The organism is Shewanella sp. 10B (assembly GCF_023475885.1).
In the GTDB taxonomy this organism is placed as follows: Bacteria; Pseudomonadota; Gammaproteobacteria; order Enterobacterales; family Shewanellaceae; genus Shewanella; species Shewanella mangrovisoli.
Map to the genome: position 1 here is coordinate 57,672 of NZ_JAMDJO010000002.1, position 115,343 is coordinate 173,014.

At 47.5% G+C, this 115,343-nt stretch carries 107 protein-coding genes and 12 tRNA genes (2 of these 119 cut by a window edge); 48 read left to right on the top strand and 71 right to left on the bottom strand.

Translation table 11 applies throughout. The features are described 5' to 3' along the window. From M0415_RS07660 to M0415_RS07675, 4 genes are all read left to right on the top strand, one after another. On the top strand, positions 1-710 hold the 3' end of the coding sequence (locus M0415_RS07660) for an ABC transporter substrate-binding protein (RefSeq protein WP_249554480.1). Its footprint begins 784 nt before the window's first position; 710 of the gene's 1,494 nt are visible here — the last part of the coding sequence; its start codon lies off the left edge, out of view; its stop codon occupies positions 708-710. Beyond that, positions 707-2,443: a GGDEF domain-containing protein gene (locus tag M0415_RS07665; protein WP_088212058.1), complete on the top strand. Its 1,737-nt coding sequence runs from the start codon at positions 707-709 to the stop codon at positions 2,441-2,443. The genes M0415_RS07660 and M0415_RS07665 overlap by 4 nt, the downstream gene beginning before the upstream one ends. Before the next feature lie 103 nt (positions 2,444-2,546). Next, positions 2,547-3,371 (top strand): M90 family metallopeptidase, encoded by an 825-nt coding sequence (locus M0415_RS07670; RefSeq protein ID WP_088212059.1) that lies wholly within the window; start codon positions 2,547-2,549, stop codon positions 3,369-3,371. A gap of 146 nt (positions 3,372-3,517) precedes the next feature. Beyond that, a complete protein-coding gene (locus M0415_RS07675; protein WP_425383175.1) occupies positions 3,518-3,973 on the top strand; it encodes a nuclear transport factor 2 family protein in 456 nt (151 codons plus the stop codon). Position 3,974: 1 nt separating this feature from the next. Here the strand turns inward: M0415_RS07675 and M0415_RS07680 are convergent, their stop codons facing one another. Both M0415_RS07680 and ltaE read right to left on the bottom strand, forming a co-directional pair. After that, positions 3,975-5,441 carry an HDOD domain-containing protein gene (locus M0415_RS07680; protein ID WP_088212061.1) on the bottom strand — a complete coding sequence of 489 codons (1,467 nt, stop codon included), beginning with the start codon at positions 5,439-5,441 and terminating at the stop codon, positions 3,975-3,977. A gap of 164 nt (positions 5,442-5,605) precedes the next feature. Next, complete coding sequence (gene ltaE, locus M0415_RS07685; protein WP_088212062.1) at positions 5,606-6,619, bottom strand: low-specificity L-threonine aldolase; 1,014 nt, start codon at positions 6,617-6,619, stop codon at positions 5,606-5,608. Between the two features lie 287 nt (positions 6,620-6,906). Here ltaE and M0415_RS07690 point away from each other — a divergent pair, with 287 nt between their 5' ends. From M0415_RS07690 to tpx, 3 genes are all read left to right on the top strand, one after another. After that, positions 6,907-7,497 (top strand): OmpA family protein, encoded by a 591-nt coding sequence (locus M0415_RS07690; protein ID WP_088212063.1) that lies wholly within the window; start codon positions 6,907-6,909, stop codon positions 7,495-7,497. Between the two features lie 31 nt (positions 7,498-7,528). Then, complete coding sequence (locus M0415_RS07695) at positions 7,529-8,356, top strand: mechanosensitive ion channel family protein (RefSeq protein WP_088212064.1); 828 nt, start codon at positions 7,529-7,531, stop codon at positions 8,354-8,356. A gap of 111 nt (positions 8,357-8,467) precedes the next feature. Then, on the top strand, positions 8,468-9,061 hold the full coding sequence (tpx, locus tag M0415_RS07700; protein ID WP_011716290.1) for a thiol peroxidase: 594 nt from the start codon (positions 8,468-8,470) through the stop codon (positions 9,059-9,061). 313 nt (positions 9,062-9,374) lie between these two features. On the opposite strand, the gene M0415_RS07705 is transcribed toward tpx, so the two are convergent. Both M0415_RS07705 and M0415_RS07710 read right to left on the bottom strand, forming a co-directional pair. Continuing rightward, positions 9,375-10,016, bottom strand: a complete 642-nt coding sequence (locus M0415_RS07705) for a trimeric intracellular cation channel family protein (RefSeq protein WP_023266508.1) — start codon at positions 10,014-10,016, stop codon at positions 9,375-9,377. Positions 10,017-10,368: 352 nt separating this feature from the next. After that, positions 10,369-10,929 (bottom strand): DUF4136 domain-containing protein, encoded by a 561-nt coding sequence (locus M0415_RS07710; RefSeq protein WP_011621990.1) that lies wholly within the window; start codon positions 10,927-10,929, stop codon positions 10,369-10,371. Positions 10,930-11,108: 179 nt separating this feature from the next. On the opposite strand from M0415_RS07710, the gene M0415_RS07715 reads away from it, so the two are divergent. From M0415_RS07715 to ruvX, 4 genes are all read left to right on the top strand, one after another. Further along, a complete protein-coding gene (locus M0415_RS07715) occupies positions 11,109-11,423 on the top strand; it encodes a hypothetical protein (protein WP_088212065.1) in 315 nt (104 codons plus the stop codon). 149 nt (positions 11,424-11,572) lie between these two features. Further along, positions 11,573-11,902 (top strand): stress response translation initiation inhibitor YciH, encoded by a 330-nt coding sequence (yciH, locus tag M0415_RS07720; protein WP_011625632.1) that lies wholly within the window; start codon positions 11,573-11,575, stop codon positions 11,900-11,902. Positions 11,903-11,970: 68 nt separating this feature from the next. After that, positions 11,971-12,534: a YqgE/AlgH family protein gene (locus M0415_RS07725; protein WP_249554477.1), complete on the top strand. Its 564-nt coding sequence runs from the start codon at positions 11,971-11,973 to the stop codon at positions 12,532-12,534. Positions 12,535-12,564: 30 nt separating this feature from the next. After that, a complete protein-coding gene (ruvX, locus tag M0415_RS07730; protein ID WP_011621986.1) occupies positions 12,565-12,990 on the top strand; it encodes a Holliday junction resolvase RuvX in 426 nt (141 codons plus the stop codon). A gap of 61 nt (positions 12,991-13,051) precedes the next feature. Here ruvX and hemH read toward each other — a convergent pair whose 3' ends face one another. From hemH to M0415_RS07750, 4 genes are all read right to left on the bottom strand, one after another. After that, complete coding sequence (gene hemH, locus M0415_RS07735; RefSeq protein ID WP_088212067.1) at positions 13,052-14,035, bottom strand: ferrochelatase; 984 nt, start codon at positions 14,033-14,035, stop codon at positions 13,052-13,054. 69 nt (positions 14,036-14,104) lie between these two features. Next, positions 14,105-14,638 carry a glutathione peroxidase gene (locus M0415_RS07740; protein ID WP_086904528.1) on the bottom strand — a complete coding sequence of 178 codons (534 nt, stop codon included), beginning with the start codon at positions 14,636-14,638 and terminating at the stop codon, positions 14,105-14,107. A gap of 176 nt (positions 14,639-14,814) precedes the next feature. After that, positions 14,815-15,927, bottom strand: a complete 1,113-nt coding sequence (locus M0415_RS07745; protein WP_011716283.1) for a PilT/PilU family type 4a pilus ATPase — start codon at positions 15,925-15,927, stop codon at positions 14,815-14,817. Between the two features lie 9 nt (positions 15,928-15,936). Then, positions 15,937-16,974, bottom strand: a complete 1,038-nt coding sequence (locus M0415_RS07750; RefSeq protein WP_011716282.1) for a type IV pilus twitching motility protein PilT — start codon at positions 16,972-16,974, stop codon at positions 15,937-15,939. A 35-nt stretch (positions 16,975-17,009) separates the two neighbouring features. Here M0415_RS07750 and M0415_RS07755 point away from each other — a divergent pair, with 35 nt between their 5' ends. The 8 genes from M0415_RS07755 (at position 17,010) to M0415_RS07790 (ending at position 24,121) form a co-directional block, all read left to right on the top strand. Beyond that, entirely contained in the window at positions 17,010-17,726 is a 717-nt protein-coding gene (locus M0415_RS07755) for a YggS family pyridoxal phosphate-dependent enzyme (protein WP_088212068.1), read from the top strand. Between the two features lie 224 nt (positions 17,727-17,950). Then, positions 17,951-18,769, top strand: a complete 819-nt coding sequence (gene proC, locus M0415_RS07760) for a pyrroline-5-carboxylate reductase (RefSeq protein ID WP_088212069.1) — start codon at positions 17,951-17,953, stop codon at positions 18,767-18,769. Positions 18,770-18,844: 75 nt separating this feature from the next. Next, a complete protein-coding gene (locus M0415_RS07765; protein ID WP_011716279.1) occupies positions 18,845-19,393 on the top strand; it encodes a YggT family protein in 549 nt (182 codons plus the stop codon). Then, positions 19,393-19,683 (top strand): DUF167 family protein YggU, encoded by a 291-nt coding sequence (gene yggU / locus M0415_RS07770; protein ID WP_011621978.1) that lies wholly within the window; start codon positions 19,393-19,395, stop codon positions 19,681-19,683. The genes M0415_RS07765 and yggU overlap by 1 nt, the downstream gene beginning before the upstream one ends. A 68-nt stretch (positions 19,684-19,751) precedes the next feature. Next, entirely contained in the window at positions 19,752-20,186 is a 435-nt protein-coding gene (locus M0415_RS07775) for a DUF4426 domain-containing protein (RefSeq protein ID WP_011621977.1), read from the top strand. A gap of 160 nt (positions 20,187-20,346) precedes the next feature. Further along, positions 20,347-20,964, top strand: coding sequence for an RdgB/HAM1 family non-canonical purine NTP pyrophosphatase (rdgB, locus tag M0415_RS07780; protein WP_249554475.1), 618 nt, complete (start codon positions 20,347-20,349; stop codon positions 20,962-20,964). After that, positions 20,964-22,121, top strand: coding sequence for a radical SAM family heme chaperone HemW (hemW, locus tag M0415_RS07785; protein WP_088212070.1), 1,158 nt, complete (start codon positions 20,964-20,966; stop codon positions 22,119-22,121). Before rdgB ends, hemW begins: the two co-directional genes overlap by 1 nt. Positions 22,122-22,273: 152 nt before the next feature. Further along, positions 22,274-24,121 carry a DUF885 domain-containing protein gene (locus M0415_RS07790; protein WP_088212071.1) on the top strand — a complete coding sequence of 616 codons (1,848 nt, stop codon included), beginning with the start codon at positions 22,274-22,276 and terminating at the stop codon, positions 24,119-24,121. 621 nt (positions 24,122-24,742) lie between these two features. Here M0415_RS07790 and M0415_RS07795 read toward each other — a convergent pair. From M0415_RS07795 to trmB, 5 genes are all read right to left on the bottom strand, one after another. After that, the gene (locus tag M0415_RS07795; protein ID WP_011625622.1) at positions 24,743-25,684 is read right to left on the bottom strand and encodes a LysR family transcriptional regulator; all 942 of its coding nucleotides are present in this window, start codon (positions 25,682-25,684) and stop codon (positions 24,743-24,745) included. A gap of 418 nt (positions 25,685-26,102) precedes the next feature. Then, positions 26,103-26,924 carry a YggN family protein gene (locus tag M0415_RS07800; protein ID WP_088212072.1) on the bottom strand — a complete coding sequence of 274 codons (822 nt, stop codon included), beginning with the start codon at positions 26,922-26,924 and terminating at the stop codon, positions 26,103-26,105. 178 nt (positions 26,925-27,102) lie between these two features. Beyond that, the gene (gene glsB, locus M0415_RS07805; RefSeq protein ID WP_011621971.1) at positions 27,103-28,017 is read right to left on the bottom strand and encodes a glutaminase B; all 915 of its coding nucleotides are present in this window, start codon (positions 28,015-28,017) and stop codon (positions 27,103-27,105) included. Next, positions 28,017-28,343: a YggL family protein gene (locus M0415_RS07810; protein WP_011621970.1), complete on the bottom strand. Its 327-nt coding sequence runs from the start codon at positions 28,341-28,343 to the stop codon at positions 28,017-28,019. Before M0415_RS07810 ends, glsB begins: the two co-directional genes overlap by 1 nt. Before the next feature lie 45 nt (positions 28,344-28,388). Further along, on the bottom strand, positions 28,389-29,105 hold the full coding sequence (trmB, locus tag M0415_RS07815; RefSeq protein WP_088212073.1) for a tRNA (guanosine(46)-N7)-methyltransferase TrmB: 717 nt from the start codon (positions 29,103-29,105) through the stop codon (positions 28,389-28,391). Between the two features lie 179 nt (positions 29,106-29,284). On the opposite strand from trmB, the gene mutY reads away from it, so the two are divergent. Continuing rightward, a complete protein-coding gene (gene mutY / locus M0415_RS07820; RefSeq protein WP_088212074.1) occupies positions 29,285-30,403 on the top strand; it encodes an A/G-specific adenine glycosylase in 1,119 nt (372 codons plus the stop codon). 9 nt (positions 30,404-30,412) lie between these two features. Next, positions 30,413-30,691, top strand: a complete 279-nt coding sequence (locus M0415_RS07825) for an oxidative damage protection protein (protein WP_088212075.1) — start codon at positions 30,413-30,415, stop codon at positions 30,689-30,691. Between the two features lie 85 nt (positions 30,692-30,776). On the opposite strand, the gene M0415_RS07830 is transcribed toward M0415_RS07825, so the two are convergent. Together M0415_RS07830 and M0415_RS07835 are read right to left on the bottom strand one after the other, a co-directional pair. Beyond that, positions 30,777-31,352 (bottom strand): YceI family protein, encoded by a 576-nt coding sequence (locus M0415_RS07830; protein WP_088212076.1) that lies wholly within the window; start codon positions 31,350-31,352, stop codon positions 30,777-30,779. Positions 31,353-31,356: 4 nt separating this feature from the next. After that, positions 31,357-31,908, bottom strand: coding sequence for a cytochrome b (locus M0415_RS07835; RefSeq protein WP_088212077.1), 552 nt, complete (start codon positions 31,906-31,908; stop codon positions 31,357-31,359). Positions 31,909-32,296: 388 nt separating this feature from the next. Here M0415_RS07835 and M0415_RS07840 point away from each other — a divergent pair. The 4 genes from M0415_RS07840 to M0415_RS07855 all read left to right on the top strand — a co-directional run bounded on the left by M0415_RS07840 (position 32,297) and on the right by M0415_RS07855 (position 33,076). Continuing rightward, positions 32,297-32,372 (top strand) — tRNA-Phe (locus tag M0415_RS07840). 6 nt (positions 32,373-32,378) lie between these two features. After that, positions 32,379-32,454, top strand: a tRNA-Thr gene (locus M0415_RS07845). Between the two features lie 464 nt (positions 32,455-32,918). Further along, positions 32,919-32,994: transfer RNA gene (locus tag M0415_RS07850), tRNA-Phe, on the top strand. Between the two features lie 6 nt (positions 32,995-33,000). Continuing rightward, positions 33,001-33,076 (top strand) — tRNA-Thr (locus M0415_RS07855). 70 nt (positions 33,077-33,146) lie between these two features. Here the strand turns inward: M0415_RS07855 and M0415_RS07860 are convergent. Next, positions 33,147-33,332 carry a hypothetical protein gene (locus M0415_RS07860; RefSeq protein ID WP_011716270.1) on the bottom strand — a complete coding sequence of 62 codons (186 nt, stop codon included), beginning with the start codon at positions 33,330-33,332 and terminating at the stop codon, positions 33,147-33,149. A gap of 153 nt (positions 33,333-33,485) precedes the next feature. Here M0415_RS07860 and M0415_RS07865 point away from each other — a divergent pair, with 153 nt between their 5' ends. Next, positions 33,486-33,830, top strand: a complete 345-nt coding sequence (locus M0415_RS07865) for a DUF3634 family protein (RefSeq protein ID WP_088212078.1) — start codon at positions 33,486-33,488, stop codon at positions 33,828-33,830. 94 nt (positions 33,831-33,924) lie between these two features. Here the strand turns inward: M0415_RS07865 and M0415_RS07870 are convergent, their stop codons facing one another. The 12 genes from M0415_RS07870 to M0415_RS07925 form a co-directional block, all read right to left on the bottom strand. Further along, positions 33,925-34,134, bottom strand: a complete 210-nt coding sequence (locus M0415_RS07870) for a hypothetical protein (protein ID WP_088212079.1) — start codon at positions 34,132-34,134, stop codon at positions 33,925-33,927. Between the two features lie 96 nt (positions 34,135-34,230). After that, entirely contained in the window at positions 34,231-34,779 is a 549-nt protein-coding gene (locus tag M0415_RS07875; protein WP_088212080.1) for a DUF3833 domain-containing protein, read from the bottom strand. Beyond that, positions 34,767-35,339 carry a chalcone isomerase family protein gene (locus tag M0415_RS07880; protein ID WP_088212081.1) on the bottom strand — a complete coding sequence of 191 codons (573 nt, stop codon included), beginning with the start codon at positions 35,337-35,339 and terminating at the stop codon, positions 34,767-34,769. The genes M0415_RS07875 and M0415_RS07880 overlap by 13 nt, the downstream gene beginning before the upstream one ends. Before the next feature lie 53 nt (positions 35,340-35,392). Next, positions 35,393-35,938, bottom strand: a complete 546-nt coding sequence (locus M0415_RS07885; RefSeq protein ID WP_088212082.1) for a DUF2878 domain-containing protein — start codon at positions 35,936-35,938, stop codon at positions 35,393-35,395. A gap of 12 nt (positions 35,939-35,950) precedes the next feature. After that, positions 35,951-37,207: an SAM-dependent methyltransferase gene (locus M0415_RS07890; protein WP_088212083.1), complete on the bottom strand. Its 1,257-nt coding sequence runs from the start codon at positions 37,205-37,207 to the stop codon at positions 35,951-35,953. Between the two features lies 1 nt (position 37,208). Beyond that, a complete protein-coding gene (locus tag M0415_RS07895) occupies positions 37,209-38,000 on the bottom strand; it encodes a DUF1365 domain-containing protein (RefSeq protein ID WP_088212084.1) in 792 nt (263 codons plus the stop codon). Continuing rightward, on the bottom strand, positions 37,997-39,247 hold the full coding sequence (locus M0415_RS07900) for an NAD(P)/FAD-dependent oxidoreductase (RefSeq protein ID WP_088212085.1): 1,251 nt from the start codon (positions 39,245-39,247) through the stop codon (positions 37,997-37,999). The genes M0415_RS07895 and M0415_RS07900 overlap by 4 nt, the downstream gene beginning before the upstream one ends. Then, positions 39,244-40,044: an SDR family NAD(P)-dependent oxidoreductase gene (locus M0415_RS07905; RefSeq protein WP_088212086.1), complete on the bottom strand. Its 801-nt coding sequence runs from the start codon at positions 40,042-40,044 to the stop codon at positions 39,244-39,246. The genes M0415_RS07900 and M0415_RS07905 overlap by 4 nt, the downstream gene beginning before the upstream one ends. After that, the gene (locus M0415_RS07910; protein ID WP_011625607.1) at positions 40,044-40,490 is read right to left on the bottom strand and encodes a nuclear transport factor 2 family protein; all 447 of its coding nucleotides are present in this window, start codon (positions 40,488-40,490) and stop codon (positions 40,044-40,046) included. The genes M0415_RS07905 and M0415_RS07910 overlap by 1 nt, the downstream gene beginning before the upstream one ends. A 45-nt stretch (positions 40,491-40,535) precedes the next feature. Further along, positions 40,536-42,017, bottom strand: coding sequence for a deoxyribodipyrimidine photo-lyase (phrB, locus tag M0415_RS07915; protein WP_088212087.1), 1,482 nt, complete (start codon positions 42,015-42,017; stop codon positions 40,536-40,538). Continuing rightward, positions 42,007-43,065 (bottom strand): MerR family transcriptional regulator, encoded by a 1,059-nt coding sequence (locus M0415_RS07920; protein WP_249554473.1) that lies wholly within the window; start codon positions 43,063-43,065, stop codon positions 42,007-42,009. The genes phrB and M0415_RS07920 overlap by 11 nt, the downstream gene beginning before the upstream one ends. Before the next feature lie 74 nt (positions 43,066-43,139). Next, complete coding sequence (locus tag M0415_RS07925) at positions 43,140-44,093, bottom strand: YbgA family protein (RefSeq protein WP_249554471.1); 954 nt, start codon at positions 44,091-44,093, stop codon at positions 43,140-43,142. Between the two features lie 201 nt (positions 44,094-44,294). Between M0415_RS07925 and M0415_RS07930 the strand changes: the two genes are divergently transcribed. Next, positions 44,295-44,804 carry a hypothetical protein gene (locus M0415_RS07930; protein ID WP_249554469.1) on the top strand — a complete coding sequence of 170 codons (510 nt, stop codon included), beginning with the start codon at positions 44,295-44,297 and terminating at the stop codon, positions 44,802-44,804. A gap of 259 nt (positions 44,805-45,063) precedes the next feature. Here M0415_RS07930 and M0415_RS07935 read toward each other — a convergent pair whose 3' ends face one another. Together M0415_RS07935 and M0415_RS07940 are read right to left on the bottom strand one after the other, a co-directional pair. Further along, a complete protein-coding gene (locus M0415_RS07935; protein ID WP_249554467.1) occupies positions 45,064-46,293 on the bottom strand; it encodes a DEAD/DEAH box helicase in 1,230 nt (409 codons plus the stop codon). Between the two features lie 129 nt (positions 46,294-46,422). Next, entirely contained in the window at positions 46,423-49,059 is a 2,637-nt protein-coding gene (locus M0415_RS07940) for a bifunctional diguanylate cyclase/phosphodiesterase (protein ID WP_249554465.1), read from the bottom strand. A gap of 417 nt (positions 49,060-49,476) precedes the next feature. Between M0415_RS07940 and M0415_RS07945 the strand changes: the two genes are divergently transcribed. Beyond that, positions 49,477-51,894 carry a Lon protease family protein gene (locus tag M0415_RS07945; protein ID WP_249554463.1) on the top strand — a complete coding sequence of 806 codons (2,418 nt, stop codon included), beginning with the start codon at positions 49,477-49,479 and terminating at the stop codon, positions 51,892-51,894. Positions 51,895-51,962: 68 nt separating this feature from the next. On the opposite strand, the gene M0415_RS07950 is transcribed toward M0415_RS07945, so the two are convergent. Next, on the bottom strand, positions 51,963-53,030 hold the full coding sequence (locus M0415_RS07950; RefSeq protein WP_249554461.1) for an alkene reductase: 1,068 nt from the start codon (positions 53,028-53,030) through the stop codon (positions 51,963-51,965). 128 nt (positions 53,031-53,158) lie between these two features. On the opposite strand from M0415_RS07950, the gene M0415_RS07955 reads away from it, so the two are divergent. Further along, complete coding sequence (locus M0415_RS07955) at positions 53,159-53,740, top strand: TetR/AcrR family transcriptional regulator (protein ID WP_249554459.1); 582 nt, start codon at positions 53,159-53,161, stop codon at positions 53,738-53,740. 103 nt (positions 53,741-53,843) lie between these two features. On the opposite strand, the gene M0415_RS07960 is transcribed toward M0415_RS07955, so the two are convergent. Then, entirely contained in the window at positions 53,844-54,068 is a 225-nt protein-coding gene (locus tag M0415_RS07960) for a TIGR02922 family protein (protein WP_011621944.1), read from the bottom strand. Positions 54,069-54,383: 315 nt separating this feature from the next. Next, positions 54,384-55,955, bottom strand: a complete 1,572-nt coding sequence (locus M0415_RS07965) for a methyl-accepting chemotaxis protein (RefSeq protein WP_249554457.1) — start codon at positions 55,953-55,955, stop codon at positions 54,384-54,386. Between the two features lie 390 nt (positions 55,956-56,345). Between M0415_RS07965 and M0415_RS07970 the strand changes: the two genes are divergently transcribed. After that, positions 56,346-57,068 (top strand): YebC/PmpR family DNA-binding transcriptional regulator, encoded by a 723-nt coding sequence (locus M0415_RS07970; RefSeq protein WP_011716250.1) that lies wholly within the window; start codon positions 56,346-56,348, stop codon positions 57,066-57,068. A gap of 55 nt (positions 57,069-57,123) precedes the next feature. Here the strand turns inward: M0415_RS07970 and M0415_RS07975 are convergent, their stop codons facing one another. Next, the gene (locus M0415_RS07975; protein WP_249554455.1) at positions 57,124-57,669 is read right to left on the bottom strand and encodes a cysteine hydrolase family protein; all 546 of its coding nucleotides are present in this window, start codon (positions 57,667-57,669) and stop codon (positions 57,124-57,126) included. A 350-nt stretch (positions 57,670-58,019) separates the two neighbouring features. On the opposite strand from M0415_RS07975, the gene M0415_RS07980 reads away from it, so the two are divergent. Both M0415_RS07980 and M0415_RS07985 read left to right on the top strand, forming a co-directional pair. Next, positions 58,020-59,180, top strand: coding sequence for a sensor histidine kinase (locus M0415_RS07980; protein ID WP_249554454.1), 1,161 nt, complete (start codon positions 58,020-58,022; stop codon positions 59,178-59,180). Between the two features lie 44 nt (positions 59,181-59,224). Next, positions 59,225-59,902: a response regulator transcription factor gene (locus tag M0415_RS07985; RefSeq protein WP_249554452.1), complete on the top strand. Its 678-nt coding sequence runs from the start codon at positions 59,225-59,227 to the stop codon at positions 59,900-59,902. Between the two features lie 137 nt (positions 59,903-60,039). Here the strand turns inward: M0415_RS07985 and hpf (M0415_RS07990) are convergent, their stop codons facing one another. Next, positions 60,040-60,396 (bottom strand): ribosome hibernation-promoting factor, HPF/YfiA family, encoded by a 357-nt coding sequence (gene hpf / locus M0415_RS07990; protein ID WP_011716246.1) that lies wholly within the window; start codon positions 60,394-60,396, stop codon positions 60,040-60,042. A 231-nt stretch (positions 60,397-60,627) separates the two neighbouring features. Then, positions 60,628-62,196 carry a methyl-accepting chemotaxis protein gene (locus M0415_RS07995; RefSeq protein WP_249554450.1) on the bottom strand — a complete coding sequence of 523 codons (1,569 nt, stop codon included), beginning with the start codon at positions 62,194-62,196 and terminating at the stop codon, positions 60,628-60,630. A 423-nt stretch (positions 62,197-62,619) separates the two neighbouring features. Between M0415_RS07995 and M0415_RS08000 the strand changes: the two genes are divergently transcribed. The 5 genes from M0415_RS08000 to M0415_RS08020 all read left to right on the top strand — a co-directional run bounded on the left by M0415_RS08000 (position 62,620) and on the right by M0415_RS08020 (position 66,105). After that, entirely contained in the window at positions 62,620-62,988 is a 369-nt protein-coding gene (locus tag M0415_RS08000; RefSeq protein WP_249554448.1) for a DUF3649 domain-containing protein, read from the top strand. Between the two features lies 1 nt (position 62,989). Next, on the top strand, positions 62,990-64,672 hold the full coding sequence (locus M0415_RS08005; protein WP_249554446.1) for a PepSY-associated TM helix domain-containing protein: 1,683 nt from the start codon (positions 62,990-62,992) through the stop codon (positions 64,670-64,672). Beyond that, positions 64,669-65,019 carry a DUF3325 domain-containing protein gene (locus M0415_RS08010; RefSeq protein ID WP_011621934.1) on the top strand — a complete coding sequence of 117 codons (351 nt, stop codon included), beginning with the start codon at positions 64,669-64,671 and terminating at the stop codon, positions 65,017-65,019. Before M0415_RS08005 ends, M0415_RS08010 begins: the two co-directional genes overlap by 4 nt. Positions 65,020-65,118: 99 nt before the next feature. Then, positions 65,119-65,556 carry an OsmC family protein gene (locus M0415_RS08015; protein ID WP_249554444.1) on the top strand — a complete coding sequence of 146 codons (438 nt, stop codon included), beginning with the start codon at positions 65,119-65,121 and terminating at the stop codon, positions 65,554-65,556. Positions 65,557-65,685: 129 nt separating this feature from the next. Beyond that, the gene (locus M0415_RS08020) at positions 65,686-66,105 is read left to right on the top strand and encodes a hypothetical protein (RefSeq protein WP_249554442.1); all 420 of its coding nucleotides are present in this window, start codon (positions 65,686-65,688) and stop codon (positions 66,103-66,105) included. Positions 66,106-66,211: 106 nt separating this feature from the next. On the opposite strand, the gene M0415_RS08025 is transcribed toward M0415_RS08020, so the two are convergent. From M0415_RS08025 to thrA, 6 genes are all read right to left on the bottom strand, one after another. Beyond that, the gene (locus M0415_RS08025; RefSeq protein WP_088210793.1) at positions 66,212-69,493 is read right to left on the bottom strand and encodes a S41 family peptidase; all 3,282 of its coding nucleotides are present in this window, start codon (positions 69,491-69,493) and stop codon (positions 66,212-66,214) included. A 207-nt stretch (positions 69,494-69,700) separates the two neighbouring features. Beyond that, a complete protein-coding gene (locus tag M0415_RS08030) occupies positions 69,701-70,612 on the bottom strand; it encodes a substrate-binding periplasmic protein (RefSeq protein WP_283771399.1) in 912 nt (303 codons plus the stop codon). A gap of 134 nt (positions 70,613-70,746) precedes the next feature. Next, complete coding sequence (locus M0415_RS08035) at positions 70,747-71,016, bottom strand: hypothetical protein (RefSeq protein WP_425383176.1); 270 nt, start codon at positions 71,014-71,016, stop codon at positions 70,747-70,749. Between the two features lie 290 nt (positions 71,017-71,306). Next, positions 71,307-72,590 carry a threonine synthase gene (gene thrC, locus M0415_RS08040; RefSeq protein WP_088210796.1) on the bottom strand — a complete coding sequence of 428 codons (1,284 nt, stop codon included), beginning with the start codon at positions 72,588-72,590 and terminating at the stop codon, positions 71,307-71,309. A gap of 65 nt (positions 72,591-72,655) precedes the next feature. After that, positions 72,656-73,594, bottom strand: coding sequence for a homoserine kinase (thrB, locus tag M0415_RS08045; protein ID WP_088210797.1), 939 nt, complete (start codon positions 73,592-73,594; stop codon positions 72,656-72,658). Next, complete coding sequence (gene thrA / locus M0415_RS08050; RefSeq protein WP_088210798.1) at positions 73,591-76,059, bottom strand: bifunctional aspartate kinase/homoserine dehydrogenase I; 2,469 nt, start codon at positions 76,057-76,059, stop codon at positions 73,591-73,593. The genes thrB and thrA overlap by 4 nt, the downstream gene beginning before the upstream one ends. A 642-nt stretch (positions 76,060-76,701) precedes the next feature. Between thrA and M0415_RS08055 the strand changes: the two genes are divergently transcribed. Both M0415_RS08055 and M0415_RS08060 read left to right on the top strand, forming a co-directional pair. Continuing rightward, complete coding sequence (locus M0415_RS08055) at positions 76,702-77,364, top strand: FKBP-type peptidyl-prolyl cis-trans isomerase (protein ID WP_088210799.1); 663 nt, start codon at positions 76,702-76,704, stop codon at positions 77,362-77,364. 192 nt (positions 77,365-77,556) lie between these two features. Next, complete coding sequence (locus M0415_RS08060) at positions 77,557-77,934, top strand: hypothetical protein (protein WP_011716233.1); 378 nt, start codon at positions 77,557-77,559, stop codon at positions 77,932-77,934. A gap of 30 nt (positions 77,935-77,964) precedes the next feature. Here M0415_RS08060 and trpR read toward each other — a convergent pair whose 3' ends face one another. After that, positions 77,965-78,240, bottom strand: a complete 276-nt coding sequence (gene trpR / locus M0415_RS08065) for a trp operon repressor (protein ID WP_011621923.1) — start codon at positions 78,238-78,240, stop codon at positions 77,965-77,967. Positions 78,241-78,429: 189 nt separating this feature from the next. On the opposite strand from trpR, the gene M0415_RS08070 reads away from it, so the two are divergent. After that, positions 78,430-78,879 carry a c-type cytochrome gene (locus M0415_RS08070; RefSeq protein ID WP_011625579.1) on the top strand — a complete coding sequence of 150 codons (450 nt, stop codon included), beginning with the start codon at positions 78,430-78,432 and terminating at the stop codon, positions 78,877-78,879. A gap of 65 nt (positions 78,880-78,944) precedes the next feature. Here the strand turns inward: M0415_RS08070 and M0415_RS08075 are convergent, their stop codons facing one another. After that, the gene (locus M0415_RS08075) at positions 78,945-79,634 is read right to left on the bottom strand and encodes a cytochrome b/b6 domain-containing protein (protein ID WP_088210800.1); all 690 of its coding nucleotides are present in this window, start codon (positions 79,632-79,634) and stop codon (positions 78,945-78,947) included. A 297-nt stretch (positions 79,635-79,931) separates the two neighbouring features. On the opposite strand from M0415_RS08075, the gene hpf (M0415_RS08080) reads away from it, so the two are divergent. The 3 genes from hpf (M0415_RS08080) (at position 79,932) to M0415_RS08090 (ending at position 84,831) form a co-directional block, all read left to right on the top strand. Further along, positions 79,932-80,288, top strand: a complete 357-nt coding sequence (gene hpf / locus M0415_RS08080) for a ribosome hibernation-promoting factor, HPF/YfiA family (protein ID WP_011621920.1) — start codon at positions 79,932-79,934, stop codon at positions 80,286-80,288. 1,186 nt (positions 80,289-81,474) lie between these two features. Then, positions 81,475-81,939 carry a DNA polymerase III subunit chi gene (locus tag M0415_RS08085; protein WP_011716230.1) on the top strand — a complete coding sequence of 155 codons (465 nt, stop codon included), beginning with the start codon at positions 81,475-81,477 and terminating at the stop codon, positions 81,937-81,939. A gap of 15 nt (positions 81,940-81,954) precedes the next feature. Further along, positions 81,955-84,831, top strand: coding sequence for a valine--tRNA ligase (locus M0415_RS08090; RefSeq protein ID WP_249554440.1), 2,877 nt, complete (start codon positions 81,955-81,957; stop codon positions 84,829-84,831). A 412-nt stretch (positions 84,832-85,243) separates the two neighbouring features. Here the strand turns inward: M0415_RS08090 and M0415_RS08095 are convergent. The 13 genes from M0415_RS08095 to recA all read right to left on the bottom strand — a co-directional run bounded on the left by M0415_RS08095 (position 85,244) and on the right by recA (position 92,478). After that, positions 85,244-85,320 (bottom strand) — tRNA-Arg (locus tag M0415_RS08095). Between the two features lie 94 nt (positions 85,321-85,414). Then, positions 85,415-85,506 (bottom strand) — tRNA-Ser (locus M0415_RS08100). Positions 85,507-85,542: 36 nt separating this feature from the next. Then, positions 85,543-85,619, bottom strand: a tRNA-Arg gene (locus M0415_RS08105). 44 nt (positions 85,620-85,663) lie between these two features. Continuing rightward, positions 85,664-85,740, bottom strand: a tRNA-Arg gene (locus tag M0415_RS08110). 43 nt (positions 85,741-85,783) lie between these two features. After that, positions 85,784-85,860 (bottom strand) — tRNA-Arg (locus tag M0415_RS08115). Between the two features lie 82 nt (positions 85,861-85,942). Continuing rightward, a tRNA-Arg gene (locus tag M0415_RS08120) sits at positions 85,943-86,019 on the bottom strand. Positions 86,020-86,047: 28 nt separating this feature from the next. Continuing rightward, positions 86,048-86,124, bottom strand: a tRNA-Arg gene (locus M0415_RS08125). A gap of 18 nt (positions 86,125-86,142) precedes the next feature. After that, a tRNA-Ser gene (locus M0415_RS08130) sits at positions 86,143-86,234 on the bottom strand. Between the two features lie 203 nt (positions 86,235-86,437). Then, on the bottom strand, positions 86,438-86,635 hold the full coding sequence (gene csrA, locus M0415_RS08135) for a carbon storage regulator CsrA (protein WP_006082602.1): 198 nt from the start codon (positions 86,633-86,635) through the stop codon (positions 86,438-86,440). 118 nt (positions 86,636-86,753) lie between these two features. Further along, the gene (locus M0415_RS08140) at positions 86,754-88,010 is read right to left on the bottom strand and encodes an aspartate kinase (RefSeq protein WP_011716228.1); all 1,257 of its coding nucleotides are present in this window, start codon (positions 88,008-88,010) and stop codon (positions 86,754-86,756) included. A gap of 9 nt (positions 88,011-88,019) precedes the next feature. Further along, the gene (alaS, locus tag M0415_RS08145) at positions 88,020-90,644 is read right to left on the bottom strand and encodes an alanine--tRNA ligase (protein ID WP_249554431.1); all 2,625 of its coding nucleotides are present in this window, start codon (positions 90,642-90,644) and stop codon (positions 88,020-88,022) included. Positions 90,645-90,919: 275 nt separating this feature from the next. Beyond that, positions 90,920-91,387, bottom strand: a complete 468-nt coding sequence (locus M0415_RS08150) for a regulatory protein RecX (protein ID WP_374895602.1) — start codon at positions 91,385-91,387, stop codon at positions 90,920-90,922. Between the two features lie 17 nt (positions 91,388-91,404). Further along, positions 91,405-92,478 (bottom strand): recombinase RecA, encoded by a 1,074-nt coding sequence (recA, locus tag M0415_RS08155; RefSeq protein ID WP_011716225.1) that lies wholly within the window; start codon positions 92,476-92,478, stop codon positions 91,405-91,407. A gap of 382 nt (positions 92,479-92,860) precedes the next feature. Between recA and mutS the strand changes: the two genes are divergently transcribed. Continuing rightward, the gene (gene mutS, locus M0415_RS08160) at positions 92,861-95,446 is read left to right on the top strand and encodes a DNA mismatch repair protein MutS (protein ID WP_249554429.1); all 2,586 of its coding nucleotides are present in this window, start codon (positions 92,861-92,863) and stop codon (positions 95,444-95,446) included. 192 nt (positions 95,447-95,638) lie between these two features. Here the strand turns inward: mutS and rpoS are convergent, their stop codons facing one another. From rpoS to M0415_RS21515, 12 genes are all read right to left on the bottom strand, one after another. Continuing rightward, entirely contained in the window at positions 95,639-96,619 is a 981-nt protein-coding gene (rpoS, locus tag M0415_RS08165) for an RNA polymerase sigma factor RpoS (protein ID WP_011621912.1), read from the bottom strand. Positions 96,620-96,699: 80 nt separating this feature from the next. Continuing rightward, positions 96,700-97,596 (bottom strand): peptidoglycan DD-metalloendopeptidase family protein, encoded by an 897-nt coding sequence (locus M0415_RS08170; protein WP_249554427.1) that lies wholly within the window; start codon positions 97,594-97,596, stop codon positions 96,700-96,702. Positions 97,597-97,680: 84 nt separating this feature from the next. Next, positions 97,681-98,316, bottom strand: coding sequence for a protein-L-isoaspartate(D-aspartate) O-methyltransferase (locus M0415_RS08175; RefSeq protein ID WP_011621910.1), 636 nt, complete (start codon positions 98,314-98,316; stop codon positions 97,681-97,683). Beyond that, positions 98,313-99,062, bottom strand: a complete 750-nt coding sequence (gene surE / locus M0415_RS08180; protein ID WP_249554425.1) for a 5'/3'-nucleotidase SurE — start codon at positions 99,060-99,062, stop codon at positions 98,313-98,315. The genes M0415_RS08175 and surE overlap by 4 nt, the downstream gene beginning before the upstream one ends. Continuing rightward, positions 99,059-100,201, bottom strand: a complete 1,143-nt coding sequence (gene truD, locus M0415_RS08185) for a tRNA pseudouridine(13) synthase TruD (RefSeq protein ID WP_249554423.1) — start codon at positions 100,199-100,201, stop codon at positions 99,059-99,061. Before truD ends, surE begins: the two co-directional genes overlap by 4 nt. Before the next feature lie 29 nt (positions 100,202-100,230). Then, a complete protein-coding gene (gene ispF / locus M0415_RS08190) occupies positions 100,231-100,710 on the bottom strand; it encodes a 2-C-methyl-D-erythritol 2,4-cyclodiphosphate synthase (protein WP_249554421.1) in 480 nt (159 codons plus the stop codon). 51 nt (positions 100,711-100,761) lie between these two features. After that, positions 100,762-101,511 (bottom strand): 2-C-methyl-D-erythritol 4-phosphate cytidylyltransferase, encoded by a 750-nt coding sequence (ispD, locus tag M0415_RS08195; RefSeq protein ID WP_249554419.1) that lies wholly within the window; start codon positions 101,509-101,511, stop codon positions 100,762-100,764. Between the two features lie 10 nt (positions 101,512-101,521). Continuing rightward, positions 101,522-101,821 (bottom strand): cell division protein FtsB, encoded by a 300-nt coding sequence (ftsB, locus tag M0415_RS08200; RefSeq protein ID WP_011625569.1) that lies wholly within the window; start codon positions 101,819-101,821, stop codon positions 101,522-101,524. A gap of 100 nt (positions 101,822-101,921) precedes the next feature. Then, on the bottom strand, positions 101,922-103,217 hold the full coding sequence (gene eno, locus M0415_RS08205) for a phosphopyruvate hydratase (RefSeq protein ID WP_011621904.1): 1,296 nt from the start codon (positions 103,215-103,217) through the stop codon (positions 101,922-101,924). Positions 103,218-103,429: 212 nt separating this feature from the next. Further along, the gene (gene pyrG / locus M0415_RS08210) at positions 103,430-105,070 is read right to left on the bottom strand and encodes a CTP synthase (RefSeq protein WP_011716217.1); all 1,641 of its coding nucleotides are present in this window, start codon (positions 105,068-105,070) and stop codon (positions 103,430-103,432) included. A 116-nt stretch (positions 105,071-105,186) separates the two neighbouring features. Continuing rightward, positions 105,187-106,065 carry a nucleoside triphosphate pyrophosphohydrolase gene (gene mazG, locus M0415_RS08215; RefSeq protein ID WP_249554417.1) on the bottom strand — a complete coding sequence of 293 codons (879 nt, stop codon included), beginning with the start codon at positions 106,063-106,065 and terminating at the stop codon, positions 105,187-105,189. A 154-nt stretch (positions 106,066-106,219) separates the two neighbouring features. After that, complete coding sequence (locus M0415_RS21515) at positions 106,220-106,399, bottom strand: hypothetical protein (RefSeq protein ID WP_425383161.1); 180 nt, start codon at positions 106,397-106,399, stop codon at positions 106,220-106,222. Between the two features lie 441 nt (positions 106,400-106,840). Here M0415_RS21515 and M0415_RS08220 point away from each other — a divergent pair, with 441 nt between their 5' ends. After that, positions 106,841-107,320, top strand: coding sequence for a hypothetical protein (locus M0415_RS08220; RefSeq protein WP_249554415.1), 480 nt, complete (start codon positions 106,841-106,843; stop codon positions 107,318-107,320). 1 nt (position 107,321) lies between these two features. After that, positions 107,322-108,083, top strand: a complete 762-nt coding sequence (locus tag M0415_RS08225) for a hypothetical protein (protein WP_249554413.1) — start codon at positions 107,322-107,324, stop codon at positions 108,081-108,083. A 393-nt stretch (positions 108,084-108,476) separates the two neighbouring features. Here the strand turns inward: M0415_RS08225 and relA are convergent, their stop codons facing one another. Both relA and rlmD read right to left on the bottom strand, forming a co-directional pair. Beyond that, positions 108,477-110,684 (bottom strand): GTP diphosphokinase, encoded by a 2,208-nt coding sequence (gene relA / locus M0415_RS08230; RefSeq protein ID WP_249554411.1) that lies wholly within the window; start codon positions 110,682-110,684, stop codon positions 108,477-108,479. 189 nt (positions 110,685-110,873) lie between these two features. Beyond that, a complete protein-coding gene (gene rlmD / locus M0415_RS08235; RefSeq protein ID WP_249554408.1) occupies positions 110,874-112,223 on the bottom strand; it encodes a 23S rRNA (uracil(1939)-C(5))-methyltransferase RlmD in 1,350 nt (449 codons plus the stop codon). A gap of 101 nt (positions 112,224-112,324) precedes the next feature. On the opposite strand from rlmD, the gene barA reads away from it, so the two are divergent. Both barA and M0415_RS08245 read left to right on the top strand, forming a co-directional pair. Further along, positions 112,325-115,132: a two-component sensor histidine kinase BarA gene (barA, locus tag M0415_RS08240; RefSeq protein ID WP_208659764.1), complete on the top strand. Its 2,808-nt coding sequence runs from the start codon at positions 112,325-112,327 to the stop codon at positions 115,130-115,132. Beyond that, positions 115,107-115,343 carry the beginning of a YjaG family protein gene (locus tag M0415_RS08245; protein WP_011716210.1) on the top strand. It continues 363 nt past the right edge of the window, so only the first 237 of its 600 coding nucleotides appear in the window; the start codon lies at positions 115,107-115,109; the stop codon falls past the right edge of the window. Before barA ends, M0415_RS08245 begins: the two co-directional genes overlap by 26 nt.

Below are 115,343 nucleotides of genomic sequence, written 5' to 3' on the forward strand. Positions count from 1 at the left end.
GGATGTGGCCCATCTATAATCAACAAAAACAGCTGACGCATTTTGAGGTGCCCGCTGTCAATCAAGAGGCGCTAAAAGCGGCCATTATTTACCGTAAACTGATGCCCTACGCTATCCCTGCCGATGACAAATTTGCCTTTAACGAAGCGGCCAATGCAATGGCTTCAGGGCAAGTGGCTATTTGGCCTTTTGCCTACAACAATCTATGGTCGGCCTCCTTTAAAGTCGAGGCCAATGTGCCAGGTGCTCGACTTGGCGTAGCTCAAGTGCCAGGCAGTACCCCTTATAACGGCGCCTACGCCTTTGCCGTGAGCTACGACAGCAAAAATCCGCAAGCCGCCTATTGGTTACTTAAATACATGGGCACCTATGAAGCCCAATACGCCTATGCCCTCGGTGGCGGCAATCCCTGCCGAATGGACGTAGTAACGGCGCCCGAGTTTAAACAAGCCTCAAAAAGAGCCATTGCTGGCGCATTCGAGGCAAGCCATATCGCAAATTTATTTTGGTCAACTAAAGTCTTGGATGTCGGGCACTTTACCACGACCGCAATGGGACAAATTTACCCGGAATTAAGCCATGCGTGTTACGCCGCAAGTCGGCATGAAGCGGACAGCGCCGATATTTTTATTGAATTGAGTGCCAAAATTAAGCATCTGCAGAATACCTATGGGGAAGTGCCTGCAATTGATAAGAACAATAGCCAATGAATGCTAAACGACTCACCAGTCTAAAACATAAAATTACGCTGGCCTTTTATATCATTCTGGGCATGGCGTTGCTTAATGGCGTTATCGCTATCCTATTGTCACAACAGCTAAGATCGGAAATCGAACTATTGGTTAATAGCGATGTAGTGAAAGTGACAACCGCGCTGCAACTGGCAAAAAACAGTGAAAGACTGCAAATCATCACCACTGAGTTAAACCATTATGATACCGAGGAGCAGCGCCTACGCTTGTTGCAAGAACTCACAAGCCAATGGGAACATTTGCTTAGGGATACCAAAACCCTCGCCAGCATGGAAACCTCGCCGCATATGCATGAGGCACTTAACCATGCCATAGACACTCAACTTTATTATCAGCAGCAGTTGCCCCTGCTCAACACTTTGACCGACACGGCGCTGCAAGCCAAATTCCAAGCCCAGAATATTCAGGCGAATCTCTCGGGGATGGCAATAGCATTTTCCGATAGCATGCAAACTCAGTTGCAGCAAATTCATGGTCACTATAACCGCTTAATCGCCCAAAAGCAGTTGAATGCAATTGCAGAGAATCTATCTGAAGATCAAAAACTTTCAGCATTTCTTCATCAGGGCGAGCATCTGTTTGTGCTCCTCGACAACGTAAAAAATGTGACAAGCCTAGTCGAGCTTAACCAATTACAACGGGATGGGATGCGCCGACTGATAACCATGGACAACATCTCGCGCTCATTTAATCAAGACAGCGCGATTTATATCGACTGGTTATCGCAAATCAGGCAAAACATGGTGGGTAAAGACAACCTTTTTGACCTCTCCCGCAACGCGCTAAAAAGCACCCAAATTGCCAATGCACATTTTGGCTATCAGGCTGGTGCGGCGCAGGAAATCGCCTCCTTTACCCAAGAATTAGTCAACCATGTAGAAGAAGAAATACAACTCGCGGGCGCAAATCTGAAGAGTGACAGCACATCCTTCGTGATTTTGATCTTTTGTGGCGGCATTCTCTATTGTTTCTTTATCTGGCTCACCAGTTGGCATTTTATCGCTAAAGGCATCATTAAGCCTGTTATCGCCACCCGTGATGCCATGAATGCCATCGCCAATGAAAAACTCGACACCCAAATGCCCATTACCGATAACCTCGAGCTACAACAGATGGTGAGTTCGCTCGAAACCCTTAAAACCTATGCGGCTCAGGTTAAAGCCATGGCCGAAACTGACGGATTAACCGGCTGTTATAATCGCCGCTATTTAGACAGCCAAATTCAGAAGGAATTGATTTACGCTAACGATCATAATATGCCCCTCAGCATAGTGATGTTCGATATCGATAACTTTAAGCAATTTAACGACAGATACGGCCATGTACTGGGCGATCAATGCTTAAAGCAAATCGTCAATGCCGCCAAATCGATTCTGCAACGGCCGACGGATATCCTCGCCCGCTATGGGGGGGAGGAATTTATGCTGTTACTGCCCTCGAGCCATCTAGAGGATGCCTACAAAATTGCCGAACGTCTGCGCAAAGCCATCATCGCCCTGCATATTCCCCATGAGGACTCCTCCCATTCGGGATTAGTGACTATCAGCTTAGGTGTTGCCTGCTGGCAACCGTCACAATTAATCGACACCAATAGACTCCTTTGCCAGGCCGATGAAGCACTTTATCAAGCCAAACAAAATGGCCGAAACCGCACCGAAGTTTTGCTCAACGCTCCCTCACTTTATCCGTAAGAAGCACATCCTAGAGCGTTTTATTTTTAAGCAAAGGATTGAGTTCGCCTCGCTGAATCCCCATTAGCTAATATACCTAAGGAAATAGTGCACTGAGGAATTCATGCTCGCAGTTTTCATTACCCTAACGCTTGGCCTCGGTGCAATCGCTTGGTTAGCCTCGAGCCGCTGGCGCAAGACGCTCCACCGTAAACGCGTAATGGCTAGCGCCTTTCCTAAGGCTTGGCGAACAATTTTGAAGAAAAGATTGCCTTATTTCCACGCCTTGCCAGCGGATCTTCAGCTGCAACTCAAACGCCATATCCAAGTCTTTTTGGATGAGAAACGATTCGTCGGTTGCGACGGTTTGCAAATAACCGACGAAATTCGCGTCACCATCGCCGCCCAAGCCTGCTTGCTTCTGCTAAACCGCAATACCGATTTTTACCCCAATCTGAGACAGATATTGGTCTATCCCGATGCTTTTATTGTCGATAGCCAACGCCAAGATCCCGCGGGTTTAATCTGGGAGCAACGCAATGTGCTGGCAGGGGAATCCTGGGAGCAAGGCCAAGTGATACTGTCGTGGAAAAATACTTTAGAGGGCGCAGCCAATCCCCACGATGGTAATAACGTAGTGATCCACGAGTTTGCCCATCAATTAGATCAAGAGGATGGTCACGCCAATGGCGCGCCGATTTTACAGCGCCGTCAGGATTATCTGTCGTGGTCGAGCGTATTTAGTCAGGCCTATAATGAGTTAGTTCAAGCTGCCGCCCTTGGCCGCCCGTCCCTGTTTAATTACTATGGTGCCACCAATCCCGCAGAATTTTTTGCCGTAGTGACTGAGGTCTTTTTTGAAAAGCCAGAAGCACTTAATCTTGAGCATCCAGCCCTTTATCGCGAGTTGAGCCATTTTTATCAACTCGATCCGATAAACTGGCACTGATCTAATTAGCATATGTTCTAGAAACCATCAGACCGAATAACCATAACGATAAGGAATCCACGATGACAATTTTCACTCGCACGGAGCGCAACTCCAATTCAGCTCGCACTCGCCAGCATCTCGCACTGTTCAGCGCCAGCCTGTTAATGCTTGGCACCCTATGCTTTCATCCACAAACCGCCATTGCTGACGAACAAGTAGCAACCACGCTTAGCGATGAACAAGCGGCCGCTCAAGTGCTGGATAAATTGAATCAATATTCGAGTAGTGCCGATTGGGACAAGTATTTTGCCCTCTATCGTCAGGATGGTATTTTTATTGGAACGGATGCGACTGAGCGCTGGGGTATGGCCGAGTTTGAACGCTATTCACGCCCGACCAAAGGTTGGCGCTACGATTTAACCAGCCGCCATTTAGTGCAGCATGGTGATGTGATCCTGTTTGATGAACTGCTTAACAGCCCGAGTTATGGCGTAAGCCGAGGGACAGGCACCCTAATTAAAACCAATGGGGAATGGAAAATTGCTCAATATCATTTGAGCTTTCCCATCCCAAATTCGATTGCCAAACAGATTACCGCTGAAATTAAAAACGCTCAGTAAACTATTTTAACGACACGGTAAAACACACATTGGCCAGCTGCGAGAAGTGGATAAAAGCTTGAAAGTCCACTTCGCTAAAGGTTCTTTCCGATGGCCCACGGTCAGCATAATAAAAGCCAATCACTTTACTATCGACCAAGAGTGGCGCCATCAAAAAACCCGACTCTGGCAACTGAGTCTTAAGTTCTTTGCATTGCTCGAGCCACTTTTTAGCATTGGGGTTATCAATCCACTGGCATTCCTTATGTTCCATCGCCAGTGAAAATAAGCCCTTTCTATCGCCAAGATCGATAATGAACAGTTGCTTCATCTCTTCAGCATCTCGACCGAGCATAATCCTAGGCTGCAACTGTTTACGACTGGGCGATAGGAGTAACACCCCGCAGCGGTCCACGCCGACGCCTTCTAAAATCCCTTCGAGTACGGTCTGCATAATTTGGTTAAAATCGGCTTTATTGATCGCAAAGGCGGTGAGCTCGCGCAGTTTGGCCAATTGCACATTCAAGTTGGCCTCAAATACGGGCAGCTCAACCACAGGTGCGCTGGGCTCAACCTTATTGATGCGCTTAGGATCGGGCAGATAATCGATCAACACTTTAGCGCCATAGGCTTCGGCTAATTTATGGGTCGCCTTAGTGCAGCGCTGCATTCTCAGGGTTAATTCTTTCTCATCCAGCCCAGTAAAATTGGCGGCTTGGCTGATACGCTTTTCCAGTTCGGTTTTATCAATCACCTCTTGGGAGAGAATCTCACAGAGCTTATCGGCGAGAAAAATAGAGCGAATTTCAGGGCGTTGATCATCGGGATAATTCACCGCTTGGATCAATAACTCCCCTAATCCCCAGTGACGCGCAATACTCTGCGTCAGTTGCGAGAATGAGGTACCCAAGGCTTCACGTATAACACTACGCTCTTCGACGGGATTTTCACACTCGGTTAATTGGCTGTCTAAGGTTTCGGTAAACTCACCGCCAATACTCCAAAATGCACTCTCACCAATGTGGTAAAGCAAAGAGGCGATAAAGGCTTCTTCCTGAATATCCTCATCGTAATCACTGAGCATCATCCGCGCTAACATGGCGGCTTGGAATGCCTTCGCCATTAATTTGATTAAGCGCTGATACACGGCGGGGGCAAGATTTTTGCTCTCTAACAAACTCGATAACAGTTGAGCCGTAATGCAGATATTACGCACCGCATCAAACCCTAACACTATTGCGGCTCGGCTGACGGTCGAAATTTGGGTACTGCCCTTATGGTAAATCGCGCTGTTAGCGACACGTAAGATACGGGATGTGAGGGCGTTATCGTGCATCACGCTTCGCCCGAGTAAGGCGAGAGACGATACGTCATCCTTGGCAAGCTTTTCTAACGTCTGGACGGTGGAACAGAGCGCTGGCATTTCCAATTCACTGATCCGTTTTGTCCAATAATCGACCCCTTTATTAGTATTATTGTTAGGTTTCAACCCTGCTCGACCTCAATGATGTGAACTTATTGTTTTTAGTATAGATAGGCTTAAAAAAATTCGCCTAGCATCTGGCTCACAATTCGACTTTTGATTTTAAAATCCGCGATATAGTAAGTAAGATGTATAAAAAAGCCCAAGTTTTCACTTGGGCTCAAAGCCGATTATGCCTGCAGATGTAACTTAAACACTTGTAGCACTTTATCAATATCCTGACGCGACACATCTTTATGGGTCACAAAGCGTAGCGTGCGGCCAGGGCTGATGAGAATGCCCGCCTCACGGCAACGTTTCGCCAGCGCTTTCTCATCGACATGGGGTGCAAGCGTTGCAAATACCATATTGGTTTGAACGGCGGCTAAATCGATTTCAAACTCACTTAACTGACTCAATTGCTGGGCAAGATACGCAGCATTTTCATGGTCTTCCTCAAGCCTTTCAACCTGCTCTGTGAGCGCTAATTTACCCGCCGCCGCTAAAATCCCCGCCTGGCGCATGCCGCCGCCCAGCATTTTACGCCAGCGCGTGGCCTTTTTAATTAGGCGTTCATCACCTAGGAGCAGCGAGCCAACAGGCGCGCACAATCCCTTGGATAAACAGATGGAAACCGAATCAAAATGCCCCGCAATATCGGCAATCCCTATCCCCTGTGCCACGGCGGCATTAGCAACCCTAGCGCCATCTAAATGAATTTTTAAGCCACGCTGAAATGCCAGTGCCTGCGCATTGGCAAGATAAGTCTGGGGCAAGACTTTACCGCCAATAGTGTTTTCTAGGCTCAATAAGCGCGTGCGCGCGAAGTGAATATCATCGGGTTTAATCGCCGCTTCAATATCGGTCAAGGCGATAGTGCCATCCAGCTGATTGGTCAGCGGTTGTGGCTGAATGCTGCCGAGAACCGCAGCGCCACCGCCCTCAAATTTATAGTTATGCGCCTGCTGGCCGCACAGGTATTCATCCCCGCGCTCACAATGTGCCATCAATGCGAGTAAATTGGCCTGAGTGCCCGATGCCGTAAACAGCGCACTCTCAAAACCAAACATCTCGGCGGCCATATCTTGTAAGCTGTTGACGGTCGGATCATCACCATAAACATCATCACCCACTTCAGCCCTCGACATGGCTAAGCGCATCGCCTCTGTTGGCTGGGTCACGGTATCACTGCGTAAATCTATCATCTTGTCCTCGACTTCTTCTGCCTATCCCCGACGCGGATATTCATCGCGTAAGTGCGACTCTAGCCTCAAAGGAAAAATTTGTATAGTTTGCCTTTATGTCTGCCGATAAAATCAACAAGGAGCCAATGTTATCTAGGCTGATGCGATTGATTTGCATCAAATAACGGGCAAAACTTGGCGTTAGGCCGATAAAAAAGATAGAATACCCGACTAAGATGCTCATGCTAATGCAGTGCAAATCTCTTAGTGGTTTTAGCTACTCAAGATAAAATACAAGGTGATTTGTGGTGAAAACATCCGTAATGCAATGGATTAAATTAACGTGTTTAGCCTTGAGCTTAATCCTGATATTGCCCGCGTATGCATGGCAAGATACAGATCAAGACGGCGTCCCGGATATTAAAGATGCCTGTCCAAACACACCAGCAAACACCACTGTGATGGCCAATGGCTGTGTTTACCAAGCCGAAGTAAAATCCAGCAGTATTCAATGTGATCTCAATGACCCCAGTACTTATTCAGCCGCTGATTGTCATAATATTGAGACCGCGATTGTGTATTTTGAGTTTGCGATTGCCGAAGTAGATTTATCGCAATGGAAAGCTTTAGCCTTAGTGAAAGCTTTTTTAGACGCGAATCCTGAGACTCGATTAACTCTAGTTGGGCATACGGATATTGTCGGTACGCCAGAGTTTAATTATCAGTTATCACTACGACGGGCTCAAAATGTGAAACGCATTTTGGTTGAAGACTATGGCTTCAATCCAAATCGCTTTACCGTTATCGGTAAAGGTATATCTGAACCTGTTGCGGATAATCATTCCAGCGAAGGTCGCAGATTAAATCGACGAGTACAATTTATCGTCAATAATAACTAGTTTTGTTAGCGTATTTTTAGGGAGTAATTTAATGGAAAACCTCGAAGGTTTATTAAAGCAGGCGCCAGATTTGGTCATGACCTATGGCTTAAAAATCTTATTTGCCCTCATTATTTTCTTCGTCGGTAAATATTTTTCTGGCGTCGCACAAAAGTTAGTACGCAAGGTACTCAACAGCCGCAAGATTGACCCAACTGTGGTGTCTTTTGTGGCTAACTTAGCTTGGGCAGTGGTGTTTGTGTTCACTATTATCGCCACCTTAGGCCAAATTGGCGTACAAACCGCCTCTTTAGTCGCCGTTATCGGTGCCGCCGGTTTAGCCGTAGGTTTAGCACTGCAAGGTTCTCTGTCTAACTTTGCCTCAGGCGTATTAATGGTGCTATTCCGTCCATGCCGCGTAGGTGATTATATTGAAGCGGCGGGTATTGCCGGTACTGTTGATGAAATCACAATTTTCTCAACCAAATTACGCACCCCAGATAATAAAGTGATTGTGGCGCCAAACTCTTCAATCATGAATGGTACTATCACAAACTACTCAGCCTCTGAAAATCGTCGTATCGACTTAGTGATTGGCGTGTCTTATTCTGCGGATATTGCGCAAACCAAAAAAGTATTAACAGATATCTTAGATAACAACCAATACGTGCTGAAAGAGCCTGGTTACACCGTAGGTCTTTCTGAATTGGCAAATTCTTCAATCAACTTTGTGGTTCGTCCTTGGGTTAAAACCGCCGACTACTGGACTGCGCGTTTCCAAATTTTAGAACAAATCAAGAATGCACTCGATGCAGCGAACATTGAAATTCCATTCCCACAAATGGATATTCATGTGAAGCAATTGCCTGAGAGCAAATAATCAGCAAGCATATTAAAAGGCCGGTGAATACCGGCCTTTTTTATGGTGATAGTTTAGGTTTTGTCGTACCTTAAGCCAATGTGCACAACATACCTGAGTAAGGGAGAGAAAATGCAAAAGTATGTTTCATTTCTAGCCGCTGGCTGTGTTTTTAGTTTAATGGTTCTCAGCCCCACCGCTATCGCCAATGATAAAACCCAAGTGATGATGGGCGACAAGACTGTCACTCTCGCAGGGAAATTACCCAAGCTTGAGCAAATGGCGCCACGATTTAAAGTTGTCGATGAAAAATTTACCCCTATCAGCCTGAGTGACTTTAAAGGGAAAACCGTGCTGATCAGTGCCGTGCCCAGTTTAGATACGGGCGTCTGTGCGCTGCAAACTAAGCGCTTTAACAGTGAAGTCAGTCACTTCTCCGATGATGTCGTCATGTTGACCATCAGTACAGATTTGCCCTTCGCGCAAAAACGTTTCTGTAAGGTTGAGAATGTCGACAAAATCAAAGTGCTTTCCGACTCAGTGTGGCGTGATTTTGGCGAGAAATACGGTTTATTGATTGAGGATTACGGCTTACTCGCTCGGGCTATCTTTATTATCGATGCCGAAGGTCAGCTTAAGTACCAAGAGCTGGTCCCCAATATTACTGAACACCCCAATTATGACGCCGCGCTTGAAGCGTTAAAAACCATTCAAGCACAGCAATAACATAAAAAAATGGGGCATTAAATGCCCCATTTTTATTAGGGCGTGTTGACGTTTCGAGATTAAATTTTGTTCTTTCTGGCAAGCACATGCTCGCGAAACGAGGAATGATGTGTAATTTACTCAAATGACGAGCGGCTCTTATGACTGAAAGTAAGAGCAAGGGCTTGCGAGACGAACCCTTCGGGCAGCATTTGGCTGGCTTTTCTGCCGCGTTATCGTCCGTTTATGTAGAATAACTACACCTGCACGAACTTTGCCTTGCATAAAAGCCAGCCACATTGCTGCAAAAACAACCCTGAAACGTCAACACGCCCTAGTGCGTATGTTGGTCGCCGCTGGCTTGATAGTCAAAGGTCGGCATAGACCAATGATAACGCAGCGCTAACATTCGTAAGCTAAAGCCCAGCGTTAAACAGATCACTAGGTTTATCCACTCAGCCAATTGGTAAGCATTGAGGGTGATATATAAGCCTGCGGTAAAGAGCGAAATCACCGCATAGAGTTCTTTCTTAAAAATCAAAGGCACTTGATTACAGAGAATATCGCGGATCACCCCACCAAAGACCCCTGTGACGAGCCCCATCACCACCGCAATCGTTGGACTAAAGCCTAACATTAGCGTTTTTTGTGCGCCAACAATCGAGAATACGGCTAGGCCTAAGGCATCAATGGCCAAGAATAACTTAGACAGGTAACGCATCACAGGCGCAATGGCGACCGTTAATAAAGACGCAAATGCAATCGCCAGCAGGTAATGGACATTCTCGACCCAAATCAAAGGGTAATTTCCGAGCAGCATGTCTCTTAGGGTTCCACCACCAATCGCCGTCGCGCAGCCAATGATAACCACGCCGAATAGGTCCATCTGCTTACGACCCGCCGCTAATGCCCCTGTCATGGCTTCGGCTAAAATCCCAATCAGCCATAATAATCCGATAAATTGCGCTTCTTGCATTTAAACTACTTATTACCCATGCATAAAGAACGGATTTTGCCTGATAATCCACGGACTGGATAATGAGATTATTTAAATTCTGTCATTAGAATATTTAATCTATTGGAAGCATTTGTGCATTAGTCATTTCTACTTTTCAATACCACGTAACATCACAACCCTTCAATAACAATACATTAACTAATAACGAGCTATTCCCCATTTTCAATTAAGCTTATTTTTTGATAAGTTTTAATAAAGCATAATCAATTAAAACTTTAAAATTTGTAGAAAATTCATCTTAATGCCACTCAGCCTAAATTTTTGCCACAAAAAAGCGGCCAAAGGGCCGCTTTTTTAGACTAAAAGTAAATTATTTGTTTTCAGGCTTTGGCGGGAAATTCGCCATCACACTGCCGACCGCTTCGTTGATAAGCTGCACTCTTTCCGAAGGGGTATTTTTATCACGGATAGTGTCTGCCACTGAGCCGCGCCAAATTAACTTAGCGGTTTTATTATCAACTAAATCAATGATCAGGGTGCCCACTTCATATTCTCTGACCGTGGTCTGGGTTTGCATGTTACCGCCCCAGCCCCAACCTGGGCCATAGTAAGGGTTATAACCAAAATTGGTATTGAAGGTATCGACATTAATCTTCTTATCGATTTTGGTCAGATAGTTTACTAATACATCGGCATCCTTTGCATCGACCAAAGTCATGCCCTTAGATGAAAGCTGTGAGTTCACCGCATCCCGCACGCGCTGATCCATTAAACCATCGAGGTGGTAACCCGAAGCATCGGTCTTTTGTGCGACCCACGCATAGGTCTTGTACTGAGTAAAATTGGCGCTAGGGTCAAAATCCCAACCCGACTTCAGCGAACTACAGGCACTCAGTGCCAGTACGGCTAAACCTACAATTATATTTTTCATGATGATTTCCTTGGTCGTTCTTATCGAACACAAATAAGCCGAAAATAAATTTAGCTTACAGAGCAATGGACGGTTCTACAACTCAATATGATGAAAAAGCAGTGTGTTATTCAGCTTGACTTCAGCAATCACTTTAAATGATAATGATTATCACTTAAGGCGATTAAGGGATAAATAACATGTACTGGTTCATTAGCGCATTGATTGTGGCATCGGCGATTTTCTGGTTTGCACCGCAAAAAGTCTCAGCCGATCCCCATAACAGTAAGCTCACACCTCATCTCCCCATGATGTTGCTGTTTTTACCTTTAGTCGTATTGAGTTGGCTCGTGTTTGAGACTGTGTCGAACGGGGTGAATTACACCACGGTTGCCGCCTTTGGGTTTGTTGCCACCGCTTGCTTAATCGCCCTGCCTAAATTGCATCGTTTTATCATGCCCTGCGCCCTACTCACCGCATTGGCATTAATCGCTATGGTATTGCAGCATCTCTAAGTCTGCTTTTTAAACATGCTACTTCCCTGCAAAGAGCTAGCATTGACCTTCGGCCACTTTCAGTCTCTGTCAGTGGCCTTTTTTTACCTCCCCGAAAGACGTTGAGTTTGGTAAACTTAAGCGGCGTATATTCAGATAAAAGATGACTTATGAGAGTAGATCCCAACGTTTCCTTAGTGTACAGCACAGATAAAGGCCGCATTACTGCCGAGCCAGAAGCCAAAGCTATCCCCGCATCCGATGGAATTGTGCGTATTCACAGAGACAGCAAAGGCCGCAAAGGTAAAGGTGTCTCGGTCATTTCAGGCCTAGGACTTGATGAAGCGGGCTTAAAAGCCCTGGCACAAACCCTTAAAAAACAATGTGGTTGTGGTGGCACAGTCAAAGATTTCACTATCGAAGTGCAAACCGATAATCGCGAACAACTAAAACTACTGCTTGAAAAACAAAACTACAAAGTCAAATTAGCCGGCGGTTGATACGCCACCAACCTAAGCCGCTGGATTTAATCTATTGGTCAACGCCTGTGGGCTGAACGGAGCATTTAATGGAGAGTTTGCAGAACCATTTTTTAATCGCCATGCTGTCGCTCGATGACACTTTTTTTGAGCGCACCGTCATCTATCTATGTGAGCACGATGAAAAAGGCGCTATGGGACTCGTGATTAATAAACCGCTGGGCATTGAAGTGAACTCATTGCTCGAGCAGATGGATTTACCCGCTGAGCAAGTTTCTACCGACCTAGCATTAGGCGCGCAGGTTTTAATGGGCGGCCCCGTGTCCCAAGATAGAGGCTTTGTCCTGCATACATCCCAGCCTTATTGGGCCAACAGTACAGAATTAAGCTCTGGCCTCATGCTCACCACCTCAAGGGATGTATTAACGGCGATTGGCAGCGAGCGCTCGCCGGAAAAATTTATCGTGGCATTAGGTTATGCGGGTTGGAGCAAAAACCAGCTGGAGCAAGAACTGGCCGATAACTCATGGCTGACTATCCCTGCCGATCAGGCCCTGCTCTTCGATGTCAAACACGAGAATAGATGGCAACAAGCCAGCCGCGCACTCGGCTTTGATGCTTGGCAATTGTCATCACAGGCGGGCCACGCCTAGCCGATTTTATTGTGACGAGTGAATATAGAGATGAACGCAAAAACCGTTTTAGGTTTTGATTTTGGAACAAAAAGTATTGGTGTCGCCATAGGGCAACAAATCACCGCCAGCGCCACCCCGCTGTTATCCCTAAAAGCCGTCGATGGTATTCCCAATTGGGATGAAATCGGCAAGCTCATTAAAGAGTGGCAACCCGATTTAGTCGTCGTAGGTTTACCGCTCAATATGGATGGTACAGAGCAAGAGATGACCCACAGGGCAAGAAAATTCGCCAACCGCCTAAACGCTAAGTTTGGGGTCAAAATTGTCACTCAGGATGAAAGATTGACCACCACAGATGCAAAAGCTCGGCTATTTGAACTCGGCGGCTTTAAAGCCCTCACCAAAGGTCAAGTCGATGCCGTGTCTGCCGTGTTGATTGTCGAAAGCTATTTTGAAAATCATTTCGGTGAATGAAAAGTCATAAAAACAAAAGGATAGCCTGAGCTATCCTTTTTTATTTCTACGGTTATAAAGCTTACAGATAAGGCTTAACTAAGTTCGCCATCATGCTGATATGGTCATCATTATCGTTCAGTGCAGGAATGTAACGGAACTTCTCCCCGCCGGCATTAGCAAAGATATGGCCATTCTCACCCACGATCTCTTCTAAGGTCTCTAAGCAATCGGCACTAAACGCTGGGCACACAATCGCCACGTCACGTACACCTTCGCTTGGTAACGCCTGCATGGTTGCATCCGTATAAGGTTGTAACCATTTAGCCTTACCAAAGCGAGATTGGAAAGTCATCACAAACTCATCCGCTGTAAGCCCTAATTGCTCGGCCACCAGACGGGTGGTCTTCATGCAAAAGCAATAATAAGGATCGCCTAAGTGCAGATTACGCTCCGGCATACCATGGTAAGAAAGCACTAACTTTTGCGGCTTACCCTGTTGCTCAAAGTCGGCACGAATTGAGTTCACCAATGCGGTAATAAAGTCGGGGTTATCATGATACGTGTGAATAAAATGCAGCGATGGTAGATAGCGCCACTGGGTTAATTCCCTTGCAATAGCGTCAAAAGCCGAGCCGGTTGTCGGCGCCGCATATTGCGGATAGAGCGGTAACACCACCAGCTTATCAATCCCCTGTTGATGCATCGTTTGTAAGGTGCTCGCCACAGAAGGATTGCCATAACGCATGGCTAAATATACTGATACTTGATGTCCATCGGCCGTTAATTTTTCTGATAATTTAGCGGTTTGGCGCAAGCTGATATCCATCAGTGGTGAACCCGCTTCAGTCCAGACCTTCTGATAGAGCGCCGCAGACTTGGCTGGGCGAACGCGCAGCACTATGCCATGTAAAATTAGCATCCACAGGAGTTTTGGAATTTCGACCACCCGAGGATCGGATAAAAACTCGGCAAGGTAACGCCTCACCGCCGATGCTGTTGGCGCATCGGGTGTGCCAAGGTTAAGTAACAACACACCCACTTTGCCACGCTTTGCGTGACCCATCTCTTTTGATAATCCTGAAAACCTAGCCAAAGTAGCCTCTTAACATGAGTAAAATGAATAAATTGGGCATTAAAGCACTGATTCTATTGCCTGCTTAAGCTCGGCACTATCGGGTTTCACCTTAGAATTAAACTGCTGCACAGTATTGCCATCACCACTGACGACATATTTGTAGAAATTCCACTTAGGCGAGCCTGCTTTATCTCCTAAGTATTTGAATACACTGTTAGCATCGCTGCCTCTCACGGGCGATGTCGCGAGCATAGTGAAGGTAACACCATAGTTGATGTAGCACACCTTAGCCGTGTCTTTTTCATCATTTTCTTCTTGGAAAAAGTCATCGGAAGGGAAACCAATCACCACTAAGCCTTTGTCTTTGTATTCTTTATGAAGCGCTTCGAGAGCCTTAAATTGCGGAGTGTAACCACAGTTACTCGCGGTGTTGACCAGTAACACTGGCTTGCCCTGAGTCAATTCACACAGATTAATCTTCTCATCCGAGTGCAATTTACGCACTTCAACATCAAGATAACTCGGGCAAGTTGCCGCAAATGCGCTAGTGCTTAACAGGCTAGCAAAGATAACTAAGGGGAGTTTCATCATAATGTCCTTCTCATTGGGCGCGCCAAGATTGGCAAACTCGTTATTCTCTATTACGTCACTCACTAATATAGAGATCATATTGAATAAAAAAATAAAAGCTACAGCGAGTTATCGATTGGCTTAAGCGATAAAAAAAGCAGCTCAAGGGAGCTGCTTTAACATCACCGCAGATAGGATTAATCCATATCCAAGGTCACGCCTTCCATAAAGCTGGAACTGGTAGGCTCTTTATTTTGCAGTTTGATCATTAAACGTAAGTCGTTTGGCGAGTCAGCATGGTGAAGCGCATCGGCATAGCTGATTTCCCCATCGATATAGAGTTGCAGCAAGGCTTGGTCGAAGGTCTGCATACCCTGCTCATTCGATTTGGCCATGGTTTCTTTGAGCAAATGCAGCTCGTTTTTAGCAATCAAACTCGCGACACGTGGCGTATTGATCAAGACTTCAATCGCCGCCCGTCGTCCTGTGCCATCGACTTTGGGCACCAGTTGCTGCGCCACAATGCCGCGCAGGTTGAGTGACAAGTCGAATAGCAACTGCTGGTGTTTACTCTCAGGCACTAAGTGCATGATCCGGTCTAACGCTTGGTTAGCGTTGTTCGCGTGCAATGTCGCCATACAGAGGTGACCCGTTTCGGCGAAAGAAAGCGCAAACTCCATGGTTTCTTGAGTACGGATCTCACCAATCAAAATCACATCGGGTGCTTGACGCAGCGAACTCTTCAGCGCCGCATCAAAGGATTCGGTATCTATACCCACTTCACGTTGAGTGATGATGCTTTTGCGATGGTCGTGCACAAATTCCACCGGGTCTTCGATGGTGAGGATATGACCACGGGCATGGGCATTACGATAACCCACTAACGCCGCCAAGGAGGTCGACTTACCGGTTCCCGTTCCCCCAACCATGATGATAAGACCCCGTTTACTCATCACCAGATCTTTTAAAATCGGTGGCAGTTTTAAGTCTTCCACCTCTGGGATTTTGGTCTCAATCCGGCGCATAACGCATCCCGGAGATTCACGCTGCCAGAATGCGCTAACGCGAAAACGCCCTAAATCCTTCACCGCAAAAGCAAAGTTACACTCGCGAGTGCTATGAAACTCCTTCTTTTGCGCCTCAGTCATTACGGATTCAACAAAATCCAAAGACTGCGCGGGCGTGAAGGCACTCTCGGCTAATGGGCGTAACTCGCCATCGATTTTGGCGCTTGGCGGAAAACCAGCGGTAATAAACAAGTCCGAGGCTTTACGCTCCACCATGACTTTTAAAAACGGACGGACATCCATCATAAATCCTTAAAACGTCGCTTGTTTGTTTGAACTCTTCGACATGGCATCCTCACGGGTGATGAGGCCACGGTTGACTAAGTTTTGCAGACACTGTTCGAGCGTTTGCATGCCATGGGCCATCCCCGTTTGAATGGCTGAGTACATCTGCGCCACTTTATCTTCACGGATAAGGTTACGAATAGCGGGCGTACCCATCATGATTTCGTGGGCAGCCACACGGCCACCACCGATTTTCTTAATCAGGGTTTGCGAAATAACCGCCTGTAATGATTCAGATAACATGGTACGCACCATGTCCTTTTCACCGGCAGGGAAAACGTCAACCACACGGTCGATGGTCTTAGCCGCCGAGGTGGTATGCAAGGTACCAAAAACTAAGTGACCCGTTTCAGCCGCCGTCATCGCCAGACGAATGGTTTCAAGGTCACGCATCTCACCGACGAGAATAACGTCAGGGTCTTCACGCAGTGCGCTACGTAGCGCCGCGTTAAAGCTGTGGGTATGGCGATGCACTTCCCGTTGGTTAATCAAACATTGCTTATTCTGGTGAACGAATTCAATAGGATCTTCAATGGTTAAGATATGGTCGTGGCGGTTCTCATTGATGTAATCCACCATGGCCGCAAGTGTGGTACTCTTACCCGAACCAGTAGGCCCAGTAACAAGCACTAAGCCGCGGGGAAAGCTGGAAATTTTTTTAAAAATTTCTGGCGCCCCTAACTGCTCGAGCGACAAAATTTCGCTTGGAATGGTACGAAATACCGCCGCCGCGCCGCGGGATTGGTTAAAGGCGTTCACACGGAAACGCGCTAAATTAGGGACTTCGAACGAAAAGTCGATTTCTAAATGCTCTTCAAAGTCCTTACGCTGTTTATCATTCATAATGTCGTACACAAGGCTGTGTACACCCTGATGATCGAGCGCGGGCAGGTTAATTTTTCTCACTTCACCGTCGACACGGATCATGGGAGATATCCCTGCAGAGAGGTGTAGATCCGAGGCTTTGTGTTTTACACTAAAGGCTAATAACTCAGTGATTTCCATAGTTTGGGATATCCTTGCAACCAGATAATTACATCATGACAACAATAGCAGACAGACTCGCAGTCGCCCAGAGCAGGATCGCGCAAGCGGCGCAAAAATGCGCACGCCTACCTCACAGTATTCGCTTACTTGCCGTCAGTAAGACTAAACCCATTGAAGATATTATAGCAGCCTATGATGCGGGCCTGCGTTGCTTTGGCGAGAACTATGTTCAAGAAGGTGTGACAAAAATTGAGACGCTAAAGGGCACACACCCTGATATCGAATGGCATTTTATTGGGCCACTGCAATCCAATAAAACCGCTTTAGTCGCCCAACATTTCGATTGGATGCACACCCTCTCGCGGGAGAAAATTGCCCAGCGACTCAATGAGCAGCGCCCAGCACACCTTGTGCCGCTCAATGTGTGTATTCAAATCAACATCAGTGATGAAGACACTAAATCTGGTATCGGTGCCGAGCAGATGCTACAGCTGGCCGATAGCATCAGCCAATTACCCCATTTACAACTGCGGGGCTTAATGGCGATTCCCAGTGCCACCAATGACATCGCGCAGCAGACCCGTGAACTCAGCAAGCTTAAGCTGTTATTCGATACGCTAAAGCAGCATTATCCCGCGGTAGATACTCTCTCCATGGGCATGAGTAATGACTTAGACGTCGCGGTTGAGTGCGGCTCAACCATGGTGCGTATCGGCAGCGCCATCTTTGGTGAACGGGATTACGGTGCAAAAGAGACCACCCGCAATTAGTCGTTACTAGTTAATGCATCTGAACGATTGACGTTAAGGGAAATCAGCGAGATAGCCAAAGGCGAGCCAGCAAAATCGGCTTTAGCCTTGTTTTTAGTGGCTAAAGCCCAAATACTGTTAGAGAACATCAAATAGAAATTTTTATCCGGCCTAATAACGCTAATTTAATGATATTAATGCTGAATGTTATCCACTCAGCCTAGGCCAGACATTATGGGGTACACATGAATCAACAAAAAATCTGCTTTATCGGTGCGGGCAATATGACCCGTAGTATTATCAGCGGCTTAATTCGCAGCGGCTATCCTGCTGCGCTAGTGCAAGCTACCAATCCTAGCCAAGGTAAACTCGATGCCCTCGCCGCCGACTTTGGTGTGCGTGTATCCCAAGACAATTTCAGCGCCGCCCAAGATGCCGATGTCATCGTATTATCCGTCAAGCCGCAGTTGATGGAGCAAGTATGCCAAGCGCTGCAAGGCATTGACATGTCTAACAAGCTGGTCATTACCATTGCCGCGGGGATTAAAGCAGAGCGCTACAGCCAGTATTTAGCGCAATCCATTACGCTGGTTCGCACTATGCCAAACACGCCAATGCAAATCGGTGTCGGTATGACAGGACTCTACGCGCCACAGCCGCTCTCTGATGCCCAACAAGCCATTGCCGAACGCTTGATGTCCAGCGGCGGTGAAATTGTGTGGGTGAATGAGGAATCTGAGATTAATCAAGTGATTGCCCTTGCGGGTAGTTCACCTGCCTATTTCTTCCTGCTGATGGAATCCATGATTGATGCCGGCAAACAAATGGGCATGGATGAAGCCAAAGCCAGAAGCTTAGTACAGCAAGCGGCCCTCGGTGCTGCTATGATGGCAAAGCAAAATCCTGAGCTTACGCTGGGTAATTTACGGGAGAATGTCACCTCGAAGGGCGGCACAACAGCGCAAGCCATCGCCACATTTGAAGCGGCGGATCTCCGTGGTGTGGTCAAAAATGCGATGGAAAACTGCATCAAACGTGCAGAGGAAATGGCCAATACTTTTTGATCCAGCAATGGCTGGGTGACTCACTCACTTTTAACGCGGGCGTTTTTAATCGGACTCATATAGGCAGAAATCTCGATGAATGCATTAACCTTTTTGATCAGCACACTCTTCGATTTGTATTTGATGGTGGTGATATTACGGATCTGGCTCCCCTTGGCCCGTGCCGATTTTTATAATCCCTTCAGTCAGTTTGTGGTCAAAGCCACTCACCCGTTGATCGCACCTATGCGTCGATTAATTCCTTCAATGGGAAGATTCGACACTTCTTCATTTGTGCTCGCCCTATTAGTGGTGATGGTCAAAGTGCTGCTGATAAGTCTTATTGCCGGCGGCGGTATTGATATAGTGCTGTTCTTTGTGTTTGCGCTTGTTACTGTCATCAAGCAGGCGGGCATTTTGCTCTTCTGGATGCTGATCATTCGTGCAATTTTAAGCTGGTTCAATCAAGGCTATAACCCCATTGTGATGATCATGGGACAACTAACAGAGCCCATTTTAGCACCAGTGCGCCGCATTATTCCGCCCATTGGTGGCTTAGATCTGTCGGTGATGTTGGTGATTATCGGCATGAACTTTATCAACATGCTGTTGGCGCAATACGTACCATTTTGGGCCGTGATTTAATGAGCGCAGTCATTATGCAGCAAGGCGACTTGCTGCTTAATTTGTATATTCAACCTAAAGCGAGTCGCGATCAGATAGTCGGGCTACACGGTGATGAGTTAAAAGTCGCCATCACAGCACCGCCTATCGATGGCAAGGCCAATGCCCATTTAAGCAAGTATTTAGCCAAGGCCTTTAAAGTCCCTAAAAGCGATGTTCACATCCTTAAGGGCGAATTAGGACGTCATAAGCAGGTACGCATTAGCGCCCCTAAAAACGTCCCCGCAGAAATCGCGACACTGCTCGAATAAACACAGCGTTGGAAGTCTCCTTCCTGCGACCTATACTCAAGTAATCCCTCATATGAAGGTACAACATCATGTTACGTAATCTCCTTATTATGCTCGCCTTAACCGCAAGCCTGTGCGGTGTCGCTAATGCCGAGCAAAAAGAAACCGTCGGTAACTTCGATATTCATTACATGGCACTGGGCAGCACCTTTTTAACGCCTAGTATTGCGAAATCCTATGGCATCGAACGCAGTAGCTACAGAGGCATCATTAACATTGCGGTATTAGATATGAGTGAAGAAGGCTCACCCGCAGTGCCCGTTGAAATCACTGGCGTGGCCAATAACCTACTCGATGCCCGTATCGATTTGAAATTTAGAGAGATCCGTGAGGGTAAGGCGATTTACTACATCGCCGAAGTACCTTACCGCGACGATCAAGAAATCAATTTCAACATCGCCATCAAACACGGTAATCAACTCAACACCAATCTGCAGTTTAAGCAAAAGTTCTACGTCGAATAATTCCAACCTCACAGGGCAAGACGATACCAAGTATCGTCCTGCCTTTTTCTGTCCTTTACCGCCAAGCTTGGGTATCATTGCCGCATACAGTCCAATGACATCGCTCAATGTTCACACTCAGTGACATACAGCCAAGAGCGCCCAATCCAATAGGTATTCCATGCAACAAATCGTCCTCGCCAGTGGCAATAAAGGTAAACTTGCCGAATTCGATCAAATGCTCGCCGCCTATGGCGTAAAAGTGCTGCCACAAAGCCAATTTAACGTTAGCGAAGTGGCTGAAACGGGCACCACCTTTGTCGAAAACGCCATTATCAAAGCCAGACATGCGGCGCAAATTACCGGACTTGCCGCCATTGCCGATGACTCGGGATTAGAAGTCGATTTACTTCAAGGTGCGCCGGGCATCTACTCAGCGCGCTATGCGGGGGAAAACGCCAAGGATCAAGACAATGTGTTAAAACTCTTAGACACATTAAAGGATAATCCTGCGCCGCGTACGGCCAGATTCCAATGCGTTTTAGTCTTTATGCGCCATGCGAAAGACCCAACGCCCATAATTTGCCAAGCCTCGTGGGAAGGCCAAATCGATTTAGTGCAACGGGGTGACAACGGCCATGGTTACGATCCGATTTTTATTCCAGAGCACCATGATTGCAGCGCAGCCCAAATGAGCAGTGACGAGAAAAATGCCTTGAGTCACCGTGGTAAAGCTTTAGTGCAACTGATTACTGCCATGCAGGAAAAAGGCGTATTTACCGACGGGAACGCCCAATAATGTCAGTGAATGTGTCACCTCAGTTAACCCTGCCGCCGTTGAGCCTGTACATCCATATCCCTTGGTGTGTACAAAAATGCCCTTACTGCGACTTTAACTCCCATGGGCAAAATGGCGAATTACCCCAAAAGGCCTATGTGGATGCGCTGCTAGCGGACTTACGCCAAGATTTGCACTTAGTACAAGGCCGTAAGCTCCACACCATTTTTATTGGTGGTGGAACGCCGTCTCTGTTTGATGCCAATCAAATCAAACGGATATTGGATGGCGCCAATGCGCTCATTCCCTTCAGTGACGATATTGAAATCACCATGGAGGCCAACCCTGGTACCCTAGAGCACGATGACTTTAGTGCCTACCGCGCCGCAGGGGTCACCCGATTATCCATTGGGGTGCAGAGTTTCTCTAAGGATAAGCTCAATCTGCTGGGGCGGATCCACGATCAAAACGAAGCCCAAACCGCCGCCCAAAAAGCCAGTCAAGCGGGTTATTTAAGTTTTAACTTGGATTTGATGCACGGACTTCCGAATCAAAGTTTTGCTGAGGCCATGGCGGATATAGATACAGCTGCTGCGCTCAATCCGCCGCATTTGTCTTGGTACCAACTGACGATTGAACCCAATACCCTGTTCCACTCAAAACCGCCGCAGCTGCCCGACGATGAAGATCTCTGGCAGATCTACGAACAAGGGCAACAAAAGTTAGCGGCACTCGGTTATGAGCAGTATGAAATCTCGGCCTATGCCAAACCCGGTTATCAATGCAGGCATAACCTTAACTATTGGCAATTCGGCGATTATTTAGGTATTGGCTGCGGCGCCCATGGCAAAGTAACCTTACCCGAAGAGAACCGCATTATTCGCACGGTCAAAATCAAACACCCTAAGGGTTATTTAGCCGCCGACAGCTATCACTTCGAGCAAACTGAGGTCGCCGAAGAAGATCGTGCCCTCGAATACTTGATGAATCGTCTGCGCTTAATGACGCCTATCCCAAAGCAAGAGTTTGAAGACAGAACCGGTTTACACCGTGATACTTTGAAAGAGGGAATGGAAAAGGCCAAACAACGGGGTTTACTGACCGAATCGGCTGAACATTGGCAATTAACCAGTAAAGGTCACATGTTTGTGAACGATTTACTGACGCAATTTTGTTAATTCGCTGATTAAATTTCCTATATAAATAATGTGTTAGCCTAGGTTTCTCAATGAGATATCTTTTATGGCTAACACATTTTCTAACATTTATATTCATACATTTTTCCCCTGCTTCTTTAGAATTGCCTGAACATTGTTAAGGAAGCCTGATCATGCCAATAAAAACGAACATCAGCTTAGTCGCATTTACCCTCTCCTCCCTGCTAGCACTGCCTTCCTATGCGGTGCCCACCTTAAGTGACTCACATAATGTGACCAGTGCAAGTGTTGCTGCCCAAAGCGAGTCAGAAAAAGCCAACGCCTTGTTTGAAGCCATCTTCATGGAAAACATCATGGCAAGCCCCATTGCGCAAACCTATATGGGTATAAAGCAGGACTATGATAAGTGGGATGACATTGGCGATGAAGCGGATGCCCGTGAGTTGGCGCGAACCAAGAAACAGCTAGCCGAAGTGAATCAACTGGATGCGAGTAAGCTTGACCCACAAACTCGCCTAAGCCTGACGTTACTCACCCAAAACCTGAATAACGATATCAAAGACTACCAGTGGCGCTACCATAACTACCCAGTGAATCAGATGCATGGTGGCCACTCGATAATCGCCTCCTTCCTGATTAATCAACACCAGATCACCGATGTCAGCGATGCTAAGGCCTATATCAGCCGCTTAAATGGCGTGCCCAAACGCCTAAGCCAACTGCAACAGGCGCTAGAAGTGCGCGCTGATAAAGGCATTATTACCCCTAAATTTGTGTTTGGTTACGTGATTTCTGACAGCCAAAACATCATTAAAGGCGCCCCCTTCGATAAAGGCGAAGACAGTGCCTTGTTGGCGGATTTTCGCAAAAAAGTGAGCGCACTCAGCATCACTGAAGCAGAAAAAGCCCAGCTTATTGCCGATGCAGAAAAAGCGCTAGTGTCCCAAGTTGAGCCCGCATACAAGACGCTTATCGCCTATATCAAAACCTTAGAAGCCAAGGCCGATACCCGCGATGGGGTTTGGAAACTCCCCGACGGCGAGGCGTTTTATAACAATGCCCTTGCGCGCACCACGACTACCCACATGACGGCGGATGAAATCCATCAACTTGGTCTTGCCGAAGTGGAGCGCATCCATAATGAAATGCGCGCCATTATGAAAAAGGTGAATTTTAACGGCACCTTGCAAGAGTTCTTTGCCTTTATGCGCGATGATCCGCAGTTCTATTATCCAAATACCGCCGAAGGCAAAGCGGCATATTTAGCCGATGCAACCAAGCTTATCGATAATATGCGCTCACGCTTGGATGAAGTCTTTAAGGTCAAGCCTAAGGCGGCCATGATAGTCAAACAGGTTGAAGCCTTTAGGGAGAAATCTGCGGGTAAAGCCTTTTATGAACAACCGGCGCCCGATGGCTCTCGCCCTGGCAGCTACTATGCCAACCTCTACGATATGAAAGCCATGCCCAAATACCAGATGGAAGCACTGGCTTACCATGAAGGGATCCCTGGCCACCATATGCAAATCGCTATCTCACAGGAGCTAAAGGATATTCCTAAGTTCCGTAAGTTTGGTGGCTATACCGCTTATATCGAAGGTTGGGGGCTCTACAGTGAGTCTTTCCCGAAGGAGATGGGCTTATATGCTGACCCTTACTCCGATTTTGGTCGACTGGCGATGGAGTTATGGCGAGCTTGTCGTTTAGTGGTCGATACCGGGATCCACGCCAAAAAATGGACCCGCGAACAAGGGATAGCTTATTACGTCGATAATACCCCTAACGCAAAATCCGATGCGAAGAAAATGGTCGAACGTCATATCGTTATGCCATCGCAAGCTACTGCCTATAAAGTTGGGATGATTAAGTTACTCGAACTGAGACACAAGGCGGAAAAACAACTGGGTGATAAGTTTGATATCCGGGATTTCCATACTTTAGTCTTGGCAAATGGCGCGCTGCCTTTAGATGTACTGGAAGAGCAAGTCGATCAATGGATTGCTAGTGTTAACAAAGCCTAAGCTTGAAACCGTGGGAGGCTAACGCTAGCCTCCCTTGAACGCCTTGCCAATAAAATAGTTAAATCGCAGCCAATAAAAAAGCCACTATTAAGTGGCTTTTTTATTGGATTTATTACCGGCTAGGTCATAAAACCCTATCTCACTGTGGGTCACTATATTTGATGTATTAAGCATGCACTTAACACTCGGTGTGACTTTAGGGTACAGAGAGACAAAACTCGTTCCCGCACTCAACCATCAGAAAAAAATTACCTCAGCCTAATGAGCTGAGGTAAACCAAAAACTAGGATGATGGTTTAAAAGCCAACATTGTTTTAGTTCGCAAACTTCTGCTGGCTGTGATCCGAAACTGCATTGCTGCCAACCTGTACGCTAATACCAAAAGGGGTCATTTCCAGTATAAGTGTAGGACTCAGGTCATTCCGAATCATCTGGCAACCATTGTATTCATTTAAGAACAGACTTCAATACACCTACTAAAAAGCTGTTTTAGATAACCCTAAAAAACCAAACTAAAATACAAGCCAGTCACGACTCAGCTGATTGATTTTAAATGAATTTTAAAACCATCAAACTCCCTAAAAATGCATTAAACGCATTTTAAGAACAATGTTTCCAAAATTACTGACGTTCACTGAAGAGTTCTGCATAGGGAATGTCCCAATAAGGCGGGTTACCAATGTGATCTTTAATAAACTCAATGAAAGCACTCACCTTAGGCGCTAAGTGTTTACGGCGTGGGTAAACGGCCTGTAGCGGTAAATGATGAGTCAGTTGCCAATCCCTCAGCAGCGGCACTAAGGTGCCCTTAGCGATTTCATCTTCCATCAAGTAACTGGCCAGATATACAACCCCTAAGCCACTGATCGCAGCTGATTTTAATGCTGGAGCGTTATCCACTCTAAAGTTACCAGAGACACCTATCTCACAGTAATCATCGCCCTTTTTAAACTGCCACATGCTGTGCTCATGCCACTCACCTTGATAGACCAAGCAGTTATGGTCGACCAATTGTTCAGGGCGCGACGGTTCACCATGTTTCGCAATGTAATCAGGGGAGGCAACGAGGAGGAACTGACACTTCATCAAAGGACGCGCCACCATACCGAGAGGAAGCTGCTCAGACATAGTCAACAATAGGTCTAAACCTTCGCTGACCACATCGACCTTATGATCTAATAAGCTGACTTGCAGCTCGAGCTCAGGGTGTTTGGCCATAAATGATGGCAGTGCGGGAATGATATGCATAGCGCCAAAGGACTGGGAAATCCCCACCTTTAATACGCCGCGGGTGGCATCGTTTAAGTTATGCACGCTAGCAATGGCCTGTTCGGCATCGCGGAGCAACTCTTCACCTTGCAGATATAACAAATGTCCAGCTTCAGTCAGACTTAAGCTTCGAGTGGTACGCTGGATCAGTTGAACACCGAGTCTATGCTCGAGATCGGCGACCTGCGTACTGACCTTAGATTTAGAGATCCCAAGCCTTCTTGCGGCGGCACTAAAACTACCAGCTCTGGCCACATGAGTAAAAATCGCAATAGGTTCTAACAGTTCTAACATGGAAAGTCGCCTTAAGCAGTTTCGACAGTGATATTAACTTTCGGAATAGCATAGGAATGCAGCACAAATGCCTCAAAGCATCCCTCAATGCCTTAATATCTCACAGCAATTGGGTTAGTTGTAGAGATTTAGCCCGAAAAAGTCCGCTAAAGTAGAGTGTTCTATCTGACTGAATTGCCAGCTTTTCATTATATTTTAAGAGTATACCAAACATTAGTCTTTAGAATGTAATATTCCATAGTAAATAGCTGCAAGCAATCAGATTAATATCAATCGGCTTGGCTAAAATGAATCAAGAAAAAGCCCCAGATACTTAACGTACTGGGGCTTTATCATTTATATCACGGCATTGATAGTGTCAGTTAGGTCGGCTTTACCTGGTTCAAACCCATTTAGACCTTAACTACCCTTGCAAGCACTATTCACGTAATTCACGGTGCGTGTTTTGCGTCAACACATAGGGTGCTAACTCTGGCACTTCTTTACGCAGTTGATTTTCAAGCACGAGCAGATTTTCAAAACGGTCACATAAACGGTCGGCTTTCGCTTCAATCCCCTTAGACTGGGACTCAATTTGCTGCTCAATATCATCGCCTAATCTGTCCATTTTTTGTGAGAATGCGTCCATCTTGGCTTCGAAGGATTCACCGTCGCCCGCAAGAATTTGACCGCCGATATTCATCATCAGAGTGCCAATGGAGTTTTGTACGATTTGCTCCATTTCCCGTTCAAATTCATCGTTAAAGGTGTTTTGCATCGACTCTTCGGTCGCGCCAAGGTAAAAACTATCGCCCTGTTTGTAGGCTACGGTATCGACACGCTTCTGCACGCCCGCCATCATCTCATCAAACTTTGCGCCTGCGGCATCACCCATCAGTGGCGTTAATGCCATACTCACAGCTTGAGAGGCCAGTGCAACCGCTTCATTCACTAATTCAATGACTTCAGGAACCTGAGTCGACACCTCATCGGCATATTGGCTCACCAGTTTCTTCTGTTTGTCGGTTAAGGTTACCTGCTTGCCTTCAACGTATAACTTGTCGACCTCGATGCGATACTTCTCGGCGCCCTTCTCGCTCATCACTAATTTTTTAGGCTCGACTCTCACATCATAATTAAGGGAAACCTCACAGCGCTCATCAATTTGTGGCTCAGTTTTCGCTTGTGCTGATTGCAAGCCAGAAGCGCCTAAAATAACGCCCGATAATGCCACTCCAGTTAATAGCGTATTTATCTTCATTGTTGTTCATCCTTTAATCTGAGGGATTCGACTAAGCTAACATGCTAAAAGACGAATAGCAGAAGACATGCCAACTTTATAACAACATGATTAGTAAGGAGTTATAAAAATTAGCACCGATAGCAGATTAGTGAATTTCACTAATAGTTAGCCTAACAGTGCTAATAAAAGAGTTAAATCAGAAGATTGAACGTCCGAGACGCTGGCTAAGATGCTCAAGCATAGCCGTCCCCGCGAGGGAGTTACCTTGATTGTCTAATTCGGGAGACCAAACGCAGACCGAGAGTTCTCCAGGGATCACCGCAATAATGCCGCCACCGACACCGCTTTTACCCGGCATACCAACACGATAGGCAAACTCACCGGCACCGTCGTACAAGCCAGAGGTTGCTAACAGGGCATTTAACTGCCGCGTCTGTACCTGCGAAATAAGCTCAGTGCCGTCTAAGGTTTTACCGCGGTTGGCTAAATACAACATCGCCCGTGAGAGGTCGGCGCAATTCATTTTTAAGGCGCAATAATGAAAATAAGTGCGCAGCACTGTATCGACATCGCCTTGAAAATTGCCGAAGGATTTCATTAGATAAGCGATGGCCGCATTACGTGCACTGTGCTGATATTCAGAATCCGCGACTTGCTTATCGAAACAGACTTTATCGTTTTGGCTCAGCGCCCTGACCAATTCCAACATCCGATGCTTAGGTGCCCCTAAACGGCTCTGTAATAAGTCGGCGATGACTAACGCGCCAGCATTAATAAAGGGATTGCGAGGTTTTCCCCGCTCGAGTTCAACTTGGACTAATGAATTGAAGGAGTGTCCCGAGGGTTCTTTGCCGACGCGGCTCCAAATTTCGGTTTCTTCATATAAAGTTAGCGCTAAGGTTAAGCTGAAAACTTTAGAAATACTTTGAATTGAAAATGGCTCAAGGTAATCGCCCGCGCCTATGGTTTCACCGTCGATTGTGGTCACGGCGATGCCCAATTTACCAGCATCAACATTGGCGAGCGCAGGGATATAATTAGCAACCTTTCCTTGGCCGAGCAAGGGTCGAACTTTGTCGACCACTTCCTCTAATAACGCCTGTTCTGGCATTAACTCCACCAGATATCGTACAGATCGCTAACTTCGAGTTGAGTCACTTTTTGACCCGCCCAGAATGCCTTCACTGCAGCAACATCTTCCTCGGTGCACTTACCGATAGTTTGGGTAGCAATAATACCTTCCCACTCGATATGACCACCGCCGTGGAAACCTAACTTACGGGCTTCAATGACTTCATCGATAAACTTATCGACTGTTGCATCAATATCGGCTTCAGAGACAGATGCATCGAAGGTCCAAGTAATGTCAAAACCTAACTCTTGGAATTCATCAACGCGCATTTTCTTACGTAAACGACGGCTACGATTCTTTGCCATAGTGATTTTCCCCGTTGTGTTAAAAAATAAAATCAATAAAAGATGTTAAGCGATACGCTCAAACATCAGATCCCACACGCCATGGCCGAGGCGATGACCGCGAGCTTCAAATTTAGTCAGTGGACGATGATCTGGGCGCGGCACCACGGTACCATCGGCGGATTGGTTTTTGTAACCATTGGCCGCATTCATGACTTCCAGCATATGCTCGCTGTAGTTTTCCCAGTCGGTTGCCATATGGAACACGCCGCCAATTTTCAGTTTACGACGGATAAGCTCAGCAAACTCCGCCTGCACGATGCGACGCTTGTGGTGGCGCTTTTTATGCCAAGGATCGGGGAAGAACAATTGCACCCGCGCAAGGCTGCCATCGGCGATTGCATGTTCTAATACTTCCATTGCATCATGGTGATACACGCGAAGGTTAGTCACGCCAGCGGCGGCTGCGTCACTTAAGCATGAACCAACGCCAGGCTTATGGACTTCAATACCGATAAAGTTCTGCTCAGGAGCTTCTTGTGCCATTTGTACTAAAGAAGCGCCCATACCGAAACCAATTTCCAGTACGGTATCGGCTTCGCGACCAAAGACTTCGGTCAGGTTTAATGGTGTAGGGGTGTAATCTAAGCCCATTGTTGGCCACTGAGTCTCAATGGCTTGCGCTTGACCTTTAGTCAAACGACCTTCTCTTAGGACAAAGCTTCTGATCTTACGCAGATACTTGCCTTCTTCATTAAATTCAGCGGTAGTGACTTCGCTCATTTTTGCCTCGTCTCGTGGACAACACCATCTAAAAAGAAGGGCATTATCCAAAGTTCAACTTACAGTGCAAGCACTAATGGAGGCGAAGTATAACAAGATTATCCTAGAGAGCGAATCTAGGCCGATTTTTCGATGGAGTGTTACTTGTTTGCCAACCAATCTCCCGCTACACTGCGCCGATGAAATCTACAGCCTCCTTTGCTACACGTATCGTTAATTGGTACGACAACCACGGTCGTAAAACCCTCCCTTGGCAGCAAGATAAAACCCCATATCGCGTATGGGTTTCAGAGATTATGCTGCAACAAACTCAAGTGGCGACTGTTATCCCCTATTACCAGCGTTTTATGGCACGTTTCCCCGATGTGTTAGCCCTCGCTAACGCGCCGGATGATGAAGTACTGCATCATTGGACTGGCCTTGGTTATTACGCCAGAGCTCGCAATCTGCATAAAGCCGCTAAGATGGTTCGCGATTTGTATCAGGGGCAATTTCCAACAGACTTTGAACAAGTGTTAGCGCTGCCAGGTATTGGTCGCTCGACAGCAGGTGCTGTGTTATCCCTATCACTTGGGCAACATCATCCGATCCTCGATGGTAATGTTAAGCGCGTATTAGCAAGACATGGCGCGATTGCGGGCTGGCCCGGTCAAAAACCTGTGGAAGAACAACTCTGGCAATTAACCGAGCAGTTAACGCCTGAGCAGGATATTCAAAAATATAACCAAGCCATGATGGATATTGGTGCCAGTATTTGTACTCGCAGCAAACCCAATTGTGCCGCTTGCCCTGTAGCTGTCGATTGCAAGGCCCAACTTATGGGCAGGCAGACCGATTTTCCGGGTAAAAAACCGAAGAAAACTATCCCAGAGAAAGCCGCTTGGATGTTGGTTTTACTTAAAGATAACCAAGTCTTCTTGGCTAAGCGCCCGCCTGCTGGCATTTGGGGTGGACTATGGTGCTTCCCCGAGTTTAGTACTCAAGCCGCACTCAATGCAGAGCTTGAAGCCCAAGGTTATCACGCCGCGCAACTCGAACCATTAATCGGTTTTAGACATACCTTTAGCCATTTCCATTTAGATATTCAGCCCATGCTACTGAATTTAGATAGCCAGGCGAATGGCTACAACAAGCAAATCTCGGGTATGCAGAGCGTGGGCGCAGTCATGGAACAAAACCAGTCTCTCTGGTATAACATCAATCAACCTTCCAAAGTGGGACTCGCCGCCGCAACCGAGCGCGTGTTAGCCAATTTGGGATCACTCGTAGCTAATGCTAGCAACCTCGACAGTCAGTAAGGAATAATCATGGCGCGTACAGTCAATTGCGTATATTTAAACAAAGAAGCCGACGGCCTAGACTTTCAACTGTATCCAGGTGATTTAGGTAAACGCATTTTTGATAACATCAGTAAAGAAGCTTGGGGCCTATGGCAGAAAAAGCAGACCATGCTGATTAACGAAAAGAAACTCAACATGATGAATGTTGATGATCGTAAGTTTTTAGAAGAACAAATGACCTCTTTCCTCTTTGAAGGAAAAGACGTTGAAATTGAAGGCTTTGTGCCTGAAAAGGGTCAGGAATAAGCCTAAGCGCCTATCTATAGAAAGCAAAAAAGCGCCCATGGGCGCTTTTTTATTCGCTGATAAATGCAGCTCAGTAACCTTAAGGTTACTTGCGCACACCTTCTACCACTAAATCTAACTCAACATTGGCAGACGCTGGGCCTAAGTCCATCTTGATACCGTAATCTTTCATCGCAAACGTGGTCGTACCGGTAAAGCCTGCACGGTATCCGCCCCAAGGATCTTGACCTTCACCCACAGCATGCGCTTGGATTGCCAACGGTTTAGTCACACCGTTTAGCGTGAAGTTACCTGTGATAACCATATCACCATTGCCTTTATCTTCAACCGAGGTAGAAACGAAAGTCGCTTCAGCAAATTTAGCCGTATTTAAAAAGTCAGCACTACGGATGTGTTTATCACGCTCAGCATGGTTAGAGTCCACGCTTAAGGTGTTCACTTTAACATTCACTTTAGCTGCCGTTGGATTTTTAGCGTCGTAGCTGAAATCACCGCTGAAATCATTAAAACGACCTACGACATAGCTATAACCTAAGTGGCTTACTTTAAAGGTAATAGAGGCATGAGCGCCTTCGCGGTCAATCACATAATCGGCAGCTGATGCAGCCATAGGAGCCAGTAAAGACCCACCAATCAAAGCAGCTAATAGTTGTTTTTTCATTATATTATCCTCGGTTAAATTTAATCATCTTGAGTAGTGTTGAATCTTTATCGATAAAATGGTGCTTTAACGCCCCTAACGCATGCAGTAAAACCAGAGCAATCAAGCTGTAGGCGGCGTATTGGTGAATATCCCCCGCGATATCAGCCTGATTTTCAATCAGCGGCGTTAGGCCGGGTAACTCAAACCAGTCAAACACCATAATTCCACGACCCTCTGCCGTCGAAATCAAAATACCAGCGGCCATAATCACCAGTAATAAGAGGTAAATCGCGCCATGGGCAATGTGGGCGCTAATCTTTTCCCATGTCTGGTGATTTTGCTCAGGAGCAGGCTTTGGATTAACCAAACGCCAAACTAAACGAAACAGCGTTACCACCAGCAGCAAAATCCCAACGCTTTTATGCCAATGTGGCGCCGTTTTGTACCATGCACTGTAGTAGGTCAATTCCACCATCCACACACCGACAGCAAAGAGTCCAATCACCACAACCGCACTCAACCAATGGCTGGCAATAGCAATAAGTCCATAATTCAACTTAGTATTTCTAAGCATATAGCTACTCCACACCTATGCACTTAAGTCGCACAATCAAATAATAGTCATTATCATAAAACGAAAATTAAAAACTAAAATCAGTAAAAATCGCTCATATCTTTCTAAAATTCAGAAAGATTAACGCTATTATGGTGTTAACGCTGATTCTGGGGCTTAAACGGGTCACTCACGCGACAGGGAAAACAACTTTACGGCATCAAATAAGCCCTATTCCAACGGGTTTATAGATAAAAAACAGCCAAAGTGCACATTAAACAGTCGAACACATCATTTATCAGGAAAAAGCGCTTGCAGAGGATAAACACCCTCGCTAATATAGCCGCACTTAGAACGAGGCAGCATTAAGTTGTCAGTTTAAAGTAGTCAACTAACGCTTAGTTTAGTTGCCCGAATAGCTCAGTCGGTAGAGCAGAGGATTGAAAATCCTCGTGTCCCTGGTTCGATTCCGGGTTCGGGCACCACCATTCGCCGGCATAGCTCAGTTGGTAGAGCAACTGACTTGTAATCAGTAGGTCCCGAGTTCGACTCTTGGTGCCGGCACCATAAAAAACAAAAAAGCCACTCAGTGAGTGGCTTTTTTGTATCTGGGATTTGAGTTAGCTAGAGCCCACTCAATGTTTAATGCAAGTTGCTGCTAGCCGACTCACGACAGTTCCGGTTGTTACCAAGCCCCCTTCATGGTCATATCGCCATATAAACAAGTAATAAGCAAAATACTGACTAGCAACTTAATACTTAGCGATGCAAATTTTTAAAATTGCCAGTAATCCACTGCCGTTTTATTCATATATCCCACAACTAAATCCTATTAACCCATTGATAGTTCGGCCAAGTGAACCATTCGTATCTCTATAAAGCCTTAAATAAGGCGCTTTTTGTTTAATACTTGGTCAGTCGAATTAAAAGGGCTTGCACAGCGAAAGCGAGCACTATATGATACGCGCACTTCGGACGAATGGGGTGTTAAGCACTCGGTTTGAAGTAGTTAACTAACGCTTAGTTTAGTTGCCCGAATAGCTCAGTCGGTAGAGCAGAGGATTGAAAATCCTCGTGTCCCTGGTTCGATTCCGGGTTCGGGCACCACCATTCGCCGGCATAGCTCAGTTGGTAGAGCAACTGACTTGTAATCAGTAGGTCCCGAGTTCGACTCTTGGTGCCGGCACCATAAAAAACAATGAAGCCACTCAGTGAGTGGCTTTTTTGTATCTGTATTTTGTATCAGAACTTTAAATGACTTACTTAGTCAGCTCATGCACTATCGGCCTATCCCCCGCCTGCACTTGATGTTGCAAATGCCGCCAACCATGGGTCAACTCATTAAGCGGTTCTTTTCGTTCTGGAAACTGTGCAGATAATTTATCAATAATATCAATTTGTTTTTTGCACAATAACGACCAACGGTCTGCATTCGATAGGTACATGGCGTTTTCCTTAACTGAGGGAGTACGTTTCCTGAGCAGTTTAAGACTAGGCCAAATTCATTCCATTGCCAAATAAAAATTGCGTGTTAGCGCACTGTTAAAAGCCATAACTCCAGAGTATCTTTGTCCTATAAACATAAGAGAGGAGGCATTATGACAGCCACGATTTTAAAGCTCATTTTTATCGCTATTGGTTTGTTTCTGGTTTATAAGCTGATTTTTGCAGGTAAGAAAGGACTGACAATTTTTGAAATGCATTTTAAAGATGGTCGCATGACTCAGCATAAAGGCAAAATCCCAGAACGCTTCGAGCGCGAATGCCGCCAACTGGCCAAAGCGGAAAAGTTGACTTGCACTATCAGAGCAGAAAAAAACTCCGGCGTGCGCCTGCATATTTCTGCCAATGTGAATGACAACCTACAGCAGCGGATCCGTAACCAATTTCCCTTTGAGTATTACGATAAAAAGGCGGTCGACAATAGCCATCAAGCGGGTTAATTTTCAGAATCATCAGCCCTTATGTCAAAGTAAGGGCTGCACAATTCATCCAAACTCTAGTGAGTCATTCAAACTCTATTCAGATTTACCAATCTTAGAATTTAATCGGATCCTTTGGCTCTAGCTTTCCATCTTCGCGCGCATCACGAACACGGCGCTCATTATCCTGCACCATAGGATCGCTAATGGGTTGATTGGGTTCAGCTTGCTTTTCTGAAGTATCTTCAAAGCGAAAATCAATATTTGAGCAAGCGGTCAAAGAAAGGTTTGCGACTACCACCAATAAGATCCAATGCTTTTTCATCGTAAAACTCATATAAGATTGATTTATTTCACTCAGTCTAAAGCATTAAACGCTGGATTATTAGCCAAGCTATACCGTTAACTCGACAACAAAATACTAGCGCTTTTGGATCACTAAGGTCACTTTGGCGACAGTGACGCCCCATTTAATAATATCGCTTTGGTTAATAATGGTATTGTCGTTCACTAAGTACATCCAATCATCAAAGTGTACTTGGTATTCATCACCATCTACGGGCAGTAGCATATCGTAGCGCCACCGCAGCGCACTGCCGCTCGCCTTCCCTTCCGCAGTACCGATAATATCGTCAGCCCTGCCAGTGTATTGCCCTTCCCCTTGGGATTGAATGCGCCAGATGCGAGTTTGGGTTTCACCATCATCATAGACAAACCATTCTTTGATGGTGCCTTCCGTCCCCTGCCAACTTGCCTCCATGGTGACATTAAACCGACGTATCACTTTGCCACTGAAGTTCTCAACAATGCCCGATGCCTTAAGCGGGCCATTAAAGAAGCTTTCTAACACTAAGGGGGGATTAGTATTTCGATAGTCACTCACATCGACGCTGGAGCAGCTCGTCAAAAGACTGGCCATCAACAACCCTAAGACAACAGGTTTACCCCAGTTAAGCTTTAGCAATCGCATGATTTTTCTCCTAATAATTGCGCCCTTAAGGTTGGCCGGCTGGTATTGGTCGATAACCAAATCGCCAGAAATGCTTCGGCTAATTTGGGCTCTTCGATAACGCCAAGCGGCTGACCATTGAAAAAGAACTGACCGCGCTGCGCATCGATGAGTTTGAAACTTAAATGATCGCCGGGCACAACATTAGGCCAAATTCCCTTGAGTAATTGCAGCCAATTGGCAATCTCATCTTTGGTGTAGCCTAAGTGTCGCCACTGATCTGCCGTCGCCTCTAGCAGATCATTCGCCTCAATATCACGATAATATTCAATGTCTAATAACTGCGGATAAATCCCACTCTGGTATTTACCCGTAGTAGTCATCAGTTTGGCTTTATAGACATTAAACCAGAGCCAATCCATCTCACCTCGGCCAACCTCAACCAGCCCTGAGGTCATAGTATTTTCGATGGCCACTGGCGTGGCGCTATATCCTGCGACTGGCAGCATTAATCCAAACAGGGCGCCGAGATATCGCTTTTTTAACAACATCACTGACAATATGGATGAAGGATGAGACATCAGATTTCTCCAGCAAGACAAGGATTAACGAGCATATAAATACGCCTGAAAGTTCACCCCATAGACCTATGGCTGCGCGAGAGTGTGATGAAAAGAGGCAATAACAGCGCCCAAATAACCGCGAGAAACACCGCAGAAACGCCCTCACCATAGGGAAGGCTCACGGCATCAAATGCAGCCCCAGCCAAGTAACTCAGGCTGCCGAAGATTGCCCCTAAAATGGCTTGCAATACCATCGCAAAGGCGCGAATAAGCTTAAGGCTATGGTGCAAACTCACCGCAAAATGCAACCAGAGACACGCCAGCCAAGCGGGAAAAGTCGAAAATTCAAATACCCCCGCCAACGTTAGCAAGCTATCAACCGCCATACCGAGTAACCCAATCTTAAGCATTGTGCTTAAGTCCCGAGGGATAGCAGCGGCGGTTTCCACTCGCGGCAGTAACATAAAATGCAGCACTAACAGCGGGATACTCAGTAACAGCGCGCTATTGCCAAACAACACGCCAGTCCACCAAACACTCTGAAAACTCAAGGCGTTGTAGAATATAAAGCCCTGATATTTTGTGATATTGAGTATGGTTCCCGCCATAGAGGACATCTCATCACCACCTTAGTTACCGCTCACCACATTTGGTAAACGATAGTCAGGGCGCACTGCCACTAAATGCACTGTGCTCGTGGTGCGCTCTAAAAAGCCTCCTTCGCAATAACTTAAGTAAAACTTCCACATGCGGATAAAGTCGTCGCCATAGCCAAGGGCTTGCACTTGCTCGATGGCACGGTCGAAGTTGTTATGCCAGTCCCTCAGCGTCTTGGCATAATCGAGGCCCATATCATCAATCGACCACACCTGCATATCGGTGCGCTTGGCCAAGTGTCCAACCATTTGGTGCACAGAAGGCAAGCAACCGCCAGGGAAAATATATCGCTGAATAAAATCAACACCCTTGCGATAACTGTCGTAACGTTGGTCGGCGATGGTAATAGCCTGCAATAACATACGGCCATGGGGTTTGAGTAAGGATTCGAGCTTTTTAAAGAACCCCGGCAGGTACTCATGGCCAACTGCTTCAATCATCTCAATAGACACTAGTCTGTCGTAGGTGCCGCCGAGATTACGGTAATCCTCAGTCAATAGGGTGATGCTATCGCTTAAGCCTTCCCGTTCGACTCGCGTTTTCGCGTAGACATATTGCGCATCCGAAATCGTTGTGGTCGTCACATGCACGCCATAATGCTTAGCGGCGTAAATGGCTAAGGCGCCCCAACCCGTACCGATTTCGAGTAAGGTCTGCCCAGGTTGTAGGTCGAGCCGCTCACAAATGGTTTTCAGTTTATGCAGCTGCGCCTGCTCCAGACTCGCGGCGCTATCGGGATAGAGGGCGCTGGAGTACAACATTTCGCGGTCTAAAAACTGCTCATACAAGGCATTACCTAAGTCGTAATGAGCCAAGATATTACGTTTCGATCCCTGCTGAGAGTTGCGATTCAGCAAATGTTTCATACGGTTAACCGACCAAGTCAGCCAACCGAATTTCGCTTCAATCTTATCGAGCAAGGGAAGATTGCGGGCAAACAGTTGCACCACCTTAGTGAGATCTGGGCTAGTCCAATGGCCTTGAATATAGCTTTCACCGGCGCCAATGGAGCCCGAAAACATCGCTTGGCGATAGAAGCTCGGATGCTTCACCACCAAGGTGGCATGTAAATCACTGTGATGCTCACCAAAACGATAGCTCTTGTCGCCCTCCACTAAGGTTAAGCAGCCATGGGGGAGATTTTCTAATGCTTTAAGCAATAGCTTACGGGCCAGACTGTCAGGCAATTTTGCCGTAATAACAGAAGATTGCGATGCAGTATTTTCCATCTTATTTCTCCACTTGGGCAGGATGCGGCACAAAAGGTACGCGCTTAAAGAACAGCTTTAACGCCTGCCAATAAATCCCGCCGACAATTTTCAGCGTCATAAATGGAAAGCGAAACAACAAGGCGCGAAGGGATTGCGCATTGATAGCTTGGCGAGTCATCGACAGGCTGGCATTGAACAAACGCTTACCCGTCTGATTCGGTAGATTCTCGATGCCAATGTTTAAGCGTTCAGTAGGCGGTTCAACATGCCATTGATAGCGCATATCGAGGTTCATAAAAGGCGAAACGTGAAACACTTTATCCGTGGTTTTAGGGGCGGATAAATCCACTAAATAACAGTGGCGTTGGTCCCACGGGGTATTGCTCACTTCGGCAAGCATATATAGAGGCTGTTGTGCTTGATAACAAAAGTAAAAATTCACAGGGCTGAAGTACACGCCAAAGTGACGGATCTGCCCAACAAATAGCACTCTGTCGCAAGGTTGGTGACCGCCTAACTCAGCAACTTGCTCAAGCACCCGTTGCTTAAGGGCAAAGCTGCTTGGCTCATTTATCTCAAGTTGTCGGCTCTGGTTATCCCTTGTCGTAAAACTGCGAAGGTAATCCTTGGGATTAAATCTGAGCAGCGCGCGCTGCTGACTGGCGAAACTGCGCCCCATGGCACAGATGCTATCGACTTCGTCTAAATCAATCGCAAGCAACGCCATTTGATAGCTAAAGTGATGTTTTACAGGCGTATAGCGACTATGGGTCACGCTGCCGTAGTAAATACCGCTATTGAGCTCACTCATAGCGTCACCCCAAAGTGAGCGCACACATCTAAGGCGCTACGGACACCGTCCTCATGGAAACCATTGTGCCAATAGGCGCCCGCAAAATGGGTATGGTTTTGCCCAGAGATTTCTTCTCGGCGCGCCTGCGCCTGCAAACTCTGCTCATTAAAAACAGGGTGCGCATAGTTAAAACGGCGTAGAATTTTGGCTTCGTCAATCAGCTCAGTCTGGTTAAGCGTCACGCAAAAGGTTGGCGCGTCGCTAGGTAAGCGCTGCAGAATATTCATATTGTAAGTCACTGAGGCGGGGCGTTTTTGATTGCCATCCAAACGATAATTCCAGCTGGCCCATGCCGCCTTGCGCTTAGGTAAAAGGCTGGTATCTGTATGTAAAACCACCTCATTATTTTGATACTGCAAGTCACCCAGAATCGCTTTTTCAGCCGAGGTGGCATCGGTTAGCATCTTAAGCGCTTGGTCACTATGACACGCAAGGATCACCTCATCGAATACCTGCCACTCGCCATTCACATACAGTTTGACTCCATCAGCATGGCGTTCGATGGCACTTACTGGGCTGTTTAAATGCAGATTGTCTTTAAAGGGGGCAATTAAATCAGGGATATAACTGCGTGAGCCGCCCTTAAGCACATACCATTGCGGCCTGTTACTGACGTTTAGTAAGCCATGGTGCTCAAAGAAACGGATAAAGAAGCGCAGCGAAAAGGCGCGCATATCTTCAATGCTCGATGACCAAATTGCCGCCCCCATGGGCAAAATATAATGCTCGGCAAAAAAGTCGGAAAACTGCTCGCGGTCGAGAAAATCCCCTAAGTTGCCAGCGGGATAATTATCCTGCTGGTAAATCGCCTTACAGCTTTTATTGAAGCGCACAATTTCATTTAAAAAGGCCCAAAACCGCGGATTCAGGAGGTTACGCTTTTGGGCAAACAAACTGGCAAAATTATGGCCATTATACTCAAGCCCCGTCAGGGCGTTATGTACACTAAAACTCATTTCGGTCGGCAAAATACTGACATTTAAACGGGCTAACAGCCGCTCAAAACGAGGATAGGTTCGGTCGTTAAACACGATAAACCCTGTGTCTATCGCATAGTGTTTACCAAAATGCTCCACATCCACGGTCGCGGTATGGCCACCTATATAGTCATTGGCCTCAAATACAGTAACCTTGTGGGATTGGCTGAGTAGATAACCACAGGTCAGCCCTGAAATTCCCGTCCCTACAATGGCAATATTTTTCATCGTCCTGCATCCTTAAGCGCCCTTGGCTGGTTATCCCGTTGGATTATTTTTTGCCAAACCAAGACTGGTAGAAATGACATCAATTTCAATAAATAAGTAAATCGTTTGGGAAAATGGATCTCGGATCTGCCGCGCGAAAGCCCGCGGCGAATTGCCATTGACGCCGCCTTTACATCGACTTGCATCGGCATGGCAAAATCATTCTTGGCCGTTAGAGGCGTCGCCACAAATCCAGGGCAAATCACACTCACAGATATCCCATGTTGAGCAAGGTCGAGCCTCAGACTGGCGGCTAGGTACTGCACGCCGGCCTTAGAAGCGCCATAGGCCTCAGCACGGGGAAAGGCTAAATAAGTTGCGCTCGAACTCATCAGTGCCAAGCGCGCGCCTCTTGGCATTAAGGGTAAAAACACGCCAAGGCAGTAGCCCATGGCAATCAGATTGGTGTGCACGACACGCTCAAACAATCTGTCGTCGAAGTGTTTAGCGTCATCGATATACTCGCAGCCACCTGCATTGAGGATCACCAGATCCAGCTGACAGGCACACTGAGTCAGTAACTCGTTGATGTGGCGAGCATTCTCTTGGACTTGGCTGCGCTCGCTAATATCAAAGCTGATGCAAGTCGCCCCTATCAGCACGGTTTCGGCAAGGGCATCGAGCTTGGCTTTATCTCTCCCGCAGGCAATCACATGCCAGCCAGCGGCGAGATAATCCTTGGCTAATTGCAGCCCAATACCCGAGCTTGCCCCTGTGATCAGCACAGTGTTGATTTTGTGGATCTGCACCGAAGTCATCACTTTGCCGCCCTGTCTTTAAGCAAGCGAATGAGACCGCCCATGCAGGGCAAATGCTCATACAGCATTTGCCCTAAGTCGAAATAATCCCGGTGAAAGTAAATCCGCTGATGAAACTTAAGCTGGCTCATGCCATCGACTCGGATGAGTTCGCCCTTGTTTAACTTGGGATGGCGATATTGCATCTGCCAAAATAGCGAAGCTTGGGAGTCATCTTGCAATACTTCTTTGATTTCAAAGTGAATGTAGCCAACGTTTTTGTAGAGTTTGGCAAAATACTCAGTCAAGGCAGTTAAACCATTCACTTGATGCATAGGATCGATAAAACAAATATTGTCATCGTAGACCTGAGCCAACAGATGCAGATTGTCTTTGTTTAATGCTTGATAGAGCGCGATAAACTCATCAACCACACCGCTCTGTTCAATCTTCGCTTGGTTTATCATCCAGATAACTCCCTAAGGGATAAGTTGTAAGGTTGAGCCTATGGCCTAGGCCTTTTTCAGCACCCCAAGTACCGCCAGCGCCCTCGCCCTTGCCGCATTGTGCTCCACAATCGCATAGGGATAAGCCGAGTCAGACTCCAGCATTGGCGCCTCAAACAACGAAAGCATTTTTTGCATATTGGGTTGATGCAAACGCTTGATTCCCCAAGATGCCAGCTCTGGTAAGTACTTACGGATAAAGCTGCCATCTGGATCAAACTTTTCGCTCTGGCTGATGGGATTAAAAATGCGGAAATAAGGCTGGGCATCGCAGCCACAGCCCGCCGACCATTGCCAGCCACCGTTATTAGCCGCCAGATCGCCGTCGATAAGATGCTGCCGGAAATAACGTTCGCCCCAGCGCCAATCGATAAGCAAGTGTTTGGTTAAAAAGCTCGCCACCACCATGCGTAGCCGATTGTGCATCCAGCCAGTTTGGTTGAGCTGGCGCATCGCCGCATCCACAATCGGATAACCCGTTTTGCCCTCGCACCATGCTACAAACTCAGCTTGATTGTTGCGCCACTGCACATGGTCGGCCTGACGATTAAAGTTGTGCCCCTTGGATAAATCTGGAAAAGCCACCAGCAAATGGCGATAAAACTCCCGCCAGATAAGCTCATTCAACCAGGTTCGCCCAGGGCTAGTATCATCGACAATCACCTCGGGAAAACGCCCAAGCAGCGCCGCGATACATTGCCTTGGGCTGAGCACGCCCAGCGCCAAATAAGGGGAGATGACGCTGGTACCCTCGAGAGCGGGAAAGTCCCTATCCTGTTTATAGTCTTGGGCTTTTTGCTGAATAAATGCGGTAAGAATACGCTTTGCCTGCCCCTCTCCCCCCGCCCATTGCTCGCTTGAGGTTAGCTTGCTAGTGGATGTAAAACGTTCTTTAAAACTGATTGGCTTTGGTTCAGGTAACATAGGGCCAAGCGGCGCGGGGACAGCAAGCGGCAAAATGGCGCGTTTGGCGGCAATTTCTCGCCACTTACGACTAAAGGGCGTAAACACCTTATACATTTCACCGCTTAAGTTAAGCACAGTGCCTGGCGGCAATAGGCAGTGTTCGTCGCTGAGCACCAAGGGGATACCCGTATCGAGACAGGCTTGGTCACGTTTTTGCTCGTTGATTTCGGGTTCTCGCCCAGCAAACACCCGCTCAACCCCTAGCTTTTCGCAGTAACTCGCTAAAAAGGTGGGCACCTCTTTAAAGCTATCGAGCTGAATAAGCTCAAATTCAATCCCTAGGCTTGCGAGTCCTTGGGCAAGTAAATTCACATGCCGCTGGATAAAATCAATCTGGATCGGCGCCATATCGTGGCTAAGCCACTGGCTCGGAGTCGCAATATAAATCGCCCTGAGTTTTGCGCCAGGCGCTTGCCGCACCCAATCACAGGCAGCCGTCAGCGCTTGGTTATCCGTTAGGCGCAGGTCTTGACGAAACCACATTAAGGCGTGCTTTGCCGCTGGGGGTTGATTATCGCTCATCGGCTTGCTCTCCTTGCTGCGCTTCGGCCGCGTTTTTCTGCTTGCGCAGCTGTTTCTTATGTTGCTCTTTTGCCGCCGAAACTTGGCTAACCCATTCAGCCAAGTCTGGCGCCATAAACGCCGATAAGGCAGTGAGAGTCGGTGCAAAGGGGCCGATGAGATAACAGGAAAGTGGCATTTGCTCGAGCAAACTTTGCAGCTCGAAGATTTTCGATGGCGGATGATTCGCCTCAGGCACTAGCAAGAGAGCGTCCACCTTGAGCCGATTATTGATAAGCCCAAGGCTTGTAGTGTCGAGTACACCAAGATCAATGACTGACACTCTTAACTCGGCAAGTTCTAAGCGTAAAACCAGATTATACAAGCGGTTAGTGATACTCGAATTGTTTATACCCGAGTGAGACATGCTCGAATAACCGCTCTGCTGCTCGGCCGTTTTTTGCCCTTGGATAGATGGCAAACACACGACACCGATTTGCGCCAAACTGGCCTGCCCGGCAAAACTGGCGCGCCCTCCGATGCGACTGGCTAACTCACTTTCTAACCATGCAAGCAACAGCTCGGCATCTAAACGAGGCTCAAGCAAAGCTGGTAACTGCGCCATCCAAGCCAGCAACAATTTTTGTTTCACTAATTGAAAGGGATATAAGCCAAGGGCTTCATCAAGGATTTGGTGCAGCTTTGGTTGATCCAGTTCAAACAGCGCGCTATTTAAAGCTGTGATCTGCTCCTGCCACAAATCCCCCTCTTTCAATGGGGTGCTATCGGCTTCGGTCGCAAGCGCCGAACTCATCAGTAACGGTTTGACCTTACTGATAGCGACGCCCTTGGCTAACCATGCATTGATCTCATGGATTTGTTGAATATTTTCAGGAGTGTATAACCTATGCCCCTTAGGCGTACGCGCAGGGATCACCAGCCCAAAGCGGCGCTGCCATGCTCTTAACGTTACCGCGTTAACCCCTGTGAGTAGCGACACTTCCCCTATCGGGAGTAGCTCGCGACTCTCGAGGTTTTCGGCCTCAACCTTTGAATCATGTTGTTTCATGTCAATCACTTAACTCGTTAATCTTAATGCATTATCTAATCGTTCAAGTGCGTATTTTCGCCAGCTAACTGTGATTAATAGGCATAGCGCAGCTTTAATTCCTCGGGATGGGGATTTAAGTACACTTGATCCTCAATATAGGGGGTGGGGAATTGGCGCAAATAGTGATTAATCAAAGTGATAGGCACCAGCAAAGGGAGAAGCCCTTGGCGATATTTCATAATCATTTCAGACAGTTCTAACTTCTGTTCCTTATTCAAATGCTTTTTAAAATAGCCCTGAATATGTTGTAAGGTGCTGGTATGGTTTCGACGGGTCGCATTGATTTTTAAGGCGGTCATAAAGCCCGCAAAATAGCGCTCGGCGGTTTGATCTAAGTCTTCAATATTGGCCACAATCGGCCCAAGCTCTCGGTACCATTTGGGGCTATGGGCCATCAACAGATACTTATAGCGGGAATGAAACTTCACTAACTTGTGCTTGGTTAGGCCCTCATGACACATCTTATGCCAGTCGTGATAGGCATAGACTCGGGTAAAAAAGTTTTCCCGTAGCACCATATCGTGCAAGCGACCTTCTTCCTCGACGGGGAGGTAGGGGTAGCGTTCCATTAATTTACGGGCAAACACTCCAATGCCTGATTTAGTGCCATTATTGGTACCGATTTTGTACTCAGTCACCCGTTCCATACCGCAGGTCGGCGATTTGGCGCAGAGTAAGTAACCGCCTAAAAAGCCTAATTCCTCAACCTTTTGCTCGCTAAAGCGATTGAGTTTGTCGGTGACATCTAAGCTGCCATCACCACTCTGCACTCGGATCAGTTCACCATCGCGCACTAATCGAATGCTTTTTCGCGGTGCACCTAGGCCAATCGCCATTTCTGGACACAAGGGGACATAATCAAAAAAGGGGGCAATCTCTTGATTACAATAGGAAGAATTTTTATGCCCACCGTCAAAGCGCACCTTCTCCCCTAGTAGGCAGGCACTGATCCCGATTTGAATTCGCTGCGGATTAAACTTGTACATAATGCTATTCCTTGTATCACTTTGAATAATATTACGGACCATTCTTGTACAAGGATCAAGTTTTTGTACAAATTTTTATAAAAATTTTCTGACGCTAAGAATCCAACGAAAGTCGCTAGGGCTTGGCCCTGATATTGCTTAGTTTATTCGCCCCATTGGCGCGGCATCAGGAAGTAAACATCGACGAGGGAGAATAAGGAAATGACGGTCATCAATCCCAATAGCTATGCAGCCACTGCACTAAGCCAGCTAAAATCGACTCAGACTCAACAAACGCAGGGCGTACCAAGCACAGCGGAAAGTTCGAGCCCTCAAATGACAGCTCCGCAAGATACTGTCACCCTATCGGGCAGTGTGACTCGAAGCGCTGAAACCAGTGATACCTATAGCCAGCTTGCGCCCAATGCCAAACAACATTACACCAGCAATGTGCAAAATATTGCCGGTTCTCAAGAGAGTACAAAACCCGAAGACAGATTAGCGGAGGCCATGCAGGCGATCCTCGATAAACGCACCGGAGTCGACAGGGAAAAACTGAAGCAGCTAGAAGAAGAAATGGCGAAAATTGCCGCCAATGACAGCTTATCCGAGGAAGAAAAGGCCAAGCAGATAGCGCTACTCGAAGCCCAAAAATCTGAGCTAATTAAAGAAGCGACTGAAAAAAATGAAGAGCGGCAACGCAATAATCAAGCTGAAGTCTATTTTAGTTAATGCTTAACATTCAACGCTAACAATCTGAAAAAAAGACCTTGATAAGCAGCTCACGAGACACACAATAAGCGAGATGCTCTCCAAAACGCCAGGCAGCGTGAGAACCGTGAAAGATAAGTAAACTGCCGCGCAAGAAAACCGCAGAATCGTCAACGGTTGAAAAACAAAAATCCGCCCCATCTCTGGGGCGGATAAGTATCCAATTCAGGACTTTTGATAACACTTTCAACCCACAAGCTAAGCCATACCAATAAGCAAACTAGCGTTTCTTACCGCCTAAGGCGCGCTTCTTAGCTCGCTGTTTTTGAGCCGCTTTACTATTGCGTCTTGGCTCGGGTTCCATTTTATTGAAATCAGGTTCAAAGCCGGGATACCATTGCTGCGGCAGTCGTTTATCGAGCAATGCTTCTACCTCTTCAAGCAGCAATGCATCCTCTTGGCTAAAGAGCGTAATCGCCAAACCAGCGCTACCCGCACGCCCAGTGCGACCGATACGGTGGATATAATCTTCGGCAATAAAGGGCAGTTCGAAGTTAATTACATACTGCAAGTCGGCAATATCGAGGCCACGAGCGGCGACATCGGTCGCGACTAAAACCTGCACTAGTCCTTGTTTAAAATCCTTTAAAACCTTCTCCCTTGCGCCTTGGGATAAGTCACCGTGAAATGCCTGCGTTGCCACCCCGAGTTGATTGAGCTGAGTGGTCAGTTTATCGACACCCTGCTTAGTGCGGCTAAAGATCAGCACTTGTTGCCAATTTTTACTGCGCACTAAATGGCTGACAAACTCGGTTTTACGGTCACTGTCGATGGCATAAACCCGCTGCTCCACCTGTGCGGCCGTGGTATTGCGTTTCGTCACTTCGATAAGCTTGGGATCCCGCAAAAGGTTTTTACTGAAACCGAAAATCGAATCGTCTAAGGTGGCCGAGAACAGCAGTGTCTGTCGCTGCGCGGGCACTTGCTTGAGCACGGCTTTGATTTCATCCATAAATCCCATATCGAGCATACGGTCGGCTTCATCAAATACCAGCACGCTCAAGCGTTTAAGATTAAGCGCACCTTGACGCAGATGATCGAGCAGGCGGCCAGGCGTTGCGATAAGCACATCGATGCCAGCCTTAAATTCGGCTTGCTGGGCCTCGATACTCACGCCGCCGTAAGCAATCCCGACACGAATATCCGTGCCTTTGGCATATTTAACAAAACTCTGCTGCACTTGCACCGCTAACTCACGAGTGGGCACTAGCACTAAGGCTCGAATCTCTTTGGGTGCATCGGAGCTTTCGTTATCTAGGAGTAATAGCTGCAAAATGGGGAGAGCAAAGGCTGCGGTTTTCCCCGTTCCCGTTTGTGCGCCCGCCATCACATCCTGTTTTGCCAAAATAGCGGGAATGGCTTCAATCTGGATGGGCGTGGGCTGCTGATAGCCTAGTTCGGCTAAGGTATTCACTAACTGAGAATGTAAGGAAAGCGCGCTAAAAGACATGGAAGATCACCAAAAACAATAATGGCGCCATGTTAACAGACCGCCGCTAGAGCGACCAGTTGCATTACATCTGTCAGTTGCTACGGCTTTAATGGTGCCCAATTGCACTTAGATTTTCGCTAGACGCGCTTAGGCTTTTGCTAAAAACGCCTCGACATCCGCGGGTAATAGCGGGCGGCTAAAGAGATAGCCCTGCGCCTGATCGCACAGGTTTTGGGTTAAAAACTCGGCCTGTGCTTGGGTCTCAACCCCTTCTGCCACTATCTCTAACTTCAGCGCATGCCCCAAGGCAATGACAGCTTTGGCGATAGCGGTATTGTTGGTGTCGAAGGGAATATCCCGCACAAAGGATTGGTCAATTTTAAGCTTATGGATAGGCAGTTTTTTCAGATAGTTAAGGGAGGAATATCCGGTTCCAAAATCATCGACCGAGAGTTCGATGCCAAGATCCCCTAGCAGCTTTAAGTCACGAATCGCCACATCGGGATTATGCATCATCACGCTCTCTGTCACCTCAAGCTCAAGGCAAGTGGCAGGTAAGCCCGTTTGAGCCAAGATACGCTTAACATCTTCAACAAAGGAGCTACGTTGTAGCTGTTGTCCGGCAACGTTCACCGCAATTCGGCCAAAGGGTTTGCCCTCGGCGAGCCAACGCATACCTTGTAGACAAGCGGTTTCAAGCACCCACAAACCTATATCGTAAATCAGTCCAATTTTCTCGGCGACGGGAATAAACACCCCGGGGGATATTTGCCCCAATATGGGGTCATTCCAGCGCAGTAGCGCCTCCACGCCAAGGGTTTTACGGGTCACTAAATCCAATTTAGGCTGATACATCAGATACAAAGCATTCTCTTCAAGCGCGCCATAGAGTGCACTCTGCAGCTTTAAATGCTCAAAGGATTGTTTGGTAAGTGACTCAGTGTAAAAGGCAAAGTTATTGCGGCCCTCACTCTTAGCGCGATACATGGCAGCATCGGCGTTACGCAACAGAGTATCGGCCTTATTGCCATCGCTAGGGTAAATTGAAACCCCCATACTGGCGGTAAGACGTAGATGATCGCCCGTACTTACCACAAAAGGTTGTTCAAATACTTGGCGTAATTGATTGATGGCCGCGGCGGCATCCTCGTGATCTTGGATCCCCGAGATCAGTGCCACAAACTCATCACCACCAATACGCGACAGCACATCTTGCTCCCGCAGTTGGCAGCGCAAACGTTTTGCCAGCTCCACCAGCATCTCATCACCTATGCTGTGGCCAAAACTGTCGTTGATATGTTTAAACAAATCCACATCAATAAAGACTGTCGCTAACTGGGCATTGAGCCGTTTTGCATGCTTCACTTCCTGTTTAAGCTGCATCATCAGCTTCATGCGGTTTGGCAAATGGGTTAGCGGGTCAAAATAGGCCAGATGGGCAAGCTGAGCTTCATTCTGTTTTTGAGCGGAAATATCGGCAAAGACGGCAACAAAATAGCGCACATCACCTAACTCATCATAAATGGTGCTGATGGTGATATTTTGCGGGAAGATAGTGCCATCCTTGCGGCGATTCCAAATTTCGCCATTCCACTTACCCGTCTCGAGTAAGTGATTCCACATGGCATCGAAAAAGGCTTTCTCGTGGCGACCCGAGTTAAATAATCGTGGATTTTGACCGAGCAACTCTTCCCGAGAGTAGCCAGTGATTTCATAGAAGGCACCATTCACATCGGTGATATTGCCATGCCTGTCGGTGATCACCACACCTTCGAGGGTATGTTTAAACACATTGGTCGCCAGCGTGAGCTGCTCTTCAACCTCTTTATGCTTGGAGATATTGCGGGTCATGCCAATGACACCAGCAAGCGCACCCTCAGAGGTCATTGCTGGAATTTTAAGGGTTTCTAACCATAAGTGTTTATTCTGTTTTTCACCGTCTAAACACTCGGCGACGATAATCGGTGTCCCCGCTTCAATGGCAAGCCTATCACCATTGAGAAAAATCTCGGCGATTTCTTTACCAAAAAGGTCTTCATCCGTCTTGCCAACAATTTCACTGCGGGGCAACTCCCAGGCTTTCTCCACACTGTGGTTGCAGATGGTGTAAACACCTTGGGTATTTTTGACCCAAATATGCTCTTCAAAACTATCGATAAAGGTTTGTAAGCCAATCACATCGGGCGCATAAACTTGCCCACGCTGAATATCCAACGCCTGTTTTTGCTGCTTTAGCCACTCGCTCAAATTAAGTTGCAGGCTATTGACCGTTAGAGATGCAAGTTGCAACGCCCTATCCCCTAAATGTAGAGGATCGCTGTGATATACACATAAGACGCCAAAATGCGCCCCCGAGGTCCAAAGGATCGGCAGGTAAATTAAGCTCCCAAGCCCAGTGTCGCACCACTGCTGGTTCGCGCTGATATCTTGGATAAGGGCGTGCTGATAGGCACTACCGCTGCGGATATCCTCAGGCAGATTTACCTGATGGTGGCTAAAAGTACGTGATTCATTAAAGGGGTTATCAGCAGCGTCTGCAGAGGAAGCGACTTTAACTTTAGGGGTGGCATTTTGATGTAAGCTTAAATGCGCTTGGAGATTAAAATGCCTAATAAGGGCTTCAATATCAGCGAGTTGACATTGTTCTGACTGTACGAGTAGGCGATAGTCACCCGCCGCGCTGGCTTGTAAAATCACCGCATGCGACTGCGTCATATCGGCAATCAACTGCAAGTCGTTTGCCCAATCCGTCAACTGTTTTTGTGAAATTGCAACATCAATCATAAGCTTGCTTACTGTAGCCTCTACAATTCCATTTTGATTGAGGGCATCACGCGCCCTCACCTTCACACGCCGCAATCCAGCCTTGATAGCCACCAGCTTAGATTCATCGCTTTAAGCGTTTCTACGCGCTAACCCGCACAGCATCTGGGTAGATATTACCGCAGACACTCAATCATCGTCATTCACTAATACATAAATATTTGACTCAATCGCCGATTACTTTGTTTCAAATAACGCTACGAGGAAACCAGCAAACCTAACACAATAAAAAGCAATGTTTTTTCATCTTATTAATCTGCAAAAAGCCCTCCATCAGCCACAACACCGATTTAAATACAAATTACCGCCTTTTGATTGACAACAACATTATCCTATTGTCTACAATGGAAATAATCAGGATGAAAAACAAGGATCTCTATGCCTACCGTGCCCACAGCAACACCCGCCATTCCGTTAACGAGTCAACAGCTTTATCGTAAATCCGAACTTAAACAGCTTAACCCTGAGTGTCAGTCTACCGCTCAGCTCACGCCACTCGATGATATTGTCGGACAGGAACGTGCCCAACAGGCGGTGGAATTCGCCATGGGGATCAAGGAAAAGGGCTATAACATTTATGCTATTGGTCAAAACGGTTTAGGTAAACGCACTATGATGCTGCGTTACCTGAATCGCCATGATCCCATTGAACCGTCACTGTTTGACTGGTGCTATGTGGTTAACTTTGACGATACCCGCAGCCCTAAAGTGCTCAAGCTGACCGCAGGAACGGGGCAAGAGTTTAAAAAATCCATCGAAAAACTCATGCTAAAACTGGTCAAAGCGCTGCCCTTAGCCTTTGATAACGAAATGTATTATGCCCGAGCCGAAAAGCTCAAAAGCCAACTGGCACAAAAACAAGAAGCCGCACTGACAGAGCTGAGTGAAGAAGCCAAACAAAAAAACATTAGCCTCAGTTTAACCCTGCAGGGCGATTATCAAATGGTTGCCCTCAATGGCGAAGAGCCCCATGACGAGGTCTCCTTTGGCGCCTTAACTGAAGCCGAGCGCGCCCAGTTTGAAAGCAATATCAATGGGCTCGAAGTTAAACTTCGCGGCATCATTCGACAAAATACCGAATGGGAAGAAGAGTTTAGCGATACCCAACAGGAACACGACGAACAAGTCGCTAAAGATGTGCTGGTGCACTTTTTCAAACCCTTGAAAGACAAATACAAACATCAGCCCGAAGTCAGAGCCTTCTTAACGGGGATGCAGTCGGATATCTTAAGTAATTTAGATATTTTCCTTGAGGAGAGTGAAGAGCAACTCGCCCTCGCCTACGCCTCCCTTGAAAAGAAAATGCCACGCCGCTATCAGGTCAACGTCATCGTATGCCAAGGGGAGCAAAAATTCCCGATTGTGGTTGAAGAAAGCCCAAGCTACCACAGCCTGTTTGGCTATGTTGAGAACGCCACCTTTAGGGGCACAGTGTTTACCGACTTTTCACTCATCCGCCCAGGAAGCTTACACAAGGCCAACGGTGGCGTGCTGTTGATGGATGCCATCAAAGTACTGGAGCGCCCCTATGTATGGGACGGCTTGAAACGCGCACTGCGTTCGCGCAAGTTAGATTTAAGCTCCTTGGAGCGGGAAGTCTCACTCTCTGGCACTATCTCATTGGCGCCGGAACCTATTCCCTTAGATGTGAAGATCATTCTGTTTGGGGATCATGAAACCTATCAGCTTTTACAGCATTATGATCCTGATTTTAGTGAGTTATTTAGGGTCACGGCCGATTTTGAAGATGTGATGGACAGAACCGATATCTCGGAGGCGCAATATGCACGATTTATTTCCAGCATAGTCCACGATAACAATATGTTGCACTGTGACCGCAGCGCCATCGCACGCATCATCGAATACAGCTCCCGTGAGGCGCAGGACCAACAAAAGCTGTCGCTGCATTCGGCAAACATCGCCAATCTGCTTAGGGAATCGAACTTCTGCGCTAAGGCAGCCGCAAGTCAATGTATTGAAAAACAGCACGTTGAGCAGGCACTGAAAAACCAAGAGCAACGGGTCTCACGCCTGCACGACAATATTATGGAGAGCTTTATCAACGGCACGACATTAATCAATACCCACGATAAAGTTGTCGGCCAAATCAATGCGTTATCAGTGATATCAACCTCAGATCATCAATTTGGTCTGCCGAATCGTATTACCGCCACCACCGCCTTCGGTAAGGGGGAAGTGCTGGATATTGAGCATAGGGTTAAGCTCGGCGGCCGCATTCACTCTAAAGGAGTGTTAATCCTGACAGCCTATTTGGCTTCGGTCCTTGGTAAAACCGCGCAAATCCCCCTCACCACCTATCTCACCTTCGAGCAATCCTACAGCGGGGTAGATGGTGATAGCGCCTCGATGGCCGAATGCTGCGCCATTATCTCCGCCATCAGTGAGTTGCCCTTAAGGCAGGATATTGCCATTACCGGATCGATGAATCAGTTTGGTGAGGCCCAACCCATCGGCGGCGTAAATGAAAAAATCGAAGGTTTTTTCGATGTGTGTAAGATTAAGGGCCGCTCATCGAGCCAAGGGGTGATTATTCCCGAGTCGAATATAGCAAACCTCATGCTACGCCAAGACATTGTGGAAGCGGTTGAACGTGGAGAATTCTATATTTGGGCGATTAGCCATGTTACCCAAGCGATGGCACTACTCCTGGGTAAAACGGCAGCGACCTTAGGAGGCGATGATGGGAAACACGCAGGCCATTATGCCCCAGAGTGCGTATTTGGGATTGCCCAGCAAAAACTCAATGCCCTAAGGGCGCTCCCTAAAGCCAATTGATAGTTGGACCAAAAGCAAAAAGGGTTAGCTAATGCTAACCCTTTCTTATCGGCAATTGCTGCTCTGAGTTACACCAAGCTTGCCAGCATTTCATCGCTATAGGTCACCAATTCATGACCTTGGCGCACTCTTGCCACATAATCTGGGTTGGCAATAAAGGGGCGACCAATCGCAATTAAATCAAACTTATCGGCGGCAATCGCTTCACTTGCCGATTGGGCGCTGTAACCACCGACACCCACTAAGGTTTTGCCATAGTTAGCACGCACATAGCTAGAAACACGGCCATCTAAGTAATCAAACTCCATGCTGTCGTCGAAGATACCGATATGCACAAAGGCCAGTTCACGTTTTTCAAGCTCAGGTAACAGGTAATCAAACACGGCGCGGTCACGGTTATCGGCAGCCATATTGAAATAGGCGCCGGGAGAAATTCGAAGACCGGTTCTGTCTTTACCAATACGCGCCGCAATCGCATCAACCACTTCTAAGGCAAAGCGTGACATATTGGCAGGTGTACCGCCGTATTCATCGGTACGACGGTTGCTGTCATGGTGTAAGAATGCATCGATTAAATATCCGTTTGCACCGTGGATCTCAACCCCGTCGAATCCGGCTTCAATCGCGTTTTCGGCCGCTTTAGCATAACCGCGGACTAAGCCCTGAATATCTTCAAGAGTTGCCGCTTTTGGAGTGACATAGGTCAGCTCGCGCATTCTGGGCACACTGCCCTCTACTTTTTCAGCCGAAGGCGCCAGTACATCGCCGCCACCGAAGAAATGTGGGTGCGCGACACGGCCAGTATGCCATAACTGCACAAAAATCTTGCCACCGTTGGCATGCACAGCATCGGTCACTTTACGCCAACCGGCGATCTGCGCTTGATTAAAAATGCCGGGCGTATTTGGGTAACCTTGACCATCAGGGCGAATGATCGTCGCTTCGGAGATAATCAATCCCGCTTCGGCGCGGCGAGCATAGTAAGCCACCATGTCATCGGTCGGCACTAAATCCGCATCGGCCATACAGCGCGTTAATGGCGCCATTAAAATACGGTTTTTTAAGGTAATAGTGTCATTAAGTTTGTAGGTATCGAATAAATTACCCACGGAATTCGCTGCATGTTCAATCGTCATTGGTGTTGCCCCATTCTTGAATGTGCATTCAAGATATTCTTATTTGAACGATCATTCAAGAACATTTTTGAATGTTTGTTCAAAATTAGTTAGAATCAGCCCAAGTATCCGTGAGAGGTGAGATTGCAATGCGAAACGCAGAGTTTGATAGGGCGCAGGTGCTCAGGGGGGCGATGGCCGCCTTTATGCACAAGGGATACACCAAAACCAGCATGCAGGATCTGACCCAAGCAACGGGGTTACATCCCGGCTCCATTTATTGTGCCTTTAGCAATAAGCGTGGATTGCTGATCGCCGCCATCGAGCAATATCAGCAGGATAGAAACGAGCAGTTCAAGCTTATCTTCTCCAATAGCCGGCCCGTGCTGGGGAATTTAAAGACCTACTTAGACAATATCGTGGTCGAATGTTTAAGTTGTGATAGCCAGCAAGCTTGTTTGCTCACAAAAGCCTTAAATGAAATTGCAGAGCAAGATGATGAAATCCAAAACATTATCAGTCAAAACCTCATGCTTTGGCAGAATGCGCTGATGGCACAATTTGAATTAGCAGCCTCCCAAGGGATGTTGCAAGGCGAGCTTAACAGTGAGCAGCGGGCGCAATACTTGATGATGGGCATTTATGGGTTAAGAACCTTTGCCCATACCCATCCGCAGGCGGAAATCCTGCAGCAATTGGCCGATAAATTGTTTGATGATGTCTGCAGATAAAAACGGCGTGCTTAGTTAGGCAGCCCCAAAAACGCAAAAGGACGATAAATCCACTTATCGTCCTTTAAGTTTCAAGTGTTGCCAGTGCTATTTTTCGTTTTTATTAACCTATATTAGCCTGCGCAAATACCCGCTCACCGAGTGAGTTCAATATTTTACACTCACCTTCAAGCACGGCGATGATGGATTTTCCCTTACGAAAACTCGCAGGTATCATCACACGACCGGAATCGCTCACAGGTAAACCTTCTAACACCGCGTTGTGCATAATTAACCCGACTGGCGCGTCATAATACAAAACGGTAACTGTCGCTTGTGTTGCTTGCATAACTTTTAACTCACATTAAGCAGAATCTACTGCTATCGATCAAAGTGGCAAGAGTCTCCCTTCATCTCTTATAACAACAAAACTCCAAGATGCATTTTACCTTTTAAAATCAAAAAACTATAAAAACATCATGCGACAAGCCTAAATACAACCCTTAGGAAAATCTTAGCGCCATGAATATCCAGTTATTTAAGCACTTCGGCAAATAGATGCCAAACTATTTCTATTCTGTTAAGCAAATACGCGCCAAAGATCACAACTAGTCAACATTTTATTCTGCGTCGTTATGCAACAAATTTAGAATAAACACACTAATTAAGATTTCGCCTTAAATCCGACCCTAAAACCGCCCCAATGTTTGCCATTGACATAAATCGGGACGGACAAATCATGCATCACTTCCCCGGTATCTCGCTTATAGGTTTGCAGCAGCACAGGCTCAGTATGGGCGCCGCAGCGTATTCCGGTCGGGTCGTTAAACAAACGCTTAGTGCGATTATGCACCATATCAATTTCCACCTTACCGGTTAAGGCTTGGCTAAAGCGCTTATTGTGGGTTGGGAAATAACCTTTTCTATCCACGGCGCCGGCATACACTATCTCACTGTGCTTGGCGAGGATTGGCTCTTGTATGGCAGGAAAATGTTGATCGGTATAGCGGTCAAAGGCCGTGCTGTACTTTTGTGGTTGGGTATTCGCAATTGGTTGATATTGTGGATTAAACAACTCAGTCTCGGTAAAACTACGATTCGCTAATCCCTGGGAGAGTTTTTCGCCACAGGCTTTAGCGGCTTCAATGGCGAGTAATAACACTTGTTGGTCAAAGGTATGGGTATCCCAATTCGCTAGGGCTCTGAAAATACCTTCGGTAGTTAAAGACAGAGTAAACGCCTGCTCCGAGAGTTTGTGGCTTTGCTTGCCTGTGACGTTAAGGGAGTCGCGGATCTGGCTCACCGAACCACTTATCTCATTGGTGGTGTGGTTATATTGTTTGAGTGAATCTTCCATCTCACCCAGAGCCCGCGCCGAATGGGTAACGGATGTCGAAATGTCGGTAAAGTGGCCATCGAGCGTCCCCATTGCCATCACCACATCGGCGGTTTGCGAGACTACCCGCTCCATCAGTCCCGAGGTTTTATCGGTTTCGGCACGGATCTCGAGCAGCATCTTGCCAATATCTTTGGTTGCGCCCGCCGTTTTGCCCGCAAGGCTGCGGACCTCATCGGCGACCACGGCAAAGCCACGCCCCTGCTCTCCCGCCCGAGCGGCCTCAATGGCGGCATTGAGGGCGAGTAAATTCGTTTGCTCGGCAACCGAGTTAATCACCTCGGTAATTTTTTGAATTTGTTCGGCTTTAGATTTTAGCGCTTGCACCTGCTGTGCGGCAGTATTGATGTCGCCACTGAGGGATTCAATCGCCGATACGCCTTTTTGTGCTTGGGTACGCCCCTGCACACTTAAACGCTCCGCCTCTTGAGTTTGCCCTAAAATATGCGTGGCATTGTCTCCTAACAGCGCCGTGGTATGGCTTAACTGTGACGCCGCCACCGCAATGGCACTGGCATGTTCGCCATTGGACTCGATGGATTTATTCAATAGGTCAATAAAATGCGACACCTCGGCCGAGCCAATCGCAATCTTACTGGTTTGCACGCTGATCTCATGCTCTGGCGAGTTAACTGATTTGAATGCCTTCGTCACTTGCTCAGATTTTGGCGTGTAATGGCTTACTAAGCGCTGCACTATCCACAGCACCCAAGCACAGACAATTCCCCCCAAGATCAGCGCCTGCGTGAAACCGGACAGTGCTATCGCGTTGAGAAGGAGGCTACTGAGTACGACTAAAACAAAGCTGAGCGCAATGGCGACTTTATGTTGTAATTCCATAATGTTTCTCACTGAATACACGCACTAGGGGAGTGAGAGAAGCGGACATTCACTGGCTATCCTTTGCCATTCGATTCGCAAAGCTTTGCGAAATAGGCAAGATCGAGAACGATATAGTGAGTCTATCCCTCTGACTAAATTGAACTATTCGCCCATAGGAAATATAAACTATCTTGCTATCATCAGCACTCTATCGCGCTTATGGCATTAGACCTTAGTATAGATATAACCGAATTGCCTATTTCCCCAAGCCAAAAGTGTCAGCAATAAATGCCATCTTAAAATGTGGTATCCATCGCTTTATCCGCAATAATTCCCGCGAGAGTGACTGCACAATCAGACTTAAAACTGCTAATATCGGCGCAATTTTTTTGAGCTAACGAGATCAAGATGGGCAGAGCATATCAAAACCGTAAAGAATCCATGGCGAAAACAGCTGGCCAGAAAACCCGCCTTTACTCGCGCTACGGTAAAGAAATTTACGTAGTCGCCAAGCAAGGTGGCGTTGAGCCAGACGGCAACTTATCACTTCGCCGTTTAATCGAACGCGCTAAGAAAGACCAAGTGCCAGCACACGTTATCGAACGTGCAATCGATAAAGCCAAAGGTGGCGGCGGTGAAGATTATGATACTGCGCGTTACGAAGGTTTCGGCCCAGGTAACTGCATGGTTATCGTGGACTGCTTAACCGACAACGTAAAACGTACCTTCACCGAAGTGCGTCAAGCCTTCGTGAAGAACGATGCTAAACTCGGCACCCCAGGCACTGTGGGTCACATGTTTGACCAGTCTGCCGTTTTCGTATTCCCAGGTGAAGACGAAGATGCCATCCTCGAGATCCTGATGATGGCCGATGCCGATGTAAACGACGTCGAAGTGGAAAACGGTATGATCAGCGTTATCGCGCCGCACACTGAGTTCTTCAAAGTGAAAACTGCACTGACCGATGCGATGCCAGACATCAACTTCGAAGTGGAAAACATCACCTTCGTACCACAAAACATGACCCCAGTGTCAGGCGAAGATGTTGCAACATTCGATAAGTTTATTGCCGCATTAGAAGACTGTGACGACGTACAAAACGTGTATCACAACGCAGACATTCAAGAATAAGTTGATTCTGATATCAAAAAACGCAGCCTAAGGGCTGCGTTTTTGTTTGTGGGCATTAACGAAATACGATATCCGCACTCTTAGATAAACGCACAAAGGCGCCTTGGAGCGTGGCATTGTGGTGAGCAATAATCGCCTCAGCCGAGAGCTGCGCCGTATCCATACAAGTGTGCGCATCGTCGGCTAACACCACCTGCCAGCCAAGTTCAGCCGCAATCCGGCAATTGGTATCGATACAATACTGGGTTTTCATCCCCACTATCACCAGCTCGCTGATCCCCTCATGGGTTAACGCCTCTGCAAATCCGGTTTGATAAAAACAACTTGGCTTAGTTTTATCAAAGATATTATCCAGCTGCGGATTAATCGCTAAGGATTCAATCAATTGCCAATTTGCCGTTCCGGCAGCAATGGGTGAACCTTCCGGCCCGGTATGGCGAACCGCCCAAATCGGTGCTCCTACCTCGCGGGCATTGGCAATTAACAGATTGATATTATTTAGCACCTGTTCCCGATTAAAGAGCGGCGCATCGGCGTAAAACAGTCCCTGCTGCATATCAATAATTAACAGCGCAGTTTTAGGCAAGCTCATGTTATCCATCACATTCTCCAGCATTATTGCCCAAAAGACGGAAAAAACAACCCCGCCACTTTGGGCGGGGTTGAGTAATCGATTCTTTTAAGCACAAATCGCTACGCACGCACCGCCGAAGCAGTTGTGGTCGTAGTGTGGGTGAAGTAAACGGCAAATTTGTGCATAAAGCCAAATTATGCCAGCAGCTTAAGAAGATCAAGCCAAGTTTGATGACAATTTAATGAAATAAATCAAATTGCTTATGAGGCCACTGACGCTGAAACTGTGTCATCTTTGCCACAGTGGTTTAGTGGTTTAGTGACTTATTGCATTCTTGCCTTAGAATGGGTGCAACATGAATAAAAGGAAACCAATCAGTGCAGGGAAATCGATTAATCAGAGCAGAAAATATGCTGATTGGCGCAGGCAGCCTCACCTGGGCGCTAGTTGCTTGGCTAGGGCTCAATCAGGATATGCAAGCAAAGCTCCCCACACTCGCGACCTTTAGCCATATCACCCTGTATTCCTTGTTTATCTTGCTCTTCTTATTATTAACGACACATGACTTTCCCCGAAAAAACCTCAATCTGAGCAGGCTGTTAAGTACCGCACTCATCGGCAGCGTCTTCGGATTGATGCTGTTGAGTCAACATCCATTGCTCCCCATTCTGCTGGTGATTTGGGCCTCGCTCTTGCCAGAATTTTTTAATCGCCGCGTCGCAATAGTACAGATCTTATTGGCCAATCTTGGTTATTACCTGATCCTGCACACCCAAACCTCAAACAGTGTGATGATTAATGTGCTTATTTATATGGGGTTTCAACTGTTTGCCTACAGCAGTAGCCAAGCGAGATTATCCGAGCGCGAGTCTCGCCGGATACAGGAACAACTTAACCAACAACTTATCGCCACCAGAGCCTTACTGAGTCAAACGAGCGAGCAGCAAGAAAGGTTGAGGATCTCACGGGATCTGCACGATATTCTCGGCCACCAGCTCACGGCATTATCATTACAACTTGAGCTCTTAAGTCATCAAGCGCCTACGGAACTCAAACCCACAGTCAATCAGAGTAAATCGCTTGCCAAGGAATTATTAGAGAGCATCCGCGCCGTGGTTCGGGCGCAGCGGGTGAATATTGGTCTCGATTTAACGCCGCCGCTCGATGCCATTGCAAGCCGTTTGCCCAATGTTAGCTTGCGGTACGAATCGTTAATGCCGCTCCAGTCGACTGAACTGGCACAAGCCTTATTGCTCGTGCTGCAGGAGGGGATCAGTAATGCAGTGCGCCATGGCCATGCCAATCAACTCACGCTGTCGATGCAAGAGGAGCTGGCGGAGCTTATCATTTGCCTTAAAGATAATGGCCAAGGAATTAGCCAAAGCCCCTCTCAGGGCGTTGGGCTAAGTAGCATGCAAGAAAGGTTATCCCCCTTTCACGGCAGTGCGCGTTTGCAAGCTAATCACGCAGGCGTAGATAATTCGCGTACTCAAGGCTGCTCGCTAATGATTCGTCTACCGCGCGGCAACGCATTGTAATGCGTCATGTAAACCGACACGCTTAATCAAGGAATGAATCCCCCATGGAATCTCAGCATAAAGTCACAACCTATGGTCAACCCACCGCTCGCCCAATCAGAGTAGGATTAGTGGAAGATCAGCAGCTTGTGCGTCAGGGTATCGCCAGCTTGATTGCCATCTCACAGCATATTGAGGTGAGCTGGCAGGCCGAGAATGGTCAAGAGGCGCTAAAACGGCTGCAAACCGATGCCGTAGATGTGCTTTTAAGCGATATACGCATGCCTGTGCTCGATGGTATCAGTCTGCTAAAACAGCTTCGCGCTGCACAAAACCCCATACCAGTCATTATGTTAACCACCTTTGATGACAGTGAACTGTTTTTAAATAGCCTGCAGGCGGGCGCGAATGGCTTCTTATTGAAAGATGTCTCTCTGGATAAATTACTTGAGGCCATCGAAACCGTGGCTCAGGGCGGACACTTGATTGAACCATCAGTGTTAGAACAGATGCAGCAATCCTCTGCAACAGCGCAAAGCGGCCAGACTCACGACTTATTATCCCAACGCGAGCGGGAGATCTTAGGTTTTATGGCGGGGGGATTTTCCAATAAAGAAATTGCCAATGCAGTGTTTTTGGCCGAAGGCACGGTCAAAAACCATGTATCCACCATATTGGCTAAACTCGATTGCCGTGACCGCACCCAAGCCGTGCTTAAGGGGTTGCAGCTCTCTTTGATTTAAGAAATGCGGCAAGTCTAAGGATTGGCTTATAAATGCCAGGCTCTAAATATTTTGCCTTAGCCATTTGGTTTAAGACAAATCGTAGCCAATAAAAAAGGGCCAATTGGCCCTTTTTTATTGCATCCTAAGGCTTAATCCTAGCGCAAATCCATCTCTTGGATAATTTCATGGGCGATAGGTGCCGTAGTGCAGGTTGGCTTTTCATGTAAGTCTGCCTTTAACTGACCCTTACGGTGTTTTAGTGCTGCATCCAGTTTTTTGGCTGCGGCGGCAATCGCGGGATACATGATTTCATCCGTACCCGATGCTGAGATGCGACTACCCTCGTAATTTGTTCGAATTTCAACCTGAAACTCGCCATGCTCCTTAGCAATAATGATATCGAGGCCGATGAGTGTGGGGAAATGAGTGGCGATTTTAGAAAACTTTTCGTTAACGTGTTCTTTTACAGAATCAGTAACATCGACATGGTGACCAGAAAGATTAATTTTCATAGGGTGTCCCTTTTAGTGTCTTTACTTTTTTTCGCTTCACTATTAGAGCTTGGGGCATGGCAAATAAAACACAAGCCCCCTCGGCAAATATTTCGAGCTAAACGGGTATTAGCAGTCGCTAAATGTGAGACTTATCAAAGAAATGACACGCGAAGGGAACTTAAAAAACAGCTAACTGGTTGATTTATAATCAGCAACAAAAAAATAAACCAACCAGTCAAATAACAAAGGTTAATACTTACGTTGTACGCTCTGCTGCCAAAATTGCTGTGACAGATGGTGGGTTTTAGTGGATAAGCGCGAAACCTGATCGCCCCTCGCCGCCGCATCCTGTGTCTGCTCTAAACTCTGCTGCGCCAAATCGCTGATCACATGGATGGCTCGGCTGATTTCCGCTGCCACCGATGCCTGCTGCGTCATGGCTGCGGCATTGTCATCACTTAAGGAGTTGATGCGCGCGATAGAAGATAACAACTCGCCAAAGGCAATGCTGGCATCCTGCGCCAAGGACACAGAGCGCTTGACCTGTTCCTGTCCGGCCGTCATGGTTGAGGTTGCTTTTTGTGTGCTGTCTTTAAAGCGGCTTACAATCAGCTCAATTTGTGAGGTCGACTGGCTGGTTCGGCTAGATAACTGCCGGACTTCATCGGCAACGACCGCAAAACCGCGACCGCTTTCCCCTGCCCGCGCCGCTTCAATCGCGGCATTCAGCGCTAACAAATTGGTTTGATCGGCAATCGCGCGGATCACTTCTAGCACTTGATGAATCGCTTGGCTGTCCTGCTCAATCGTTTGCACCACATCGGAGAAATGGCTCACCTGCACACTCAGCTGATGTATCGCCTCGATAACGGTTTCAAGCCGTGAATGACCGCGCTGCGCCGCCTCATGGCTAGAAACCATCTCGGATGCGGTGCGATGGGTATTATCCGTTACCTCCGCAAAGCTGGCGCTCATTTGCTCCATCGCCGTTGCCGCCTGTGTGGTTTGCGCGCTCTGGCTATCGGCATGTTCCCACGTATTGGTGATGGTTTGTTTCAGATTCACGCTCTGCTCTTGGATCTCACTGGCAGAATCCGCCATTCGGCCCACTACGCCGCCAATTTCAGTGATCAAAAAACGCAGCGCCAGATCTAGCTTACCGATTTCATCTTGTCTGCCGGTGTAAACCCCCATAGCAACGGGATCATCGATAATATTGCTGGCCACCTGCACTAATGCCTGAAAGGGTTGCATGAGCATGTACCACAGACCCAAAGCAAGCAGTCCACCAGCAAGGGCGGCTAAAATGGGCGAATACGTTGCCAAGTAGGCGGTTAGAGCGATGGTAAACAACATCGCCATGAGTATTTTTCCGCGAAATCCTAAGCGGTCTTTTTTCAGCGCCTTGGGCTGTTGTCCTTGATTGATCCCTTGATAGATTTCCTCGGCCGCCTTGATTTGTTCTGGCGTTGCTTGGCGGCGAACGGATTGATATTCATGAATTTTGCCATTTTCGTACACTGGGGCGACGTAGGCATTCACCCAGTAATAGCCACCGTTTTTTGTTCTATTTTTGACAATCCCCATCCAAGGTTTGCCGCTTCTTATCCGTTCCCAAAGCATTTTAAAGGCGGCTGATGGCATATCGCCATGGCGCACTATGTTATGCGGGCTCCCCTGCAATTCAGCAACGCTATATTCACTTATCTGCGAAAAAGTCTGATTAACATACTTAATATTTCCTTTCAGATCGGTCGTCGAGAGGAGAATAGCGTTTTCGGATAGGTGTTTTTCACCATTTTTTGAATGTGTTTGCATAGGGCGCACTAACGGATTCCATGTGAAAGTTGCGCCGCATTTTGCCAAAAGCACAGAACGCCTGCTTTGATTAAGCTCACAGTGACAGCATAAAAATTAACCAAATTCTAAACAAGCAAGATCAATCACATCAATAAAACCAAACATTTGTGACAAATTGCACATTATGAAATGTTTGCCGCTTAAACGACTCCTACCTGATGTTTACGCTGTCACAAATTCGTTAGGGATCTCACAGATAAACGCAAATGATATTGTTTATCATTTAAATAAACTAGGTTATACTCCAAGCCGAGTAGCGACTCTCCTTTGCTCATGCACCCAAGTGGACTGGGTTAGGCATAAGAATAATCAATGGAGTGGTATGCATGATATGGCACATCGCCATAACGGTTTTAATATTGACTGAAATAAGCAGCACTTATGTCTCATATCCCAGTTTCCAATACACCAACATCGGCAGCCTCAGCTTCCGCTGTGACGAGTTATTTTCACGCCGTCATTCGCTGGATTAAGCAAGACCAGACCCAATTTGGTTTGCAGGTGTTTGTGCGCGCCAGCGCCGCTTTATTAGCGGGTTATATCGCTGCGGCAACACTAGCATGTATGTTGACCCAAGTCCTGCCAATGTCTCGATTTGAAAGCACCTTAACCGCCAATATGCTGGCCTTTTTGTTTTATGCCATCGCCATCATTTACGCCTTCTGTGTGCGTAAAACCTGGCATGCATGGCGTGACTTAAGCCTATTTAGCCTCCTGTGTTTTGCTCTGCTTAAGGTGTGTGGACAGTAAGATGAAAGAAACTTTTTTTAGAACCCTCTCCTGGCTGCACACTTGGGCAGGTTTGCTCGTGTGCTGGGTATTACTGCTGATCTTTTTTGCTGGTAGCCTGAGTTATTTCCGCCATGAAATGAGCCTATGGGCCGAGCCAGAGCTCCACCGCGGCGCCTTTCAAGACTATCAAACGAATCAAGTAGCGAGTCAGCTTGACCAAGGCCAAGACTATATTGAAGCGCATTCCGCTGCGACAACCCAACGCTGGTTAATCAATTTCCCAACCGATAGAAGCCCCATGCTGAGCTTTGCGTGGCAACTGCCGCCTGAAAAGGGTCAACGCCGAGGCAAAATCGAGCAGCATGTCACCAAGACCGATGGCAGTGGCATGATCACCGATGTCCGCGATAGCCGCGGCGGTGACTTCTTCTACCGTTTACATTTCGACCTGCACTACATGCCAGCCATTACGGCGCGCTACATTGTGGGTGTCTGCACTATGTTTATGTTGATTGCCCTTATCAGCGGCATCGTTATCCATAAGCGTATCTTTAAAGACTTGTTTAGCTTTCGTCAGAACAAGGGCGCTCGCTCTTGGTTAGATGCCCATAATGTCAGCTCTGTGATTGCCCTGCCCTACCATTTAATGATCACCTATACTGGCCTCATCACCTTAATGCTGATCTATATCCCATGGACGGTAAGCACGGCTTATCCTGAGGATAATCAAGCCTTTTTAAAAGAACTCAATCCGGCGAGACAAACAGAAAAAGCTTCGGGCATTCAGGCAGAGCAAGTGCGCTTAAGCCAACTGCTGCCGCAAGTTCAAGCTGAATGGGGCGATGCACCTATCAAGCAGGTGATTGTTTCCTATCCGAAAGATCAAAATAGCCAAGTGACCTTCTACCAAAATACCGGTAAAGACGTCACCGATGAATCAACACTCTTAGTGTTTAACGGTGTCACGGGTGAACTCAAGTACGCCAGCCCCCATGAGATGTCGGCAACCGTCGTGACCTACGACACTATGATGTCACTGCACACCGCGCGTTTTGCCGCGCCACTGCTGCGTATTTTGTTCTTCTTCTGCGGCTTACTCGGCTGCGCCATGGTCGCAACGGGCACCTTAATGTGGGCGATTCGTCTGCGCCAGAAACAGCAAAAGGCAATCGATAAAGGCGAGAAAGCAAGCCGTGGCCTGCGCTTAGTCGAAGGATTAAACTTCATGTTTATCTTAGGCTTGCCCTTGGGCGCGGCGGCATTTTTCTATGCAAACCGCCTATTACCAACGGATTTTGCCGCCCGATCAGCCTGGGAAGTACACAGTTTCTTTATCGCCTTAGGAGTGATGGGCGTATGGGCATTTTTCGGTCGAAGCCGACGCCATTGGCAATTCGCCTTGATGCTTATCGGAGCGCTTTATTGCGCACTGCCGCTGTTAAATGCGGCCACGTCTCCGAGCCACTTAATTGATAATATCCGCAGCCAACAATGGGCACTGGTTGGGTTTGATGTGCTCGCGCTGTTACTGGGTTGTGCCATGCTTTTTGCGAGCACTCGACTCTCGGCCGTGGTGAAAACATTGCAAAAGCCGAGTCGAAAAAATACCACAACCGTTGAAAAAGTCAGGAGAAAACAACCTGAACCGAGTTATGCTAACGAACTTGCCTCGTCGTCTCCCTTGGAGGAAGCAAAATCATGATGCCAGAATTTATCCCAGTGCTCGGCATTCTCGGGCTCAGTTATCTCTCCCTTGCGCTGTTTGCGTTAGCCAAGTTTGGCCATTTTAAGGATGTGTTTAAGCGCCCACCATCACAGTGGCAGAGCCGTCTGTTAACCCTGTTTGCTTGGCTGTTATTAATCATCAGCCTAAGCACCTGCGCCCAGGGACAAGGTTGGGCCTATGGCAGCATTTTATTTATGGGGATCATCTCGCTGGCGGCGATGTTAGTGATTTTGACCCTAAGCTACAGCCCGCGCCATCTTCCCATCGGCATAGTCACCGGCAGTGTATTGACTTGCAGCTTACTGTTAACGGGTGGGATCTAAGTCGTTTCAAAGGCGGCGCACTAAACTGTGCGCCCCATGCTGGAGAAGTCTTTTTAGCTAAGCTATAGTGCCCTGATGTCCTGCTATGAGGAGAAAAACATGGGCTTTAACTTAACGGTGAATTGGCAAACCTCTCCAGCCGAAGAAGGCGAATTCTGCCGTGACCACAGCATTACGTTTGGCAGCGGTCAAACGATTCAGGCATCTTCTGCCCCCGAGTACAAGGGCAATGAACACTTGGTTAATCCAGAGGAAAGCCTGCTTGCGGCGTTGTCCTCCTGTCATATGTTGACCTTCCTCGCCATCGCTCATCTTAAACGTCTCCCTGTCGCCTCCTATGTCGACGAGGCTTCGGCTGAGCTAGGGAAAAACGAGGCTGGCAAGCTTGCGGTCACAAAAATGGTCTTAAATCCTAAGGTAGTGTTTGCCGAAGGTGTCGAGGTTTCTTCTGAGACTCTTGAGAAAATTCACGAAAAAGCACACGCAAACTGCTTTATCGCCAATACGTTAGCGACAGACATTCAAATTAAGTTTTAACGATTTAGGGCAAGTTTATCGCGATAAACTTGCCCTCTCCGATGACCTATTTCCCCACCCGTTCAGCTTAGCTCAAGCTCAGTTACCGTATGATAACGCCATATCGCACGCTCACACTCTAGGTAAGCTATGCAAATCCAAGCCTATCGTAATACTGCAACCCCGTATCAACAGCCAGCAGCAACCACGACGAGTACGGCAGCAGCCGCACCCGCCAGTGCGAGTACTGTGACCCTATCTAATGAAGCGAAACAACTGTCGCAGGTGGACCCAATCCCACAACCTCATGCGCCAGACTTAAGCAAAGTGAAAGCGGGTGTTGAGCAATATGCCCATATTCAAGCGACCAAAATGAGATATCAGGTTGCATCGGACATGGTCAATATCGCGATGGGAACGAACGATGGGATTTCGGCTCCCACGGCTTACTATTTGAGTCACAACGATTCCGCTCGGGCAGCAACTGTGGGGCAAATGGCCAATCAACAACAGGTCAACACCCTGCAAGCCTATGTTGATGCCAGCGAAAACATTAATGAGTGGGCATAAAAAAAGGTGTTGTCTCGGGAACCACAAGACAACACCCTAACATTGAACTAAGCCAGCTTAACTTGGCTAACTTAAACCTTAGTTAAATTTCTATTTTTTAAGCTAATTACTTAGCTTTTATGTCTTCTGCCATTCCTTTCGCCGGCATAGGCTGCGCCTTCAATGCGGGGATAGGCTGCTTAATCAACTCATCCTTAAGATAGCTGATGGCCGTTTCAAGCTGCGCATCGTGGCCGTTAAAGGTCGCAAAGGGTAAGTTATCCACCTCGATATCCGGTGTTACCCCATGTCCTTCGAGTACCCAGCGGCCATCCATCGCATATTGCGGATATTCGGCGACCCGCGCCATACCTTTATCTGTGAGAGAGTTACGACCCGATAACCACACGCCAGCGCCCGCAGTTTGCTTGCCAATGAGCGGAGCAATGCCCAGCGCCTTAATCCCCGCCGAGAAGGTTTCACCATCTGAGTACGTTAGCTCGTCGGTTAACACCACTAAATGGCCACGGAAGGTTTGCTGCATATTGGTATTAGGCGTGCCATGGGTTGGCTGCCAGAATGCCCAAGCGCGGCGTAACAGTTTTTCGATGATCCAACTATCAATATTGCCACCGCGGTTACGGCGCACGTCGATAATCAAACCGTCCTTGTCGTAATTGGTGTAAAACTCACGGGCAAAACTCTCAATATCGCCGCCGCCCATGGCGTATAAATGCAGGTAACCAATCTTGCCCTTACTCGCCTCGGTCACGACACCTGCGTTGTGGTTAACCCAATCTAAGTAACGTAATTGGCTATCGACCTGAGTGCTAACCGGCATCACCACGGTTTTATGGTTTTGGCTGCCGCGTTTAAGCTCGAGTAATACCTGCTTATCCTGCTGATTACGCAATAAACGAGTCACATCGGCCACATTAGTCACAGGAGTGCCATTGATGGCGAGTAACATATCGTCTTCTTTCGCATCGACTTCGATACGGCTTAAGGGCGATGCCTGGCTTGGCAGTTCAGGATCATTACGATAGATATGGGCAATTTTTACCCCATCGTTAGTTTGTTGTAGCCGAGCGCCTAAACTCGCACCTTTGGCCGCGTCTGGGTCTTTTGGCAGATCGCCACCCCGCACTTGCGAGTGCAACGAGTCTAGCTCGCCCATCATCTGCATAAAGATATCGTTTAACTCGTTACGATCGGTTAAACGGTCAAGTAGCGGTTGGTACTTGGCCTTGGTCGCTTGCCAATCGAGGCCCCGCATCTTCTTATCGAAGAAGGAGTCCCTGTGCATTAACCAAGCATCTTCAAACATTTGTTGCCATTCTAGGGTGGGTGAAATCGCTAATTGCCACTGATCCGTTTGCACCTTGGCGTTTTCGGTATCCCCCAACTTGTCGCCCGCATCTACGATCAGCAGCGACTTTTCATTGCTTTTTTTGCGCAGCAACAACTTGCTACCATCGGCGGACACACTGTAGTTCGCCACGTCTTCGGCAAACACTTCGGCTTTAGGGCGCTGCTCGCTAAACTTAATCGTCATCAAGCTAGGCTCAGTGTCATCGCCAATCGCTTGGTCGAGCACATAGAGACGACCATCAATGGCAGTTAACTGGCTGTAATTGCCTGAATCGACAGGCACTTGCCATAAACGCTCGCCAATTCCCGCCCAATCAATTTTTACCGGCGTCGGTTTATCTTTAGAGTCTGCCTTTTCCGCCGTCTTAGCCGTCAGCTCTGTGGGTTTGCTAAAGGGGAACTTGGCATTCTTCACTAAGGCAATCGCAAAAATCTGGCTACGTTTATCAAACACTGGCCCCATATTGCGGTCGCCCCAAGGTGAGCTTGGTGTCGCAGTAAACTGGCGATTGGAGAGGAAATATAGCCACTGGCCATCGCGACTAAAGGTCGGCGAATAGGACTCATACTTGTCGCTAGTGAGCGTTTGAGCCTTATTTTCGTCCACAGAATACAGCACGATTTGTGGCCTTTGCTTGCCGATTTCGGATTTAGTTAACGCGATAAAACGACTGTCTGCCGACCAGCGAATATCCGCATAGGGGCCGAGTCCCTCACCGTTGCTGATGATTTTTTGATTGGAGTTTTTCTTCAGATCCAGCAACCACACATTGCCATCGTTATCGTCGTGGGCAAGGTAACGACCATCGTTAGACAGACTCAGCGTCATTCTTAAGGTATGACCATCTTTGGTGAGTTGCTTCGCGCCGCTGCTGCCATCGGCAGGAAATTGCCAAATTTCCTGTTGACCACTCATGTCGCTGATGGCATAAACCGATTTACCATCCTGACTCATAATCGCATTGCGCACGCGATAGGTACCAGGCAGTGCCACTTGCACTAAACGTGAACCATCAATTCCCGCAATCGCCACATGGCTGCGGGCAGTGATCACCACTTTATCACCCGCAAGCGCAAGGTTCGCTGAGGTCGCATAATCCATAGGATCTTTTACCCAATGCTCGCGGCGTTGAGCAAAATCGGATGTTAATTCAATATCTAATAATGAGTCTTTGGCAGAGGCGATATCAAAAACATGAATATCTGCGCCCTGCTGGAACACGACTTTGCCTTGGTCCATGCGCGCGCCGCGCACTTGCCAATCTTTATATTGGGTCAACTGTTTCGCGTCACTGCCATCCAGAGCCATGGACCAGAGATTGTCGTTACCATCGCTGTCGCTGATAAAGTAGAGTCTGTCTTGCCATAGCATAGGCTGACGCACCGAACCTTGATGCTGACCACTGAGCAACTGCGCCTCGTCTTTGCCGCCGAGTTTAAAGCGCCATAACTCACCCTTAGCGCCGCCGCGATAAACCTTAGCGTTGTCGCCGGTGACCTGCAGGCCAAAACGGGTAAAGTACACATATTGATTATTGGCATCGACCACCCCTTCTACTGCGTCCGCAAGTGGTAAGTCAGTCGTCGCCAAGGTCTCAGGGTTAACCAGTCGCAACATCCAATTGTTCGCAGGGCCAAAGCCACTGTCGGTGGAATAAAGCACTTCGCCCTTTGCGGTCCAGCCTTGCACGCGCACTCGGCTGTTTTCGAAACTCACTCGTTTGGCCACACCACCCGCCACAGGAATGACATAAACCTCACTCGCGCCCTCATAATTGGCGACATAGGCCACCCATTTACCATCGGCGGAGATGGCCGCACCTAACTCTTCGGCGGGTAAAGTGGTCAGGCGCATCGCCGCCTTTTGCCCGAGCGTTTGAGTCCAAAGATCGCCTTCGGCCGTAAAGACTAAGGTTTGGTCATGCAATGCTGGCGCACGGTAATAACCTTGATTGCTCGCGGGTTGAGCGATGGCGTGGGCTGCGGACAAAGTGCCAAGGGCGAGCATGCAGCAGGCAACAGAATGACGAAGTTTCATGTGTAATCTCTATCCTATTGTTATTGTTAGCAATGGACTTTCTAGTGGGCGTGATTGACGAATGATGACCCAAAGTCTGGCAAAGTAATCCCACAAGCTAGCAGAAATTGATAGAGAGAGCAGTAACTGAAGGCAACAGAAGTTTTAGCAAATGTGTCATAGGCTTACCATTTGCTATACCGATAATCTTAACGGTATTTCTCAGGTTTAATCGAAGGTGAGTAAGTCGGCATATTGCGCGGAGAGCGAATTAAACTGATGGCTGGTTTTCGTTTGCTGCGCCAACGAAATTTGCTGCCATTTATATACAATTCGGGCAATTTCCCCGTTGGTACTTAACGCCTTAATTGCAGCATTAAATTGCTTTAATTGCGCTGATGAAAGGGTTTGTTTGCTGAGCATTAAGTGAATTTGGTTGCGGTCCAACACTGGCTTTAGCGGTGATAACCTCACCCCTTGATGCTGACTGGCGATATAAGGCATGGCCATGGCATCACCAATAATCAGATCCGCACGGCCATAGGTGAGCATTTGCACTGACTTATCGGCATCGGGACTGAGTATCAACAGATGCTCTTGCTCCAAGCGCTGCCGCGTCTGCTCATAATCCACCCCATACCAACCACTGATAGGCACTAACAAACGCAGTTTCTGGCTAAAAATATCTTGCCATTGGGTTAAGCGGATCTTGTCTTTGTTTTCATCCAACACAAATAAACGCACGGTTTCATCACGGTAGGCGGCGGAAAATAAGGCATACTCTTCACGCTCAGCGGTTTTAGTGGCGCCCATCATCATGTCTAAGGAGCCACTTTTCAGCATTTGATGCGAGCGCTTCGCCGGCACATTGATAAAAGTGACCTCGCAGCCTAAGTGTTCGGCAAAGGCGCGAAGCAGGTCCACATCTAACCCCTGCGCCTCCCCCTGTGGATCTTCCCAGGCATAGGGCGGCCAATCGTTATAACCCACTTTGAGGGGATTTAAGCAAACGGGCGCTCCGGCCTCAGATGGAACACCTAAAGCGGGGAAAATAAAAATACATAACAGCAGGATATGGCTAAGCTGAAAAACGAACCTAGACACAATAGTCGCCCCATAATCGGTTGTTCTCGTCCTCATCGAGAATGTCTAACGCATTGAGTTTACCGTTATAACCCGCGGCATTCCCATCGCCTTCATAAGCTTAGTATGCATCAACTGAGGATGCCATGGCTTGAACTCCCGTAAGAAAGCCGTCGCTTAAGGCATCCTATTTAAAGCAAGCATTTATAGATTACCGCCACCACTTTGGCTGGTTCACCCATATCCGTTTGCAACCACACTATATGGGTGCCGCCTAGCACCTCCCCTTGTAAGGCAGCGGATTGTTTTGCTTCGGCAAGGTTGTTGGCATGGCGACTCACACCTGTGACTAGCGCAAAACTGTCACAGTGAGTCACTTCAAAATCATAGGCTTCGTTAATGCGCCGTGGTAATTGAGGGGGTTCTAAGGCGCAACTTGAGAGAAAAAAGATAAGGCAAATCCCTGATAAGGCACATTTAAACAAAACAGTTTATCCAATTGTTAAATCCTAAATAGGCGGGCGAACATAACGAATTCGATTCAACTTAATTGTGAAGCAACTCACATCCCTTTAACGACAACCAATACACTAAGTTACAAATATTAATTTGATTTCATATGGTTATATAAAGGTTTGATAATCACTGTGGATGATAAGCTTTGATTAATTCTCTCGAGCCTCATTTACACTTGTAAAAAAGGGAGTCAATCGACTCCCTTTTACCTGTTGCTTAATGGCGATTCGCCACCTCAGCTTAACACCGCAAATAAATGTGACTTTAACTGAGCAAAATCGGCGGCTAATTCAGCCGAAAGTATGGGTTTATGCTCCACCGCTTTAAGTTCTGCAGGCAGAGGTAAATCGAGATTAAGCTCTCTATCCACGACGTCCTTAAACTTGGCAGGATGTGCCGTACCTAAAAATATTCCCACTTCATCAGGCACTAAGTTAAGCGTTAAGGCTCTGGCAGCAATCGCTGCATGGGGTTCGGACACATAACCTTTGGCATGTAACTCGGCCAGCGCCTCCGAGGTTTGTGCCTCTGATAAACGAATCCCCACTAGGTCCACCAATGGCCAACCGAGTTTCTCGCAAATGGCCTCGACGCGCGGCCAGTTACTTGGCTCGCTCACATCCATCGCATTGGACATAGTCGCTTGAGTGGGATTGGGTTGCCAATCACCACTCTCTAAATAACGTGGGACAGTGTCATTGGCGTTGGTGGCGGCAATAAAACGTTTGACGGGTAAGCCCATGGCTTTGGCAAATAAGCCCGCGGTGAGATTACCAAAATTACCACTGGGCACGGCAATCACAGGATCGGCCTCATGGCGCTGCTTCGACTGTGCGACCGCTTCGAAGTAATAACAAATCTGTGCCAGCAAACGACTGATATTGATTGAGTTGGCCGAGTTTAAATGCAAGCCATCACGCACATCGCTATCTTCAAAAGCCTGTTTGACTAAGTGCTGGCAAGCATCGAAATCGGACGCTACTGCCACAGTGTGAATGTTCTTACCTAAGGTGGTAAACATCTTTTCCTGTAGCTCACTGATTTTGCCCTTAGGATAGAGCACCACGACATTGACTTTATCTAGGCCGTAAAAGGCATCGGCCACCGCTGCCCCAGTGTCACCCGAGGTTGCTGTTAAAATGGTTAAGCGCGAGTCTTGGGCAAAGGCATTGATGCATTGCGCCATAAAGCGCGCGCCAAAATCCTTGAATGCTAAGGTTGGTCCGTGGAAAAGCTCGAGGCACGAGCGCTGCTCATCGACCGCAACCAAGGGCAAATCGAAATTAAAGGCGCGCTCGACCAGTTTATCTACCGCGTCTTGCCCAAGCTCTGAGGCAAGCCAAGCGCCGAGCACTTTTTTACTGCGCTCGACAAAAGGCATCGCCAGCAGCGCCTCAATATCGTGCAACACTGGGATTTGAGTAGGAAAAAACAGCCCCCTGTCTTTACCGAGTCCTAATTGCACCGCTTCCTTAAAGCTCACTTTCTGCGAAGGGTGTTTTAAATTATATAGTTCCATGCTCACTCGACCTTATCAGTGCCAAGCCTTTAGGCTTGGGCTTAATGCTTTTAAAAGTAAGAAAATTAATCGACTCGGCGCGTGCCTTGCTCATCGAGGCGGCACACATGGGCAAAGCCCCCCGCTTCGGTCAAATAATGAGCCTCTAACCACGCCTTGGCCGCATTAGCAGTCGCGAGATCATCAGTCACCGAAAACAGCGTTGGCCCACTGCCCGAAATGCCAGTGGTTAACATGCCTAATTCGGCGAGTGCCGCTCTGGCGTTGTCATAACCCGGTATCGCAGCCGCGCGGTAAGGTTCGGCCAACACATCCTTCAAGACTTGAATCGCAAGCTTGGCGTTTTGCTGATAAGAGGCGTGCACAAAGGCACTCAAATAACGCCCAAAATCGATGGCCACGGACTTATCGTATTGTTCTGGCAGGAGTTTACGCATCATGGCCGTTGAGAGTGAAATCCCAGGATACGCCACCACCCAATACCATTGTTTAAAACTGGGAATAGCCTCACAGATAGCGCCGGGCACATTGAGCATTAGCTGCATACCGCCCAAATAACAGGGCGCGACGTTATCGTAATGCACACTACCGCTTATCTTGCCCTCAAACTCGCCCATGAGTTCGAGTAGCGCTTGTTTATCGTATGGACGTTCAAAATGCTCGTTCAGCGCATAAAGCGCTGCAACCACAGAACTGGCGCTCGAGCCTAAGCCACTGCCGACGGGCAAGTTTTTTTCTAGGGTTAATGCCACGCCTTGGTTTTCTTTCCCAAGGGCTTTTAAGAAAAACACCGCGCATTGATGGACGATATTATCCTCGGGATTGCTGGGTAACTTATGCGCCCACGCTCCCACTTGAGTGAGGCTCACCCCCGCATCCGCCGCCGCAATAGTGACTCTATCGCCCAGTAAACTGCCATCGATGGGCGCAAGTGCTGCGCCCAATAAATCAAAGCCCACACCCACATTACCCATAGAGGCGGGAGCGTAAACGGTCAAACTCATACACTCACCTCACGAGTCCAATTTAAGGTTCTTAATACATCGGCAAAGGCGCCGGCCGCTGTCACTTCTGTACCCGCACCGTATCCACGTAATACGAAAGGAATCGGCTGATAATAACGGCTGTAGAATGCCAGCGCGTTTTCACCGCCTTTTACACTGTAGAGCGGATCGGTAGCATCGACTTCGGTGATACGCACATAACACGCGCCTTCTTCAATCTGCCCCACATAACGCAGCACTTTACCCTGCGCTTTCGCCTCAGCCACTCGCGCCGCAATCGCAGCATCGGCCTCGGGTAAACGTGCCATAAAACTTTCCACATCGCCTGAATCATCAAAATCGTCAGGTAAGACTGAGTCGACAACGATATCGCTTAGCTCAAGTTTCAAACCCACTTCACGGGCCAAGATCAGTACTTTACGCGCCACATCCATACCACTTAAATCATCACGGGGATCGGGCTCGGTAAAGCATTTTTCCCGCGCCAGTTTAGTCGCTTCTGACAGCGTCATACCCTCATCGAGTTTACCGAAGATAAAGGATAAGGAGCCTGACAAAATACCGTTAAACTTGTGCAACTTATCACCAGCAAATAACAGTTTTTTTAAGTTATCGATAACGGGCAATCCGGCGCCAACGTTAGTCTCATACAAGAACTGACGACGTTGTTTCAAGGCTGTTTGACGCAGTGCTTGATAGTAAGCGTAGTCTCGAGTATTGGCCTTCTTATTGGGCGTCACCACGTGCATGCCCGCATTCATCACCTCTAAATACTGGTTCGACACTTGATCGCTTGAAGTACAATCCACCAGCACAGGGTTTAATAACTGTTGCTCTTTCACCCAAGCCAATAGCGCAGGCAGATCGCTTGGCTGCTGACTGTCGGCAAGCAGGTTTTGCCAATTGTTTAAATCGATACCCGCACTATCGAGTAACATCTTGCTTGAATTCACGATGCCGCAGACACGAATGCTAATGTGCTGCTCTTTTAACACGCTCGCCTGATGTTTGATTTGCTCGAGTAGACCTGCGCCAACATTGCCGCAACCCACTAAAAACACATCCAAATACTGCTGCACATCGAAAAAGCCCTGATGACAGGCGGCAACCGCATGTTTGGTCTTTCGCTGTTCGATTACCGTTGAAATAGAACGCTCGGAGGAGCCTTGAGCAATCGCGATAATATTCACACTCGCCTGCGCTAACGCTTGGAAAAACCGCGCCGCCACACCTTTATGGGTACGCATGCCATCACCAATCAAGGAGACGATTGCTAAGTCATGGCGCATTTCAATCGGCTCGAGTAAGTCACTTTTGATTTCTAGTTCAAACTCTTGCTCTAGCGCCGATTTCACCTTGGCTGCATCACTGGTCGCCACACAAAAGCTGATGCTGTATTCGCAAGAACTCTGGGTGATGAGTGACACGGAAACGCCACTACGGGAAATTGCCGCCAGCGTGCGGCTCGCCATGCCGACCATGCCCTTCATGCCGGGGCCTGAAACATCAAACATGGTTTGATTATCCAGATTAGAAATGGCCTTCACCTGCAGACCGCTTTCATCGGCCTGATTCGATACCAGAGTGCCAGGCGCATCGGGATTAAAGCTGTTCTTGATATAACAGGGAATATGAAACTGGGCGATAGGCGCAATGGTTTTAGGATGCAGCACCTTTGCGCCAAAGTAAGACAGCTCCATCGCCTCTTGATAACTGAGCTGTGACAGCAACTTAGCATCGGTGACAACCCGAGGATCGGTGTTGTATACGCCGTCAACGTCGGTCCAAATCTCACAACTTGAAGCATCTAAACAAGCGGCCAGCACGGCAGCGGAATAGTCAGAGCCGTTACGGCCTAAGGTCACAACCTTGCCGTCTTCATCGGCGGCGGTAAAGCCGGGCATCACCCAAACCCGTTTTTCATCGAGGGCAAGATTTTTGAATCGCGGTTTACTGACGGCAATATCCACCACGGATTCGAGCGGACGACCACGGCCTAAAAACAGCTCACGCGGGTCCAGCTGCGCCGAAGTGATGCCTTTGGCCAGCATGACTTGCTCCATCAAAGCAGCAGACAAACGCTCGCCAGCAACCACGATTTCGGCGCGCACCCCGTCAGGGCATTCCTGCAGCAGCGTAATACCGCGTAATCTGTCCTGCCAACGTGCAAGCTGCGCACTCAGTCCGGCGAACAGCACTTCGCTTTGACTGCTCGAGAGTCCAGAACTGACCGCATCCTGATAGAGCGAGGTAAACACCCGTTCAACGTGTTGAATGACTGGCGAGTAATCTTCCCCTTTCACCGCCACATCGACCATTTCTAGCAAGGCGTTTGTCACTGTCGCGGGCGCAGAGAGCACAGTAGCCACAGGTTCTGCTTTCGCCGCCTTGGCCACGATATCCGCCGCCATTGAAAATCGCTGCCAATTTGCAAGCGAGGTACCACCAAATTTCATTACTTTCATCTTGATCTCCTGTACCGCGCCCGACTAAGAAACATAAGCTAGAAACAAAAAAGCCCGCTTCTTTGTGGGAAGCGGGCTCGTCGTTAAAATTCTTTAGGGTGTATCAGCCCGCCCCCACTCTGGTTGTAGTGGTGGTTGTAATAATGGTAATTACTACAAAACCTAGGCTATGCATACGTTTGGGCTAATCCATGTCAATGTGATGTAAAACAGAATTGCCTTTTTCACCTAGCCTTGTCAACCCCCTAACTGGATTATTTATGAACAAATCTTTCACAGCCTCAAATTCGTCTCTTAACATTCATTAATATCAAGTTTTCCTAAGGTAAAAATGCGATTTCATCAATAGAAAACTGTTGACGTAAACGTAATACTGCACAAATACATCTATTTTTAAACATTTAAATTCAATCAATTATATCAAGCATGTCGTAATGCCTTTAGATTAAGCTATGTAAAGCCACTTTCGAGGCCAACAAACCGCAAGCGATATCCATCAACAATTTGGCGTAAATTCCTCTCCAAATGGCTGTTCATCACATCAACAAAAAGCTGTGCGATATCTAACATAAGCAACTTCAAATTATCGCCAGCGCCCCAAAAGCACGTTATTATGCGCGCACATTCCGAACCGGAGGCGATATGAAGATCACCCAACACAGCGCGGTAACCATTCATTACCGTTTATCAGATCAAGACGGCAGACTTTTAGAAGACTCTTTTGATGCCGAACCTATGCTCTATCTGCACGGTGCAGAAAACCTGATCCCAGGATTAGAAGCTGCATTAGAAGGTAAAACCAAGGGCGAAACACTGGATGTGACTATTAGTGCCGAAGAAGCCTACGGTCCTTACCACGATGGTCTGCGTCAAGCTGTGCCATTAGAAGCATTCGGTGATATCGAAGATATCGTTCCTGGTATGCGCTTTATTGCCGAGACAGAAATGGGTCAACGCCCAGTGCAAGTTGTCGAAGTCAAAGATGATGTAGTCATCGTTGATGGCAACCATCCTTTAGCGGGACAAGCACTGAGCTTCTACATTGAAATTATCGATGTTCGCGCTGCAACTGCAGAAGAAGTTGCCCATGGCCATATCCATGCCCACGGCGGATGTGGTAGCCATGGACACAGCCATGATCATGACCACGGCGGCGGATGCTGTGGTGGTTCAAGCCAAGATGCGGGTAGCTGTTGTGGCGGTTCTGATGATCATGGTCATCATCACCATGACCACGATCATGAAGCATGCGACACACCCAAAACAGGTTGTGATGGCAATGGCGGTTGCGGTTGCCGCGGCTAATTTAGGTCGTAACGCCTAAAGCTCACTAACCCGAGCAAGATAATGAAGCACTTCCTTACATAAGGAGGTGCTTTTTTTATCCACAAATGTTTATAATCCAAAGGTAAACACGGAAGTTTTAGATAGATTTAGCATTTTTAACTGGAATATTAGGGTTTTAAACCTATTTCGATATCATGCGACGGAGTGCATATGTTAACAAAACCGGTATATGAAGCTTTACCTTATGGTTATATGGCATTAGGCATCACAAGCTTTATGCTGCTCGAACCCAATTATGCTTTGATTGCTGCAGCAGTCATCTTTGTGCTTGGCGCAAGAATTTACACTATGCGCTCCCAAAACCGTCGTACCGACCCTATCAAACGTAGGAAATCAGGCGGGATCCCTAAGATGATTTATGACCTATTACCCTTCCTATACTTGCTCGGTGCATTGTCGATCTTTAAGTTTTTACCCGAAAAGTTTTACCCATTATTAGCCATATTACTCTTAAGCTACAGCTTCTACATTCTGGTAAGACGTACGCTTTATCGTCGTCATAAATTGCCTGTCACCCCAATGTTTTAGGCTATTAAGGATAAAGGCACCACAGCGACCTTATTTGATGAGCTGTTGAATTTTTTCTCTATGGCTAGGTGCCATATTCTTTAAATAGTTTGAACAGCGTGTGATCGTGGCGATGCTGACCTCGTATTCCGCCGCGATTTGCCGCTGGCTCATCTCACCATCGAGTAATAATTGAAATACCTTTAATCGTCCCGCGATCGCACTGCGCTCTTCTTCTGTCAGCAATAAATGGAACAACACTGAGAGTTCTTCATAGTTTCCATGGCTCAATATTTTCTCTAAAACTAAGTCCCAATTGGCTCGCATAATCGCCCCAGTAGCATTGTTTAAGCATTACAACGGCAGTTTAGCAGATTTACTCAACCAACAAATAACTTGTTACGTTTATCCCTCCTGCCTAGACAAAAACTGACAAAAATGCTTCTAGTACATTGAGTTAATTTGTGTACAATAGGAGCGCAATGTCACACTTCGACGCTAATTTGTGAGAATACGATGAAAAAATTACTCCTGACTCTCGTTGCCGGTACCTTATTGGCTTCAACTGCACAAGCACACAATTTTGAAGATGCGAAAGACGCGATTGAATATCGCCAATCTGCATTTGGCCTGATTGCTTATAACTTTGGCGATATGGGCGCAATGATGAAAGGCAAGAAACCTTTCGAAGCTGAAACCTTCGCAATGCGCGCCAACAATGTCGCCGCTCTTTCGCACATTCCTTTCGAAGGCTTTATTGAAGGTTCAGATAAAGGCGATACCGAAGCGCTAGCCAAAGTATGGCAAGATAAGGCTGACTTCGACGCTAAGATGAAAACCTTCCAAGAAAATGCCGCTATTTTAGCGACTGTGGCTCAAAAAGGTGACCAAGCTGAAATCAAGCAAGCCTTTATGAACACTGGCAAGAGCTGTAAAGGCTGTCACGACGTGTACAAAAAAGACTAATTACGCGTTGTAATGTCTAATAAAAAAGCCTGCTACATGCAGGCTTTTTTTATGTTCAGCATTGGCTAGAGCACTTGTACTATGGGCCACATCAAATAGGTAAACACCACTCCAGCGATGATTAACAGCACGATTAAGGCCAACCAGTGTGATTTAAACACCAACTGAGTTTCAGATTCGGCGTGCTCAACCTTAGACACCCGTTTATAACCGCTGAGCATGGCTCCCACTAATTTGTCACCTTTAAGCGCGTGTACAACGACAGCCAACACATGCACGGCACTCAAGGCTAAGATGAGGTTGAAATTCATTTTATGCAACCAAGTGAGAAACGAAGCAGTATCAGCACTCACATAGCGGTACAGTGGACCTTCGGTAAACACATCATCGGTAGCAAAGAGTCCAGTGATTAGCTGTAAGCTAATAATGGCAATCAACACAATCACCATATAACCGCCCATCGGGTTATGCCCTAAAACCACTGACACGCCCTTTGCGCGAACATCTTTCAAATATTCAAACACCACCTTGGGATGATGCACGAAGTGACTAAACCTCGCAGTATCACTGCCAATCAAGCCCCATAAAAGCCGAAAGCCAATCAAAATCAACAAACTATAAGCAAAGATCTGGTGCCATTGCATTTCGCCCACTTCGGCACTCCACCAGAGTAAGGCCATGAGGGCCACCATGCCCCAGTGAAAAAAGCGTGTGGGTAAATCCCAGACTTTAACTTTGATATGTTCGGTTTCCATAATACCTGCCACTCGACTGAGCAATGAAATAAGTGAAGGTATTTTATCGGGATCTAATGAAAAACTTAAAGTAAAGATAGGTAAATGATGGGAAAGACTGCGTAGTTATCCCATCAAATATGGCCTGTTCCGATAACCAATTCAAGCCTTTTCGACCAAGAATCCTCGAGATTTGTCTAAGCGATCAAATAACCAACGAACAGAACTGAACGGGGTAAAAAATGTGATTTAGATCTCGTTTTTAAGGGTGTAGATTGGTAATCTGAAATCGAAGGAAACAAATAGAAGGTGCAACATATGCTAAAGATTACGAGCAAACAACTAGAAGTCACTGCCCCAATCCGTGAACGCATTGAAAGCCGTTTTGACAAACTTTCTAGGCACGATGTGCAGTTGATTAATCCCCATGTCATCATCACAGAGGAGAAACCTGGTTTCAAAATTGAAGCATCGGTTGGCATCCCAAATGGAGAACTTTTTGCTCAAGCAAAACACGACAATCTTTATGCAGCCATTACGGCCATGGGTCAAAAATTAGAGAAACAACTCAATCGATTAACCCATAAACCTGAAGCACAACGTTTCGCATCCATTGCTCATCCCGAAGACGCTGTTAATGTCGAGGATGATTACGAGGAGGAAGATGCAGCTTAAGTTACTCGATGTTAGTGCGAGACCACATCACTTCGAGAGCATAAAGTAGATAAGGTTTAATAGGTCACATTTTTAGCAAAAGTTTGATAGACCATCCTAATGGTCAGTAAAAAGAGTGTGAACCTTTAAATAACTACTACACTTTACTAAGTGACAGCAGAATCGAAGTGATGTGAATTTCAACTTAAAAGCGTTAAATATCACCATAAGAAGGAGTACGCCGCCACACTAAACTCTCAATCAAAAAAGTGACACAAGCAGTTACATTAAGACAGTCACATTAGGTCAGTCATATTAAGACGGCCACATAAATTCGGTAACGCTAAGCTGTAGTATTTATGCGTTCCCCCTCTGATTATCAAATGAGATGCGAGGTTACTAAAAAATAGAGACCGATAACCAACAACTAACGATAAACGCACTAATGGGTGTTAACACACGAGTCGATCATTAAGGAGTAACCTACTACATCGTATTGCCAATTTTAGTCTTACACACTCTTTGAGCCCAAATGTAACAATCAAGAGGAGGACGTCAGCAATAGAGCCACATAGGTACCATGAAAGACCACTTTAGGTGAATTAGCTTCTTAACAGTCAAACAATATGAGGAGGTTAATAGCGTTATCGGTAATATGAGCAAGTGGGCATATTACAAATTGTGAGTAAAAAAGAATTTAGATAACACGGAACAAGGCGAGCTGCTTAACAGCAAAATACCCAGTACCTTTTTGAGTACTAATATCGGCCAGATCCCTTTATTTATATTCTAAAGTGTAATCGTAAGTGAAAATGTAAGTTAAAATTGTAAGTTGAAAGTGAGTTAACCTGCTGAATAAACAAAATCTAATGCAATATGTGTTGTTTATTCACAAAACGTCAACAAATCCTTTAATAACAATGCTCAATAACCTAGGAGGAATAGTTTGTTTGACCAGTCTTTCAACCAGCGCACCTTCGGGTGCGCTTTGCTTTTATATCCCGAAAACCCATAGTCGTTTAACCATTAGTCTTAGCCTTAAGCGAGTACTTAAGCTGTGCACATTTGGCACAGTAACGGCTTAAGCCAACCCCTGTCCCCGCTGCTCAATCTCCCGCGAAAAACCCCGAAGCTAAACGTTAACCCCGCTTGAGTTTTAGTGTAGACTTACCCGTTCGTCTATAACTTTAAGCAAGGCATTGAAATCATGACTCAAGCGCTGTTTTATTTACTGCCGCCGATGGGCGTGAACACGGCCCTTAATGACATGTATCAATTGGCTTGCCGTCTAGCCCAACAGGGATTTATAAACCAGCAGCAGGTCTATATTCACTGTCAGGACAAGAACATCGCCTTCGAAATCGACGAGTTACTATGGCAGTTTGAACCCAGTGCATTTGTCCCCCATAACCTCAAAGGTGAAGGCCCCACCACAGGCTCACCCGTTGAAATCGGTTTTGACAGACTCGGCCCAAACAAAAGTCGCCAACTTCTGATTAATCTTGCAGACCAAGTACCTCCGTTTGCGGTAAACTTTGGTCAAATCTTCGATTTTGTGGCTAATGACGACCAACATAAAGCGATAGCACGTGAACGCTACCGCCAATATCGTGGCTTAGGGATTGAATTAACAACCCAAAATTTAGCAACACATCCACTTAATTTAGCTTGAGACAGATACGTTCCCATGGAAAAAACATACGATCCTCAGTCCATTGAGCAGACTCTTTACCAAAACTGGGAAGAGCAAGGTTACTTTAAGCCCCACGGCGATGCCTCACAAGGCAACTATTGCATCATGATCCCGCCACCTAACGTGACGGGCAGCTTGCACATGGGCCACGCTTTCCAAGATACCATCATGGATACACTGATCCGCTACCAACGTATGAAGGGTAAAAACACCCTGTGGCAAGTCGGTACTGACCATGCGGGTATTGCGACTCAAATGCTGGTTGAGCGTAAGCTTGAAGCCGAAGAAGGCAAGAGCCGCCATGACCTTGGCCGCGATGCTTTTATGGAAAAAGTATGGGAATGGAAAGCGCAATCTGGCGGCACCATCACTAAGCAGCTGCGTCGTATGGGCGCCTCAGTGGATTGGGACCGTGAGCGCTTCACTATGGACGAAGGCTTGTCTAAAGCCGTACAAGAAGTGTTTGTCCGTCTCTATGAAGATGATTTGATTTACCGTGGTAAACGTTTAGTGAACTGGGATCCTAAACTACATACCGCGATTTCTGATCTCGAAGTGGAAAACAAAGAAAAGCAAGGCCACATGTGGCATCTGCGTTATCCATTAGCCGATGGCGAGCTGACTGCCGACGGTAAAGATTACCTCGAAGTCGCCACCACGCGTCCAGAAACTATGCTGGGCGATAGCGCAGTTGCTGTTCATCCAGACGATGAGCGTTATCAAGCGCTGATCGGCAAATTTATTCTGCTGCCAATTGTTAATCGTCGCATCCCTATCGTTGCCGATGACTATGTAGACATGGAGTTTGGCACAGGCTGTGTGAAGATCACTCCTGCCCACGACTTTAACGACTATGAAGTCGGTAAACGTCACAAACTTCCTATGTTCAACGTGTTGACCTTAGATGCAGCCATTCGTGCATCCGCTGAAGTCGTCAATACCGATGGCACCATCAACACTAGCTTAGATGGTAGCCTGCCAGAGCGTTTCGCAGGCCTTGATCGTTTCAAAGCTCGTGATGCTATCGTGGCCGAATTTGAAACCTTAGGTCTGCTCGAAAAAATCGCGCCACACGGCCTAAAAGTGCCCTACGGTGACCGCTCTGGCGTAGTAATCGAACCTATGCTGACCGACCAATGGTACGTCGCCGTTGCACCTATGGCGAAAACCGCTATCGAAGCCGTTGAAAATGGCGACATTAAATTTGTGCCGCAGCAGTACGAAAACATGTACTTCTCTTGGATGCGCGACATTCAAGATTGGTGTATCTCTCGCCAATTATGGTGGGGTCACCGCATCCCCGCTTGGTACGATGCGAACGGTAAGGTGTATGTTGGCCGTAACGAAGCTGAAGTGCGTGCTAAGCACAATATCGATGATGCAATCGCCCTGCGCCAAGATGAAGACGTACTAGATACCTGGTTCAGCTCTGCCCTGTGGACATTCTCAACCTTAGGCTGGCCTGACAATGTTGAAGATTTAAAAACCTTCCACCCGACCGACGTGTTGGTGACGGGTTTTGACATCATCTTCTTCTGGGTTGCCCGTATGATCATGATGACCATGCACTTCATCAAAGATGAAGACGGTAAGCCACAGGTGCCATTTAAAACCGTTTATGTGACAGGCCTTATCCGCGATGAAGCGGGTAACAAGATGTCAAAATCTAAGGGCAACGTACTTGACCCATTGGATATGATTGACGGTATCGATCTAGAAGCCCTAGTTGAAAAACGCACTGGCAACATGATGCAACCTCAACTCGCCGCCAAGATCGAAAAGAGCACCCGTAAAGAATTTGAAAATGGCATCGAAGCCCACGGTACCGATGCCCTGCGCTTTACCCTAGCGGCAATGGCCTCAACTGGCCGTGATATCAACTGGGACATGAAGCGTTTAGACGGTTACCGCAGCTTCTGTAACAAGCTTTGGAACGCATCACGTTACGTGCTGATGAATACCGAAGGCCAAGATTGCGGCCCGAACTCACCGGATTACCAAGGCGGTGAGATGGAATTGTCACTGGCAGATCGCTGGATTATCGGTTTATTCAACCAAACCGTGAAAACCTGCGACGACCACATGGCAAACTACCGCTTCGACCTTGCAGCGAACACACTGTACGAGTTCACTTGGAACCAGTTCTGCGATTGGTATTTAGAGTTAACTAAACCCGTACTGCAAAACGGCAATGAAGCGCAAATGCGTGGCACCCGCCATACGCTGGTCAATGTGTTAGAGGCGATGCAACGTCTGATGCACCCTATGATGCCATACATCACTGAAACCATCTGGCAACGCGTTAAACCACTGACAGGCGCTCAAGGCGACACCATCATGCTGGCACCATTCCCAAGCTACGATGCAGCCAAAGTAGATGCGACCGCGATGGCCGATCTCGAGTGGGTTAAGCAAGTGATTGTTGCAGTACGTAATATCCGTGCCGAACTCAATATTGCGCCTTCTAAGCCATTAAATGCCCTACTGCGTGGCGTGAGTGCCCAAGATCAAGCCCGTGTTGAAGCGAACCAAGCCTTCTTTACAACGCTTGCGCGCTTAGAGAGCATGACGATTCTTGGCGAAGGTGAAACAGCGCCTATGTCGACCACAGGTCTGATTGGCGAAATGGAATTATTGATTCCGATGGCAGGTCTGGTGGATGTCGCGGCTGAAATGGCTCGCATCGACAAGCAGCTTGAGAAGCTGACTCAAGAGATTGCTCGTATCGAAGGTAAATTATCGAATGAAGGCTTCGTGGCGAAAGCACCGCCAGCCGTCATTGATAAAGAACGCGCCAAGATGGCCGATCTGAGCCGTGATATGGACAAACTAAAAGAGCAAAAAGCCGAGTTTGCTAAGCTAGAAGCCTAATCACGACATCTACGCTAAAAAGGGCTGTATTTTACAGCCCTTTTTATTTCCCCTGACCCGTCCTAAATAGCGTTACACTCTGCAAACCTCTCTCAGGACTCACCCTAAGACGCAATGTCACTCATCAATCCCTTGTTCCATGCTTATCTCTTCGTCTCTTTTACCGCTCAGCTTGCGAGTCAAGATAACCCTTACAGCTATCTCTTTATCAGGCGCTAAACAGTAAGCCAGCGCGAAAACATCATCGCTTAAGGCATAGGTATTCAAACAAGCATAACGTGGCATAAGAGGCGGATTATCAAGATTATAAAGCACGGGAAGAGATAAGGATTAATGCGAAATTAAGCAGAAAAATTCCATTAAAAAAGCCCTGCAATTGCTTGCAGGGCTTATCTAAATCTAACTAAGTAGATGGTGCGCGTGGAAGGATTCGAACCTCCGACCGCCTGGTTCGTAGCCAGGTACTCTATCCAGCTGAGCTACACGCGCTTAAATACTGGGTAAGTTGCCACCTTACCGATAGACTTGAGTCTAGAAGAAGCACTTAAGTCTCGCAAATTAAATCTATTCACTAGGAATAGAATGGCGGAGAAGGAGGGATTCGAACCCTCGATGGGAGATAAAGCCCATACTCCCTTAGCAGGGGAGCGCCTTCGGCCACTCGGCCACCTCTCCGAAAAATCTGCATTTGTAAGCTAAAGCTTACTAAAATGGTGCGCGTGGAAGGATTCGAACCTCCGACCGCCTGGTTCGTAGCCAGGTACTCTATCCAGCTGAGCTACACGCGCGATTTTTGCGTTTTGCTAACAAAGCTAAGGCTTTGCCTGCGAATTGGTGCGCATGGAAGGAGTCGAACCTCCGACCGCCTGGTTCGTAGCCAGGTACTCTATCCAGCTGAGCTACATGCGCATTTTTAACTGTTTTCTCAACACATTCGCATTAAGATTGAATATGGTGCGCGTGGAAGGATTCGAACCTCCGACCGCCTGGTTCGTAGCCAGGTACTCTATCCAGCTGAGCTACACGCGCTTAAAACACTTACTTGAAGCATTGATTACAAAATTTCGTCTGAAATTCAAACCTGATGAGTTAAACATAACTAATGCAGAGATGGTGCGCATGGAAGGAGTCGAACCTCCGACCGCCTGGTTCGTAGCCAGGTACTCTATCCAGCTGAGCTACATGCGCGACTTGTATCTATCTTGCTTCAATAAAATGGTGCGCGTGGAAGGATTCGAACCTCCGACCGCCTGGTTCGTAGCCAGGTACTCTATCCAGCTGAGCTACACGCGCACTTTTATCGGTAAGAAATGGCGGAGAAGGAGGGATTCGAACCCTCGATGGGAGATAAAGCCCATACTCCCTTAGCAGGGGAGCGCCTTCGGCCACTCGGCCACCTCTCCGTTTTCTTGGCGCACATATTACTGTTTGACGAAAATAAGTCAAACCCTTTTTCTGAAACAACTTCTGTTTGAAGCGTTTTTAATCACATTGCTGTTATATCAATCCAATGTGTTGATTTGCGCCAATCTTTCGGTTCCAAAAATAAAAAAGCCAGTTAAAAAACTGACTCTTCTATGTCGTTAATACTCGCCTAAACGCCGTATTAAAAGTTACCACCTTCTGAAGGTGTACCTGATTTTTCAGATTGAATGCGTTGGTAGATCTCTTCACGGTGGACAGAAACCTCTTTCGGTGCATTCACACCAATACGCACTTGATTGCCTTTTACCCCTAGCACTGTAACTGTGACTTCATCACCAATCATCAGTGTTTCGCCAACACGACGAGTCAAAATCAGCATTCGATAGCTCCTTTATGTCTTAATTCAGCTTACACACGGCACTCATCCGGTAGATGGGCATATTATAGGGTCAGCTGAGTACAAATTAATAGTATTCAATACTCAAACAGTTATTTAATTACACCTTATTTAGCTCAAAGGCGTGATGTAACGCCCGAACCGCCTTGTGCAAGTCCCTTTCATCGATCACAGTTGACAATTTACTCTCCGATGTCGAAAGTAACTTAGCATGGATTGTTTCATTACCCAATACATCTAACATCTTAGTCAATAATCCAACTTTTGCCTGTAAACCTTTGCCAACTAAAGACACTTTTGCACGTTGGCGCTCAACAATCAATTGGCCTAGATCAAGACTTTCGCTTAAAAGCTCTAGCTCATGCAATAAAATATCGACCTTGGCTTCGGCCAGCATAAAACTGACACATTCGGCTGCTGAGGTTTCATTGAGTTTGAGCGGGGTAATAAATTCAACATCGATCTCAAGCCGCGCCAAACAGGCTAACAGTGCTTGATAATGTTCACTGCTGGTAAACAACCCTTTTATGGTTAAGGTCGCGAGCGCCTTATTAATCGCAATACCTTGCACGGATGCGGCCATCGCCAGTTCTGATTCGTCACCAAATTGGATCAATGTCCCATGGCCCGCTTCAAAACTCGACAATACACGCAGTGGCACTTTAAAACGTTGTGCGTATTCAACCGAATCGGGATGCAACACCTTAGCGCCGAGTTTTGCCATTTCTAGCATCACATCAAAACCAATCACATCGAGGCGTCTGGCACTACTATCGATATTCGGATCGGTAGTAAAGACACCGGGCACATCGGTAAAGATTTGGCATTCATCGGCTTTTAACGCCGCAGCGAGTGCCACAGCCGTAGTATCTGAGCCACCGCGCCCTAAGGTTGTGACATCACCATTGGGATCGATACCTTGAAAACCAGCCACAATCGGCACAATGCCGTCGTTTAGCAAGGAGGTTAAGTATGCCGTATCGACACGCTCAATACTCGCCCGACCAAATTGACTGTTTGTATGAATTTGCACTTGATCGCCAGTCAGGGATCTTGCGTTAATGCCGCGGCGTTGTAACGCCATCGCCATTAACGCAATACTGATTTGCTCTCCCGTCGAGACCAGCATATCGAGTTCCCGCGCACTCGCGCGGGGATCGATTTGCGCCGCAAGCGCAAATAGTCTGTTGGTCTCCCCTGCCATCGCAGAAAGCACCAAGACCTGCAGCTCACCATTGTGAGCGGACTTTGCAATTTGCTCGGCAACCACTTCGATGCGTTCAATCGAACCCACCGAAGTGCCACCAAACTTCTTCACAAAAAGCTTGCTACCACTAAGCTTTCGTTTTTCGAGCACAGCAACCTCTTAAGCTAAACGCTCAGTAATCCAAGGTAATACTTGAGACAGTGCCGCATCCAGATTTTCTGGTTGGCTACCACCCGCTTGGGCCATATCAGGGCGACCACCGCCTTTACCACCCACCTGCGCAGCAACCATAGCAACCAGTTCACCGGCCTTCACTTTACCGACTAAGTCGTTGCTCACGCCTGCAATCAGATTCACTTTGCCTTCTTGAGCCACGCCGAGCAGGATAACGGCGGATTTCAGCTTTTGCTTTAACTCATCTTGCAGACCACGCAATGCTCCTGCTTCAACGCCTTCCAGCTTCTTAATCAGCACATTTACGCCATTAACCACAACGGCATCACCGGCTAAATCCGCACTCGCAGCTGCAGCTAACTTATCTTTTAGTTGCTGCATGTCTTTTTCAAGTTGCTTCATTTTATCCAGTTGCGCTTTCAGCTTAGCCACAACCGATTGAGTATCGCCTTTAAGCAGTGCAGCTGCTTCTTCAAGTTGCGCTTGTTGCTGTGCCACATAGGCCATCGCCGCAGCGCCGGTTACCGCTTCGATACGGCGAACGCCTGCAGCGATACCGCCTTCAGAGGTAATTTTGAATAGACCAATGTCACCGGTACGGCCAACGTGGGTACCACCACACAGCTCGATAGAGAAATCGCCCATGGTGACAACACGCACCTCGGCATCATATTTCTCACCGAACAACGCCATCGCGCCTTTTTCTTTGGCTTCATCAATCGCCATTTCAGCGACTTTCAGCTCATGGTTACGGCGAATTTGGGTGTTGACTAACTCTTCAACCTGTTTCAATTCAGCAGGCTTGACCGCTTCGAAATGAGAGAAGTCGAAGCGTAAACGCTCAGGGTCAACTAACGAACCTTTTTGAGTAACGTGAGTGCCCAACACTTGACGCAGTGCAGCATGTAATAAATGAGTCACAGAATGGTTTAACTGAGTACGGTGACGCAGTTTCTTATCCACTTTGGCTTCAATGGCTTGACCAACACTGATAGTGCCAGCTGTTAATGTGCCCTTATGACCAGAGGCTTGACCGAATTTTTGGGTGTCGTTTACAACGAACTCAACACCTTGAGCCACTAATACGCCCTTGTCGCCGACTTGGCCGCCCGATTCTGCGTAGAATGGCGTCACATCGAGCACCACTACGGCATCATCACCCGCATTGATTGCAGAAACTGACTCACCGTTTAGGTAAAGTGCTGTGACTTTGGCATTGCCAGTAAGTTCTGAGTAACCACAGAATGCGGTTTCAGCATCAATTTTCAGTGCTGCGTTGTAATCGGCGCCGAAGTTACCCGCGGCTTGAGCGCGGCTACGTTGTTCGGCCATCGCCGCTTCGAAGCCCGCTTCATCGACGATAATGTTGCGCTCACGGCATACGTCAGCGGTTAAATCCACTGGGAAGCCATAGGTATCATAGAGTTTGAAGACAGTTTCACCGTCTAAGGTGTCGCCCTGCAATTCGTTTAACGCGCTATCCAGAATACCTAAACCACGCTCAAGCGTACGGGCAAACTGCTCTTCTTCCGCTTTAAGGGCTTTTTCAACAATCACTTGGGTATCGGCAAGACCTTTAGCAGCATCACCCATCACTTCAATTAGCGTCGGAACTAACTTGTAGAAGAAGGCTTCGGTTGCCCCTAACTTGTTACCATGACGCACGGCACGGCGAATAATACGACGCAGTACATAGCCACGACCTTCGTTTGATGGCATCACACCATCGGCAACTAAGAAGGCGCATGAACGGATATGGTCGGCAATAACGCGCAGCGACTTGTTAGATAAGTCAGTCACACCGATGATTTCGGCCGCTTTGGCAATCAAGGCGCGGAAAATATCGATTTCGTAGTTTGAATGCACACCTTGCATAATCGCAGCGATACGCTCAATCCCCATACCGGTATCGACTGAAGGTTTTGGCAACGGCAACATCTCGCCAGAGGCTTGGCGATTGTATTGCATGAATACGATGTTCCAGATTTCAATGAAACGGTCGCCATCTTCTTCTGGGCTTCCAGGACGTCCGCCCCAGATATGATCGCCGTGATCGTAGAAAATTTCGGTACATGGACCACAAGGACCCGTATCACCCATTTGCCAGAAGTTATCTGAAGCGTATGGCGCGCCCTTGTTATCACCGATGCGAATGATGTTTTCAGCGGCAACACCAATCTTTTTATTCCAAATTTCAAAGGCTTCATCGTCTGTTTGGTAAACAGTCACACATAGACGTTCCTTTGGTAATTTCAATACTTCGGTCAGGAAGGTCCAACCAAAGTGAATCGCATCTTCTTTGAAGTAATCACCAAAGCTGAAGTTACCCAGCATTTCGAAGAAAGTATGGTGACGCGCGGTGTAACCAACGTTATCTAAATCGTTGTGTTTACCACCCGCACGGACGCAGCGTTGGGCAGTGGTCGCACGTGTATAGCTACGTTTGTCCATGCCAAGAAACACGTCCTTGAACTGGTTCATACCGGCGTTGGTGAATAAAAGCGTTGGATCGTTGCCTGGTACAAGAGAACTACTGTCCACAACTTGGTGACCATTGCTGCGGAAAAATTCGAGGAAAGCACTTCTAAGCGCTGCTGTCGTTTGATACATGAAATCGTCCTGAATTGGGTAAGCATGACCAGCTACACCATAAGGTAGCCGTATTTCTATTTGCCCAGCATTATAAGCAGACTGAGGAAAGACGACCAGCCTTGAATAGCGATATAGGCTTAGGAATCTCATATTTTCGGTGAGTTTGCCGCTAAGACATGGCTTATCACAAAAGCCAAGCGCTAAAGAGGAGTCGATGAGCCGAATCAGCACGGCGGCCGAACGTAAAGGACAATGACCAGACAAGCCAAGGGCGGCGAGTTTATGCCATGACGTTAGTCATCATTATCTGCCAAAGGGTCGTAATCTAAGGCGTAGGAGACTTGTTCGTAATTAAAGCCTTGGCTCAGTAAAAACCGTACCCGTTTGGCTTTTTCTTTCGCCACTAACTCCCGGGATTGCGAGCCTTTAACCTCGGTGACTTTAGGGGTTACATATTTTTTGATGGCTTTGACTTTGGCTAGCTCAAACCAATCATGCTCATTGGCTGATAATGCAGCTTCGATACAATCCTTTGAAAGCCCTTTTTGAGCAATGGCTTGGCGAATACGGATAGGCCCATGACCACGGGCAATATGGCTGCGAACAAGAAGCTCGGCATAGCGCTTATCATTGATAAAACCCGACGCTTCACAATCATCGAGCACGGGATCGATATCAACGACCTCAAAGCCTTTTTCGAGCAGTTTGGAGCGGATTTCTTGGCGGGAATAGTCGCGGCGCGCTAACAGCGCGACCGCGATTTGACGGGCTGACTGGCTCAGAATACTTCGCCTGTTTCGAAATCAACATTGCCTTCGCTGTTTTCATCATCAGATGAAGATGAAGACATAGCACTTGGGTTACTCAGCAGTAACTCACGCAGAGTTTTATCGATTTCAGCGGCAATTGCTGGGTTTTCAGTCAGATATTTACCGGCATTTGCACGGCCTTGACCAATCTTGTCACCCTTGTAGCTGTACCATGCACCGGCTTTTTCAATCAGTTTATGGGCAACACCTAAATCGACTAACTCACCGGTACGGTTGATACCTTGACCGTAAAGAATTTGGAACTCAGCTTGTTTAAACGGTGCGGCAACCTTGTTTTTAACCACTTTAACGCGCGTCTCGTTACCCACCACTTCATCGCCTTCTTTGATAGCACCAGTACGGCGAATATCGAGACGAACAGAAGCGTAGAACTTCAGCGCGTTACCACCCGTTGTGGTTTCTGGGTTACCAAACATCACACCAATCTTCATACGAATTTGGTTGATGAAGATTAACAGTGTATTCGATTGCTTGAGGTTACCCGCGAGCTTACGCATCGCTTGGCTCATCATACGCGCCGCTAGGCCCATGTGTGAGTCACCAATTTCACCTTCAATTTCCGCTTTGGGTGTTAATGCCGCAACCGAGTCAACGATGATCACATCTACCGCGCCAGAACGGGTCAACGCATCACAGATCTCAAGGGCTTGTTCACCGGTATCGGGTTGTGAACACAATAAGTTATCAATATCTACGCCTAACTTTTTAGCATAGATAGGGTCTAGCGCATGCTCGGCGTCGATAAAGGCACAGGTTTTACCTTCGCGCTGAGCGGCGGCAATCACTTCTAATGTCAGCGTCGTTTTACCTGATGATTCGGGACCATAAATCTCAACGATACGTCCCATTGGTAAACCGCCAGCCCCTAAGGCGACGTCAAGGGAAAGTGAACCAGTAGAAATAGTCTCAACATCCATAGAGCGGTCTTCGCCCAGCTTCATGATGGAGCCTTTACCAAATTGCTTTTCAATTTGGCTCAATACCGCAGCAAGTGCTTTCTCTTTGTTTGGATCGACCTTCATTCCTGTTCCCTCATCAAGACAGTATCAGTACTGTCAAAAGTGATATTCAATTTAATAAAGCGGGTAATACAAAAAGCGAGGCTCTTTGTCATAATCTGCTGACTAGTATACTGTACAATCATACAGTATCAAGACCTGTGAATGATTTATTTTTCAGTCAGAAAATTTTCCCGTTGAGACAAGCTTTTACCGACTCATGCTGCAGATTTGTCAGGATATCAGTGAATATCCATGGTTTAAGGGTCAATTTTCAGAAAATTATTGCTAAGATTGGCGTCAATTTATTTTAGACAGTAATAGTGCACATCCACTGATTTTTTATCCCATTACTGTACGACTTATTTCCCCGCTTTGGGCCGGCATAACGGACGAAAACGATTTAATGAATCCTATAGATACCGATGATTTAGAAAAACATACCCCCATGATGCGTCAATATTTGACCATGAAAGCCGAGCATCACGACATGCTGCTGTTTTATCGTATGGGTGACTTCTATGAACTCTTCTATGATGACGCAAAACGAGCCTCTGAATTATTAGGCATTTCCCTTACAGCCCGTGGCAAAAGTGGTGGCGATCCGATCCCGATGGCGGGAATTCCTTATCATGCAGTCGAAGGCTATCTGGCCAAGTTGGTTCAAATTGGTCAATCGGTCGCGATCTGTGAGCAGATTGGCGACCCCGCCACCTCAAAAGGCCCAGTTGAGCGAAAAGTGGTGCGCATCGTCACCCCAGGTACCTTGACCGATGAAGCACTGCTGCAGGAGAGGCAAGACAATCTGTTAGCCGCGGTTTACCAAGGTAAAGTTGGTTTTGGCTACGCGACCCTCGATGTGTCTTCTGGCCGCTTCGTGATTGCCGAATTAGAGACGAAGGAGTCCCTCGAAGCCGAGCTGCAACGTACTAATCCGGTCGAAATTCTCTATAGCGAAGATTTTGGCGCGATGGAGTTATTGCATCATTTTAAAGGCAAGCGTCGCCGCCCCGAGTGGGAGTTTGATTACGATACAAGTATCAAACTGCTGCTGGCTCAATTTGGCACTAAGGATTTGCACGGCTTTGGGATTACCGATGCAAGGCTGTCGCTGCAAGCGGCTGGCTGCTTAATGCAATATGTGAAAGACACCCAGCGCACCGCCCTGCCCCATATCAATGCCATTACCCGTTTCAATCAAACCGATACGATTGTCTTGGATGCGGCGACGCGCCGTAACCTCGAGCTGACACAAAATTTGAGTGGTGGTCGAGATAACACCCTAGCAGCAGTACTCGACAATACCGCGACCGCCATGGGTAGCCGGATGTTGCAACGCTGGATCCATCAGCCGCTAAGAGACCATGCACAGATTTTTGCTCGCCAAACGGCCGTGAATGAATTACTCGAGACTGCGGCCCATGAATCATTACATGAGCAACTTAAAGCCCTAGGCGATATCGAACGTATCATGGCAAGGCTGGCACTGCGTACCGCTCGTCCAAGGGATTTTGCCCGCCTACGCCAAGCATTAAACCTATTGCCTCGGTTGCAACAGTCACTCGCGCAGCTAAGTGCGCCACATACGGTGAAACTAGGCCAACTCTTAGGTGAATTTCCCGAAGAGCAACAACTGCTTGAGCGCGCCATTGTCGATAACCCGCCCATGCTTATCCGTGATGGCGGCGTGATCCGCGAAGGCTACAATGCCGAGTTAGATGAATGGCGAGGCTTAAGTGAAGGAGCCACAGATTATCTGGTTCAGCTCGAGGCGCGGGAAAAAGAGCGTACCGGCATTGCCACGTTGAAGGTTGGCTACAACCGAGTGCATGGCTACTACATCGAAGTCAGCCGCCTGCAATCACAGCAAGTGCCATTAAATTATCAGCGTCGTCAAACCCTTAAGAATATGGAACGTTACATCACGCCTGAACTTAAGGAATACGAAGAAAAAGTGCTGTCGAGCCAAGGTAAGGCGCTTGCCCTTGAAAAACAACTTTGGGACGAATTATTTGATTTAATCCTCCCCAAGTTGCATGAGCTACAAGCCTTCGCCAGAGCCGCAGCCGAACTCGATGTGCTGAGTAACTTCGCCGAACGTGCCGAAACCTTAGGCTATACCTGCCCAGAACTGAGCAGCGAAATCGGGGTAAAAATCGAAGCGGGTCGCCACCCTGTGGTTGAGCGTGTGAGTCAAACGCCTTTTATCGCCAATCCTGTCACCCTGCACAATCAACGCCGGATGTTGATTGTTACCGGTCCAAACATGGGCGGTAAATCAACCTACATGCGCCAAGTGGCGCTTATCACGCTAATGGCCCATATTGGCTGCTTTGTGCCAGCAGATCGCGCCATTATTGGCCCTATCGATCGGATTTTTACTCGGATTGGCGCCTCTGACGATCTTGCCTCTGGTCGCTCAACCTTTATGGTAGAAATGACTGAAACGGCAAATATTCTCCATAATGCGACCGCACAAAGTTTAGTCTTGATGGATGAAATTGGCCGTGGCACCTCCACCTACGATGGTCTGTCATTAGCCTGGTCCGCAGCGGAATATCTAGCGCAGCAAGTCGGCGCAATGACGCTGTTTGCGACCCATTATTTCGAGTTAACACAATTACCGGAACTCATGGCTGGCGTCTATAACGTGCACCTCGATGCGATTGAGCACGAAGACACCATCGCCTTTATGCATGCGGTGCAAGAAGGTGCGGCCAGTAAGAGTTATGGCTTACAGGTTGCGGCCCTTGCCGGGGTGCCAGCTCGGGTGATTAAGGCGGCAAAACACAAGTTACATCAGCTTGAGAGCCGCGATCATCAAGTGGAAGGTGCTAATGTTAACGGCACTAGGGCACCGATCCAAACCCTGCTCGCCCTGCCTGAGCCAGTGGAGAATCCCGCCGTCAGCAAATTAAAAGCCATCAATCCTGATAACCTGACCCCAAAACAGGCGCTGGATTTACTCTACGAGCTAAAACGCTTGAGTTAACACATAGAGTGAAAAACTTGCGATAACATAAACGCGAAAAGAAAAACGCCCTGAAAATTGGGCGTTTTTTATGACTTGTTGAACTGGTTTAAGGCTAAATTTCTAGACCTTAGTCTCTTAACTTTAGTCTCTTAACTTTTCTCTCTGAACCTTAATTTCTAAGCCTAATTTATAAACTTTAGTCTCTAAACCTTAGTTTCTAAAAAGTGCCTCTACGGAGAGACCTTGAGCGCCCAGCAAATCACGTAGGCGTTTTAGGGCTTCCACTTGAATTTGGCGAACACGTTCACGGGTGAGGCCAATTTCAGCACCGACGTCTTCAAGGGTTGAGGGTTCATAACCTAACAAACCAAAGCGGCGCGCTAACACTTCTCTTTGCTTGGTATTGAGTTCATTAAGCCATTTCACCACTGAGTTTGAAATGTCTTCATCTTGTACTTTGTAGTCCGGGCCTACGTTGTCGTCATCGGCCAGCACATCGAGTAACGCCTTGTCGTTATCGCCACCTAAGGGGATATCGACAGAGGTGATCTTCTCGTTGAGCTTGAGCATACGGCTGACATCAACACTGGATACTTGCAGTTTCTCGGCAATTTCTTCTGCCGTAGGTTCGTGGTCAAGTTTTTGCGCTAATTCCCGAGCCGTACGTAAATACACGTTGAGTTCTTTTACAACATGGATTGGCAAGCGAATTGTGCGGGTTTGATTCATGATGGCACGTTCAATCGTTTGTCTGATCCACCAAGTTGCATAGGTTGAGAAACGGAAGCCTCTTTCTGGGTCGAATTTTTCCACCGCACGGATCAAGCCAAGATTACCCTCTTCGATTAAATCCAATAACGCTAGGCCACGATTATTGTAACGACGGGCAATTTTAACCACGAGTCGCAGGTTACTCTCAATCATGCGATTACGGGATTTTTCACAGCCTTTTAAGGCCTTACGGGAAAAGTAAACTTCTTCTTCTGCGCTAAGCAGTGGGGAAAACCCTATTTCACCTAAATAGAGCTGGGTGGCATCAAGATTTTTTTGCAGGTCATCTTGAACCTGTTGTTCGAGTCCTAGTTCTTGAACTAAATCAGCGGCAATATCCTCTTTATCGAGATCAAACTCTGCGGTATCTACGGAAAAATCTACTAGTTCTTCTGCGGCAGTGCTATTTATGCGGCTCATGATCAAATCTCCCAAACCTAATGTAAACTGCTTGAATTACTGCAATTTTTTATCCTCCATGCCAACAAGGCCCTAAACAATCATTGCTTAGGTAAATAGTTAAGTGGGTTAACAGACTGACCGTGGTAACGGATTTCGAAGCGAAGCATTACCTGATTAGTACCTGTACTGCCCATTTTTGCAACTGTCTGTCCAGCGAGGACATGTTGCTTTTCTTCGACTAAGATCTGATCTGCATGAGCATAGGCACTAAGGTAATCGTCACTATGTTTAATAATCACTAAATTACCGTAACCCCTAAGAGCACTACCTGCGTATACCACCCGCCCATCTGCAGCGGCTTTGATGATATCTCCGCGTTTTCCTGCGATCTTAATTCCTTTATTTCCCTGCTCATTGGCAGAGTATGTCCCAATCAATTTACCTCTTACTGGCCATTGCCACTGACTCACACTGTCTGGCAGTGTTGATGTCGGGGCGACGATCGAAGAGTTAACATTTTGTTGAGAGCTTGTTGCAGAATACGCAGGCTTGGCTTTCTGATCAAGTGTTTTTTTCTGCTGTTCACTTGACAAGTTTTTCGCGGAAGAATTGTTACTAGCTGATTGTTTATCAAGAGAATTAGCTTTATTTTGCCCTTTAGACGCTGAATTACTTCCACCTAAAGTAGTAGAGCCTTTGCCATTTTGTCCGCGATCATTCGTTAAATATAAAATCTGTCCAGGGTAGATAGTGTACGATTTATCTAATTGATTAATTTTAGCAATTTCGGCGAAATCTTTACCCGCAGCCCAAGAGATCGAGTAAAGGGTGTCACCTTTCTTAACTTTATATGAATTAGATTTAATGTGCCCTTTGTTATGTTTGGAATAACTGTGGGAGAGACTTTCGACAGGTGCGGGGCGACTCGCCTGAAAGCTACAGCCCGCAAGCAACAACACTAAGCTGAGGTTTAAGAGTAAACCCGCATTCAACAATAAAAACTCCTCTTTAGGGCTATCTTACTGTTTTACCTAATTATAAAGGTCAAGTATTTAACGAAGTGACCTAAAGCTAAAAACTTAAGCGAGCTCGCCATTGACCAAGGGAACAAATTTGACGGTTTCGATCACTTCGGAACTAAAACGATCCGAGCGACGGGTAAAGCGCATCAATTGCTGCGTCTCTTCCCCCACGGGGATAATTAATACGCCGCCTTCGGCTAGCTGAGACAACAAGGCTTCGGGAACCTTGGCCGCTGCCGCCGTGACCATAATGCCATCAAAGGGGCTGCGATTCGGCCAGCCCTGCCAGCCATCGCCATATTTGAATGACACATTATGCAGATCGAGTCGCTTTAATCTTTGCCTCGCTTGGATCTGTAACCCTTTGATACGCTCAATGGTGCACAGTTCTGGCACTAATTGCGCGAGGATCGCCGCTTGGTAGCCAGAGCCCGTTCCCACCTCAAGTACCTTTTGCGGCTGATGTTGCAGCAGTAACTCTGTCATACGCGCGACGATATAAGGCTGAGAAATCGTTTGTCCTTGGCCTATGGGCAAGGCGGTATTTTCGTAGGCTTTATGGGCCAGTGCATTATCAAGAAACAGCTCACGCGGGGTATGGGATATTGCCTTAAGAACGGCTGGATGGCGGATCCCCGCCTCCTGAAGCTTTTTAGCTAAATTCACCGCCGATGTTAAGGCAACTCGAGTCATATTTTATCTACCCAATCTTGCAATACCGATAATTGTCTATACGCGGTCAAGTCCACGGTTAAGGGAGTGATCGACACATAACCATGGGCTACCGCATGGAAATCCGTTCCTTCACTCGCATCTTGTTCAACACCTGGTGGACCGAGCCAAAAAATTTCTTTCCCCGCAGGATCTTGTGTTCGCACTATGCCTTCGGCCTTATGCCGTGCACCCAGGCGCGTCACCCTGATCCCTTTAATCTCATCGAGCGGTAAATCCGGCACATTGATATTGAGGATCTGATCGCTCGCAATCGGGTGCGCTAACAGCCCTTGCACGATTCGCCGAGCATACACAGCCGCGGTGTGATAATGCTTTAATGCCTTACCATTAAGCGAAATCGCAACGGCGGGGAAACCTAAAAAACGCCCCTCCATCGCCGCCGCTACTGTACCCGAATATAAAGTGTCATCCCCCATATTCGCGCCAGCATTAATGCCCGATACCACCATATCCGGCTCACCATCACAAAGCTCACGTATGGCTAAGTGAACGCAATCCGTGGGTGTACCGTGAACCGAAATATAACCATTATCTAACCTATTAATTCTTAATGGGTTAGTCAAGGTTAAAGAGTTACTTGCGCCGGAGCAATTACGATCGGGCGCAACCGTCATCACTGTGGCGATTTCGGCAAGCGCCTCGGTTAAGGCTCTGATCCCCGGCGCATTCACACCATCATCATTACTGACTAAGATGCGGATCATAAAGCTGACTCGCCCTTATCGGTTGTAATGGGCTCTGCTGAATCGGTTTCTGATGCTGTGTTTGTTTCAGTTGTGTTTGTTTCAGCTGCGTTTGCATCAGGCGTGACTGTCGCTTGCCATTGCAGCTCTTTCACATCTTGATAATCAACCAACTCTCGTAACAGCGATGTCGCAAAGCTGCCTGCTGGTAAGATAAATTCGAGCACTAATCCATCCGCAGTTTGCTCGTATTTAAGGCCTTGAGGTTCGAGCAGCAATGGACGGCGCTCCTGCTCAAGCCCCGCGTGCTCAAGGCCGTAGCAATCTTCGCTCAGCTCTGCCATGGCGAGGGTTTCAACCTCGGCGGCTTCGCCCTGCGGCAGCATTTTCCCGCGGCCCCAGAGTGGCGCAGAAAGCAGAATATCCTTCTCAATCAAGCGTTTTAATACCACTAAGTCCCATTCTGGCGTGACGAAAAAGCTCTTACTGCCCGCCAGCATCACGCAATCCCCCGCTAAGGGTTTAGTGCCATGATTCGCCAAACGATAGGAAACAACGGTATTGAACAGATTGGAGCGCACCGCAGACAGATACATGCTGCGCTTATTACGGTCTTTCACCTTTTTACCCGCCAGCATTTGCCGTCCCATCACCAGGTTTTTACCATCGTGGCCGAAACGCTGCTCACCAAAATAGTTAGGCACACCAATTTGGCTAACTTTTTCGATGCGGCTGATAATGTCTTCCACGTTTGTGACATTGCGCAGGGTAAGAATAAAACGGTTGCCCAAGAGCGCGCCAATACGCAGTTTTTTGCTGTGGCGATTGCTGGATAAAATGGTTAAGCGCTCGCTGTTAAGCTCGCTCCACGCCGGGGTTTCTTTACCTGGGATACGAATGCCAAACCACTGTTCTGTGATGGCATTTTTATCTTTTTGTCCTGCATAGGTCACTTCTTTGGGATGAACCTTAGCGAACTTGGCCAGCATTTCAGCCACTTGCACCGTATTCAGCCCATCCTTACGAATGTGGACTAAATGATGCTCGCCCTCGCCCGACGGGCTAAAAGGCAAAATCTCTTTCACGATAAAGTCGCTGTTAACGGTTCTTAAATCGGCGGTGGCCGTCGGTTTGCCGTACAGGTAATGTAGTTCGCTCATGGGTCTTTCTTATCTCTTAAAGTTTCAGGCTATTGGCGGCTGAGTAATACAACGGCTTCTACCGCAATGCCTTCTTTGCGGCCGGTAAACCCGAGTTTTTCGGTGGTGGTGGCCTTAACGTTGATATCGGCAATGTCAGCATTAAGATCGGCCGCCAGCACTAGGCGCATATCCTCGATATGCGGCGCCATCTTAGGCGCCTGGGCAATGATAGTGACATCCAGATTACCCAGCTCAAATCCCTTCGCCCGCGCTAATGCATAGCAATGGCGCAGCAAGACGCGACTATCGGCGCCCTTATAGGTGGCATCGGTATCGGGGAAATGTTTACCAATATCCCCAAGGGCCATCGCCCCTAAAATGGCATCGGAGATGGCATGCAGCACCACATCACCGTCGGAATGAGCCACCAGCCCAGTTTCGTAGGGGACTTCGACCCCACATAAAATTAACGGGCGCGCTTCACCAAATTTATGGACATCAAAACCATGGCCGATTCGGATTTTCATTACTTACTTCCTAACGTATTTAATAGATTGCGCAATTCACTCAGCTTGCTTTCAAGCATTCGCGCGCAGTAAAAAAAGCTCTGCCAACTCCAAATCATCGGGATGGGTGACTTTAATGTTATCCGCCCGCCCCGCGACTAAACCAGGGGAAATACCCGCCCACTCCATCGCCGAGGCCTCATCGGTCACGACTGCCCCCGCGGCAAGCGCGGCTTTTAAATGTAATCGCAACAAGGAGGTTGGAAATAACTGCGGCGTCAACGCATGCCAGAGATTATCGCGGCAAACGGTCGAGCTAATTTCACCTAAGCTATTGGCGCGCTTCATGGTATCCCGCACAGGCATGGCCAAAATCGCCCCTTGGGGAAAGTGCACCCGCGATGCCAGCAATTTATCTATGTCTTGCGCCGTCAGGCAGGGTCTAGCCGCATCGTGAACTAAAGCCCAACCATTATCAGGCGCCTTATCGAGTGCCGCCAGTACCGAGTCGGCGCGCTCAGAGCCGCCAATGACAGTTACCAGCTTGGGATGCTTAGCCTGCTGCAACGCAGCAAACTCAGTATCCTCAGGATGCAGAGCCACAATCACTTGGTTTATTTGCGGATGGGACAATAACTTGTCTAAGGTATGGGCCAGAATGCTTTGCCCGAGCAAGGTTAAATATTGCTTGGGTTTGCCTGCGCCCATGCGGCTACCAATCCCCGCGGCAGGCACAATCGCCACCACATGTTGCGAGAAAGGATCAATTTGAACTGCAACTTGGGTTTCGACCTGCGACGCGGCTTCTAATACGGTATCCATAGGCGCTCCGTTACTGCGAGGGACTCGATACTGAACGGTCACCGCCCACCACGCGATAGAAGGTCTCGCCTTCTTTCACCATGCCTAGCTCGTTACGCGCACGCTCTTCAATCGCTTCGGTACCACTCTTAAGGTCGATAATTTCCTCTTTAAGCACTTGATTACGCTCATTGAGTTTTGCATTACCTTCTTGCTGAGCCGCGATCTGTTTTTGCAGAACAAAGTATTCGGGCAGGCTGTTATCGCCCGACCACAGTCGATATTGCAGCAAACCGAGAAGCACTATGAGTGCAATGACAAAGAATTTCATGGAGGAATTAGCGTCAGTATCTTGAATTAAAAAAATATACTGCAGATAGTACAACAAAAAAGGCCACCAAGTGGTGGCCTTTTTACATCAGACGACTAAATTACGCCTGACCTTTGATTTCTTTCAAACCGCGGTATGGCGCTTTTTCACCTAATTGCTCTTCGATACGCAGTAATTGGTTGTATTTAGCAACACGGTCAGAACGGCATAGTGAACCCGTCTTGATTTGGCCTGCCGCAGTACCTACCGCTAAATCAGCGATAGTCGCATCTTCAGTTTCACCGCTACGGTGTGAAATCACCGCAGTGTAACCCGCCGCTTTTGCCATACGGATAGCCGCTAAGGTTTCAGTTAATGAACCGATTTGGTTGAACTTGATCAGGATTGAGTTAGCGATGCCATTCTCAATACCACGGGTTAAGATCTTAGTGTTGGTTACGAATAAATCGTCGCCCACTAATTGGATCTTGTCACCCATGATCTTAGTTTGGTACGCCCAACCATCCCAATCTGACTCGTCCAGACCGTCTTCAATAGAGACGATTGGATATTGCTCAGTCAGTGATTTCAGGAAGTCAGAGAAACCGTTTGAATCGAATACTTTGCCTTCGCCAGACAGGTCATATTTACCGTCTTTGTAGAACTCAGAAGCAGCGCAGTCTAATGCCAGAGTCACGTCGGTACCCAGCTTGTAACCTGCTAATTCAACGGCTTCTTTGATTACCGCTAATGCATCTGCGTTAGAAGACAGGTTAGGTGCGAAACCACCTTCGTCACCCACAGAAGTGCTTAAACCTTTGCCGTGCAGTACTTTTTTCAGGGTGTGGAAAATCTCAGCGCCCATACGTAAAGCTTCGCGGAAGTTTTTCGCGCCAACAGGTTGAACCATGAATTCTTGGATATCAACGTTGTTATCCGCGTGCTCGCCACCGTTAAGGATGTTCATCATTGGCACTGGCATAGCGTATTGGCCAGGTGTGCCGTTTAGTTCCGCAATGTGAGCGTATAAAGGCATGCCTTTGAATGCTGCAGCCGCTTTAGCCGCCGCTAAAGACACAGCCAGAATCGCGTTAGCGCCTAACTTGTCTTTGTTTTCAGTGCCGTCTAAGTCGATCATGATTTGATCGAGCTCAGCTTGTGCAGTCGCATCTTTACCGATTAACGCCGCACGGATAGGGCCGTTTACGTTAGCCACAGCAGTCAATACACCTTTACCTAAGTAGCGGCTCTTGTCGCCATCACGTAGTTCCAGCGCTTCACGGCTACCGGTAGAAGCACCAGATGGCGCAGCCGCCATACCGATAAAACCACCTTCTAAATGCACTTCAGCTTCAACTGTTGGGTTACCACGAGAATCCATAATCTCGCGACCAATCACGTTAATAATCTTAGCCATATTACCCTCGATTTAAGTTTAAAAGAGAAAAGAAAAACCAATACCAATGGGAATTAACAGATGTAGAGTACGACCAAAATCTTTAAATTCCGTTTACTATTTCCGTCTATACGCATGTCGTTTATACACATGGGTATGAGTTTTGACTCATGATTACGCGGCCTGAGTGTAACAAAAGGCCGGGCCCACTGTCGCGGGTCCGGCCTTAAAATTTATTTCTTCAGATCACGTTTTTGATGTGCACTTGCGGCAGCAACGAAACCTTCGAACAATGGATGACCATCGCGTGGGGTCGAAGTGAATTCTGGGTGGAATTGACCCGCTACAAACCAAGGATGATCTTTCAGCTCAATCATCTCAACCAGTTTACGGTCAGAAGATAAACCACTAAATACCAGACCCGCTTGCTCTAAACGTTCTCTGTACTTGTTGTTCACTTCGTAACGGTGACGGTGACGCTCAACACAAGTGTTACCTTTATACGCTTGCGCCGCTTTTGAACCTTCAAGTAGGTGACATAACTGCGCACCTAAACGCATAGTGCCACCTAAATCAGAGGCTTCATGGCGTTGTTCAACGTTACCTTCTTCATCAACCCATTCAGTGATTAAGCCAACCACTGGGAATGGCGTTGCTTTATTGAATTCAGTTGAGTGTGCATCAGTCATGCCAGCAACGTTACGGGCAAATTCAATCAGCGCCACTTGCATACCTAAACAGATACCAAAGTAAGGCAGCTCGTTTTCACGGGCATATTTAGCCGCTAGGATCTTACCTTCCACACCGCGCTCACCGAAGCCGCCTGGGACTAAGATACCGTCTAACCCTTGCAGCACTTCATCGCCTTTCGCTTCAACAGTTTGTGAGTCGATATACTTGATGCTCACAGATACACGGTTCTTCAGACCCGCATGCTTTAATGCTTCGTTGACTGACTTATAGGCGTCTGGCAGTTCGATGTATTTACCGACCATACCAATCACGACTTCGCCGTTTGGATTGGCTTCTTGGTAAATCACGTTTTCCCACTCAGACAAGTCGGCTTCGCGGCATTCTAAGCCAAAACGCTTAACGACTAGGTCATCTAAACCCTGTGAGCGCAGCAGCGCTGGGATCTTGTAGATGCTGTCGACGTCTTTTAATGAAATAACTGCACGTTCTTCAACGTTACAGAATAACGAAATCTTCGCACGCTCGTTGGCAGGAATCGCGCGGTCGCCACGGCAGATCAGCACATCCGGTGCAATACCGATAGAACGCAATTCTTTGACTGAATGTTGAGTCGGTTTCGTTTTCACTTCACCCGCGGCGCCAAGGAATGGCACTAAGGTTAAATGCATAAACAGGGTACGATCGCGGCCCAGTTCAACGCCTAATTGGCGGATAGACTCAAGGAATGGCAGTGATTCGATATCACCCACAGTACCGCCGATTTCAACGATAGCCACATCGTGACCTTCACCACCTGCAATCACTTTTTCTTTGATCGCGTTAGTGATGTGTGGGATCACCTGAATCGTCGCACCTAAATAGTCACCGCGACGCTCTTTACGCAACACCTCTTCGTAAATACGACCCGTAGTGAAGTTGTTGCGACGGTTCATCTTAGTGCGGATGAAACGCTCATAGTGGCCTAGGTCAAGGTCTGTTTCTGCGCCGTCCTCAGTCACAAACACTTCACCATGTTGCGTTGGGCTCATGGTACCTGGATCAACGTTGATGTATGGGTCCAGTTTCATGATGGTTACATTGAGACCACGGGCCTCTAAAATTGCGGCTAATGAAGCGGCTGCAATGCCTTTACCTAGTGATGAAACCACACCACCAGTAACGAAGATATACCTTGTAGTCATGCTGAACCTGAGAAAATGAGTTTGAAAATACGTGCTTGTAAGAAAGCACTAGGACGGGGCAGTAGTATACCAAAGGTGTTGCCATTCGACAAACACCAATCCGGATAATTTGCCCTTTATCTTGGCTCGCCCTGTTTAACCTTATCCCAGTAGGCATCTAACTCTTCTAAGCTATGTTCTTCTAATGCTTTATTATTTTGTCTCGCAAATGCCTCTACACCTTTAAAACGGCGTTCAAATTTAACATTAGCTTGGCGTAGCGCTTGTTCTGGGTCCACTTTTAAATGACGCGCCAAATTCACCACTGCAAATAATAAGTCGCCCATTTCGGCCTGCACTTTGGCCTGGTCGAGCGTGGGCTGATTCACCTCCGCCAGCACTTCATCAATTTCTTCATGGATTTTTGCGACAACGGGCTCAAGCTCAGGCCAATCGAACCCAACGCGCGCAACCCGCTGCTGAATTTTGATTGAACGCGATAACGCTGGCTGTGCGCGCGGGATATCATCAAGCACAGACACCTCGCGTGGAGAAGTCACCCCAGCCGCCAGAGCCTTTTGTTCACGCTCGCTGGCTTTGATCGCTTCCCAATTGGCCTTCATCTGCTGACTACTGGCATCGGCCTCAAACGTGGCTTCACCAAACACATGGGGATGACGGCGGGTGAGTTTGTCGGTGATTTTATTGACGACTGTGCTGAAATCGAACCTGCCCTGCTCTTTGCCAAGCTGGCAATAAAACACTACTTGGAATAATAAATCCCCCAGCTCATCGGGTAATTCGTCTAGGGCTAAACGTTCAATCGTGTCAGCCACCTCATAGGCCTCTTCGAGGGTAAAAGGTACTATGGTTTGATAAGTCTGGGCTTTATCCCATGGGCAACCCGTTTGCGGATCGCGCAGCTTCTCCATAATCTTCAGTAGCGGCGCAACATCGGTTGCTGAAAGTGCTGTTGCGGGAAGCTCAGTAATAGAAGGCGTGATATGGGAAGTCATGCTGATATCCTTTCAAGAGAGTCGACACAGGTGCAGGATGCGTAAACAGGAATACACTCAAGCTGAGTCGCAACTAAGGCTGTAATAAGGGCAATAAAGCGCTAATGATAAAGTAGCCAAGCTCAAAGTGCTATTTAGAGTCTGGTATTAGGTTTTAACGAAGAGGATATGCCCTAAAACTAGATAAGTATGTCGTCAGGTGTGTAGGATGAATTGTCATTGTTTCCTCTGTGACACGCCGTAAACTCGTCCCTGAGGGCTCGACGGCGGCATCCATGCCGCCAACGGTCACAGTTGCAACAATGACAATCTTTACGACCATTGAACTGTTCATCTGGCTAAAAGCTTTATGCCTCATTCCTTGTTTCGGTTCGTTGGCTCAATAGAAAACTCCTACTCTTGTTGCCATACAAAATCTCATCCATTTACCTAATGTTTGGACCTAACGTAAAGCGACTAACAATGTATGGGTATACAGTCGTATTTAAATTTAGGTTTTTTGGTATGATTTTTGGACAAAATCAGTGCGCACTAATTCCATCCGAAATAAATAAAACTCCATAAAATCAGGTGAATGTAGTAACTGAATTTTAGTTAATAGGTTTGGAAAACACGCATGCGCGTTTTTCCGGATGGTGTATTTAATATAAAGCTGATAAGTTCTTTGCATACAGATGGTTAACTGTGCGCGTTTTCACTGGTTCAACGAGGTAAACGCGCATGCGTACGAATAAACTGTTACGTTCTCAACTACTTCGTAGAAAAGGAAATATGAATGAGTGAAGCAAAAATCGAAATAAAAATCGGCGAGATAACCTTCTCTGGGGAGGGTGAGTCTTCTTGGTTGTCCGACCAACTTGACAAGATCATGGATCGAGCTGAAGAGTTGATGGCTCTAGCGCCAGTGCAGGTCCCATCGCAGTCTGGAACTCCAGCTGGCGACTCACATAAACCGGCAGACTTATCAGGGCATAGTGACATAGCCTCCCAGCCATTGGCTTTGTGGTTGAAGTCCAAAAATGCTGATTCAGTCCAAACAACTAAGTTTCTAGCTACAGCGGTATGGGTAGAGGCCAAAGGACAAAGCAGGCTTCAAACCAAAGATGTCACTTCTGCTCTTAGTAATGCAAACCAAAGACGTCTTAATAATGCTTCAGAAGCCCTCAATCAAAATGTAAAGAAGGGATTCTGCGAGAAGGAAGGTAAACAGTTCTATGTAACTGAAGAAGGTAAGAGATCACTAGGAATCGGTTAACATGCCTGAACTTAAAACCCTTCTAGGGTCTTTGCCTGCTGGCCTGCGTACTCCTTTAATCAAGGAGTACAAAAAGTTAACCCAAAACTATATGGAACATCGCTGGGAACCCGCAGAGCTTAGTGCCGGTAAAATCTGTGAGATTGTATATTCGATATTGCAAGGGCATGTTGACGGGAATTATCCATCATCACCATCGAAACCGAGAAATATGGTCGCAGCCTGTAGGCAGTTGGAACAAGAGTCTTCTCTCCCTCGAAGCTTTCAAATACTAATACCAAGAATGCTCCCAGCTCTGTATGAAATACGAAATAATCGTGGTGTAGGTCATGTAGGTAGCGAAGTCGATGCCAATAATGTTGATTCAACGCTGATGCTGACAATGGTTAACTGGATTATGGCTGAACTGGTCAGAGTATTTCATACCGGAAGCCTAGAAGATGCTCAGCTGGCAGTGGATGCACTTGCCCAAAGAAATACACCGTTAGTTTGGGATAGTAAAGGGTTCAAGAAAGTTCTTTCTCCCAGCATGAATCTAAAAGATCAGATTTTGCTTTTGGCATCATCTACAGATGAGGATGTCACTCTGTCTGAGTTAATGGACTGGACTGAATCAAGTAATAAAACCTATTACAAGAAGATACTGAAAGTATTGCATAAAGAGAAGCTCATTCATTTTAATGAGCCTGAAGAAAAGATTACTCTCCTCCCGGCTGGCAGCAACAAAGTTGTAGGCATAGTCGAGAGCCATGCCAAAACGTAACAAGGCCCCAGCTGGCGGCGTTATCTCCATAGAAATTTTAATCTGAAACTCATGAATTAGAGCTTGGAATCTAGCTCGCTTTTGTCCCAAAGCATGCTGTGTGTCTCTTTGAAACCTGCAGCCAACAACGATGCTAGGAAGCTGAGCAATGGTGATTTGCGAGACGACCGTCCGCCCCATGGCCGCTCTTTGGCATCCATGCCACCGCGGCATTCGTGAATCCATTCACATCAGACGGGGCGGTCGAGCATCCAAGGACGGACTCGCTGCGCGTCGGGGAGCAAATGCCATTGCTCAGAACGATGAACAGCCTCCCTGCCCCAATATATCTCTTATCAAAGTATTCTATATTGCTAATTTCGAGGCTAATCGCTTCGAAAGGTATTGCTAACCTTAAAGCCGTCTTGCTTCTATCACGCTATCGACTTGGGAGAGCTTAGATAACACCCGCGATAGACCATCAAGGTTATAAAGCTCCAATTCAAGTTCAATTGCCGCCGTCTGATTCTTAATATCCGATGACGAGCTCATGGCGAGTACATTGGACTTTTCGGCGGCGAGTACCGAGGTGAGATCCCGCAATAATCCGCTGCGATCATGGGCTAAGACCCGCAGGCGCATACGATAACCACCTGAATAGTTCTCGCCCCAAACCACATCGACGCCACGCTCTGGGTGAACGCGCATTAACTCTTTTACCTGTTCACAGTCGGAGCGATGCACCGAAATACCGCGTCCTTTGGTGATAAAGCCTAAAATCTCATCCCCAGGTACGGGCTGGCAGCAACGGGCGATATGGCTGAGTAAGTTTCCCACGCCATTCACTTCCACCTGACCACGGCTATTGGTGCCAGATTTGGGTTGGCTCTTCTTAACTAATTCTTCAACCGCATCTTCTTCGCTCGCCTCATCGAGGCGCAACTTACTTTGGATATGGTTTACGACCTGATGTAAACGCACATCACCGCCGCCGATGGCGGCAAGCAAGTCGTCCATACTTGCCATATTAAAGCGCTCAACGGCGATGGCGGCATCTTTGATTTTAAGGCTGACTCGCGCCAGCTCGGCTTCGAGCATTTCTTTGCCGGCGATAATATTTTTATCGCGGTCCTGCTGCTTAAACCAATGCTGAATTTTCGAGCGCGCCCGCGATGTGCGGATATAACCTAAGTTTGGATTGAGCCAATCGCGCTTAGGATTGGGGTGCTTCGAGGTGATGATCTCAATGCGCTCGCCCGTTTCAACCTGATAAGTAAACGGCACAATGCGGCCATCGACCTTGGCACCAATACACTTATGACCGACCTGCGAGTGAATATAGTAGGCAAAGTCGAGCACGGTTGAACCCAGTGGCAAATCAACGACTTCACCGCTTGGGGTAAAGACATAGACTCTATCTTCAAACACTTGGCTGCGAACTTCTTCGACCAAGTTGCCACTTTCGACCACGTCTTCCTGCCATTGCAGAATTTTACGCAGCCAATTGATTTTTTCTTCGTAGCCGCTCTGTTTGCCGGAGTGATTACCCTCTTTGTATTTCCAGTGCGCGGCAACCCCCAGCTCTGCATCTTCATGCATATCTTGGGTACGAATTTGAATTTCAACGGTTTTACCTTCTGGCCCCACCACTACGGTATGAATCGATTGATAACCGTTAGGTTTAGGGTTGGCCACGTAGTCGTCGAACTCGCGCGGAATATGGTGCCAAAGTGTATGCACGACCCCTAAGGCGCCATAGCAGTCCTGCAAACGCTCGGTGACAATCCGCACGGCGCGCACGTCAAACAACTCATCAAACTTGAGATGTTTGCCCTTCATCTTGCGCCAGATGCTGTAGATATGTTTTGGACGACCATAGACCTTAGCGCGAATATGATCCTCATCGAGGCGCTGCTGCAACTGCTCGACAAATTTTTCGATATAGACTTCGCGGTCTAACCGCTTACCGTCTAACTGTTTCGCAATGTCCTTGTAGGTATCTGGATGCAGATAGCGGAAGGAAATATCTTCTAATTCCCACTTTAACTGACCAATACCCAAACGGTTAGCGAGCGGCGCATAGATGTCGGCAATTTCGCGGGCCAGCAAGACGCGGGTTTCTTCATCGGCATTTTTCACGGCGCGCAGCAAACAAACACGCTCAGCCAGTTTTATTACCACGGCGCGCACGTCTTCGACCATCGCCAGCAACATGCGGCGGATATTGTCGATTTGCGGCTCGGTTGAGCGGCTATTGGGATTGATTTTTAACGCGCCAATGGCGTCCATGGTCACGACGCTGGCGACTAACCGCGCCAGCGGCTCGCCAAATTTTTCTTTGATCGCCTCTTCGTTTAATAGGCCGGCATCAAACACCACAAACAGGATAGCCGCTTGCAGCGTCTCGATATCCATGTTCAATGGCGCGAGGATTTCAATCATCTCGCGGGCACGTTCGAGCAGTTCTCTTTTCGCGGCAGGACTCTTAGCGGGTAAGGCTTCGACCTGTGCAATCAGGGTGAGTAAGGTCTGCGCCTCCTCGACATGACTGACATAGCGAGCCACCCAATCTTCAAGATGAAAATCGGGATCATTAAAGTGCGCTTCGCGAACAGAGACCATCTAATTTATTTCCTTATTCGTGCTCAGAGAAAAGTGGCACCACCTCGGCACTCCTATCTTCAGCATTGGCACGGACTTGTCAAACCCAACGAGACGAAACTTCACATTTTTTACGTTATTCAAACGCTTTGCTTACTTTACACTCGAATAACGCGGGCAAGTGAGGAAACCTTGCCCAATCGATAAGCCTTATTTTGTAAGCTCAAACAAGGCCATGGCTTCGATATGGTGTGTCTGCGGGAACATATCGATTAAGCCTAACTTTTGTAACTTGTAACCACGCTCGAGCAATACCGCACTGTCGCGGGCCAGGCTCGCCGGATTACAAGAGACATACACCACTTGGCGGGGTTTCATCTTCTTAAGCCATTGCAAACTCTCGAACGCCCCCGCGCGGGCAGGATCGAGTAGCAACTTATCAATCTTGCCCATCCAAGGCTCGCAGGATAAATCGGCACTTAAGTCGCCATGGTAAAAGGTTAAATTGCTTAAGCCATTCGCCGCGGCGTTTTCACGGGCTTGGCTGACCATTTCTGGCACCCCTTCAACCCCAATCACTTCGGCGCCCAATTTAGCTAAAGGCAAACTGAAGTTCCCCATACCGCAGAAGAGATCGAGAATACGCTCACCCGGCTGTGGTGCTAACCAGTCTAACGCCTGCGCCACCATGGCCTTGTTAATTTGCGCATTCACTTGCACAAAGTTACCCGGGGTAAAGCTGAGGCTCACAGGCGTTGCATCGGCTTTATCATCGAGCAACTGGTAAACAGGCAATAACAGCGTGCCATTCACCCCATGGAACTCGCCGTTGTTGTCTTGCAAACAAATATGGATTTGATGCTTCTCAGCAAACTGCGCAAGCTTTGCCATATCCTTATCGTTTAAGGATTTAGTGATCCGAATTACCGCAAAATGGCCATTGTCGGCATCAATTAACTCTAAGTGCCCAAGGCTCGATTTGGCCGCCAGTTGATTAAGCAACTTAGCAAATGGCGCGATTAAATCCGCTAAGGGTTTCGCCAAGACTAAACAGCTATCAATAGGCACCACTTGGCTGCTGCTCGAGGCGCGAAACCCTAGGCTCAACTGCTTGGTATTTTTATCAAATAGGGTCGCAAGGCGGGCGCGGCGACGATAGTGCCAACCTTCGCCCGTCAATGCAGGCACTGAGTTGCCTTCGGCGCCAGCAAATTTGGCCATAATATCAACCAAGGCCGCGGACTTATGCTCGCGCTGGCCAGCTAATGACATATGCTGTAAATCGCAGCCGCCACAAGTTTGGTAATGTGAGCATAGCGGCGTGACTCGCTCAGCGCTCGGCGTCTCAACTTTAATTAGCTTGGCCCGGGCATAGTTTTTCTTTTGTTCGGTCAGCTGCGCCTGCACGGTTTCATTCGGCAAGGCGCCGGGGATAAATACGACTTTTCCCTGATGTTGTGCTATACCTGCCCCTAGATGATCCAGCTGGTGCACGCTAAAGGATTGCTTCGCGGACAATTGCTTGGAACTATTTGGTTTTGCTTTAAAAAATTGTGCCATTTCGGCCTCTAAATCAATAAAAAACTGGTAAAGACCGCCCTTTTTCTGGCAGTCTTATAAAATTATATCGTCCCTAGAACTTAGGAAACTGCGCTGCGGCTATGAACCCTGTCAACAACATGACCAAATACAGCTTACGTTCCTGGGTTCTGGTGCTTGCGCTTGCGCCGACGATCTTAGTCGGTATTCTGCTGGGCAGCTACTTTACCATAAATCGCTTCTATGAACTCGAAGATACGCTGATTGAACAGGGCAGCAATATTATCGAACCTTTAGCGATTGCCAGTGAAGTGGGACTCGTGGGCAATGACAGGGAAGCGACGAAACGGCTCCTCGCCGCAGCCCAACTGAATAAATCCACGCTCGTTAAATCCATCGCTATTTTTGACATTCAAAATCAACTGTTTGTCACATCGCATTACCACAAAGATTTCGAAATCATGCGCTATAAAGAGGCGCTGACCAATCTGCACAAAACCGAAATCGAACATGTGGGCGACAGCCTTATCCTACGCACACCGATTTTTGCCACCGCACCTCCTGCTGCGGGCGCGCCCGTCAATTTTGATATCCAAACCGATAATGGCGAGCTGCTTGGCTATATTTCGGTGATAATCAATAAAGAACGTGCACTGCTCGAACAACACAGGGCCGCCGTGGCCGCCTTTATTATCGTCTTGATTGGGGTGCAATTAAACCTGCTGTTTACCTTTCGTCTGGTTAAAAACGTCACCCAGCCGATTACCGAAATGGTGCGGGTGGTCGCCAAAATCCGTGAGGGTAAACTCGATGCCAGGCTTGAGGGTAATCTTATCGGTGAGCTAGATTTGCTTAAACGCGGTATTAACGCCATGGCGGGCTCGCTATCGGAATATCACGATGAGATGCAGCAAAATATCGATCAGGCAACTTCGGATCTGCGGGAAACCTTAGAGCAGATTGAGATCCAAAACGTCGAGCTCGACTTAGCCAAAAAACGCGCGCTGGAGGCCAGCCGCATTAAGTCGGAATTCTTGGCGAACATGTCCCACGAGCTGCGCACACCATTAAACGGCGTGATAGGCTTTGCCCGTCAACTCGTTAAAACCCCGCTACACTCGAGCCAAGTCGATTACATTAATACCATCGAGCGCAGCGCGACTAACCTACTGGCGATTATCAACGATATTCTCGACTTCTCTAAACTCGAAGCCGGTAAAATGGTGCTAGAAAACATGCCATTCGGCCTAAGGGAAACCTTAGGTGAGACAATCACTTTAATCTCGGGCAGCGCGCAGGCAAAAGGACTGGAGTTAGTGGTCGATATTGCTCCCAACGTTCCCGACAATGTTAACGGCGATGCGATGCGTGTTTGCCAAATTATCAATAACTTAGTGGGCAATGCCATCAAGTTTACCGATTCGGGCAGTGTGTTAGTCAAATTAGAGTTACAAAACCAGACAGATGATCAAGTGGTGCTTCGCTGTGATGTGATTGATACCGGCATTGGGATTGATGAAAACCAACAGGACTTCCTGTTCCAAGCCTTTGGTCAAGCGGACTCCTCGATTTCTCGCCGCTTTGGAGGCACAGGGCTGGGGCTGGTCATCACTAAGCGCCTCGTCAACCAAATGGGCGGCCAAATTGGCTTTACCTCTTCGGTGGATAAGGGCTCTAACTTCTGGTTCACCCTGCCATTGGGTCTAGGTCAATTCCAGATTGGCGATTCGCTGCCCTTTGAAAAACTTAAAGATAAAACCGTGTTGTTTTATGAACCCAGAGTACTCACCCATTCTGTGATTAGTCGTCAGCTAAAACAGTGGGATACAAAAGTCACGCACCATCAACACATACCAAGCTTGCTGACGACGCTCTCGACCACTGAGCATCAATTCGATTATGTGCTGCTGAGTTGCCATGGATTTAGCAATCCGAATCAATTGGTCAGTACCTTAAATCAAGCTAAGAGTAAGACAGATTGCTTGATTGTGCTGTTCGATTGCCAAGAGCAGGAAGTACTAAGCCAGTTTATTCGCCCCAATGCCGATGTGGTGTTGTCACTGCCAGTGAGTGAACACCAATTGGCGCGTAATATGCTCTATCCACCAATGGAATATGACATTTTACCTCCCGTGGCGATTACCGTCCCCGCTGCTCGCCAGTCCCTTACTGTGTTGGCGGTGGATGATAACTTTGCCAATTTAAAACTGATTGATACCCTGCTTAACGAGTTAGTGACGACTGTCATTGCCGTTAACAGCGGTGAAGAAGCCGTTAAACAAGCCAAGAGTCGCACCTTTGACCTTATCTTTATGGATATCCAGATGCCGGGCACCGACGGCATCAGCGCCACTAAGCAAATCCGCCAAGGGTCGATGAACCGCAACACGCCCATTATTGCCGTGACCGCCCACGCGATTGCCGAGGAACGTGAGTTGATTTTAGGCAGCGGCATGGATGGTTACTTGCCTAAGCCCATCGATGAAGCCGCCCTCAAAGCGGAGATAAACCGCTGGATAACTCGGCCCAAGTTCACCCACTTCGATTTACACACCCTCAACTGGGATCTTTGCTTAACCCAAGCCAACCATAAGTCGGATTTAGCCTTAGATATGTTGCGCATGTTATTGGATTCCTTGCCACAAACTGTCTCGGCAATTGAGACGGCGCTGAGTCAGAACGATCAAGCGACTATGCTCACCACTATCCACAAACTCCATGGAGCCAGTTGCTATTGCGGAGTACCGACCACACAGCGATTATGCCAAGAGATTGAATCGGCATTGAAACGGGATGCTCGTGTCGAAGATCTCGAACCGGAAATACTAGAGTTACTTGATGAGCTAACTAAGGTAGAATCGGCGGCAAAACAAGTGCTATCACAGCTATCAGCGGAAATAACAGATGACCAAAAAAACGGGCTTCTTTAAGCGTTTAAAGGCGCTAGAACTACCACAGAAAAAACTCTTTGCCATTGCCCTTTGCCAACGAATGTTACCTAACTATCAATTGTTTTCAGAGGTTTGCGAGTTTGGCGATCCTGCGGTATTAAGCACAGTGCTCGATCTTCTTTGGCAATCCCAGTACGACAATAAGCTGAAATTCAACATTGATGTGCATCTACAGCGCTTAGAAGATAAC

Bases quoted from the DNA above. Each gene is read 5' to 3' on its own strand.
- M0415_RS07665 (WP_088212058.1), top strand. From the start codon at position 707: ATGAATGCTAAACGACTCACCAGTCTAAAACATAAAATTACGCTGGCC.
- M0415_RS07670 (WP_088212059.1), top strand. From the start codon at position 2,547: ATGCTCGCAGTTTTCATTACCCTAACGCTTGGCCTCGGTGCAATCGCT.
- M0415_RS07675 (WP_425383175.1), top strand. From the start codon at position 3,518: ATGCTTGGCACCCTATGCTTTCATCCACAAACCGCCATTGCTGACGAA.
- ltaE (WP_088212062.1), bottom strand. From the start codon at position 6,619: ATGATAGATTTACGCAGTGATACCGTGACCCAGCCAACAGAGGCGATG.
- M0415_RS07695 (WP_088212064.1), top strand. From the start codon at position 7,529: ATGGAAAACCTCGAAGGTTTATTAAAGCAGGCGCCAGATTTGGTCATG.
- tpx (WP_011716290.1), top strand. From the start codon at position 8,468: ATGCAAAAGTATGTTTCATTTCTAGCCGCTGGCTGTGTTTTTAGTTTA.
- M0415_RS07705 (WP_023266508.1), bottom strand. From the start codon at position 10,016: ATGCAAGAAGCGCAATTTATCGGATTATTATGGCTGATTGGGATTTTA.
- M0415_RS07710 (WP_011621990.1), bottom strand. From the start codon at position 10,929: ATGAAAAATATAATTGTAGGTTTAGCCGTACTGGCACTGAGTGCCTGT.
- M0415_RS07715 (WP_088212065.1), top strand. From the start codon at position 11,109: ATGTACTGGTTCATTAGCGCATTGATTGTGGCATCGGCGATTTTCTGG.
- yciH (WP_011625632.1), top strand. From the start codon at position 11,573: ATGAGAGTAGATCCCAACGTTTCCTTAGTGTACAGCACAGATAAAGGC.
- M0415_RS07725 (WP_249554477.1), top strand. From the start codon at position 11,971: ATGGAGAGTTTGCAGAACCATTTTTTAATCGCCATGCTGTCGCTCGAT.
- ruvX (WP_011621986.1), top strand. From the start codon at position 12,565: ATGAACGCAAAAACCGTTTTAGGTTTTGATTTTGGAACAAAAAGTATT.
- hemH (WP_088212067.1), bottom strand. From the start codon at position 14,035: ATGGGTCACGCAAAGCGTGGCAAAGTGGGTGTGTTGTTACTTAACCTT.
- M0415_RS07740 (WP_086904528.1), bottom strand. From the start codon at position 14,638: ATGATGAAACTCCCCTTAGTTATCTTTGCTAGCCTGTTAAGCACTAGC.
- M0415_RS07745 (WP_011716283.1), bottom strand. From the start codon at position 15,927: ATGGATGTCCGTCCGTTTTTAAAAGTCATGGTGGAGCGTAAAGCCTCG.
- M0415_RS07750 (WP_011716282.1), bottom strand. From the start codon at position 16,974: ATGGAAATCACTGAGTTATTAGCCTTTAGTGTAAAACACAAAGCCTCG.
- M0415_RS07755 (WP_088212068.1), top strand. From the start codon at position 17,010: ATGACAACAATAGCAGACAGACTCGCAGTCGCCCAGAGCAGGATCGCG.
- proC (WP_088212069.1), top strand. From the start codon at position 17,951: ATGAATCAACAAAAAATCTGCTTTATCGGTGCGGGCAATATGACCCGT.
- M0415_RS07765 (WP_011716279.1), top strand. From the start codon at position 18,845: ATGAATGCATTAACCTTTTTGATCAGCACACTCTTCGATTTGTATTTG.
- yggU (WP_011621978.1), top strand. From the start codon at position 19,393: ATGAGCGCAGTCATTATGCAGCAAGGCGACTTGCTGCTTAATTTGTAT.
- M0415_RS07775 (WP_011621977.1), top strand. From the start codon at position 19,752: ATGTTACGTAATCTCCTTATTATGCTCGCCTTAACCGCAAGCCTGTGC.
- rdgB (WP_249554475.1), top strand. From the start codon at position 20,347: ATGCAACAAATCGTCCTCGCCAGTGGCAATAAAGGTAAACTTGCCGAA.
- hemW (WP_088212070.1), top strand. From the start codon at position 20,964: ATGTCAGTGAATGTGTCACCTCAGTTAACCCTGCCGCCGTTGAGCCTG.
- M0415_RS07790 (WP_088212071.1), top strand. From the start codon at position 22,274: ATGCCAATAAAAACGAACATCAGCTTAGTCGCATTTACCCTCTCCTCC.
- M0415_RS07795 (WP_011625622.1), bottom strand. From the start codon at position 25,684: ATGTTAGAACTGTTAGAACCTATTGCGATTTTTACTCATGTGGCCAGA.
- M0415_RS07800 (WP_088212072.1), bottom strand. From the start codon at position 26,924: ATGAAGATAAATACGCTATTAACTGGAGTGGCATTATCGGGCGTTATT.
- glsB (WP_011621971.1), bottom strand. From the start codon at position 28,017: ATGCCAGAACAGGCGTTATTAGAGGAAGTGGTCGACAAAGTTCGACCC.
- M0415_RS07810 (WP_011621970.1), bottom strand. From the start codon at position 28,343: ATGGCAAAGAATCGTAGCCGTCGTTTACGTAAGAAAATGCGCGTTGAT.
- trmB (WP_088212073.1), bottom strand. From the start codon at position 29,105: ATGAGCGAAGTCACTACCGCTGAATTTAATGAAGAAGGCAAGTATCTG.
- mutY (WP_088212074.1), top strand. From the start codon at position 29,285: ATGAAATCTACAGCCTCCTTTGCTACACGTATCGTTAATTGGTACGAC.
- M0415_RS07825 (WP_088212075.1), top strand. From the start codon at position 30,413: ATGGCGCGTACAGTCAATTGCGTATATTTAAACAAAGAAGCCGACGGC.
- M0415_RS07830 (WP_088212076.1), bottom strand. From the start codon at position 31,352: ATGAAAAAACAACTATTAGCTGCTTTGATTGGTGGGTCTTTACTGGCT.
- M0415_RS07835 (WP_088212077.1), bottom strand. From the start codon at position 31,908: ATGCTTAGAAATACTAAGTTGAATTATGGACTTATTGCTATTGCCAGC.
- M0415_RS07860 (WP_011716270.1), bottom strand. From the start codon at position 33,332: ATGTACCTATCGAATGCAGACCGTTGGTCGTTATTGTGCAAAAAACAA.
- M0415_RS07865 (WP_088212078.1), top strand. From the start codon at position 33,486: ATGACAGCCACGATTTTAAAGCTCATTTTTATCGCTATTGGTTTGTTT.
- M0415_RS07870 (WP_088212079.1), bottom strand. From the start codon at position 34,134: ATGAAAAAGCATTGGATCTTATTGGTGGTAGTCGCAAACCTTTCTTTG.
- M0415_RS07875 (WP_088212080.1), bottom strand. From the start codon at position 34,779: ATGCGATTGCTAAAGCTTAACTGGGGTAAACCTGTTGTCTTAGGGTTG.
- M0415_RS07880 (WP_088212081.1), bottom strand. From the start codon at position 35,339: ATGTCTCATCCTTCATCCATATTGTCAGTGATGTTGTTAAAAAAGCGA.
- M0415_RS07885 (WP_088212082.1), bottom strand. From the start codon at position 35,938: ATGTCCTCTATGGCGGGAACCATACTCAATATCACAAAATATCAGGGC.
- M0415_RS07890 (WP_088212083.1), bottom strand. From the start codon at position 37,207: ATGGAAAATACTGCATCGCAATCTTCTGTTATTACGGCAAAATTGCCT.
- M0415_RS07895 (WP_088212084.1), bottom strand. From the start codon at position 38,000: ATGAGTGAGCTCAATAGCGGTATTTACTACGGCAGCGTGACCCATAGT.
- M0415_RS07900 (WP_088212085.1), bottom strand. From the start codon at position 39,247: ATGAAAAATATTGCCATTGTAGGGACGGGAATTTCAGGGCTGACCTGT.
- M0415_RS07905 (WP_088212086.1), bottom strand. From the start codon at position 40,044: ATGACTTCGGTGCAGATCCACAAAATCAACACTGTGCTGATCACAGGG.
- M0415_RS07910 (WP_011625607.1), bottom strand. From the start codon at position 40,490: ATGATAAACCAAGCGAAGATTGAACAGAGCGGTGTGGTTGATGAGTTT.
- phrB (WP_088212087.1), bottom strand. From the start codon at position 42,017: ATGAGCGATAATCAACCCCCAGCGGCAAAGCACGCCTTAATGTGGTTT.
- M0415_RS07920 (WP_249554473.1), bottom strand. From the start codon at position 43,065: ATGAAACAACATGATTCAAAGGTTGAGGCCGAAAACCTCGAGAGTCGC.
- M0415_RS07925 (WP_249554471.1), bottom strand. From the start codon at position 44,093: ATGTACAAGTTTAATCCGCAGCGAATTCAAATCGGGATCAGTGCCTGC.
- M0415_RS07930 (WP_249554469.1), top strand. From the start codon at position 44,295: ATGACGGTCATCAATCCCAATAGCTATGCAGCCACTGCACTAAGCCAG.
- M0415_RS07935 (WP_249554467.1), bottom strand. From the start codon at position 46,293: ATGTCTTTTAGCGCGCTTTCCTTACATTCTCAGTTAGTGAATACCTTA.
- M0415_RS07940 (WP_249554465.1), bottom strand. From the start codon at position 49,059: ATGATTGATGTTGCAATTTCACAAAAACAGTTGACGGATTGGGCAAAC.
- M0415_RS07945 (WP_249554463.1), top strand. From the start codon at position 49,477: ATGCCTACCGTGCCCACAGCAACACCCGCCATTCCGTTAACGAGTCAA.
- M0415_RS07950 (WP_249554461.1), bottom strand. From the start codon at position 53,030: ATGACGATTGAACATGCAGCGAATTCCGTGGGTAATTTATTCGATACC.
- M0415_RS07955 (WP_249554459.1), top strand. From the start codon at position 53,159: ATGCGAAACGCAGAGTTTGATAGGGCGCAGGTGCTCAGGGGGGCGATG.
- M0415_RS07960 (WP_011621944.1), bottom strand. From the start codon at position 54,068: ATGCAAGCAACACAAGCGACAGTTACCGTTTTGTATTATGACGCGCCA.
- M0415_RS07965 (WP_249554457.1), bottom strand. From the start codon at position 55,955: ATGGAATTACAACATAAAGTCGCCATTGCGCTCAGCTTTGTTTTAGTC.
- M0415_RS07970 (WP_011716250.1), top strand. From the start codon at position 56,346: ATGGGCAGAGCATATCAAAACCGTAAAGAATCCATGGCGAAAACAGCT.
- M0415_RS07975 (WP_249554455.1), bottom strand. From the start codon at position 57,669: ATGGATAACATGAGCTTGCCTAAAACTGCGCTGTTAATTATTGATATG.
- M0415_RS07985 (WP_249554452.1), top strand. From the start codon at position 59,225: ATGGAATCTCAGCATAAAGTCACAACCTATGGTCAACCCACCGCTCGC.
- hpf (WP_011716246.1), bottom strand. From the start codon at position 60,396: ATGAAAATTAATCTTTCTGGTCACCATGTCGATGTTACTGATTCTGTA.
- M0415_RS07995 (WP_249554450.1), bottom strand. From the start codon at position 62,196: ATGCAAACACATTCAAAAAATGGTGAAAAACACCTATCCGAAAACGCT.
- M0415_RS08000 (WP_249554448.1), top strand. From the start codon at position 62,620: ATGTCTCATATCCCAGTTTCCAATACACCAACATCGGCAGCCTCAGCT.
- M0415_RS08005 (WP_249554446.1), top strand. From the start codon at position 62,990: ATGAAAGAAACTTTTTTTAGAACCCTCTCCTGGCTGCACACTTGGGCA.
- M0415_RS08010 (WP_011621934.1), top strand. From the start codon at position 64,669: ATGATGCCAGAATTTATCCCAGTGCTCGGCATTCTCGGGCTCAGTTAT.
- M0415_RS08015 (WP_249554444.1), top strand. From the start codon at position 65,119: ATGGGCTTTAACTTAACGGTGAATTGGCAAACCTCTCCAGCCGAAGAA.
- M0415_RS08020 (WP_249554442.1), top strand. From the start codon at position 65,686: ATGCAAATCCAAGCCTATCGTAATACTGCAACCCCGTATCAACAGCCA.
- M0415_RS08025 (WP_088210793.1), bottom strand. From the start codon at position 69,493: ATGAAACTTCGTCATTCTGTTGCCTGCTGCATGCTCGCCCTTGGCACT.
- M0415_RS08030 (WP_283771399.1), bottom strand. From the start codon at position 70,612: ATGAGGACGAGAACAACCGATTATGGGGCGACTATTGTGTCTAGGTTC.
- thrC (WP_088210796.1), bottom strand. From the start codon at position 72,590: ATGGAACTATATAATTTAAAACACCCTTCGCAGAAAGTGAGCTTTAAG.
- thrB (WP_088210797.1), bottom strand. From the start codon at position 73,594: ATGAGTTTGACCGTTTACGCTCCCGCCTCTATGGGTAATGTGGGTGTG.
- thrA (WP_088210798.1), bottom strand. From the start codon at position 76,059: ATGAAAGTAATGAAATTTGGTGGTACCTCGCTTGCAAATTGGCAGCGA.
- M0415_RS08055 (WP_088210799.1), top strand. From the start codon at position 76,702: ATGAAGATCACCCAACACAGCGCGGTAACCATTCATTACCGTTTATCA.
- M0415_RS08060 (WP_011716233.1), top strand. From the start codon at position 77,557: ATGTTAACAAAACCGGTATATGAAGCTTTACCTTATGGTTATATGGCA.
- trpR (WP_011621923.1), bottom strand. From the start codon at position 78,240: ATGCGAGCCAATTGGGACTTAGTTTTAGAGAAAATATTGAGCCATGGA.
- M0415_RS08070 (WP_011625579.1), top strand. From the start codon at position 78,430: ATGAAAAAATTACTCCTGACTCTCGTTGCCGGTACCTTATTGGCTTCA.
- M0415_RS08075 (WP_088210800.1), bottom strand. From the start codon at position 79,634: ATGGAAACCGAACATATCAAAGTTAAAGTCTGGGATTTACCCACACGC.
- hpf (WP_011621920.1), top strand. From the start codon at position 79,932: ATGCTAAAGATTACGAGCAAACAACTAGAAGTCACTGCCCCAATCCGT.
- M0415_RS08085 (WP_011716230.1), top strand. From the start codon at position 81,475: ATGACTCAAGCGCTGTTTTATTTACTGCCGCCGATGGGCGTGAACACG.
- M0415_RS08090 (WP_249554440.1), top strand. From the start codon at position 81,955: ATGGAAAAAACATACGATCCTCAGTCCATTGAGCAGACTCTTTACCAA.
- csrA (WP_006082602.1), bottom strand. From the start codon at position 86,635: ATGCTGATTTTGACTCGTCGTGTTGGCGAAACACTGATGATTGGTGAT.
- alaS (WP_249554431.1), bottom strand. From the start codon at position 90,644: ATGTATCAAACGACAGCAGCGCTTAGAAGTGCTTTCCTCGAATTTTTC.
- recA (WP_011716225.1), bottom strand. From the start codon at position 92,478: ATGAAGGTCGATCCAAACAAAGAGAAAGCACTTGCTGCGGTATTGAGC.
- mutS (WP_249554429.1), top strand. From the start codon at position 92,861: ATGAATCCTATAGATACCGATGATTTAGAAAAACATACCCCCATGATG.
- rpoS (WP_011621912.1), bottom strand. From the start codon at position 96,619: ATGAGCCGCATAAATAGCACTGCCGCAGAAGAACTAGTAGATTTTTCC.
- M0415_RS08175 (WP_011621910.1), bottom strand. From the start codon at position 98,316: ATGACTCGAGTTGCCTTAACATCGGCGGTGAATTTAGCTAAAAAGCTT.
- surE (WP_249554425.1), bottom strand. From the start codon at position 99,062: ATGATCCGCATCTTAGTCAGTAATGATGATGGTGTGAATGCGCCGGGG.
- truD (WP_249554423.1), bottom strand. From the start codon at position 100,201: ATGAGCGAACTACATTACCTGTACGGCAAACCGACGGCCACCGCCGAT.
- ispF (WP_249554421.1), bottom strand. From the start codon at position 100,710: ATGAAAATCCGAATCGGCCATGGTTTTGATGTCCATAAATTTGGTGAA.
- ispD (WP_249554419.1), bottom strand. From the start codon at position 101,511: ATGGATACCGTATTAGAAGCCGCGTCGCAGGTCGAAACCCAAGTTGCA.
- ftsB (WP_011625569.1), bottom strand. From the start codon at position 101,821: ATGAAATTCTTTGTCATTGCACTCATAGTGCTTCTCGGTTTGCTGCAA.
- eno (WP_011621904.1), bottom strand. From the start codon at position 103,217: ATGGCTAAGATTATTAACGTGATTGGTCGCGAGATTATGGATTCTCGT.
- pyrG (WP_011716217.1), bottom strand. From the start codon at position 105,070: ATGACTACAAGGTATATCTTCGTTACTGGTGGTGTGGTTTCATCACTA.
- mazG (WP_249554417.1), bottom strand. From the start codon at position 106,065: ATGACTTCCCATATCACGCCTTCTATTACTGAGCTTCCCGCAACAGCA.
- M0415_RS21515 (WP_425383161.1), bottom strand. From the start codon at position 106,399: ATGAACAGTTCAATGGTCGTAAAGATTGTCATTGTTGCAACTGTGACC.
- M0415_RS08220 (WP_249554415.1), top strand. From the start codon at position 106,841: ATGAGTGAAGCAAAAATCGAAATAAAAATCGGCGAGATAACCTTCTCT.
- M0415_RS08225 (WP_249554413.1), top strand. From the start codon at position 107,322: ATGCCTGAACTTAAAACCCTTCTAGGGTCTTTGCCTGCTGGCCTGCGT.
- relA (WP_249554411.1), bottom strand. From the start codon at position 110,684: ATGGTCTCTGTTCGCGAAGCGCACTTTAATGATCCCGATTTTCATCTT.
- rlmD (WP_249554408.1), bottom strand. From the start codon at position 112,223: ATGGCACAATTTTTTAAAGCAAAACCAAATAGTTCCAAGCAATTGTCC.
- barA (WP_208659764.1), top strand. From the start codon at position 112,325: ATGAACCCTGTCAACAACATGACCAAATACAGCTTACGTTCCTGGGTT.